Genomic DNA, 111,426 nt, shown 5'->3' with positions numbered 1-111,426 from the left:
ACGGAAGCGTCCTTCTTCACCTCGGTTAGCGCCTGGTTGATCATCTCGAGACACGTCATGACCTCGCTGACGTCCGAGAGGCGCGTGTGATGCAGGAGGTCCATCAGGCGGAACGTCATCACCGCGGGGCGGCCGAAGCTGATGCCGGGGCGGCCGAGCTCGAACAGCACGTTCACGGCCGGAAGCGCGCCGCGGATGTGCTCGAGCACGCCGGCCATGTCTTCCACGCTGCAGGCGACGAGGTGGGGGACTTGCGGCGGCGCGGCCGCCGGCGTCCGTGGCGCAAGGCCGAGCGCGGCGATCACCTCCTGCTCGATCCATTGCCGCACTGGTGCTGGCGCATTGCGGATCTGCTCGGCGCTCAAGGTTATTCCGGTCATGTGTGGTTCTCCTGCTCGGCTCAGTCTAGAAAGCACGGCGTGAGACGGTTTGATGCGGATCAAGCCTTGTGCTTTGACGCTCACGGCGTTCCCGGGCATGATCCGCGCGCTGCTTCGCACTGGAATTCTCTGGGGGATTGCTCCACATGCCGAGACTGCTTCTCGCTGCCGCCTTCGTCTTGTCTTTGGCCGGCGGATCGGCGCAGGCCGCCCGCTGCGGCGGCGACTTCAACGGCTTCATCGCCAGCATGGCGCAGGAGGCTCAAGCCGCCGGCGTCTCGGCGAGCGTGACCAATGCGGCGCTCGGCGGCGTTGCGCCCGACCCTGCGGTTCTCGCCTTCGACCGGCGCCAGCGCTACACCTTCAACAAGACCTTCGAGCAGTACGTCTCGACCCGGGTCGGCCCCGGCCGCGTCAATGGCGGGCGCGCGATGCTGCAGCGGCATGCCGCGCTGCTGTCGCGCATCGAGCAGAAGTTCGGCGTGCCCCGCTATATCCTGGTCGCGATCTGGGGGCTGGAGAGCGATTTCGGCAAGGGCGACACCGGCAAGCTGCCGGTGGTCCGCACGCTGGCGACGCTCGCGCATGATTGCCGCCGCACCGATCTGTTCCAGGGCGAGCTGCTCGCGGCGCTCAAGATCGTGCAGCGCGGCGACCTGCAGCTGCGCGACATGATCGGCGCCTATGCCGGCGAGATCGGCCAGACCCAGTTCCTGCCATCGTCCTACATCAAGTACGGCGTCGATTTCGACGGCGACGGCCATGTCGACCTCCGCCACAGCATCCCCGACGTGCTCGCCTCGACCGCGAACCTCTTGCACACGAGCGGCTTCAAGATGGGCCAGCCTTATGGCGAGGGAACGCCGAACTTCGAGGCGATGCGCGAGTGGAACAGGGCGGTGGTGTACCGCAAGACCATCGGCTATTTCGCCGATCGGCTGATGGGGCAGTGACCACATCATCGGTGTCATCACCCGCGAAGGCGGGTGATCCAGTATTCCAGAGACGGCGCGGCTAGAGCCGAGAAGCCACGGCGTACTGGATTCCCCGCCTTCGCGGGGAATGACAGCGGTGGGTGTGGACGCCGTTGCGCTCCTGGCTACTTTTCTATCCCCTTCGCCATCTTCTCCAGCCGCCGCTGCAGCGGCGCCCAATAGGTTCCCGGACGGAAGCGCTGCAGCAGGTCCATGAAGCGGGCGTCGTTGCCGATCAGGATGCGCGGCTCGTTGCGCTCGATGCCCCTGATGATGCGCAGTGCCGCGTCCTTCGGCGAGGTCTTCGCCGCGTTCTCGAACCGTTCGATCGATTGCGCGCGCCGGGCATTGTCGGTGACGCCGACGCCGGTGCGGGCGTTGCGCGCGATCGCGGTGGCGATGCCGCCGGGATGCACGACCGACAGCTTCACCGGGCTGCCCGCGACGCTGAGCTCGTGCCGGACGCTCTCCGAGAAGCCGCGCACCGCGAACTTCGCCGCGGCATAGGCCGATTGGCCCGGCGGGGCGATGATGCCGAAGATCGAGGAGAGGTTGACGATGTGGGCCTCGCTCATCGTCTTCAGGTGCGGCAGGAAGGCGCGTGTGCCGTGCACCACGCCCCAGAAATTGATGTCGAACAGCCAGTCCATCTGGGCCTGGTCGATCTCCTCGAATGTGCCCATCAGCGCAACGCCGGCATTGTTGACGACGATGCCGAGGGAAGGATGCGCGGCGATGGCCTCGCTCGCGAACTGCGCGATGTCGCCGGCCTCGCCGACGTCGACGCGGTGCAGGCTGACCTTGCGCGTTGTTCCGATCTCCGCCGCGAGCGCCTTCAATCCACCCTCGTCGCGATCGGCCAGTGCGAGGTCGCAGCCGCGTTGCGCGAGCTCGATCGCCAGCGCCCGGCCGATGCCGCTCGCGGCTCCCGTGATGGCGGCAGCGCCGCGAATCGTAGTCATGATGTTCCCCGTCAAGCCCCTGATGCGGGAACTATGCTTTACATTTTTTCAGAATGGAACCGAACCGTAGCCGGCCTCGGTTTTTAACATTCGTTATGGAGAGCATGCATTGGGAGCCGCCGATGGGACAAGCGACGCCATTACGCGCGACAGCGCTGATCGTTGAAGATGACGCCATGCAGCGGGAGATGCTTTGCGTCCTGCTGGAAGAGAGCGGCTACCAGGTCATCCAGTGCGAAAGCGCCGAGGCCGCCGAGCGCGTCCTCGACAAGAACGCCGGCGCGCTCTGTCTGATGCTGACCGACGTCCAGCTGGCCGGCCGCATGAACGGCGTCGAGCTCGCCCATCTCGCCAAGGACCGCAATCCGAAGCTCGACGTCGTCGTCACCTCGGGCCGGCCCTTGAAGCAGGCCCTGCCCGACGGCGCCAAGTTCTGGGCCAAGCCCTGGGCGCCGCTCGACGTGCTGCGCGAGGCCGAGATCGCTCAGCTCTCCTGACGCGCCCGCTTTCTCGCAGCGCGCTGCGGTGATAAGGTCGGCCCATGACCTGGTCCTTCCTGCTCACCTCGCTCATCGTCGTCGCTTCCCCCGGCACCGGCGTGCTCTACACGCTGGCTGCGGCGCTGACCCGCGGTTCGCGCGCCAGCGTGGCGGCCGCCTTCGGCTGCACGCTCGGCATCGTGCCGCACATGGCGGCGGCGATGCTCGGTCTTGCCGCCGTGCTCCACACCAGCGCGCTTGCCTTCGCCGCGCTGAAATGGTGCGGCGTCGCCTATCTGCTCTACATGTCCTGGCAGGCTCTGCGCGAGACCGGGGCGCTGGCGGTTGGGGGCGAGATCAGGGAAAGATCGAGCAGCCGCGTCATCGTCACCGGCTTCCTGATCAACATCCTCAACCCAAAACTGTCGATCTTCTTTCTCGCCTTCCTGCCGCAATTCATCGCGGCGGACGAGGCCCATGTGCTGGCGCGCATGCTGGAATTGAGCGGCGCCTTCATGGCGATGACGTTCGCGGTGTTCGTCCTCTACGGCTTCTGCGCCGCCGCGGTGCGCGAGCGCGTCATCTCCCGCCCGGCCGTCATCGCCTGGCTGCGCCGCTCCTTTGCCGCCGGCTTCGCCGCGCTCGGCGCCAAGCTGGCGTTGTCGGAAAGGTAGGTCTTCGTCACCTCTCGAAAGGTCTCGTCATGCCGGGGCTTGTCCCGGGCATCCACGCTCTTCGGACTGTGCGGCAAGGCGTGGATGGCCGGGACAAGCCCGGCCATGACGCTGTTAGAGCGGGTACACTTCGAACTCTCGCACAATAAAAAAGCGGGCCTTGCGCCCGCCACCTTCGATCGACCCGACGCCCGGGCGGAGCTCACTCCACCCGGGCAAAGAAACAGAAGCCTCGTTACTTCTTCTTCGCCTTCTTGGCCTTTTTCGCCTTCTTCTTCGCCGCCTTCTTCGCTTTCTTAGCCATAGTATCCTCTCAAGGGTTAATGGTGGAACGCGACACGAGGGTGCTCGGCGGAGGGCCAGCCTCGCAACATCCTCGACGACAAACTCAGCAGATTCGGAGCCGGCTGCCCCGCGTCGTCACATCCGTGTCATCCTGTTATCCACAGCTCAGATGCACTTTCGGGTGATTTTTGGCGCGAATCCGCTCCACGCGTCAGGCCATCGGGCGCGACAGCCTTAACGATCCGGCAATAGCCGCGTGCCGTTCATGAATCCAAAACCAAGGGCGCGTTTTCGCGAGCCGCAGTGAGACTCCATTAAGCGCAACCATCGCATTGTCTTCCGCAAGAAAACGGGGATGGGTCATGGACGGACGGCTGCCGGGATCGGGGGGCGGGACGCTGCGCGTGCTGTACGCGTCATGCTGAACGTACCGACATTGTGGACGGTCTTCGTCGTCAACTTCCTGGCGCTCGGCGTGATCTGGGCCTACGTGACGCGTTCCTATCCGAATTTCGCGGCTGCGCGGTTCTGGATGGCATCGGCCTTCGTCGGTGCCGCCGGCGCGATGACGGCCTTGATCCGTCTGTTCGTCGCCTCTCCCCTGCCGCTGCTGCTCGGCGCCGGCGGTGTCATCGCTGCGAGCTGCCTTGCCGCCATGGGAATTCAGCGCTTCTACGACCGGCCGGTCTCGTGGCGCCTGATGACCGCGACGGGGTGCTTGAGCCTTGTCGGCGTCGTGCTCTTCATGGTCGGATTCGAGCACATGCAGCTGCGCATGCTCAGCTACACGTTCGGTCAGGCCCTGCCGCTGATGCTGGCGCTGCGTCTGTTGTTGTCGCGGGAAGGCCGCGTCAGTCCGGGCGCCAAGCTGTCCGGCATCGTCATCCTCAGCATCATCGCGATCCTGCTCGTGCGCACCGTGGGCAATCTGCTCGGCTACGATCTCTCGGCGCGCGCCGGCGGCCAGGCCCATGCGATCATGGTGCTCGGGCTGCTGTTCCTGTCGATGACGCTCAATTTCGGTTTCCTGCTGATGGCGATGGACCGGTTGCGGGGCGAGGTTGCCGACCTCGCGTTGCTCGACGATCTCACCGGCGTTGCCAACCGGCGGCATCTCTTGCAGCGCCTGACCGAGGAATGCGCCCGTTCGGGGCGCAGCGGTGAGCCGTTCTCGCTGCTGCTGATCGACCTCGACGGCTTCAAGACCATCAACGACACCCATGGCCATGCCGCCGGCGACGCCTGCCTCAAGCACTTCACCCTGATGGCGCAGACGCGCCTGCGGCCCGGCGACATGCTCGCCCGCACCGGTGGCGACGAGTTCTGCATCGTGCTGCCGTCCTCGTCGCTGCGCGAGGCTGCCGCGATCGCCCGCCGAGTGCTTGAGGTCTGCCGGCAGGATGCCGTCAGCTGCAGCGGCCGCGACATTCCGATCGCGATCTCGATCGGGGTTGCGGAGTGGGATCGCGGCATCGGGGAATTCCCGGACCGCCTGATGGCCAATGCCGACCATGCCCTCTATGCCGCCAAGAAGAACGGCAAGAACGATTTTGCGGTCTATGACCCCACTCCGCCGTTATCGCCCGAGTCTGTCGGAACGGTGAGGACATTCGCGTAAAGCCTGTTAGGCTTGGGTCGCATTGGACCCCGCATGATGATATTTCGCCTGCTCGCGGCCACGTTGGCCGCTCTCCTTCCGATCGTCCCCGCAGCGGCCACGGATGCCGAGCTCGCCAAGCTCGCGCGCGCCTCCGGCACGCCCGACATCCCCGGCTTGAAGATCGTCTGGCTGGCGCCGTGGGGCGAGCTCGCTAGCGCAAGACCCTGGCGCAACATCATCGTGCACCAGACCGAGGGACCTGCGGGCTCTGCCCGCGGCGGCGCGCAGGCCCAGGCGAAGAACCCGACGCGGCGCGGCGTCACGGTCTGGGTCGAGACCGACGGCACGGTCTATTGGGCGGTCGCCGAGAACCTCGTGCCGACCCACGGCGACGGCGCCAACCGCAACGACAACAAGTACATCGACAACCGTCCGACCTACCGCCAGGTGGTGCGCGACAATTCGATCGGCGTCGAGTTCGCCGGCAATTATCCCGACGTGACGGCGGGGCCGACCGAGGCACAGGTCGCGGCGTGGAAGATCCTCGTGAAAGTGCTGCGCGCGCGCTACGACATCCCGCTCGAGCGGGTCTACGCGCACAACTGGATCGACTACAAGGACGCCCGCTATTGCGAAGGCTGCACGCTCGCGACGATGGCAAGGCAATGGGGGGAGTAGGCGGTGTGCCCACACGCACCGCTATCGGGCGCAGTTCGCATCACACCAACAAAAAAGCCGGCGTTGCCGCCGGCTTTTCGTCTCTTTCGATCCGCCAATCTCTGGCGCTGAGCCGCCGCGCTTAATGCGCGGCTTCCAGCGCGGCCTGTTCGGCCTTTGCGATCGTGCCCTTGACCGCGGACTGCACCTTCTCGAAGGCGCGGACCTCGATCTGGCGGACGCGCTCGCGCGACACGCCGAACTCGGCAGCAAGGTCTTCCAGCGTCATCGGCTCATCGGCGAGGCGGCGGGCCTCGAAGATGCGGCGTTCGCGCGGGTTGAGCACGCCCATGGCGCCGTTCAGCGCGTCACGGCGGTGATCATACTCCTCGTGCTCCGCCATCATGGCTTCCTGGTTGGGCGTGTTGTCGACCAGCCAGTCCTGCCATTCGCCGGCTTCGCCATCGTCGCGGATCGGTGCGTTGAGTGACGCATCGCCGCCGAGGCGGCGGTTCATGTCGATCACGTCCTGATCGGTGACGCCGAGGCGCTTGGCGATCAACTTGACTTGGTCGGGGCGGAGATCGCCTTCGTCCAGCGCGTTGATCTTGCTCTTCGCCTTGCGCAGGTTGAAGAACAGCTTCTTCTGGTTCGCGGTGGTGCCCATCTTCACGAGCGACCACGAACGGAGGATGTACTCTTGAATCGACGCCTTGATCCACCACATGGCGTAGGTGGCGAGACGGAACCCCTTCTCGGGTTCGAATCGCTTCACCGCCTGCATCAGGCCGACATTGCCTTCCGAGACGACCTCGGAGATCGGCAGGCCGTAGCCGCGATAGCCCATGGCGATCTTGGCCACGAGGCGGAGATGGCTGGTGACGAGTTGGTGTGCCGCGTCGCGATCGTCATGCTCACGCCAACGCTTGGCGAGCATGTACTCCTCCTGCGGTTCCAGCATCGGGAATTTGCGGATCTCGGCGAGGTAGCGAGAAAGGCCGGATTCTCCATTGAGGACCGGCAAAGCAGCGGTACGGGCCATAGTGCGCCCTCCAAAAGGTTCAGGCCCCCGATAGCGGCGGGCCAGGCAGACGACCGCTGTGTTAAAGCCGGCCGTAGCTGCGATGTTCCGCGTTGGTCATTTCAACGCAGACGCAATATACCCCATCGGGGGTCAAAAAGGGAAGGATTGCTGACGTCACGTCCCCGTGTGGCAGCTATAACTTTTTGTAATGTAAAGGCTTTCTGAAGCGGGGCGTCATAGCGCCGCCTTGAGCGCACGTTCCAGGAGAAGCAAATCCTCCGGCAAAGGCGCCTCCCAGTGCAGTAATTCTCCCGTCCTCGGGTGCTCCAATACCAGCAGGTAAGCATGTAAGGCCTGCCGCCCCAGCGCCGCCAAAGCTGCCTGCGACTCGGGGCCGAGCTGGTTGGCCTTGGTCTTGAAATGCGGGCCATAGACGGCATCGCCCATCAGCGGGTGGCCGATATGGGCGAGATGGACGCGGATCTGATGGGTGCGGCCGGTCTCGAGCTCGCAGGCGAGCAGGGCGGCGACGCCCTTGCCGTCGCGTCCATGAAAGCTCTCCAGGATTTCCCAATGCGTCACCGCCTCGCGGCCACCCTGGCGCACGGCCATCTTCTCGCGTGCATGCGGATGCCGGTCGATCGGCGCATCGACGGTGCCGCGGTGCCGGTTCGGCACGCCCCAGGCGAATGCCATGTAGCCGCGCCGCATCGCGCCGGTGCGGCCGTGATCGGCGAATTGCGCCGTCAATGAAGCGTGGGCGAGATCGTTCTTGGCAACCACCATCAGCCCCGTCGTGTCCTTGTCGAGCCGGTGCACGATCCCGGGCCGGCGCACGCCGCCGATGCCGGAGAGCGAGGCGCCGCAATGGGCGATCAGCGCGTTCACCAAGGTGCCGGTCTCGTGGCCGGCCGCGGGGTGCACGACGAGGCCCTTGGGCTTGTTGAGGACGACGATGTCGTCGTCCTCGAACACGATATCGAGGGCGATGTCCTCCCCCTTGGGCTCGGCGGGCGCCGCTTCCGGCACGTCGATTATGATCGTATCGCCGGATGCGACGTGATAAGCGGGGTCGCGGACCGCGGAGGCCTTCAGGTGCACTGCGCCCGCCAGGATCAGGGCTTTCAGCCTCGATCGCGACAGCTCCGGCAGGCGCGCCGCCAGCACGCGGTCGAGCCGGGCCGAGCCCTCGGAGCCTTCGACCACAACCTCCAACCTTTGCGCTGACCCAGGGCTTTCCATGACGACGTCTGATACCGCTGTTCCCGAACCGACCCCCGAGCAGGCCGCGCTGTTCGCGCGGGTGCGGCGGATGATGCTGATCGCGGGGTTGACCACGGCGCTGGCGTTCTGCGCCGTGCTGATCGCGGTGGGCTACCGCCTTTTCAAGTCTGAGGGAAGGGCGGTCGAAGCGGCAAGCGATGTCACTGCCACCCTGCCCAAGGGCGCCAGAATCGTCTCGACCGGGGTCGCCGGCGACCGCCTCGTAGTGACGCTGGATCTCGGCGGAATCATCGAGATCCGCACCTTCGATGCCCATACCCTGAAGTCGGCCGGACGGCTGAAATTCGCCAATGAGCCGTAAAACGCCCCTCGGGGTCCTTGCGGCGGACAAATTTCGAGGCTATTGGCTAGCCCTCACGCTCCCTTCGTCTAGCGGTTAGGACGCGGCCCTCTCAAGGCTGAAACAGGGGTTCGATTCCCCTAGGGAGCGCCAGCTGATCCTAAGCCATTGAAAACCTGCACACTCTAGGCGACCATGTCAGCCTGGAGAGACCGCCCTGTTGCACTTTGCCTCACAAGGTGGTCCGCAAATGGTGCTCGCGGTCGTGACATGGCAATCCTGATCCCGAGTCTCGGCTTCGCGCGCTTCGACAGCCGTGGTGAGCTACGACTGGCGGAACGATTGAAGGACTTCCTCGAGGAGAACGCCGTCGTTTGGCACAACCTGCCTGTCGGGCCTCGCAACCGGCATCCGGACTTCATCATCATTCATCCCGCGAACGGCCTGCTCGTGCTCGAGGTGAAGGACTGGCGCCTGGAGACGATCGTGTCGGCCGACAAGACGAAGGTCGAGCTGCTGACAAGTCGTGGTGTGGTGCGGGAAAGCAATCCGCTGGAGCAGGCTCGCAAATATACATTCGAGGTCGTGCGCACGCTTGAGCGCGACGGGCAATTGTTGTTTCCGCCGGGACATCGCCTCGCGGGCCGGTCCATCGTTCCGTTCGGCTTCGGGTCCGTGTTCACTAACATCACCCGCAAGCAGTTCGATCAGACCGATCTCAAGGAGGTGTTCTCCGGGCATCTCTGCCTGTTCAAGGACGAGATGACCGAGGGCGCGGACCCCGAGGAATTCCGATCGAGATTGTGGCGCATGGTTCATCCGTGTCTCGAAGAGCCGCTGTCCATGCCGCAATTCGACCGCCTGCGCGCGCTGCTGTTTCCGGAGGTTCGGATACGACAGATTGCCCTGCCTTTGGACGATGCGCCTCGCGCCGATTCTTCGGATCGGACGCTCGCGGTCATGGACCTTCATCAGGAGCAGTTCGCGCGCAGCCTGGGCGAGGGGCATCGCATCATTCGCGGCGTCGCCGGATCGGGCAAGACCCTGATCCTCGCTTTTCGCGCCGAGTATCTGGCACGTGCGGCGGCAAAGCCGGTGCTGATCCTGTGTTACGCCAACGGCATCGCCGGCCGGCTTGAAGATGCCATGCAGAGCAGGGGCGTCGAGGACCGCGTTCAGGTTCTCACCTTCCACTCGTGGTGCTACCGGATGCTGCGGACGTACGGGATTACCGCCCCATCCGAGCGAGACTATCCGGACTACGCGGAGCGCCTGGCTGCGAGCGTTTCAGAGGTCGTGAAGGCGGTCGATCACGGCCATATCCCGGCGGAGCAGTACGACGCGGTCCTGATCGACGAGGCGCACGACTTCGAACCGCAATGGCTCGCGCTTGCGGCCAAGATGGTGAACCCGCGCACCAAGGCGCTGATGGTCGTCTACGACGATATCCAGGCTATCTATAAGGGGCGTGAACGGCCGGTCTGGAGCCAGCTCGGCATTGAAGCAAAGGGCAGAACGACCGTACTGAAGGTGAACTATCGCAACACCGCCCAAATCGTTGCCTTCGCGAGACGCTTCGCCGCAGACGTCATCGGCGCTCCCGGCATCACGGCCGACGACGAGCACGCCATCCTGCTGCCCGAAGATGCGGGTCGGCAGGGACTGGAGCCGGATGTGCGGCGGTGCGTGAGCATCGAGGCGGAAGCTCACTGCGTTGCCGAGTGGTTTCTCGACCGTAAGAAAGCCGGCTACAAGTGGTCGCAGATGGCGTGTCTCTACCCGGAGCACTGGATCGGCGGACGGGTTGCGCAGATTCTCGCCGGGCATGGTGCGCCGATCGACATCGCCAAGGACAATCGCAACCGGGTTTCGGTCAAGCGGGTTGCCGTGCGATTCCTGAGCATGCACAGCGCGAAAGGGCTGGAGTTTCCCTGCGTCGCCATCGCCGGCTTGGGCCTGCTCGGCCGCCACGGCGAGACCGTCGAGGAATGTGTCCGGCTGACCTATGTCGGGGTGACCCGGGCAACTCACGAGGCGCTCCTGACGTATTCGAGCGAGTCGGCATTGGTGCAGCGCTTGATCGCGTAGCCCGACGCCGCGCAGGCGCTCTTTCACGCGGTAGTGCAGTCGATCGAGCGGAGGATCGCCCGCTGCACGTCCGCATTCGAAAGAAACACATCGTGGTAGGTTGCGCGTCGCAGCGTCATCGATGATGACGTGATCGAGTGAACGGGCCTTGCATCCATTCCGGCGCAACTTGCATTCACTCCGGCGCAAAATGAGCCGCATCGCGTCGTCGCTTCTGCGCCGCGCGATAGTTGCACCACGAGCGCATGACTCGGGCTCCCACTCAACCCTATTCGGGGGGATCGCGAGAGGAGCCGTGGCCATACGTTTTGGCGGTAACTTCAGTGATGCGCCGAAACGCTTCTGACGGTCTCGGTGAGCATGTCACCCGATGAGGAATGGCTGACGTCACCCAGGCTGATGATGCCGACCATCCGCTTGCTCTTGTTGATCACCGGCAGCCTGCGGACCTGCAGCTTCTCCATATGATGCATCGCCTTGGCGAGGTCATCGTCCTCGCGGCAGCAATGGATGCCCTCGGTCATCACGTCACGTGCCGTCGCGCGGCCGGCATCGAAGCTGTGGCTCGCGAGTCCTTTGCAGACGATGTCGCGGTCGGTCACCATTCCGACCAGCTTGTCATCCTCGCCAATCGGAATGCAGCCGATGTCATGTGCCCGCATCAGTTTGGCAATCTCGGTGATTGGGGTGTCGGGGCTAACCCAGTCGACACCCTTGTGCATCACGTCTTTGACTTTCATGGCGAGCCTCCGTTCGTGGGTTTCAAGTGCGTTGATGCAATGCAGCGGCACCCCCATCTTCCGAACTCCGACCAGACAAAGCGCAGACACTTTCGCCGCCACCCTGCGGAACGGTATGACGGCGAACTTGCGGCTAGAGTTCCCGGCTAGGGCCGCAAGGACAATGGGCGGTGCACAGGTCCTCAGTCATGCGCGCTGAAGCGGCCGTGCGGTGCGTTGGCCGTCAAGCGCGCAAACTGCGCGTGACCCATGTGAAGCAGCGTCTCATGATCGCCGGCTTCCATATAGATGTCCGGCTGTGCCTCGAGGCTGTCGTCGACGATGATATCCAATCCGTAGCATTTGCCGACGGCAGGAACTGCACCGTGTGCACAGTCGCTGAACAGCCGATTGATCTCGGTTTCATTGGCCATGTGGACATTGTCGCCGAGGCTTGTCCTCAGGTCGGACAGGCGGAGGTGATGCGATGCGGGCAAGACGGCCAGCATGTATCCGCCGTCGCGCCGCAACACGATGCCCTTGGCGAGGCGATCGCCGGAGATATGGCATGCCTGCGCCGTTCGGGCGGACGTCATGCTGAGTTCGTGCGGGATCACCTCGTACTGGATGTTCTCAGCGGCGAGGTATTTCTGGAGGGTGGGAGCAATGGCCATGGCATCACCTCCGATGCGGAATGGAAACCATCCACCGTGAGGCGATCCTGCAGACTCTCGCCATTCGATGGGCGGCTGCCTGACTAGCTACCCAACATAGGTCTTCCATCCGCAAGCTGCAATGCAATTCCCCTCGGAGCCGCAACGGGTGTGGGCAGGAGCAGGCTTTTCGTGTGGCTCCGCGCTCTCCTACGCCGTCGTGCCGTCGATCGAGCGGCGGATCACCCGCTGCACTTCCGTATTCGACAGGAACAAATCGTGGTTGATGATGCCCCAGCCTTCCTGGGAGGCATCGACCACGCGCACACCGAGCGCTGCGATGGCGGCCTTCTCGGCCGCGCCGACGCGGGTCATGCCGCCGGCGAGCTGCCCCGACAGCGCCAGTGCACGATCGTTGGTCGAGGCGATCACCGTGATCTTGCCGGCGAGAGGGCCGATGCGCTGGATCGCCGACGAGAACACGTCCATGTCGATGTCGGGCGCGGCAAACACCACCGCGCCAATCTTGCTCGTCACCGTGTCGCCGTATCTCCCATGGAGCTGGCGCAGGCTTTCGAGGGTCAGCATGGTTCCCATGCTGTGGGCGACGATGTGCACGCGCCCCGCCCCCGGCGCCGACACCAGCGCAGAGAGCACGCGCTCGAAATTGTCGCGCGACCACATCGCGCTGTCGCGGTCATAGGCGTAGTCGAACAGTCCTGCCTTGGAAGGCCAGGAGAACGCCATGGTCCGGCCGCGGAACTTGATCCCATCGGAAAGGTGGGCTGCATCCAGCACCGCCGTCTCGAATGTCTGCTTGAAACCGTGCACATAGATCAGCACGTCCCCGCCGCCGGCCTGCGCAGCGAGATCGCCGGCGTCGGCCGGGACCGGCTCGATCCGGTCGAGACGCCAGTTCTCGAGTCCGACCGAGGCGAGGGAAAGCCGGCTCTCGTCCGGCGCCGTCAGCTTCGCCCGCGCGACCGTCATGCTCGTCGCACGCTCCGGCCCGAACCAGGGTTTTGCGCGGCCGCCGTTCACGGGCTTGCGTGTGGTGACGACAAGCAACGTCGGATCGACGGAGAGCGAGGAGGCGTCGAAGCGCGCGCCGGTCGCACCGAGGCCAGCGCATCCGCCAAGCGCCAGCGCGCTACCCGTCGACAGGAGACCGCCGATGAGAGCGCGGCGCGACATGGAATGATTTGTTTGGAGAAGACGTCGACCTATCACTGGGAACCCATGGGAACTTTGCCCCCGACAGCCCGCCCCATCTGCTCTCTGAATGACAATGGGGGCGAGATCGCGGCGGAGCCGCCTCGCGCATGTCGTGGCCTTCAAGTGAATGGCGGGTCAGTCGACGATCTCGATTGCCTGAATCTCGCACCAATCGCGCAATGCCCGCTCCCTCGCCTTGTTGCGGTAGTCATGCCAAGCATCGATCGCTCCCCGTCGGGAGAGCAGGCCCTTGAACTTCTGATAGGCGCCGCGTTTGCTGAAAATATAGCGAACGTCGTCCAGATCGTTCGGCAGGAACTCGCGGACGAAGGCAATCACGAGAGGCTTGCCGAGGTCGAGGTCTCGTGAGTTCGGGATCTGCAAGTATTTGGTCTCGTCCTCGATATCGTCAGGCAGTTCGTCGTCCTCGAGCTCCTGGAGGTCGTCCTGATCGAACTGGTAGTAGATCTTTCCTGTCTGCCTGCAGACGAAGGTGCGGCACTCCACAATGCCGCTGATGTCGGCGAACTCAAAGCCTGGAGGATGTCTCCGAATTTCACGCGCATTGGACACCTTGCCAATGGACCGACGCCGCAATGTCTGCAATCGGCCCGAACAGTATAAGCGGATCGTCCTTCGAGGCAATGAACCCTCGCCGTGTCCAGAAGGCAACTGCCCCGGCGTCGACGGCAGAACACACCGATCCGCTGTCAACCCCTCCTGCCGAAGTATCCCACTTTACCGAGATTCTCCCAGCAAGGACCTGCCTCCAAGCAAGCATGCCGCATCGGCGTCCGTGGCGGTGGCCGTTCTCCCCAGAATCTGCACTATGCGCCCCGCGCCTCCGAAGCTGCTGCCGGGCCTTTGGAGGCTCGGGCAATTTTGTTTTTCGGAGTGACGAGATGAGCGGTTTGGTGATCTCTGGCGGCCGGGTGGTGGATCCCGCGAGCGGGATGGACGCCGTTGGGGATGTGGCGGTGGTGGACGGCAGGGTCGCCGCCGTCGGCACGGGCCTCGGCAGCGCCGAACGGGTGATCGACGCAACTGGGCTCGTGGTGGCGCCGGGCTTCATCGATCTGCACGCCCATGGCCAGTCGATCCCGGCTGACCGCATGCAGGCGTTCGACGGCGTCACGACCACCCTCGATCTCGAGGCCGGCGTGCTGCCGGTCGGGTCCTGGTATGAGCGCCAGGCGCGAAAGGGCCGCGTGCTGAATTATGGCGCGGCCACCAACTGGGCCTTTGCCCGCATCGGCGCGATGACGGGCTCCAACGCGGAGAGCTCGCTGGAAGCATTCGGCAACGCCATGCGCGACCGTCGCTGGATGGACAACGTCGCAACCGATGCGGAGGTGTCGGGCATTCTCGAGCGTCTGGCCCGCGGCCTCAACGAGGGCGGTATCGGCATCGGCATCCTCAACGCCTATGCGCCCGGCGCCGGCGTGCAGGAGCTGACCGCAGTGTGCCAGCTGGCCGCGAAGCAGGACGTCCCCACCTTCACCCATGTCGCCTTCATGTCGCGCATCGATCCCGAGAGCGCAGTGGAAGCCTATATCCGCCTGATCGGCTATGCCGGCGCCACCGGCGCGCACATGCACATCTGCCATTTCAACTCGTCGAGCAAGACCGACGTCGAGCGTTGCCGCGTGCTGATCGAGAAGGCGCAAGGACAGGGCCTGCCGATCACGGTCGAGGCTTATCCTTACGGCACCGGCTCGACCGTGCTGGCCGCGGCCTTCTTCAGTGATCCCCAGTTCGTCGAGCGCAACGGCACCGGTTACGATTCCGTGCAGCGCGTCACCGACGGCTACCGCTTCCACGACCGCGAGGAGCTCTTGAAGGCGCAGGCCGAGGAGCCGTCCTCGCTGGTGCTCTGGCACATTCTCGACACCGAGAACAATGCGCACCACCGCGACCTGCTCGATATGTCGGTGCTGTATCCCGGCGGCGCGATCGCCTCCGACGCGATGCCGTGGACGCTGTCGGACGGCTCAACCTACACCGGTGATGCCTGGCCGCTGCCGGATGATGCGACCTCGCATCCGCGCTCGGCCGGCTGCTTCACGAAGTTCATCCGTGAATGGGTGCGCGAGCGCAAAGCCGTGTCGTTGCTGGAAGGCGTGCGCAAATGCGCGCTGATCCCGGCGGAAATCCTCTCGCAGAGCACGCCGGCGATGCGGAGCAAGGGCCGGCTCGCGAAGGACGCGGATGCCGACATCGTCGTGTTCGACTACGAGAAGCTCTCGGACCGTGCGACCTTCACCGCGATGAACCGGCCCTCTGAGGGCGTCCGGCATCTGGTCGTCAGCGGCCAGGTGCTGATCAGCGACGGCATGCTCGATGTGACCGCGCGGCCGGGCAGGCCCGTGCGCCGCCCAATCGTCGAGGGCTGATCCATGGCGGTCCCCATTCTCCTGGTGACGGGCTTCTTGGGGGCCGGCAAGACCACGGTCGTCAACCATCTGCTGGCGCATGCGGAGGGGCGGCGGATCGCTGCCGTCGTCAACGATTTCGGCGCCATCAACATCGATGCGGAGCTGATCGCGGGCGCGAGCGACGGCGTGGTCAGCCTTGCCAATGGCTGCATCTGCTGCTCGCTCGAGGGCGATCTGCTCCGCACGCTTTCGACGCTGCTGCGGCGTGATCCCAAGCCCGATTGTATCGTCATCGAGACCAGCGGCGTCGCCGATCCCGCTGACATCGTGCGCAATCTGATGGACCCGGTGATCCTGCGCGAGGCACAGCTGGAGACGGTGCTTTGCGTGTTGGACGCAGGGACACCGCTCGCTGCCCTCGACGAGGCGTTGCAGCGGTCGCAGCTGCGCGTCGCCGATATCGTGGCATTGAGCAAGCTCGATCTGGTGGGCGCGGGCGCAGGGGCGCGGATGCGTGAAGCCATCCGCGCCCAGCGCGTGCCCGCGGTGGTGGTCGATGCACACCACGGCGAGATTCCGCCTGCGCTGCTGTTTCCCGCCGGCGCCGACCGCGCTCCGGCGTCGCGCGAGGTGGGACCGAAACGGCCGGCGGAGGAGCGCTTCGAGGCACTGAGCTGGACCTCGGATAAGCCGGTCTCGTTGCCGCGCCTGCAGCAGGCCATCAGCCGCCTTGCACCGAAGCTGGCGCGCGCCAAGGGCCTGTTCGAGACGCTCGAGCAGCCCGGCCGCACGATGGTGTTTCAGTTCGCCGCCGGCCGCGCGACCCTGGCGCCTGGCGATGCGCCGACACCGGGCGCGGCGCGGACGCGCATCGTCTTCATTGCCGAGCTTGGCATGCTCTCGAAGGCGGAGCTCGATGAAGTCATGGAGGCGTGCGTTGCCGCCGGCTGAGGTGAGGGGGTAGGGTCAACCGCTTCCGCCATTAGCCACCACCTCTCCTCTTGCCGAGTCGATCCGAGGCCGAACTATGCCGCCAAATATGCCACTCGCCCCCGCTGATGCCGCCTCGCGCCGCGCTGCCAAGCCGGCCATCGTCTATCCGGCCGGGACGATGCCCGGGCCGGACATGGCCGCGCTCGAAATAGTCCGCCGTGCTGCGGTCAAGACGCACGAGCTTATCGTGCCCCCACGCGATGCCCGTGCCTTTCGCGTGGCGCGCGGCCAGTTCTTCCGCATCGTCAGCATCGAAGGCCCGCAGGTCGGCGACCTCAATCTCTGGAACGCGGACGATCTCTCCGAGCGCTTCTTCAGCGGCAAGACGCGGGCGCTCCATGGTACGCATGTCGGCATCGGTGACCGGCTCTGGAGCAATATGCCCTATCTTCGGCCGATGGCGACCATCAGCCACGATACGCTCGGCTGGTACGGCTTCGACGCGGACGGTGCCGGCATTCACGATGTGATCGGCACGCGCTGCGATCCCTACACAAATCTCCTGCTGAACGGCACGGCTTACGATTTTTGCTGCCACTCCAACCTGTCCCGCGCCCTCGCCATCGAATTGAAGGCGGATCCGGCCGCAGTGGAGCATCATGTCCACGACGTGCTCAACGTCTTCATGTGCACCGGCTTCACTGGGGATACGCACCAATATTTCATGAAGGCAAGTCCGGTCCGCCCCGGCGACTTCATCGAGCTCTTCGCGGAGATCGACCTGCTCGGCGCGCTGTCGGCCTGTCCGGGTGGAGACTGCAGCGCAACCCATTCCAGCGATGCCGCGGCATGCCATCCGCTCAAGATCGAAATCTTCGAGCCGGATCGAACGGCCCTGAAAGGCTGGACCTGGCCTACCCCGAGCGCGTATCACCGTCACCACGGTGCGCATGCGGGACGCTGAATCTCAGTCTTCGACCGGCAATCCGTCGCCGTGCACCTCACGCGAACTGCGCGATGCCGTGACCGACGGACCAGTTCTCCTTGGGCGCGTCGAGCACGTTGACGAACACGTCCTCGGGCCTGATCCCCGGGTTCTCGCCGAGCAGGTCGGCGATCCGGCGATACAGCGCTTTCTTCTCCTCGGCCGTGCGCGAGGCGAACACGGTGATCTGGATCAGCAGGGCGTCTTCGCTGCGCTCGACGCCGTAGGCATTGCCGCAGCGGAAGTTGGCCGGCTCATGCTCGGTGATGGCCATGAACGCATCGCCTTCGGGCACGTTCAGGGCCTCGCGCATCGCGCGGTAAAGTCCGTCCAGAATCGCCTGCCGGTAGCTTTGCGGCTTACCGGCGCGCATCGAAATGTGGAGGAGAGGCATCACGCGGCCCTTTGCATGCGGCTCCGGCCGACACGGCGATGTGAACGCCGCCGGCTCGGCCAATTGAGAAAAACGGACTACCAATCTCGATCGGTTTTTGACACGATGTCGAGAAAGCATATTCTTGACGGCATGTCAAATACTTTGTGGAGCCAAGCTTGAGACCGCGCGAGTTCGATCATGACGAGGTTCTGCGCATCGCGTTCGACCAGTTCTGGCGCAAGGGCGTGCGCGGCACCTCGCTGTCCGACATTGCGCGCGATGCGGCGGTCCAGCGCGGGAGTCTCTACAATGCCTTCGGCAGCAAGGAGGCGCTATTCCTGCAGGCCTATGAACGCTACGCGGGGGATTATCTCGCCAAGCTGCAAAAGGCGCTCGGGGCAGGTTCCTTGCGCAAGCGCCTCACCGCCTTCTTCGATCTGACCATCACCAATTTCCGCTCGGGCACGCCGCCGCGCGGCTGTCCGACGACGCGCGGGCTGATGGAGCTCGGCGGCGCCGAAGGCGAGGGGCTCGACGACAACGCGCGCCAGGCTTTTGCGAACCTGATCTCGCGCATCACCGCACTGCTTCAGGACACGTTGGCCGCTGGCGCGGCACGGGGCGAGTTCGACGGCAATCCCGCGGCTGCGGCGCTGCAGATCGTCACCGTGACGCGCGGCCTCGCCGTGCTCGAGCGTGCCTTCGGGGACGAGCCCCAATTGCGCAAGATCGCCGCGCACACGATCGATCTTGTGCTCGGCAGGAATGGCGGATAGGTGTCAGCACAGCGCGAGCGCGTTGACCGCGCGTGTCGCAGCATCCTCCTTGCCGGAGCCAACGAGCTGGCCAACGGTGGATTCGAGCTCGCCCGGCTGCTTGCGGCGCGCGACCGCCAGCAGTCGCATCAATTCCGCCTCGTCCTTGGAAAGCCGCCTGCAGGACGGCGGCATGAAGCACAGCTCGCAGGGCCGCTCCCTGCGCAGGATCCTGACGAGCGCGGCCGCGCGCGCGACCAGCAGCGGGCTGTCGGCAATGCCGGGCGCTTCCTCGGCAAAGCGATAGGCCGCTTCCCAGCAATCCGATGCGCCGGTCGCATAGGCCGCTCCGATGAAGCGGAGCAGCGCCAGCGCGAGGCGGGAAAAATCATCATAGCTGTCGATGTCCGGCCGGGTCGCAAGCGCGGCCTGGAGCGGACAGAGCAGCGGCTCACCAGCGTCCGACGTCGGCGCAGAATCGCAACTGGCCCGCATCGTGAACGATCTCGTCAATGCAATGTCGCGCTGCCCACGAACCAGCTCTTCATCGCCAACATCCCGTCATGCTCGACAGGCTGCACGTGCCGGTCGGGCAGGACGAGGCCGGCCATGCGGAAGATCGTCGCAAGCCCCAGGACCGGCGCGAGCGCCCAATCGGCGCCGATCGGCGGCAACCAACGCTCGAACTGCTCGCGCGCGACATCGACGCGGTCCTGCTGGGCCGCGGCAATCGCGCGCAAGATTCCGCGCTCGCTGTCGGACATGCGCGGACAGGTGGGGCAGTGCACTTCGATCGCGGTATGCGCGGTGCAGGCAAAGATCTCGATGATGGAATCCAGCGACAGCACGGCATCGCCGACACGAAAATGATCGTACACCTGCTGGATATCGGCCGCCGTCGGGACGGCGCTTCCGCTACGCGCCTTCGCCCGAAATCCCCAGATGAAGAGACGCTCCGCTGCGCTCAGCGCAGGAAGGTCGACGGGCCTGGTGTATGTCGATCGATGCATTGTGCTTCTGGCCTCCGGCTGCGCTCACGCCAGCGCTGGCGCGGATGATCTGCGCCGATCGTTCTGCCAGAGAGCTCTCCAAGTCAACGCGCGGAGAGGCGATGTCGAGGTGTTCTAGATTGGAAGAATTCGTATCTCGGGTGACGTCGGTCTCGCTTGTCTCGTGGCCATACGAGCGTGCCGGTAACGTCCCCGCAAAATTTCGGAGTGTCGGGAACCCGAATGCTTAAAGCTTTGCTAAGAGAAGCGGGATAATCTGGCATATCAGCCCTTCCAATTCCTGTGAGCACCGATGATTTTCTCCCGCATCAGTTTCAAGCTGGTCCTGATTGTCGGCATCAGCCTCCTCGGCATGATCGCGTTGGCGCCGGTCGCCCTCTCGACCCTGCGCACGCAGATGGTCGCCGACCGTCAGGCCAAGACGCAGCAGATGGTCGATGTTGGCTACGGCATCCTGGCGCACTACCAGAAGCTCGAGAGCGAAGGAAAGCTCTCGCGCGAGCAGGCGCAGGCCGGCGCGATGGCCGAGATCAAGAGTCTGCGCTACGACAAGGTCGAGTATTTCTGGATCAACGACATGACCCCCAAGATGGTCATGCATCCGATCAGGGCCGAGCTTGACGGCAAGGATCTCTCCGGGATGAAGGATCCCGCCGGCAATGCGCTGTTCATGGGCTTCGTTGACGTCGTCAACAAGCAGGGTGCGGGCTTCTACGGCTACCTCTGGCCGAAGCCCGGCTTCGACCAGCCGGTCGGGAAAATCTCCTATGTGAAGGGCTTTGCGCCCTGGGGCTGGATCATCGGCACCGGCATCTATCTGGACGATGTCGATGCCGCCTTCCGCCAGAACGCGATGACCTTCGCCTATATTTGTCTCGCTGTGCTGGTCGTGGTGCTCGGCGCCTCCTTCCTGATCGGCCGCAGCGTCACCCGGCCGCTGGCCCGGATCACCGCGCTGACCGAGCGCCTTGCCGCCGGCGACAGCGCCTTCGACGTGCCCTACACCGACCGCCGCGACGAGGTCGGCGGCCTCGCCAAGGCGCTCGCCGTGTTCAAGGACAATGCATCGGCGGTGAGCCGGATGCATGCCGAGCAGCAGGAGCTGAAGCAGAAGGCCGACGAGGAGAAGCGCAAGACCATGACCGATCTCGCCGGCAAGTTCGAGGCGAGCGTCCAGGCCGTCGTTCGCGACGTTTTCGACGAGGCCCGCGCGATGCAGCAGGCGGCGCAGGGCATGTCGGAAACCGCGAACAAGGCGAGCGACCGTGCGAGCTTCGTCGCCACCGCGTGTCAACAGGCCTCGAGCAACGTGCAGACGGTGGCCTCCGCCGCCAGTGAATTATCGGCCTCGATCGCCGAGATCAGTCAGCGCGTGGCACAGGCCGCGACGGTCGCCGATAAGGCCGCCGCCGACGGCCAGCGCACCAACGACACCGTGCAGGGCCTTGCCGCCGCCGCGCACAAGATCGGCGAGGTCATCGACCTCATCAACCAGATCGCCTCGCAGACCAATCTGCTCGCGCTCAACGCCACCATCGAGGCGGCGCGCGCGGGCGAGGCCGGCAAAGGCTTTGCGGTGGTCGCGAGCGAAGTGAAGTCGCTGGCGAGTCAGACCGCGAAGGCGACCGACGAGATCGGCGCGCAGATCACCGCGATCCAGGCCGAGACCAATCAGGTCGTCGGCAACATCGAGAGCATCCGCGCCACCATCATGGAGGTCAACGAGATCTCCTCGTCGATCGCCGCCGCGGTCGAGGAGCAGGGCGCCGCGACGAAGGCGATCGCGCACAGCGTGCAGGAGGCGGCCTCCGGCACCGACCAGGTCTCGCACAACATCTCCGGCGTCACCGACGCGACGGCCGAGACCGGACAGGCCGCCGGCCTCGTACTGCAATCGAGCGGCCGGCTGACGCACAAGCTGCAATCGCTGCAGGACGAGGTCAGCGCCTTCGTTGCGGGCGTGCGGGCGGCTTAGTATAACGGGAGGATGGGCCAAAGCTCCGATCGACGCGCGCGCATCCTCCTGATCAATCCGAACAGCAATGAGGCGACCACCACGATGATGGTGGCGATCGCAAGGTCCGCTGCCGCCGATGGTTTCGACATCGTTGGCGCCACGGCAACGCGTGCGCCCACGATGATCGTCTCGGCGGACGCGCTGGAGGTGGCTGCGCTGGAGGTCGAGGAGATCGCGCGTCTCCGTGGCGGCGAGTGCGACGGCGTCATCGTGTCGGCATTCGGTGATCCCGGTCTCGCCGGGATCAAGGCGGCGATGAAGCTGCCCGCCGTCGGCATCGGCGAATCCGCGATGCTGGAAGCCGCCGGGAACGGTCGCCGGTTCGGCGTGGCGACCACGACGCCGTTGCTGAAAGCGAAGATCGATGCATTGCCTGATACGCTGGGTTTGCGCGCGAGCTACACCGGCACGCGCTTCGCCGATGGTGATCCGCAACAGCTGATGCGCGATCAAGCGCAGCTGCGCGCAGCGCTCGCCGGCGCGGTTGAGGCCTGCATTGTGCGAGACAGAGCGGAAGCGGTCATCATCGGCGGCGGGCCGCTGGGTGAAGCGGCGCGCGAGCTTCAGCCGATGTTCGCGGCGCCAATCATCGCCCCGATCCCATCTGCCGTGCGACGGATCATTCGTCTCGTCGCGGCGTAACCTCCGGTTTTTCCGCGCCGCGGCATCGGCCGTGCTGCGGGAAACTGTTTTCCTTGACATCAACTCTGCGGTGCTCGACGTGTAACGAGGTCGAGCGATGCTGCCTTGCGTCCCTCGCGAAAGGAAAAGCAACACGGGAAGGACGTCATGAACACGGGCCTCGACGAGAATGACTACCTCGCCACCTTGCGCGGCCTGTGGGACAAAGCCTGGCCGACCGGCCTGCCGCGCTCGCCGAACTATCTGCACGGCGAAGTTCCTCTGACGGAATATCTGCGCACCTGGGCGAAGCGGAGTCCGGAGCGGCCCGCGGTGATCTTCTACGGGCATGTGACCACCTATGCCGATCTCGATCAGAAGAGCGATCGCTTTGCGGCGCTGTTGCAGGCAAAGGGCGTGCGCAAGGGCGATCGCGTCGCCGTCTTCCTGCCGAACTGCCCGCAATTCCACGTCGTGTTCTTCGGTATCCTGAAGCTCGGCGCGATCCACGTCCCCATCAGCCCGCTGTCGCGCGCGTTCGAATTGTCCTACCAGCTCAACGACACCGAGGCCGAGGTGATCGTCGCGCTCGACCAGCTCATTCCTATCGTTGATCAGGTCCGCTGCGAGATGCGCCTGCGCGAGATCATCGTCACCAGCTTCGCCGATGTCGTGCCGGCGGCGCCTGCGTTTCCCGCGCCGGACTCGATCCGCACGCCGCGCGTTGCGGTCTCCGGCGCAACTGATCTCCTGCCGGCGCTCGCGGCACTGCCCGCACCGACCCCGCTGCCGCCGCCTCACCTCGATGATGTCGCTGCGCTCAATTACACCGGCGGCACCACCGGCATGCCCAAGGGTTGCGTCCATACCCATCGCGATATGGTCTACACGGCCGCTGCCAATTACGGCATCTCGTTTCCCTCGGATGAGAGCAGCGTGTTCCTGTCGTTCTTTCCGGAGTTCTGGATTGCGGGCGAGAATTCCGGTCTGATCTTCCCGCTGTTCTCGGGCGGCACGCTGGTTCTGCTCGCGCGCTGGGACACTGTCGGCGCGATGGCGGCGATCGACAAGTACAAGGTCACGATGACGGCGATGCCGGTCGACAGCGCGGTCGAGATGATGGACCATCCGCGCTGGAGCGAGTTCGACCTGTCGTCGCTGCAACAGGTGCGCGTGGTCTCCTTCGTCAAGAAGCTCAACGCCGGCTATCGCAGGCGCTGGAAGGACCTCACCGGCACGATCCTGATGGAGGCGGCCTGGGGCATGACCGAGACCCACACCTCCAATACTTTCACCGCTGGCTTTCAGGACGGGGATTTCGACCTCAACAGCCAGCCGATCTTCGTCGGCCTGCCGGTCCCCGGCGCCGAGTTCAAGATCACCGATTTCGAGACCGGTGCGCTGCTGCCGCTGGGAGCCGAAGGCGAGATCCGCGTGCGTACGCCGTCGCTGCTCAAGAGCTACTGGAACAAGCCCGAGGCGACGGCGGAATCGCTCGTCGACGGCTGGTTGCGCACCGGCGATATCGGCACCATCGACAAGGACGGCTTTCTGCACTTCCTCGGCCGGCGCAAGGAGATGCTGAAGGTCAAGGGCATGAGCGTGTTTCCGCCGGAGATCGAGGCGTTGCTGGGGCAGCATCCGAAGGTGCTGGGCTCGGGCGTGGTCGGCCGTGATGATCCGGACAAGGGCCAGGTGCCGGTTGCTTACATCCAGCTCAAGCCGGAAGCGATCGGTACGGTCTCAGAACAGGAACTGCGCGCCTGGTGCGCCGAGCGCATGGCCGTCTACAAGGTTCCGGAAGTCCGCATTATCGATGCGCTGCCATTGACGGCAACGGGCAAGGTCAGGAAGCAGGACCTCATTCCAAATCCTCCTGCCGTCCAGTGAGAGAGACGATGTCGTTCAAGAAGCTCCTGATCGCCAATCGCGGCGAGATCGCCATCCGCATCGCACGGGCGGCGGCCGATGCCGGCATTGCGACGGTCGCGATCCATCCCGCCGACGATGCGCTGTCGCTGCACGGGCGCGTTGCGGACGAGGCGATCGAGATCCCTGGCCGCGGCGCACGGGCCTATCTCGACATCGAGGCCGTGGTGATGGCGGCCAAGAGCGCAGCTTGCGATGCCGTGCATCCCGGCTACGGCTTCCTCAGCGAGAACGCGGCATTCGCGAAAGCCTGCGCCGACGCCGGAATCACCTTCGTCGGGCCGAAACCGGCTGCGCTCGAGCTGTTCGGCGACAAGGTTGCGGCACGTCAGCTGGCCAAACGCTGCGGCGTGCCGATCATTGCCGGCACCAGCGGGCCGTCGAGTCTCGAGGAGATCACGGCATTCTTCACCTCGCTCGGCAGCAATGCTGCGATCGTGATCAAGGCGATGGCGGGCGGTGGCGGCCGCGGCATGCGCGTGGTGGAGAACGCGTCCGACCTTTCGGAGGCCTATGCGCGCTGCCAGTCCGAGGCCAAGGCGGCGTTCGGCTTCGAGGGCGTCTATGCCGAACGGCTGATCCGGCAGGCGCGCCACATCGAGGTCCAGATCATCGGCGACCGCCATGGCGCGATCACCCATCTCTGGGAACGCGAATGCACCATCCAGCGCCGGCACCAGAAGCTGATCGAGGTGGCGCCGAGCCCGTCATTGAGCGATGCCCTGCGCGGCCGCATCATCGAGGCGGCAAAGCAGCTGGCGGGCGCCGCGTCTTACGACAATCTCGGCACGTTCGAGTTTCTGGTCGACGGAACCGCCGAGGACAGCTTCGCCTTCATCGAGGCCAACCCGCGTCTCCAGGTCGAACACACCGTGACCGAAGAGGTGCTCGGCGTCGATCTCGTCCGCGCCCAGCTCGCGGTCGCCGCAGGCAGCACATTGAGCTCGCTCGGTCTTGCGCAGGCATCGATCCCGAAGCCGCGCGGCCATGCCATGCAGCTGCGCGTCAACATGGAGACGCTGGACGTGTCAGGCGCCACGCATCCGACCGGCGGCGTGCTCGCCGTGTTCGAGCCGCCGTCGGGGCCCGGTGTTCGCGTCGACAGCTTTGGCTATGCCGGCTACAAGACCAGCGCGGCCTTCGATTCGCTGCTTGCCAAGGTGATCGTGCACACGCCGAGCGAGGCCTGGCATGACGTCGTCGCGAAAGCCTCGCGTGCGCTACGCGAGTTCCGGATCGATGGCGTCGTCACCAACATCGCGTTTCTTCAGGCGGTGCTCGCACATCCCGGTTTCAGGACCAACCGTATCGCGACTGATTTCATCGACCGCAACATTGTCAGGCTCGTGGAAGCATCGGATGGTGCCGCCAAGCCGCTTTACTTCGCCGCGGCCGAGCGCGGCGCCGGTCACAGCGCGGAGGTGCATGTCGCGCCAGCCGTACCCGAAGGCACGGTGATGGTCGCGGCGCCCTTGCAGGGAACCATCGTCACCATCCAGGTGAAGGAAGGCGAGATCGTCCGCCCCGGCCAGCAACTCGCCGTGATCGAGTCCATGAAGATGGAGCACCTCGTCATGGCCGAGCAGGGCGGGCGGGTGACAAAACTCGTCGCAGGTGACGGCGTCACGCTGCTGCATGGCGAGCCGATCCTCTATCTCGAGCCGCTCGACGTCGCCGCCGACAGCACGACGGCGGAAGCCGACATCGATCTCGACCATATCCGTCCCGATCTTGCCGAGCTGATCGCCCGCCAGGCCAACACGCTCGACGAGAACCGCCCCGCTGCGGTCGAGCGCCGCCGCAACACCAACCAGCGCACCGCGCGCGAGAACGTCGCCCAGCTCGTCGACGACGGCTCGTTCATGGAGTACGGCAGCCTTGCGATCGCGGCGCAGCGCCGCCGGCGCAAGCTCGACGATCTCATCAAGAACACGCCGGCGGACGGCCTCGTCATGGGCGTCGCCACGGTCAATGCCGAGAAGTTCGGGCCCGGAGGCGCGCGCTGCATCGTCGTCGCCTATGACTACACCGTGCTCGCGGGCACGCAGGGCCACATGAACCACAAGAAGATCGACCGCATGCTGACGCTGGCGGAAGACTGGCGCGTGCCGCTGGTGTTCTATGCCGAAGGCGGCGGCGGCCGGCCCGGCGACACCGACCGGCTCGGCATGACCGGCCTCGACGGGCCGTCCTTCGTGCAGTTCGCGCGGCTCTCGGGCCTCGTGCCTGTCGTCGGCGTTGTTTCCGGCTATTGCTTCGCCGGCAACGCCGCGATGCTCGGTTGCTGCGATGTCATCATCGCCACCAAGAACGCTTCGATCGGCATGGGCGGTCCTGCCATGATCGAGGGCGGCGGCCTCGGCGTCTATCATCCGGCTGAGGTCGGCCCTGTATCATTCCAGTCGCCGAACGGCGTCATCGACATCCTGGTCGAGGACGAGGAGGAAGCGACCCGCGTCGCGCAAAAATATCTGTCCTATTTCCAGGGTGCGGTGGCGGATTGGGAGGCTGCTGACCAGCGCCTGCTCCGCCGCGCCATCCCCGAGAACCGCCTGCGCGTCTATGACATCCGCAGCGTGATCGACCTCGTCGCCGACAAGGATTCCGTGCTGGAGCTGCGCCGCGACTACGGCGTCGGCATGATCACCGCGCTGATCCGAATCGAAGGCAAGCCGTTCGGCCTGATTGCCAACAATCCGCGCCATCTCGGCGGCGCAATCGATGCCGATGCCGGCGACAAGGCTGCGCGTTTCCTCCAGCTCTGCGACGCCTTCGATCTGCCTGTTGTCTCGCTGTGCGACACGCCCGGCTTCATGGTCGGCCCCGAGGCGGAAAAGACCGCGATCGTGCGCCACGTCTCACGCATGTTCGTGACTGGCGCCAGCCTCACCGTGCCGCTGTTCGGCATCGTGCTGCGCAAGGGCTATGGTCTCGGCGCACAATCGATGATCGGCGGCGGCTTCCACGCCTCGTTCTTCACCGCGGCCTGGCCGACCGGAGAGTTCGGCGGCATGGGCCTGGAGGGCTACGTCCGCCTCGGCTTCCGCAAGGAGATGGAGGCGATCGCCGATCCCGAGGAGCGCGAGACCTATTACCGCAACAAGGTCGCCGAGCTCTATGCCAACGGCAAGGCGGTCTCGATCGCCTCCGTGTTCGAGATCGACAACGTCATCGACCCGGCCGAGACGCGGCGCTGGATCATGGCCGGTCTGCGCACGGTGCCGAAGCCCGAGCCGAGGACGGCGAAGAAGCGGCCGTGCATCGACACGTGGTGAGGGCGGTGCAGCAATAGCTGCTTTCCCGGTTCCCGATTGACATCCCCGCCTTTGCTGCCAGACTTTGCACAATAATACAGGGTGGAGACGTCCGCGATGGCCAGCCTCTCGGCCTCGAACCATGTCGCCCGTGTCTTGTCCGTCGCCAATCATGTGGCCGACGTCGATGCCTCCTCGCGGATTGCGAGTTCCTGGCGGCGCTGCCTCGTCAACCACAAGCTCGATCCCGCCCGCCAGGGCCCACCGCAGACGCTCACCGAAGCCGAGATCCGCCATGTCGCCGAGCCGATGGAGGAGACGATCCGGCTCGTCACGCCCGAGCTCGACGATCTCGCCCGTGTGCTGCACGACGCCGGCTACTGCGTCAATCTCGCCGATGTCAACGCGACCATGCTGTTCAGCCGTCTGCCGGGCGAAGCCGATGCAAGGATGTTTCTGGATTGGAAGATCTACACCGGCTCGAACTTCGCCGAGGCTTGCGAGGGCACCAATGGGCTCGGCACCGCGCTGGCCGAGCAGAAGCCGATCCTGGTGCATCGCGACGAGCATTTTCGGGCGCAATGGCACATGTTCTCCTGCGCGGTGGCGCCGCTGTTCGATCCGGTCGGCCGGCTCGCCGGTGCCGTCAACATCACCTCCTGCCGTGAGGATCTGGAGCGCGCCGCGCATCAGCTTGCACTTGCGGTGACGATGGAGGCGACGCGGCGGATGGAGGGTGCGATCTTCCGCGGGCATTTCCGCAATGCCTGGATCGCCACCGTGCCCGGTGACGGCGGCAGCGGCCTCGTCGCCTATGATGACGACCGCCGCATCGTCGGCGCCTGCCGCTCGGCGCGTGCGCTGCTCGGCCTCACCGACGGCATGATCGCCTCCGGCATCGACCTGTCGCGCTACCTCAAGTTCGACCATCACGCTGCGCGTGGCAGCGGCGAGATCGTCGAGCTGCGCCATGGCGACGGCCGTCCGTTGGGGCAGGGGCATGTTGCTCCGCCCCTGCGTGCGAGATCGCATGCGCCGCGCCGCGATGCGCAAGTCGATCGCTTTGATGCGTTGCACCGGCTCGCCGGCCGCGACCCCGGCCTGATCCGAAGCGTCAAACGGCTGCGGAGCATCGGCGACCACAATCTGCCGGTGCTGCTGCATGGCGAGACCGGCGTCGGCAAGGACGTGTTCGCGCGGGCTATTCACGGTGCGAGCAACCGCGCGCGCAACAATTATGTCGCGCTCAATTGCGCGGCGATGCCGGAAAGCCTGATCGACGCCGAGCTGTTCGGCTACGAGGCGGGCGCCTTCACCGGCGCGCGGCGCGAGGGTTCGAAGGGCCTGATCGTGCAGGCCGACGGCGGTACGCTGTTCCTCGACGAGATCGGCGACATGCCGATCGGCTTGCAGACGCGCCTGTTGCGCGTTCTGGAAAACCGCGAGGTCTGGCCGCTCGGCGCGCTCAAGCCCGTCACCGTCGATATTCGCCTGATCAGCGCCACGCATCGCGATCTCGGCCGCATGGCGGAAGCGGGGGCCTTCCGCGCCGACCTCTATTTTCGCCTGCGCGGCATCGAAGTGCGCCTGCCCGCCTTGCGCGAGCGCGCCGACCGCGACGACATCATCCGCCAGATCGCGCGCGAGGAGGCGCCGAGCTGCCGGCTCTCGGAGGAGGCATGGTCGCAGCTCGCGGCCTACCCGTTTCCCGGCAACATGCGCCAGCTCCGCCACGTGCTGCGGCTCGCCGGCTGCACGGCGGAAGATGGCGTCATCACCGATGCCGATCTCGATCTGCCGCCGTTTGGCGGACGGACGGAACCTGATCTCGAAGCAGCCGAGCGTGCGACGATTGTCGCGGCGCTACGTAAGCATGATGGCCGCGTGACGGAAGCCGCGCGCGCACTGAAGCTCAGCCGCGCGACGCTGTATCGCAAGATCAAGCAGTTGAAGATCGAGACGGCGCAGTAGCTCTTTCTTCCCCTCTCCCCTTGTGGGAGAGGGTGGCTCGCCGCGCCGCGGCGAGACGGGTGAGGGGTCTCTCTCCGCGTATGACTCTGGTGAGTTTGCAGAGAGATACCCCTCATCCGGCGCTTCGCGCCACCTTCTCCCACAAGGGGAGAAGGAAGAAAGCGAGCACTCGTCCTACGAAAAATCCGTCCAGCTCAGATGCCGTGCGTCGAGATCGCCGATCGTCACGTTCTCGCGGAGTTCTCGTGGCGTGTGGAAATTGCTGCGCAAGTACACCAGCGGCGTGACGGCAGCGGAATGCGAGGCGCTGCGGACCTCGCCGACGAAGATCGAATGCGTCGTTGTCTCGAACTCCTGCGCCAGCACGCAGTCGAACGCGGCCACCGCGTCCGCCAGCACCGGTGCGCCGGTCACGCCACGCGTCCATTGCCCGAAGGCGAAGCGATCGTCGCCGTCGACGCCCTTCTGGCCGCTGAAGGTGAGGGCGAGCAGCGCGTGATCCTCATGCAAGAAGTTGATGGCGAAAGCACCTTCCTCCCGGATGCGGGCATGGGCGCTGGCGTTGCGGTTGACGCAGACGATCAGCGAGGGCGGCTTGTCCGACAACGAGCAGGCCGAGGTCACCGTCAGCCCCGTGCGCCTGCCGTGCTCGGCGCCCACCGTGACCAGCGCTACCGCACCGGCACATTGGCGCATCGCCTGCTTGAAGTCCTTCGCGTCCACCGTCACGCGGAAATCTCCCAGAATAGAAGCGGGTGCGGCACGATCGCGCCGCACCCGGCGCCAAGAGTCTAGCATGATCTCTTCGGAAAACCGCTATGCACTTTTCCGGATCATGCTTGCGTCAAGCCGCCTTCTTCGCGGAGCCGAGATGCCCAAGGCGGGGCATCACCTCGTTCTTCAGCAGCGAGAGCGAGTGGTGCCAGGCCTCGGCCTTGTGCTTGTAGTCGAAGCCGAACACGAGCAGCACGCCGAAGCCGCCGACCTCGTCGTAGATCTTCTCGATCTTCTCGGCGACCGTCGCGGGCGAGCCGACGATCCAGTTCCGCTTGGCGCAATATTCGACCGTGACGTCGCTGTCTGGCACATCGGGCGCGTGCTTCAGATAATCCTTGAAGCCGAAATGCCCGAGCAACGGCAGGAAGTACTCGCTCATCATCCGGCCCATCATGTCGCCGGTCGAGAGCTTCCAGGCCTCTTCGTCGGTGTCGGCGACGAATACCTCGCGCACCAGGCGCCAGTCCTGGCGGTTCGGCTTGCGGCCGGTCTTGGCGGCCCCGATCTCGACCGAGTCCCAATGGCTCGAGACATAGGCCGGGTTGAGGTTGAGGCTCATCGGGATGAAGCCGCGCTCGCCGGCGAGCTTGAGCGTGTCCGAGTTCTTGGACAGACCGGCAACGCCGATCGGCGGATGCGGCGCCTGCAGCGGCTTGATATGGGGCTTGAGGAAGTCGAACATCGTGTCTGGCTTGGTCACCGTCCAGTACTTCCCCTTGTGGGTGAAGGGCGCCGGCTCGGTCCACAGCTTCAGGATGATCTCCAGCGCCTCGCGCGTCATGTCGCGGTTCTGCCCGCTCATGCCGTCGACGTTGAACATCGCCCAGTCGCTCGGCAGCCCGCTCGCCGCCACGCCGAAATTGAGCCGGCCTTCGGAGAGATGGTCGAGCATGGCGACGCGGTTGGCGAGCTCGGCCGGGTGATGATAGGGCAGCAGGAAGCCGCCCGGCCCGATGCGCAGGCGCTTGGTCTGCATCAAGGCCTGCGCGATCAGGAGGTCCGGCGTGGGATTGGGTTCCCAGGGCGCGGTGTGGTGCTCGCCGACCCAGGCCTCCTGATAGCCGAGCTCGTCGAGCCAGCGCATGACCTGCAGGTCCCAGTCGTTGCCTTCCTTGAGGCCGCACTCCGGCGGATGCGAAGGCATCGTGAAATAGCCGATCTCCATGGGTTTCCTCATCTGATGTTGACGCGTCTTGTCGCGCGTTGACGGAGTTGAGTGATGAACCTTGTCGAGTGATGAACCTTGAGCAAGCGGTGTGCCAGCGCGGCGGAGCCTCAAAATGAAGAGAAAGGGCTGGTTTGCCCGCGCAATAGCCGATATCTCGACGGGAGCCTGCTGGACATCGTCTCATGTGTCGCGAGACGGCGTCTTGGCCATGAGACGAGGACGAGACCTGACATGACCGAACCCGCCTATGTCGCGGTGGATTGGGGCACCAGCAGCTTCCGGCTCTGGCTGGTCGATCGCGCCGGTCAGGTGCTGGCCGAGCGCCGCAGCGGTGAGGGCATGCTGGCGGCGGCTAGGACCGGTTTTCCCGCCGTGCTGCAAGCGCATCTGGCCGTAGTCGAAGCGCCCGCGCATCTGCCGGTTCTGGTCTGCGGCATGGCCGGTGCCAAGACCGGCTGGGTCGAGGCCGGCTACGTCGACACGCCGGCAAAGCTCTCAGCCGTCCTGAAACAGGCCGTGCGCGTGCCGGGCGAGGCGCGCGACATTCGCATCCTGCCGGGCATCGCCCAGCGCGATGCCAAGGCACCGGACGTCATGCGCGGCGAGGAGACGCAATTGCTCGGCGCGCTCGGCCTCGATGCCGCGGCCGAGGCGCTGGTCTGCATGCCCGGCACGCATTCGAAATGGGTGCGGGTGAAAGACGGCACGGTCGAGCGCTTCTCCACCTTCATGACCGGCGAGCTTTTCAGCGCCGTCTCGCGCGAGACGATCCTGTCGCTCGCGGTCGCCGGCGCTGATGACGCCGAAGATTTCGCGAGCTTCAAGGCAGCCGTAAAGGCCGCATTCGATGCTCCGGCCTTCGCCGCCAACCTGCTGTTCACTGCACGGTCGCGACAGCTCTTGTTCGGCGGCACGCCGGCAGCGGCACGTGAGACGCTGTCGGGCACGTTGATCGGTGTGGAGCTCGCGGCAGGGCTCTCCGGCACCGTGCCGCAAGCGGGCGTCCAGCTGATTGCCGCGGGGCGGCTTGCGGTGCTGTATCGGCTGGCATTCGAGGCGCTCTCGGTAACAGCAAATCCGGTCGATGCGGATGAAGCCGTCCGCCGCGGCCTTTCGATGGCGGCAGCCGCGATCTGGACGAAGTAGAAGGACTGCGAGAGATGAGCGTTCCCTTTCCGCCGATGCAGCGGCCGCTGGTCGCGATCCTGCGCGGCATCAAGCCTGAGGAGACCGAAGCGATCGTCGGCGTCTTGGTCGAGGCCGGCATGACCGCGATCGAGATCCCCCTGAATTCACCCGATCCGTTCCGCTCGATCGCGCTTGCCGTGAAGCTCGCGCCATCAGGCGTGTTGATCGGCGCCGGCACGGTGCTGACGACGGCAGATGTCGATCGTCTCAACGATGTCGGCGGCAGGCTGATGGTCTCGCCCAATGTCGACACCGAAGTGCTGGCGCGCGCGCACCAGCATCGCATGGTGACCATGCCCGGCGTGTTCTCGCCGACCGAGGCGCTGCTGGCGGCGCGCGCGGGCGCGTCGAGCCTGAAATTCTTTCCGGCGAGCGTGCTCGGCGCTGCCGGCATCGCCGCGATCCGTGCCGTGCTGCCGGCAGGCGTGATGATCGCCGCCGTCGGCGGCGTCTCCGACCAGAATTTTGTTGAGTACATCAAGGGCGGGGTGACCGCCTTCGGGCTCGGCTCCAGCCTCTACAAGCCAGGCATGACGGCAACAGATGTCGCAGCCCGCGCAGAGGTGACAATTGCCGCTTACGATCGGGCAATTGAGAAAGATTGAGCCGACAATAAACTAGCCGTAATCCTGACTTGGTCTATTCTGCCATATGGTGGCGCGATGCCGACATGCGCGCATCGTGTTATGCGACTGGCTGAATCAGGAGACCGACATGGCGATCAACAACGTGGCCGATCTGTTCGTGGCAACGCTCGAACAGGCCGGGGTCAAGCGCATCTACGGCATCGTCGGCGACAGCCTGAACGCGCTCACCGAGGCGCTGCGCCGCCGCGGCACGATCGAATGGATTCATGTCCGGCACGAGGAGGTCGCGGCCTTCGCGGCGGCCGGCGAAGCCGAGATGACCGGGAGCCTCGCGGTCTGCGCGGGCTCCTGCGGCCCCGGCAATCTGCATCTGATCAACGGCCTGTTCGACGCGCATCGCAGCCGCGTTCCCGTGCTGGCGATCGCGGCGCAGATCCCGACCGCCGAGATCGGCGGGGGCTATTTCCAGGAGACGCATCCGCAAAACCTGTTCCGCGAATGCAGCCATTATTGCGAGCTGGTGTCGGACCCGAGCCAGCTGCCTTTCGTGCTGGAGAATGCAATTCGCGCGGCGGTCGGCTTGCGCGGCGTTGCCGTCGTCGCGATGCCCGGCGATGTCGCGTTCCGGAGTCCTCCGAAGCGCGCGCTGTCGACGACGCGTGGCCTTGCACTGGCTCCGCCGAAGGTCGTGCCGCAAGCGGATGAGCTGCAGGCGCTCGCGGATCTCCTCAACGGCGCCGAGCGCATCACGCTGTTCTGCGGCCGCGGCTGCGCCGGCGCGCATGCGCCTTTGATGCAACTCGCTGAAGCGCTGAAGAGCCCGATCGTGCACGCGCTCGGCGGCAAGGAGCATGTCGAATACGACAACCCCTATGACGTCGGCATGACCGGCTTCATCGGCTTCTCCTCGGGCTACGCCGCGATGCACGCCTGCGATGCGCTGGTGATGCTCGGCACCGACTTCCCCTACAAGCAGTTCTTCCCTGATGATGCGAAGGTCGCGCAGATCGATATCCGCCCGGAGAATCTGGGGCGGCGCTGCAGGATCGATCTCGGCCTCGTCGGCGACGTCAAGCTCACCATCGAGGCGCTGCTGCCGCTGCTCACGGCCAAGACGCAGCGCAAGCATCTCGACGACGCCGTCGCGCACTACAAGAGAGCCCGCGAGGGCCTCGATTCGCTCGCCAGGGGCACGCCCGGAGCCAAGCCGATCCATCCGCAATATCTCGCCAAGGTCATCAGCGACCATGCCTCCGATGATGCCGTCTTCACCGCCGATGTCGGCACCCCGACGGTGTGGGCGGCGCGCTATCTCGACATGAACGGCCGCCGCCGGCTGATCGGCTCCTTCGTGCACGGCTCGATGGCCAATGCCATGCCGCAGGCGATCGGGGCGCAGGCTGCGCAGCCCGGGCGCCAGGTCATCTCGCTCTCCGGCGACGGCGGCTTCACCATGCTGATGGGCGACCTGATCACGCTGACGCAGGAGAAGCTGCCGGTGAAGGTGGTCGTCTTCAACAACGGCGTGCTCGGCTTCGTCGCGCTGGAGATGAAGGCGGCGGGCTTCGTCGACACAAATGTCGACCTGGAGAACCCGGATTTCGCCGCGATGGCGCGCGCGATGGGCATCTTTGCCAAGCGCGTCGAGGATCCCGGCGAGCTTCCGGGCGCGATGAAAGAGATGCTGGCGCACAATGGGCCGGCGCTGCTCGACGTCGTCACCGCCAAGCAGGAGCTGTCGATGCCGCCGACCATCACGGCCGAGCAAATCAAGGGCTTCAGCCTCTGGGTTCTCCGCGCGGTGATGAACGGCCGCGGCGACGAGGTGCTGGACCTCGCGAAGACGAATCTCTTGCCGCGGTGATATCAGCCGGCGCGGTGGTTCACCTCTCCCCGCCGGGGAGAGGTGAAAGTCTGCCAGTGCAGCACGACGCCGATCAGCAGCGCCGGCAGAAAGCCGAGCGCGATCAGGAAATGCGGCAGCTGCTTCGGCGAGATTAAGGCGATCGCGGTATCGGAGATCAGCCACAGCGCTGCGAACATCACCGCAAAATCCGTTCGCGGGCACCGCAGGTAATAGAACACGGCGGTGATGACGATGGCCGGGCCGATCGCGATGCCGATCATGATCGCGGTCAGCTCCTTCGGCGTCAGCGTGTCGAGCACCATCGATGCCAGCAGCCAGAGTGCGGCGAACATGGCAACGATGTCGAGCGGATGCCGCAATCCAATTCCTCTGGCGAAAGGCGCGCTATCGTTGGGGCCGGAGCTGCGGCCGTCAAGTCAAAATGGGCTTATTCCTCGTCACTTCCAGGCGTCGGGCGCAGCATGAAGTGACCGAAAGCGGTGGCGATCGGCCTCGTCGCATCGTCCTGCCAGGCCCGCGCCTCGAAGGCGACGATACGTCGGCCCTGCTTCACGATCGAGACGTCGGCAAACGTGTCGAGCGCGCGTCCGGAGCGCAAGTAGTTGACGGTGAGGCCGATCGGCTTGGGCGGTGCGCTAGCGCCGAGCTCCCGCGCCACGCCGATGATGGCGGTGGTCTCGAGGAAGGCGCCCGTCATGCCGCCATGGATCGCCGGCAGGATCGGATTGCCGATGATCTGCGGCGAGAACGGCATCGTCAGCGTGCCGTCATCGTTGACGCGGATGCCGAGCGCGCGCGCGAACGGGCTGCGCGCAAAGGGCCCGTCCGGATCCTCCGGCGCCTCCAGCGTCGGGATGCTGCGCGCATCCATCCGGCGGTCGGCGAGCATGTTGGTGCGGTTGGCGCCGATCATGAAGCAGGCGGTCGCGGTCGCGACCGGATCGTCCTCGGACTCCTGATAGGCGGTGGAGCGCACGAAGGCGATCGAGCGCGTGGTGCGGTAGCAGACCGAATGCGCTTTGATGTCGAGGCCGGGCGTTGCCGGCTTCTGGTAGTCGATGCGCAGATCCAGGGTCGCGATCGCGCGGGTGCCGTCGAGCGCAAGTTGCACCGCCATGCCGCAGCTCTCGTCCAGCATCGCGGTGACGACGCCGCCATGCAGCACGCCGGTCGCGGTGTCGCCGACGAAGACCGGTCGATAGGGCAGGCTGGACCAAGCCTCGCCAGGTGCGAACCGGTCGAGCTGGAGCCCGCTGATATGGCCGTAATCGGAGCGGCGGCCCTTGATGGCCTCGGCGAGTTCCTCGAAGGCAAGCGTGGTCGGCGTGGTGCTCATGGGGACCTTCTAGACCAGTGTCGGGCCTCGCGCAAAATCCCGAATGAGCCCCGCATGGGACGGTTTGGTCTCGACAGGGCGCGCCGAAGCGTCGATGGTGGGCGCTTCGTTCGTCGATGAACTGCAAGGAGCGCCCATGGCCGACCCCGAAACGCCCTCGACCGCCCAGGCGCCCGTCACCATTTCCACCTCCAGCGCCGAGCGGGCGCCGATCATCTATTTCGACGGCGCATCCTGCTTCGGTCACCACAACGGCGCGATCCAGATCGAGCTTGCCGCAAACCTGTTGATGCCGGTCGGCGCCGCCGTCAGGGTCGACGTGGTCCAGACCGCGCATCTGCGTTGCAGTGTCGCCGCAGCACTGGCACTGCGCGAAGCCCTCGAAAAGGCGCTCGCGATGTATCAGCAGGGTCAGAAGCAGCCGGTGGCGGAGGAGATACCGGCGGTCAAGAACTGAGGCTGTTGCGATCGCGTATCGATGCGATCGCACACTTGCTAAAGCGAGATCCATGCCACGGGCTCGCTGCAACCTCTCCCGCTTGCGGGAGAGGTCGCGCCGAAGGCGCGGGTGAGGGCTTTCTCCTCTAGGGGATTGTCCCATCGCGGAAACACCCTCTCCCCAGCCCTCTGCCGCAAGCGGGAGAGAGTGCACCTCCGCTGTAGCGACCGAACTGATCTCATCACGCTCTAATTTAGTTCACATGCACCTTAGGCTTGCTGCCGCCGTTCCACTTGCCGTCAAGCGCGCGCTCGATCTGGGCGGCGAGCTGCAGCAGGAGGCCGTCATTGGCCTGCTTGGCGATCGCCTGGATGCCGAGCGGCAGGCCGTGGTCTTGCGCCGCCATCGGCATCGAAATCGCCGGCATGCCGCAGAGATTGGCGAGCGGCGTGAAGGCGAAGAAGCGCCACAGATTGTCGAACCAGTCGCGCACATCAAGGTTGTCGGAGATGGTGAGATATTCCCTGGTGCCGACCTTCGGCGTCGGCAGCGCCGTGATCGGCGTCAGGATCACGTCCCATTGCTCGAAGAAGCTGCCGAAGCCGCGCGAGGTCGTGTTGAACACGGCCTGCATCTTCGCCCGCTCGGCAAAGCTGGTGTGGCGCCCGGCTTCCCAGATCCGGATGTTCATCGGCTCGATCAGATCCTCCGGCGGCTTTTCCAGTCCGCGCGCAGCGAGCATGTTGGAGATCACCACCGCGAAGTTCGAGATGTAGCAGGTGGTCTGCGCCTCGAAGGCGGCCGGGAGGTCGATCTCCGGCAGCGCATAGTCGACGTGATGGCCGAGGCCTTCGAGGAAGCGTCCGGCCTTCTCCAGCTCGGCAGCGAGCTCGGGCGCCGCAGTGTAATTGCCCCATGTGTGCGACAGCGCGATGCGAAGCTTGCCGGGATCGCGCTTGATCATCTCGCAATAAGGCTGCGCCGTGGTCCAGAACGGCATGAACTCGCCGGGCGCAGGCCCGCGCGCATGATCGACGAAGGCGGCAGTGTCGCGCACCGAGCGCGACTGGCAGCCCTGGATCGAGACGAGGCCGGTCAGGTCCGACATGTGCGGCGCGAGCGAGAACACGCCGCGCGAGACCTTCAGGCCGATATTGCCGTTGACGCCGGCGGGAATGCGGATCGAGCCGCCGCCGTCGGTCGCATGCGCGATCGGCACCACGCCCGCGGCCACCATCGCCGCGCTGCCTGCCGATGAGCCGCAGGTGGTGTAGTCCGTATTCCAGGGATTGCGCGTGACGTAGACGGCAGGATTGTCGGCCGACGAGCACACGCCGAATTCTGGCGTCGTGGTGCGACCGATCAGGTTGAGCCCCGCCTGACGGAATTTGCCGGTGAGGAACGTATCGGCGCTCGCGCGATTGCCGCGCATCAGCAGCGATCCCATCTCCTGCAGCCGGCCCTTCATGGTCGGTCCGAGGTCCTTCATCAGGAAGGGCAGGCCGGCGAACGGACCTGCGAGATTGGCGCCGTCCTTGGCGGGATCGGCGATCACGTCCTCGAACAGCTCGACCACGCCGGACAGCGCTGGATTGACCTTGGCAACGCCCGCGGCGGCCTGGCGCGCCAGCTCCTTCGCCGTCAGCTCGCCCTTGCGAACGCGCCCCGCCAGCGCGACGCCGTCGTGCTGTGTCCATTCATTCCAGCTCATCGGCAAAGTCATGAAGTCAAATCCCCTTAAGGTCGCGGCGTCACCTTTTTCGCAACGGCCCGCGTGAATCAACCGAGGCGCCACGAGGGGCAGGGTTGCGCCCGGCGGAGAGGTCGGGCTGCCGGCTATCAATCCGACAGTCGTGCGATCGCTGCAACCGGGCCGCCGCCGGCCGGCCCCTGATGCTCGGCGCCGCCGGACACGTAGACCGCGCCGGTGCCGGCAAGGCCCGCGATCAGGCCGCCGACCGCTGCGCGGGCGTGGCGTGTCGAGCTGATGTCGGTGTCTTCAAGCATGGTGTGGCGGAAGCCGCGCACGGTGCCGTCCGGCGAGGCCTCCGCCTTGGCGAAGATGTTGACGAGCGTGCGGCCCGCGGTGGTTTGCGGCGCAGTGCCAAGCCCGACGCTGTTCAACGCCGATACCACCGCCGCGGCGTCGATGGCATCCTCCATCACGGCATGGCCGATCTCGAACTCACTCGCTGAAGATGCCGAGTTGCCGAGCACGATGACGACGTTATGCATCAGCTCGATCCCCGACGAGGTCGAGGCCACCTTGGAGAACAGATCATAGCGCCGCAGCACGTCCTCGTCGCCGACGTCGGAACTGATCTCGCCGAGCGCGACCGCAACGCCCAGCGCGGACGCACCGCGCGAATAGGCCATCGAGCTGTAAGCGCTTGTCGTTGCCGTTGTGGTGCCGCGGGCGTTTGCCGCCGCAACGCGCTCGCTGGTCAGCAGCGGGCACTTGATCTGCACGAAATGAACGTCCGCGGGATCGTTGATGCCGGCATCGGCCATGGCGGCTCGCACGGCCTTCGCTGTCTCGGCGATCTGCGCGGCGCGGCCGAGCTCCTCGGGCAAGAAGTCCCGCGTGTGCGCCATGCCGATGCTGAGGCGCTTGCCGTAGAGGCGTGCCGGCCGCTCGGCCTCGCTGCGCGCGAACACCGTGATGTGCGGGCTCAGCACGCCCTCGGTGCCGCCGGACATCACGAAGGCGATACGCTGCTCGACTGCCTCCGCCGACAGGCCAAGCTTGGGTGCCAGCGCCGTACATAGCGCGGCCACCGCGTATTCCCGGGTAAAATCGTTGACGCCGCCATTGCCCTCGGTCTTGCCGAGAACGGCGAGGATCGAGGTGGGATCGATCGCGCCTGAGCCGATCAAGTCCATCAGGCCGGAGACGTCGCCGGGTCCTGCGGTGGCGATCCTGAAGACGCCGACCGATGTGGTACGCATGATTGGTCCTCGTGCGGAGTGTTCGTTGGCCCGGCGGGAGCAAGCAGGCGCGGAACGCGGGGCCGATGTCAAGTCGCCGCGCCCCCACGAATGTGGCGAGATCGCATCGGTCGGGCAAAAAATCCTCTGTCGACGGTTGCGCACCGCACCTTGATGAATCAACCTTGGTTGGTCCATAAGCGGCGTCCCGCGGCCGGTGGTTCGCCCCTGCGCCCGCGTGCTTGGATTAGAGGGAATCTCGCGTGGCAAACATCAACCAGAAAATTGCGCAGGAGCTTGGGGTTCGCGCCGAGCAGGTCGAGGCGGCGGTGACGCTGCTCGACGGCGGCGCCACGGTTCCCTTCATCGCCCGCTACCGCAAGGAAGCGACCGGTGCGCTCGACGACGCGCAATTGCGCACTCTGGAGGAGCGCCTGGTTTACCTGCGCGAGCTCGAGGATCGCCGCAAGGCCATTCTCGAATCGGTCCGCGAGCAGGGCAAGCTCGATGCGGCCCTCGAGGCCTCGATCATGGCCGCTGACAGCAAGGCTCGCCTCGAGGACATCTATCTGCCGTTCAAGCCGAAGCGCCGCACCAAGGCGGAGATAGCCAAGGAAGCCGGCCTCGAGCCGCTCGCCAACCAGCTTATGGCTGAGCCCGGCAATGATCCGAAGGTCGTGGCGGAAGGCTTCATCAACGCCGAGAAGGGCGTCGCTGACGCCGCTGCCGCGCTCGACGGCGCTCGCGCCATCCTGGTCGAGCGCTTCGACGAGGATGCCGATCTGATCGGCGCCTTGCGCGAGGAGATGTGGACCAATGCGCGCATGGCCTCCAAGGTGCGCGACGGCAAGAAGACCGAGGGCGAAAAATTCGCCGACTATTTCGATTTCTCCGAGCCGCTGACAAAACTGCCCTCGCACCGCATCCTCGCGATGTTCCGCGGCGAGAAAGAAGAAATTCTCGACCTGCAAATTCAGCCCGAGGCCGAGGCGCCGCCGCCGGGCGTGCCGAGCGCCTATGAATTGAAGATCATGAAGCGGTTCGGCATTGCCGATCTCAAGCGTCCCGGCGACCGCTGGCTGATCGATACCGTGCGCTGGGCCTGGCGCACCAAGATCCAGGTGCATCTCAATATCGATCTGCGCATGCGGCTGTGGAATTCGGCCGAGACCGAGGCCGTGCGCGTGTTCGCCTCGAACCTGCGTGACCTCCTGCTGGCCGCGCCCGCCGGCACCCGCGTCACCATGGGGCTCGATCCCGGCTACCGCACCGGCGTGAAGGTCGCCGTCGTCGATGCCACCGGCAAGGTGGTCGACACCACCGCGATCTATCCGCACGAGCCGCAGCGGCAATGGAACGAGTCGCTGGCGACGCTCGGCCGGCTCGCAATCAAGCACCGCGTCGAGCTGATCGCGATCGGCAACGGCACCGCCTCGCGCGAGACCGACAAGCTCGCCACCGAGCTGGTCAAGGGTCTGCCTGAGCTGAAGATGAACAAGATCGTGGTGTCGGAAGCCGGCGCGTCCGTCTATTCAGCCTCGGCCTTCGCCTCGGAGGAGCTGCCCGGCCTCGATGTCACCCTGCGCGGCGCGGTGTCGATCGCGCGGCGCCTGCAGGATCCGCTCGCCGAGCTCGTCAAGATCGAGCCGAAGGCGATCGGCGTCGGCCAGTATCAACACGACCTCGGCCAGGCCAAGCTCGCCAAATCGCTCGACGCCGTGGTGGAGGATTGCGTGAACGCGGTCGGCGTCGACGTCAACACCGCCTCCGCGCCGCTGCTGGCGCGCGTGTCGGGTGTCGGCTCCGGCCTCGCCCAGAGCATCGTGGCGCATCGCGACGCCAATGGTCCGTTCAAGTCGCGCAAGGCGCTCAAGGACGTGCCGCGGCTCGGGCCGAAGGCGTTCGAGCAGTGCGCGGGCTTCTTGCGCATCCTCGGCGGCGAGGATCCGCTCGATGCCTCCGGCGTGCATCCGGAGGCCTATCCCGTGGTGCGCCGGATTCTCGAGGCGACCAGGAGCGACATCAAGGCGCTGATCGGCAACAGCGACGTCGTGCGCACGCTGAAGCCGAAGGATTTCGTCGACGAGACCTTCGGTCTGCCGACGATCACCGACATCCTGCGCGAATTGGAAAAGCCCGGCCGCGACCCGCGCCCTGCGTTCAAGGCGGCGGTGTTCAAGGAAGGCGTCGAGGAGATCAAGGATCTCAAGAAGGGCATGATCCTCGAGGGCACCGTGACAAACGTCGCCGCCTTCGGCGCCTTCGTCGACATCGGCGTGCACCAGGATGGCCTCGTGCACATCTCGGCGATGTCGAAGACCTACATCAAGGACCCGCGCGAGGTGGTGAAGCCCGGCGACATCGTCAAGGTGAAGGTGCTGGACTTCGAGGTCGCCCGCAAGCGCATCTCGCTGACGCTGCGCCTCGACGACGAGGTCGGGCCTAAGAAGGACGCCCCCGGCATGCAGCGCGACAACAATCAGCGCAACGCAAGCCGCATGACGTCGTCTGCGCCGCGCAAGCAGGAATCTTCGGGCGGCGGCGCGCTCGCCGAAGCGCTGCGCCGCGCGGCGGAGAAGAACAACGGCAAGCGGGTGTAGCGGCTGAGCGGCGCCGTTAGGGCTGTCAAAGCTCGATCACGCCGCGGCGCGCCGCATGCGCCACCGCATCGGTGCGGCCGGTGGCGTCGAGCTTGTCGAGCAACGAGCCGACATGGAATTTCACGGTGTGCACGGAGATGCCGAGCTGCCGCGCGATCATCTTGTTGGACGCGCCCTCGGCCATCAGCGCGAGCACGTCCAGCTCGCGCTGCGTCAGCGCGATGTCCGCAGGCATGATGCGCGTATCGCGGGCGACGATCGTTGCGGCGGCCTGCTCGCCGGGCGCGGCAAGGCGAAGCCCGGCGACATTGCCGAGCAGGGCCGCCAGGCGATCGGCGAGGGCGGCATCGTCGATCTCCAGCGATAGTACGATCTCGGCCGTCTTGTCCTCGCTCACGCCTCCGGCCTTTCCCCGACCGTGACCTTGAAGCTGACCGGCTCGCCGCCACGGTGCACGGCGACGTCCACCACCGCGCCGACGCTCGCAGGTCCCAGTGTCCGCGACAGCGCGCGCACGCCCGACAGCTTCTGGCCGTCGACTGCAACGATCACGTCGCCCTGGCGAATGCCGGCCGCGGCCGAAGGCCCAGCCTTGTCGACATTCATGACCATGGCGCCGATGCCGTCGTCGAGCTGCACCGGCTGCAGCCCGAGGCCGAGATAGCCACGCGCGATGCGGCCGCGCGCCTCGAGCTGGGGCGCGACACGCTCGATCGTCGCGGTCGGGATCACCAGCACGCGCCGCGGCCCGAGCACGGCCATGCCGAAGGCTTCGCCCGATGCATCGAGCGCGAGCCCGCCCTGCTGGCTGCCGCGTAGGCGGACGTCGAGCTCGATCCGCGCATCGATGTCGCCGCCGCGCAAGGAACGCCAGCTCTTTCCGGACGCCGACACCATCCCGAGCGCCGCGCTTGGTGTCTCCCGGTTGGTCGCGACCACGACCGACAATGCGCCCAGCGGCGGGACGGTTGCCGCGAGCTTGACCGGCGCGACCGCGGCCTCAGTGCGCAGCAGCGCGATGTCGGTGGTGTGGTCGCGGCCGGCGATCGTGGCAGCGACCCGACGACCGTCGGCGAGGCCGATCTCGACCCCGCCCTCGTCGGCGAGGGCCTCATCGGCGGTGATGATCAGGCCGCTCCTCCAGACGAAGCCGGTCGCGCGAGAGCGATGCGAATGCACGGAGACGACGGACGGCGCGGTGCGCGCCACAATGTCCGCGAGCGCGGAGGACAGTGAGGACAGGGGACTAAGATCAGTCATGGCGGGCTCCCGTAAGTTGTCCTCAATCTGGGATGCCGCGGGCGATTGCGAAACTGGCCGGGTGGCCAGGACCAGGACGGCCTCCGCAAGACCGCGACCGACGAACATGTGATTGGGAGCGCCTCACGGGAACGTGTAGCAATCCCAAAATTGGGCCATTTGGCCTCGAGGATTTCCAGCGAGCCCGACCGATGACCATCGACTTGACCCGCCGCACCCTGCTGCAGCTCGCCGGCGCCACCTCGCTCGCCATGGCCGCCGCAGCCGCGGCCCGTGCCGAGGGCACAGCGCAGGGCGGCGGCCCCACCTTTGCCAGCCGTACGCCGATGCGGGTCGGCATGGTGACGCTGCGGGTGAAGAGCCTCGACAAAGTCGCAGATTATTACCGCGATGTGATCGGGCTCACCGTGATGGAGCGCTCGGCGGCCACAGCCAAGCTCGGCACATCAGGCCTCACGCTGCTGGTGCTGGAGGCCCGTCCCGAAGCCGCGATTGAATCGCGCAGCGCCGCAGGCCTCTACCACACCGCCTTCCTGATGCCGACCCGCAAGGATCTGGCGCGCTGGCTGGTTCATGCCGCCTCGCACCGCGTGCCGTTGTCGGGCTTTGCCGATCATCTCGTCTCCGAATCCGTCTATCTCGACGACCCCGAAGGCAACGGCATCGAGGTCTATGCCGACCGCGACCCCTCGCAATGGCAATGGAGCGAGGGTAGCGTGAAGATGGCGACCGACGAGCTCAACATTCCCGACCTGTTGTCGCTCACCAATACGCGCGTTCCCGATTATGCCAAGGCGCCGGACGGAATGCGCATCGGCCACATGCATCTGCGCGTCGGCGATCTCGCCCAGGCCGAGAGCTTCTATCACGGCACGGTCGGCCTCGACCCGACTCGTCGCCGCAGCGGCGCCGCGTTCCTGGCGTCGGGCCGCTATCACCATCACCTCGGCATGAATGTCTGGCAGAGCCAGGGCGCCGGCCAGCGCGACGAGTCCACGACCGGTCTTGCCTGGTTCTCGCTGGTGATGGCGAAGCCGGAGCTGCTCGCCGCGCAGGAAGAACGGCTGCGCAAAGGCGGTGTGAAGGTCACGGCGCTTGCGGATGGGGTGGAGGCGATCGATCCCTGGGGCACGCGGGTGCGTCTGCTCAGGGTTTGATCGCCGGCGCCGGCATTGGTAATAGCCGTCAGCCGCAAACCAATCGACCGGGATCCGCGCCGCATGTCCGAATTCCACGGTGTCTTTCCGTATCTCGTCTCGCCCATCGATGCCGACGGCACGGTGCGAACCAACGTGCTGGCAAAACTCTGCGACGACCTGATCGGCGCCGGCGTGCACGGGCTGACGCCGTTGGGCTCGACCGGCGAATTCGCTTACCTAAACGCCGCGCAACGTACGGCGGTCGTGCAGACCACGATTGAGGCCGCGCAGGGGCGCGTGCCTGTTATCGCCGGCGTCGCCTCGACCGCAACGGCGGATGCGGTGGCGCAGGCGAAAGCCTGCCAGAAGTGTGGGGCCGACGGCATCCTTGCGATTTTGGAGGCGTATTTCCCCCTGGCCGATGCGCAGGTCGAATCCTATTTCCGCGCCATTGCCGATGCCGTCGACATTCCCGTCGTCATCTACACCAATCCGCAATTCCAGCGCTCCGATCTCACGCTCGACGTCATCGCGCGCCTCGCCGAGCATCCGCGCATCGGCTACATCAAGGATGCCTCGACCAACACCGGTCGGCTGCTCTCGATCATGAACCGCTGCGGGGACTCCTTGCGCGTGTTCTCCGCCTCCGCCCACATTCCGGCGGCGGTGATGCTGATCGGCGGCCGCGGCTGGATGGCGGGACCTGCCTGCATCATCCCGCGCCAGAGCGTGATGCTCTACGATCTATGCACGGCCGGCCGCTGGGACGAGGCCATGGCGCTGCAGCGGCGGCTGTGGCGGATCAACGAAGCCTTCGCCCGTTTCAATCTCGCGGCGTGCATCAAGGCCGGCCTTGCGATCCAGGGCTATGACGTCGGCGGCCCCGTCCCGCCGCAGGCGCCACTGACGGCGGATGCGCGCAAAATCGTGGAAACGGCGCTGCGCGAGCTGGAATAGCTCGCCACGCGGCAATATGCCCCGGCATCCGTGCCGGGCGCAAAATGGTCCATACCTGACCGAGAAACTTCCGCGCGTTTGCGACGTTGCTGCGTAAGCGAGATCCTGCCACTTCATGCATGTGCATCTCACAGCCCGCATTCAGCACAAGACACGGTGATCACCCAATGAATCGTCGCTATGCGATTGCCGCGGCAGCCTTCGCCGCCCTGCTGGTCGCGGTCACGGCCGCGAAGATCCTGCATGTCCCCGTCTCGTATGTCCCATGGGCCGCGCCCTCCGCACGTGCCGTCGAGCAGCGCGGGCCGCTGTGGGACGGCGAGAAGGCGACCATCGACATCTTCGAGCGCGTATCGCCGTCGGTCGTTCAGGTTGCGGCCAAGTCGGCGGCAAGTCCCCTCATGGGCGAGGAGAGCCAGGCCGGCGGCGGTGCTTCCGGCACGGGATTTGTCTGGGACCGCGACGGCCACCTGGTGACGAACAATCATGTCGTCGCCAATGGCGGCGAGATCGCCGTGCGCTTTGCCTCGGGTGAGGTGGCCCAGGTCGACCTGGTCGGTACGGCGCCCAATTACGATCTCGCGGTGTTGCGCATCCGCAGCGTGCGCCAGCTTCCAGCTCCGATTGCGCTGGGCAGTTCGAATGACCTGAAAGTCGGACAATCCGCTTTCGCGATCGGCAATCCCTTCGGGCTGGATCAGTCGATGACTTCCGGGATCATCAGCGCGCTCAAGCGCCGGCTCCCGACCCATGGCGGCCGGGAGATCGCGAACGTCATCCAGACCGATGCCGCGATCAATCCCGGCAATTCGGGCGGGCCGCTATTGGATTCCGCCGGCCGGCTGATCGGCGTCACGACTGCGATCATCTCGCCCTCCGGATCGAACGCCGGCATCGGCTTCGCGGTGCCGGTCGATGTCGTGAGCCGGATCGTGCCCGAGCTGATCCGCAACGGCCGGGTGCCGACGCCGGGCATCGGCATCGTGGCCGCCGGCGAGGATGTTTCGACCCGGCTTGCTGTCGAAGGGGTGATCGTGGTGCGGACGGCCCCCGGCAGTCCTGCCGAGCGGGCGGGGATTCGCGGCGTCAACTTTTCCACGGGAGCGGTCGGAGACATCATCACCGCGGTGGAAGGCAAGCCGGTGCGGCGCCTTGCCGACCTGACCGATGCGCTCGAGCAGGCCGGGGCCGGAAAGACCGTTCGGCTCACGGTCAAGCGCGGCTCGGACACCCGTGATGTGAATGTGAGCATTGTCGATATCGACAGGTCCTAGCCGCCCAATCCGCGCCTGCAAGGGGCCCTGACGCGCATTGCCGATGCGCCGGGGCTCGGTTGTCTGGCGCGCAAAATCGGTTAAAACCGCCGCCGTCGTTTTTCCCGATCTCGAGGATACAGCGGAATGAACATTCTTCCCGGCAATTTGCGTTTCGGAGCGGGGCAGCCCGTCAAGCGTTTGGAAGACCAGAGGCTGCTCACCGGGAAGGGACAGTTCATCGACGACAAGCCGGAGGACGGCGCGCTGTGGTTGCACGTGCTGCGCTCGCCGCACGCCCACGCCAAGATCGTCTCGATCGACACCAGCGCCGCGGCTTCGATGCCGGGCGTTGCCGCGATCTACACCGGTGCGGACCTCGTCAAGGACGACATCGGCACCATCCCGACGCTGAACATCTTCAAGCGGCCGGACGGCAAGCCGATGACCGTGCCGCCGCGCCGGCTGCTCGCCCACGAGGTCGTCCGCTACGCCGGCGAGGCCGTGGCCGCGGTGGTGGCGTCATCGCGCGTGGAGGCGCAGAGCGCGGCCGAGGCGATCGCGGTCGAATACGATGTGCAGCCCGCGGTGGTCGATCCCGTCGAGGCGGTGAAATCAGGTGCGCCCGTGGTGTGGCCGGAGGCGCCCGACAACATCGTCGGCGCCATGAGCTACGGCGATGCCGCCAAGGTCGACGAGGCCTTTGCCCAGGCGGCGCACACCGTCGAGCTCGATATCGTCAGCCAGCGTCTCGTTCCGTCCGCGATGGAGCCGCGCTCGACCATTGCCGAGATCGACAAGAAGTCCGGCCGTCTCCTGCTGCACGTGCAGTCGCAGACGCCGGCCTCGACCCGCGACGTGCTGGCGGAAGCCGTGCTGAAGCGTCCCAAGGACAGTGTCCGCGTGCTGGTCGGCGACATCGGCGGCGGCTTCGGCCAGAAGACCAATCTCTATCCCGAGGACGGCATCGTCGCCTATGCCGCGACCAAGCTGAACAAGAAGATCCGCTGGCGCGGCGACCGCACCGACGAGTTCGTCGGCGGTACCCACGGCCGTGATCTCACGTCCACGGCGTCCTTCGCGCTGGATGACAAGGGCAAGGTGCTGGCCTATCGCGTCAAGTCGATCGGCTGCACCGGGGCCTATTCCTCGGGCGCGGCCAACATCATCCCGCTGGTGCTCGGGCCGTTCGTACAGACCGGTGTCTACCACCTGCCGCTGGTGCACTTCGAGGTGCAGTCGGTGATGACCCACACCGCGCCGGTCGGGGCCTATCGTGGCGCCGGCCGCCCTGAGGCGGTGTTCATCGTCGAGCGCCTGTTCGACGCCGCTGCGCGAAAAATCGGCATGGATCCGCGCGCGATCCGCAAGGCCAACTACATCAAGCCGGCGCAGCTGCCCTACACCAATGCGGCCGGCCAGGTCTACGATTCCGGCGCCTTCGCGCACATGCTCGACCGCGCCGTGAAGCTCGCTGACTGGGACGGCTTTGCCGCGCGCAAGAAGGCCGCGAAGAAGAAGGGCCTGCTCTACGGCCGCGGACTCACCTCCTACATCGAGTGGACCGGCGGCCGCGCCCACGCCGAGAAGGTCACGCTGCAAGCGACCTCGCAAGGCCGCGTTGTGCTGCATTCCGGCACCATGGCGATGGGGCAGGGGCTGCAGACCACCTACACCCAGATGATCTCCGACACGCTCGGCATTGCCATGGACAAGATCGACGTGGTGCAGGGCGACACCGATCTTGCCATGGGCTTCGGCAGCGTCGGCTCGCGGTCGCTGTTCGTCGGCGGCACCGCGGTTGCGGTCTCCTCGAATGACTTGATCCAGAAGGCGCGCGAGAAGGCCGCGAACGTGCTGGAGACTTCGGTCGAGGATATCGAATATCAGGGCGGCATGCTCACCGTGGTCGGCACCGACCGCCGCATCAGCCTGTTCGATCTCGCCGAGAAGGAGAGCGGCGCCAGGCTCAGCGTCGATTCCGAAGGCGAGGTCGACGGTCCCAGCTGGCCGAACGGCACGCATATTTGCGAGGTCGAGATCGACCCCGAGACCGGCGTCTCCAAGGTCGTGCGCTACACCACGGTCGACGACGTCGGCGTCGCCGTGAACCCGATGCTGGTCACCGGCCAGATCCATGGCGGCGTCGCGCAAGGCATCGGCCAGGCGCTGTATGAAGGCGTGTCGTATGATGCCGACGGCCAGCTGCTGACCGCGAGCTACCAGGATTACTGCATCCCGCGCGCCGATGACGTGCCGCCGATCGTGGTGACGCTGGATGATTCCGCGCCCTGCCGCACCAATCCGCTCGGCGCCAAGGGCTGCGGCGAATCCGGCGCCATCGGCGGCCCGCCCTGCGTCACCAACGGCGTGATGGACGCGCTCGCCGAGCTCGGCATCACCCAGCTGAACACGCCCCTGACGCCGCAGAAGATCTGGCAGGCGATCCGGGACGCGAAGGCGGCGGGGTAAGTGCGCTAGCTGTTGCGCAGGCTATTGCACCAAACTCAGCTCGTCGTCCCGGGGCGCGCAAAGCGCGAGCCCGGGACCCATAACCACAGGGAGTGGTTGTCGCGCGAAGCTGGCAACTCCGAGTCCCCGTAACCACCTCGGCCTGTGGTTATGGGTCCCCGCCTCCGCGGGGACGACACTGAGGATGTGGCGCCGGTTCGCCCTAAATCCCCAGCATCATCTTCGCGATAATATCCCGCTGGATTTCCGAGGTGCCGCCAAAGATGGTGTAGGCGCGGCCGTTGAGATATTCCGGCATCACCGTCAGCATCTCCTCAGGCGTCGCCGGCTCGTGGTTGAGCTTGTAGAGCGGGCGCATCGGCTCGACGGCGAGGGCGTCATGGCCGATCACGTCGGCCCCTAACCGCGTCACGGCCTGGCGGATCTCGCTGTTGCGCAGCTTCAGGATCGACGACACCGCGCCGGGATTCTGGCCGGTCTGGAGTGCCGAGAGCACGCGCAGCTCCGTCATCTCGAGCGCGTCGATGTCGACCTCGACCTCGGCAATCCGCGTCGCGATGTCGGGGCTGTCGATGGCGCGGCCCGTGAGGTCGGACTCGGCAAGATCGGCAACCGCCTTCAATCCTTCGCGCAGCTTGGCCGAGGCGATGCCCGCGCCGCGCTCGAACTCGAGCAGATATTTGCCGTAGGTCCAGCCCTTGCCTTCCTCGCCGACGCGGTTGGCGACGGGCACGCGGACGTCGTCGAAGAACACCTGGTTGACCTCGTGGTCGCCGCCGATGGTGAGGATGGGACGGATGGTGATGCCCGGCGTCTTCATGTCGATCAGGATGAAGCTGATGCCGTCCTGCTGCCGCGGCCCATCGCTGGTGCGCACCAGCGCGAACATGCGGTTGGCGTGATGGGCGTGCGTGGTCCAGATCTTGGTGCCGTTGATGATGTAGTCGTCGCCGTCGCGCACCGCGCGCGTCTTGAGGGACGACAGATCTGAGCCGGAGCCCGGCTCGGAATAGCCCTGGCACCAATAATCCTCGCCGGAGAGAATCCGCGGCAGGTAGAAATTCTTCTGCTCGGGGCTGCCGAAGCCGATGATGACGGGCCCGACCATCTTCACGCCCATCACGTTGACGTTGGGCACGCCGGCGCGGGCGCATTCAGTCTCGAAGATCCAGCGCTGCGCCGGCGTCCAGTCGGGGCCGCCATATTCGACCGGCCAGCCCGGCGCGCCCCAGCCTTGGGCGTGCAGCGCGCGCTGCCAGGCCATGCCGATGTCGGGATCGGAGAACACCGATGGCGTCAGCGCGGTCGCGCGCTTCATTTCCTCGGTGAGATTCTTGGCGATGAAGCCGCGCACCTCGCTCTGGAAGGCGCGCTCCTCGGCATTGAACGACAGGTCCATGATGCGCTCCTTGTTAAGCAGAGATGGCCCTGCGGCTCAGCTCGGCGTGGCGGGCATAGTGATGCGCGCTGCCGCCGAACAGCGTGTCGAACGCGACGAGGCGCTTGAAATAGGCGCCGACCTCAAGCTCCTCGGTGACGCCCATGCCGCCATGGAGCTGGATCGACTGCTCGCCGACGAAGCGCGCGCATTTGCCGATCTTCGCCTTCGCGCCCGAGGCTGCCCGGGCACGCTCGATCGGCGCGCTATCGGCCTTCAACGCCGCGCGCAGCGCCATCGAGCGGGCCTCGTCCACCTGCATCGCCATGTCGGCGAGGCGGTGGCGGATCACCTGGTTGGCGGAGAGCGGCCGGCCGAATTGTTTTCGGATCTTGGTGTAGTCGAGCGTGGTGTCGAGCAGCGTCTGCATGATGCCGACAGCTTCCGCACCGAGCGCGGCCATGGCGCGATCAATCGCCCATTCGATCGCGGGCACGGCGTCGCTGCCGTCGCCGAGCAGGGCGTCTTCCGGCAGATGCGCGTCGAACAGCTCGATGTTGCAGGCGCGTCCGCCGCCGAGACGGGGATAATCACTGATGACGAGGCTTGACGTCGTCGCCTGCACGAGGAACAGGCCGATCCGGCCCGAGGGGCCTCGATGATCGTGGATATGGGCGGAGACGATGATCTCGTCGGCGGCATGTCCGTCGAGCACGGCGATCTTGCTGCCGGAAAGGCGCCAGCCTTGTCCGGTCTTGTTGGCGCTGGTCGTGACCTTGGCAAGATCGAACCGGGCGGCGCGCTCCGAATGCGCCAGCGCAAGCTTCAGTGATCCGTCCGCCACCTTGGGCAGGCTCGCCTGCTTCTGCTCGCTGGTGCCGCATCTGGCGATCAGCGCGGCCCCGAGCACGACGGTTGCGACATAAGGCTCAGAAACCAGGCCCCGGCCGAAGGCCTCCATCAAGATGCCGATATCGACCGCGCCGCCGCCGAGCCCGCCGAACTCTTCCGGAAGCGGCAGCGCCAGCCAGCCAAGCTCGGCGAACTGCTTCCAAACGGCCGGGCTGAAGCCGAGCGGATCATTCGCGATTCTGCGGCGGTGGTCGGCATCGTAGCTTTCGGCCACGAATCGTTCCGCGCTCTCGCGCAGCAACTTTTGCTCGTCACTGAGATTGAGATCCATCGCGTCTACTCCGCGGCGGCCGGCGGCTTGCGTACGGAGGGATGCAGGCCGGATGGATCGACGATCATGCCGAACTCCTGGAGATTGTGCGCGTGGCAGAGCTGATGCAGCGCGAAGGCCTGGTCGATCGCGGCCGGCTGGCCCATGACGTCGACCGAGCGGTTGACCGCCTCCTTGGTCAGCTTCAGCGCGAAGGACGGTTTTGTCGCGATCCTTCGCGCCAGCTCCAGCACGCGCGACGACAGCTCGGCGCGCGGCACGATTTGGTTGACCATGCCGAGCTGGTGCGCCTCCTGCGCGCTCCAGCTGTCGGCGGTGAACAGGAACTCCTTGGCCTTGCGTGGCCCCAGCTCCCAGGGATGCACGAACCATTCGACGCCGCACACGCCCATGGTGACGACGGGATCGCAGAACTGCGCATCGTCGCTGGCGACGATGAGATCGCAGGCCCAGGCCAGCATCAAGCCGCCGGCGATGCACTTGCCATGCACCTCGGCAATGGTGGGCTTTGCCAGATTGCGCCAGCGCCGGGTGATCTGGAGATAAATCTCCTGCTCGCGGGCGAACCGGCCATGGGCGTTCGGCTCGGCGAAACCGCCCCAATTTCCAATCGGCGGGAAATCGACCCCTGCGGTATTCTTGTCTCCGGGGCGCAGGTCGTGGCCGGAGGAGAAGTGCGGGCCGTTCCCGGCGAGAATGATCACCTTGACCGCATCGTCCTGCACCGCCGCGTCGAAGGCGGCGTTGAGGTCGTAGGTCATTTGCAGGTTCTGCGCGTTGCGCGCCTCGGGCCGGTTCATCACGACACGGACGATCGCCGGCTCAGGCCGTTCCACGAGGATGGTCTCGAACGAGGACATCGCGTTCCCCCTGGTGTGTCCGCTCTTGTTTTGCCGGAGTTGACTATGTCGGCCGGTGCGAGGCAAGAGGCTTGCGTCAGCCTGCTGCTTTTCTCAGGCGCGCAATCTGATAGTTTGCGCCGGATTCCACCGGGAGAAATTTAATGCGCAAGATCCTGACCGTGCTGGCCGCCCTGGCCTCGCTGAGCCTGACCAATTGCGGCTACAACGCGATCCAGAGCGAGGACGAGCAGATCAAGGGCAATTGGTCCGAGGTCGTGAACCAGTATCAGCGCCGCGCCGATCTCGTGCCCAATCTCGTCAACTCGGTGAAGGGCTTTGCCCAGCAGGAGAAGGACGTGCTGCTCGGCGTCACCAATGCACGCGCCAAGGTCGGCAGCATTCAGGCGACGCCGGAGGTGCTGAACGATCCCGCCGCGTTCCAGAAATTCCAGGCCGCGCAGAGCGAGCTCTCCAGCGCGCTGTCGCGCCTCCTGGTCGTCACCGAGAACTATCCGCAGCTGAAGTCCGATGCCCTGTTCAAGGACCTGATGTCGCAGCTCGAGGGCACCGAGAACCGCATCACGGTGGCGCGCAACCGCTACATCAAGGCGGTGCAGGATTATAACGTCACCGTCCGCTCGTTCCCGACCAATCTCACCGCGATGGCGTTCGGCTACAAGGAGAAGCCGAACTTCTCTGTCGAGAACGAGAAGGCGATCTCTACCGCGCCGAAGGTGGACTTTAACGCGGCGCCGGCGCCGTCGAAGTAAGCGCGTCGTTTCGAATGCGCGCCCCACACTCCGCTGTCATTCCCCGCGAAGGCGGGGAATCCAGTACGCCGCAGCCTCTCCGCATCCCACGGGCGTCTCTGGAATACTGGATCGCCCGGTCAAGCCGGGCGATGACAGCGAGGATTTGGTGGGCGCATCGAGCGATCGCCTCTTTTGTGTTCGCCATCGCCCTCCTCCTCACCTTTGCCTTCCCCTCCCATGCCGACGTCGCCGTCCCCCAGCTCACCGGCCGTGTCGTCGATCAGACCGGCACGCTCTCCAGCAGCGACATCGCCACGCTCACGCAAAAGCTGCGCGACTTCGAAAACCGCAAGGGCAGCCAGATCGCTGTCCTGATCGTCGCGACCACGCAGCCGGAGACGATCGAGCAATTCTCGATTCGCGTCGCGGAGGCCTGGAAGATCGGTCGCAAGAAGGTCGACGACGGCGCGATTCTCGTCGTCGCCAAGAACGACCGGCATTTGCGCATCGAGGTCGGCTACGGTCTCGAAGGCGTGCTCACCGACGTCACCTCTCGGCGCATCATCGACGAGGCGATCACCCCCAAGTTCAGGAGTGGCGATTTCGCCGCGGGCATCAGCGCAGGCGTGGACCGCATGTTGCGGGTGATCGACGGCGAGCCGCTGCCGTCACCCTCGCGCAGCGTCAACTTCGCCCACAATAGTCTGGATGATCTGGCGCCGGTGTTTGCGGTGGCGCTGTTTGCCTCGATCGGCGTCGGCGGGTTCTTCCGCGCCATCCTGGGGCGGCTGCTCGGATCATTGGTGACCGGGGGCATCATCGCAGCGGTAACCTGGCTCATTCTCGGCTCCGCGGCGCTCGCGGCGGCTGTCGGCATCCTCGGCTTCATCGTCGGATTCATCGCCGATCTGTTTTCGGCGATCACGCCGGGCACGGGCCGCTCGCGCGGCGGCTCGTGGTCGAGCGGCTCCTCCGGCGGATGGAGTAGCGGATCGTCGAGTAGCGGCGGCTTCAGCGGCGGCGGCGGCAGTTTTGGCGGCGGCGGCGCCTCGGGGAGCTGGTAGCGATCATGAGCATCAAGCGCATTGCCCGACATCTCGTGCAGCATCACTGGCGGGCGAAGCAGATCTTTCCGCAAGCGGTGCTCGACCGCATCGAGCAGGCGATCAAGCGCGGCGAAGCCACCCATTCCGGCCAGGTCCGCTTCGTCGTCGAAGGGGCGCTCGACGGCGGCCCGCTGTTCCGCAACCAGCCGGCCCGCGAGCGCGCGCTCGACGTGTTCTCGCATCTGCGTGTCTGGGACACCGCCCACAATAATGGCGTTCTGATCTATCTCCTGCTCGCGGACCGCGACGTCGAGATCATCGCCGATCGCGGTATCGACGCGAAGGTCGGCGCGGAGGGTTGGGAGATGATCTGCCGCGCGATGGAGGCCGAGTTCAGATCGGGCCGGTTCGAACGCGGCGTGATCAGTGGCATCGAGGCCGTCTCGCGCGAAATGGCAAAGCATTTTCCGAAGCAGGGGCCGCATGCGAACGAGCTGCCGGACGCTCCGGTACTGATGTGACGGATAGTGATTTGATCGGAGCGCGCGCGGCGCGCTCCGTCATTGCGAGGAGCCCTTGCGACGAAGCAATCCAGACTGCCTCCGCGGAGCTGCGCTCGCAATGACGCCATGGGGGCCATTCCGCCCCCGTTCATCTTCCCCCGATTACGAACTGTTTCACGCCCGCCACACCGGTTCCACTTTCCCGGCCCAATTCGGCCCCGGATGAATTCCTAAAATTTCGGTAAGCGGGTCCCGAGGTAAGGATTTCGCAAGCAATGAAAGTTACCAAAAGGTCAACCGAGACTGGAGTATTTGAGCCGTGAGCGAACCAATGCCCGAGCAGGCTGCCCAGGATTCCGCTGCCGTCGACGCGGCAGCGCCGCAGGCCATCGAGGCTGCCGCGGGTATCGAGGCCCCCTCGATCGCCCCCGACCACGAAGCGCCGCCCAAGCCCGATCCGGTCAAGGCGGACGCCCCGAAGATTGAGCCGCCGCGGATCGAAGTGCCGAAGTTTGAGGCCAAGACTGACGCCAAGACTGACGCCAAAGCTGAGGCCAAGCCTGAGCCGAAGCACGGCAAGCTCATCGTCATGCCGCCCGCCGACCGCGCCTGGGAGCGCGAGGAGTTCGCCCCGCATGGGAAGGCGGACGAGCCGCGCGAGTCCGGCAGCAAGCGCCGGCTGTCGGCGATGGCCGCGGTGGTGGCGATTGCCGCCAGCGTCGGCGCGATCAGCGGCGCGCTTGCGACCGCCGGCATGATGCGTTTCGCCGCACCCGCCCCGGCTCCGGTCCAGGTCGCCGATACCAGCGCGCTGGATGCGTCCGTGGCGCGGATCGACGCCGACCTCGTCGCCCTGAAGGCCAATGTCGAGCAGAGCTCGAAGACCGGCCTCACCCAGTTCAACCGGGCCAACGACCGCCTGGACAAGCTCGAAAAGGCGCAGGCCGAGCCGCTGGCCAGGATCGCAAAGCTGTCCGAGGCGGTCGACAAGCTCCGCGCGACGCCGCCCGCCGCGCCTGCGCAGGCCGCTGCAGCGGTGCCCAAGGAGACCACCGGCTCGATCGCGCCGACGCAGGTCGCGACCGCGGCGGCCGCACCGGTCCCGGCGCCCGCAGCTCCCAAGACCGAAGTTGGGCGTCTGCCGACGATCGAAGGCTGGCGGCTGCGCAGCGCCGGCAATGGCGGCGCGCTGATCGAGGGCCGCGACGGCCTCTACGAGGTCTATCCCGGCGACCCCATCCCCGGCGTCGGCCGTGTCGATGCGATCCGCCGCCAGGATGGCCGCTGGGTGGTCGTCACCTCGAGGGGGCTGATCACCGGACGCTGAGCGTCCGATATCCGACTTTCGAAGAGGCGCTTCACTGCGATGTGAGGCGCCTTTTTGCTTGAATAGGTGTCCCTGCGCGGTGTTACCTCAGGCATGGGCCGCGCCTTGCGAATTCTCGTTGCTGCCGCCGCATTGCTGGGCGGTGTGGTTTCGCTGTTCGCAGCGGAGAATGCCGCGCTGACGCGCGGCACCGCGATTACCGATCCCGATCTCCTGCGCAAGCTCGACCAGAACAACACGCTGACGATCTCGCGTCTTTTGTCGCCGGAGCGGAATTCGGACGTCCCGCTCACGACCGAGCCGATGTTCGCCTCGCTGCCGCAGCTGAAAGACATTCTGCCCGCGATCGATGCGGAATTCGACCGCTATATCGCATGGTTCAGGGCGACCTATCCGGGCGAGACCATCGGCGTCGGCGAGGGCTTCGACGTACAATTGTTCGATCGGGCCAATCTGAAATCGCGCGAGGCGCGCTTCGTGCTGGCCGGCATCGTCAATCGCATGGATCGTGCCTATGTCTCGGAAGAGTCCTGTGGCGAGATCCGGCTGATCTATCGTCTGGCGCGCTTCGACAGCGGGCCGGATGGCGGCAAGACCGCAACGCGCCTGCCGATGACATTCAACCTCGTGATGAAGGCGCGCGATGGGCGCCAGACGGATGCGAACGGCAAGCCGATCAGCTGCGCCGAGATCGCGCGGCGCTGGCTCGACAATGGCGACTGGCAGGGCTTGATCGGCGGTCGCGCTCCGCCTGACGACGCCATGCTCGACAGCATCGAGACCAACATCCAGGTCTCGGTCGCGCCGAAATCGGCGCTGCACGATTTCCGCTCCGACTATCTTCTCAAGGTGTTCAAGTACAATGCCGCCACCAGGACATTCGTGGAATCGACGCTGGAGAACCAGATCGACCGCGATCGCATTCTTGCTGACGATGCGCTGCGGCGCGACTTCAAGGCCTGGCTGCTCGCGCCCGAGAACTTGCGTGAATTCGATCGCGGCACGGTGTTGATCCCCGAGAAATTCCTGGCCAGGGCCGCAATTGTGCCGACCCCCGCCGGCCTCGACGCCTCGGCGTTGCAGCCGGAGTTCGGCATGATGCAGGGGGAGGGCAAAGGCGATCCCGTCTTCACCGACAATGACGTGGTCGGCGCGCTGAAGCGGGCGGCGGCACGCGGCCTCGACATGCAGAACGTCCGTTCGGTCGCAGGCTTCCAGCGCCGTCTCAACGACGTCACCTGCACCGGCTGTCACCAGACCCGTGGCATCGGCGGCTTCCATTTCCCGGGCGTCGATTGGCTTGCGGACAGACCGTCGAATGCCGCCATCGTGGCGGCCTCGCCGCACTTCTTCGGCGACCAGCTCCGCCGCCGCGACATCCTGACCGCGTTCGCGGCCGGAAAGATCCCTGATTTCTCACGCGGATTTGCCAGTCGGCCGCAGACCCGCGGCAGTCGCGAGCTCGCCGGCAGCGAATATCAGGACGGCTGGGGCGCGCATTGTTCCCTGCAAGATCCGGGATCGGGAACGCCGGACAGGAGTTTTACGTCATGGAGCTGTGCTAGCGGTCTGACCTGCCAGGCCGCCGCGGCCTCGCGCCGCATCGGCATGTGCTTCATCAAGACGCGTTAGCGCGTGATCCAGGAAAAGTGTGGAGCAATTGTCCGAAGGATCACGCGCAAGATAAAGTCTCAAGCGATTTGGATGACCCATGACGGATACCGGCAACGCCAACAAGGCGCGCAATCGCGAGATCGCGCGGAACGAGGAAGTCAAGCAGGTCACCGGCAGCGCCCGCGTCAGCATCTGGGCCGTTGCGGTGGCCGTCATCGTCGGCGGCATTCTGTTCACGCTCGGCTGGCCGTCGTTGAGGTGAGCTTGCTTACCTCTCCCCGCTTGCGGGGAGAGGTCGAATTCGATCGCAGATCGAATTCGGGTGAGGGGGTACAGGTCTCACGATAATCTCAGGTGTGGAGAGAAGCCCCTCACCCAACCCTCTCCCCGTAAGAACGGGGAGAGGGAGAAGAGAGAGTCCTCACGTCGCGTAGTTCGTCATCCGTTTTCCCGGCAGCAGCTCGTAGGCCGGCTTCCAGCCCGGCAGCGCGGCCATGCGGCCGAGCCAGGCATGGATGGCGGGATGGCTCGATGCGAAATCGAAGCCATGCTCGTCGCTGGGATAATGCAGATAGGCCATCATCGAGATGTCGGCGACCGTCGGCCTTGCGCCGATCGCGAAATCATTGTGTTGGAGATGGCCGTCGAGGATACCGAGAAAGTCTTCGAGCCGCCGGCGAAAATGCTTCAGCACCTGCGCATCGTTCTTCTCGGTGAAGGCGCGCATGAAGCGGTAGGTCGCCATGTAGCCGGTGAGCTTGTGGTTGTCCCAGAACAGCCAGCGCAGCAGCTCGAACTTCTCGTCCTCTGTCTCGGCGCCGAAGCGGCCGTATTGTTCGGCCAGTTTCAGCAGCAGCGGCGCTGTCTGCGTCATCTTCACGCCGTCGATCTCGAGCACGGGAATCTCGCCCATCTCGTTGACGGCCTTGCGCCACTCCGCCGTGCGCGTGACGCCGCCGGCAAAATCGGTCCAGACCGGCTCAAACGTCTCGCCGCAGAGCGTCAGCATCAGCGCCAGCTTGTAGCTGTTGCCGGATTCGGGGAAGTAGTGCAGGCGGTAGCTGGGCATGGGACCTCGCGGCACGGTGTGTTGCCGATTGTTATAGCGAGATAGTCCGGCATCGTCATTGCGAGCGCAGCGAAGCAATCCAGAATCTTTCCGCGGAGACAGTCTGGATTGCTTCGTCGCAAGGGCTCCTCGCAATGACGGTGTTCGGAGCAACCGACTCGGCCTTACCCCACCGCTCCCGACCCCCGCAGCGCCTTGATCGCCGCCTCGTCAAATCCCGCCCCGCGCAAAATCTCGTCACTGTGCTCGCCGACGGCTGGCGGCTTGCGCGGCTGCACCTTCTTGGCGCCGTCGATCCAGATCGGGCTGTTGATGGTCAGCATGGTGTCGTTCTCGAACGGCACCAGCACCTCGTTGTCGAGCATCTGCTTGTCGTTGGGGATGTCGTCCAGGATGGCGACGACGCCGAACACGAGGCCGTTACCGTCGAGGATTCTCCGCCATTCGGCGAGATCCCTGGTGGCGAAGGTCTCGTCCAAAATCCTGATCAGCTCGACCGAGCGGGCGTGACGGTCGGCCTTGGTGACGAAGCGGGGGTCGTTGATCAGATCCTCACGGCCCAGGCATTTGGCCAGCGTCGGAAACTGCTTCTCCTCATTCAGCAGCGACAGGATCAGCCAGCGGCCGTCCTTGCACTGGTAATGATTGGCCACCGCGTTAAGCGCGCGCTCGCGCGGGCGCCGCTCGCCGAACTTGGCGCCGCAGAGCTTGGCCTGCGCCAGCACGCTCGCGGCCCACACCCCGTTCGCCATCAGGTTGGAAGCGACGTGCGAGCCCTTGCCGGTCTTCTCGCGCTGATACAGTGCAGTGACGATCGCGCCGTAGAACGCCATGGCGCAGGGATGGTCGCCCATGCCCGCGACCGAGCGCGCCGGCGTGGTGTCGGTGTCGGCGCGGACGAGATCCATCAGGCCGGACCGCGCCCAATAGGCGTTGCTGTCGAAGCCGGGCTTGTTGGCTTCCTCGCCCTTCTCGCCATAGCCGGTGAAGGAGGCGTAGATCAGCCGGTCGTTGAGATGGGCGAGATGATCATAGGTGATGCCGAGCTTGGCGCGCACCGGCGGCGGCATGTTGGTGATGAAGACGTCGGCCTCCGCCACGAGCTTGTAGAGCACGGCTTGCGCCTCCGGCTTCGACAAGTCGAGCGCGATGCTCTTCTTGTTGCGCGCCTCCAGCAGCCAGGCGAAATTGTGCTCGCCTGAGGGATAGCCCGGCAGGTTCGGCAGGTTGCGATAGGGGTCGCCAGTGCCGGGCGGCTCGATCTTGATAACGTCTGCGCCGAAATCCGACAGCACGGTCGCGGCCGCGGGCGCTGCGATGAAGCTCGCGCAGTCCAGAACCTTCAGGCCTGCAAAAATGCCCTTCTCCATCGCGGCGTCGCTCCCTCGCTTCAATCGTTTCCCGCGCGCTGGAATTGGCGCGGGCGCGTGATGAGAGCATTAGACCGATGTTTTGCCGGGATGCAACGGCGCGTGGCGCAGGGCCTCACTCCTCCCCCGCAAGCAATGCGGCATTGCCGCCGGCCGCAGCCGTGTTGATCGTCACCGTCTGCTCGGTGGCAAAGCGCGCGAGGTAATGCGGGCCGCCGGCCTTGGGGCCGGTTCCGGACAGGCCGCTGCCGCCGAACGGCTGCACGCCGACCACGGCGCCGATCATGTTGCGGTTCACGTAGATGTTGCCGACCTGGACGCGGTCGACGATGGCCTCGATGGTGTCGTCGATGCGCGAATGGATGCCGAGGGTGAGCCCGTAGCCGGTGCGCGCGATGGATTCCAGCACACGCGCCAGGTTCTCGGCGCGATAGCGTACGACATGCAGGATCGGGCCGAACACCTCCTCGGTGAGCTGACCGGCCTCCTTGAGCTCGAAGATATGCGGCGCGACGAAGCAGCCATCCGGCGCGGCGCCCGCAAAATGCAGTCGCGCCTCGCGCTTCATCCGCGCGATATGCGCATCGAGGCGTTGCTTGGCCTCGTCGTCGATCACTGGACCGACATGGGTCGCCACGTCCACGGGATCTCCAATCCTGAGTTCGCGCGCGGCGCCCGCGATCATCTCGATCATGCGGTCGGCGACATCCTCCTGCGCGAACAGGAGCCGCAAGGCCGAGCAGCGCTGGCCTGCGGAGCGGAACGCAGAGGTCACGACGTCGTCGGCGACCTGCTCGGGCAGTGCGGTCGCATCCGCGATCATGGCATTGATGCCGCCGGTCTCCGCGATCAGCGGCACGATCGGCCCGTCCTTGGCCGCCAGCGTCCGGTTGATCTGGCGCGCGACGTCGGTCGAGCCGGTGAAGACTACTCCGGCGACATCAGGATGCGCGGTGAGGACGCCGCCGATGCGGCCGTCGCCGGTGACGAGATGCAGCGCGCTTCTGGGGATGCCGGCCTCGTGCAGCAGGGCTACGGCCTCGCGCGCGATGCGCGGCGTCTGCTCGGCGGGTTTCGCCACCACGCTATTGCCGGCCATCAACGCCGCGGTCACCTGGCCAAGGAAGATTGCGAGCGGAAAATTCCACGGCGAGATCGCGACGAACACGCCGCGGCCGCGCAGGCTAAGCACATTGCTCTCGCCGGTCGGGCCGGGCATGGCGGCATCGTTTCCGAACAGCTTGCGGCCCTGCGCGGCATAGTAGCGGCAGAAGTCGGCGGCTTCGCGCAGCTCGGACAGAGCGTCGTCGAGCGTCTTGCCGCCCTCGGCTTGCAGCAGCGCGATGAAACGGGCGCCGCGGGTTTCCAGAAGATGCGCGGCCTGCTCCAGCGCCGCCGCGCGCGTGCCTGCAGGCGTCCGGCTCCAGCTGCCAAAGCCGGCGCGCGCAGCCGTCACCGCCGCGTTGGCCTGATCCGGTGTTGCGTCAGCGACAGGCTTAAGCTCGGCCGCCGCGGCCTTCACGTCCGTCAGGAGCCCGTCGAGTGCGGCACGCTCACCGAATTCGACGCCGCGCGAATTGCGCCGATCCGGCGCGAACAGATCTGCCGGCAACGGAATCTTGGCATGAGGTGCCTGTTGCGCCCGGCCGATGGCATCCGCCGGGCGCTGCAGCAGCGCCGAAACCGGCACGCGATAATCGGCCGCCTGCGCCACGAACGAGGAATTGGCGCCGTTCTCCAGAAGCCGCCGCACCAGATAAGCGAGCAGGTCGCGATGGCTGCCGACCGGCGCGTAGGTGCGGTAGGCGATGTCAGGATGATCCTTTGCGAGTTGCTCGTAGAGCGCTTCGCCCATGCCATGCAGGCGCTGGAACTCGAAGCCGCCGCCATCTGCTGCGAGCTCCAGCACGGTCGCGACCGTCAGCGCGTTGTGGGTGGCGAATTGCGGGAAGATGCGCGGCCGCAAGGCGAGAAGCTTCGTCGCGCAGGCGACGAAGTTCAGATCGGTCATCGCCTTGCGCGTGAACACGGGATAGCCGTCGAGCCCGCGCTCCTGCGCGCGCTTGATCTCGGTGTCCCAATAGGCGCCCTTGACGAGGCGCACCATCAGCTTGCGGTCATGCGCGCGGGCGAGTTCATCGACATAATCGATCACCGCGCTGGCACGCTTCTGATAGGCCTGGATCGCAAGACCAAATCCGTCCCAGCCCTGGAGCGAGGGATCGGCGAGCGTCGCCGCGATCACGTCGAGCGACAGCTCCAGCCGGTCGGCTTCCTCGGCATCGACGGTGAAGTTGAGGTCATGCGTCTTGGCGCGCTGCGCAAGGTCCAGCAATAGCGGCACCAGCTCGGCCATCACGCGGCCGCGGCTGATCGCCTCGAAGCGCGGATGCAGGGCCGAGAGCTTGACCGAGATGCCGGGCCGGTCGGGCAGGGGATGGTTGCCCGAAGCCATGCCGATCGTGTCAATCGCGCTGGCATAGGCGTCGAAATAGCGCTTGGCATCGGCGGCCGTGCGCGCGCCTTCGCCGAGCATGTCGAAGGAATAGCGCGGCTTCTGGCCCGAGCGCGGCCGAGCCCGCTCCAGCGCCTGCTCGATGGTCTCCCCTAACACGAAATGATTGCCCATCAACCGCATCGCCTGGCGCGTCGCGGTGCGCACCGCCGGTGCGCCGAGCCGCTTCACCAGCCGGCCGATAGTGCCGTCGGGCGTCTCGCCCGGCTGGATCACCCGCGCCGACAGGCCGAGCGCCCAGGCCGAGGCGTTGACCAGGAACGCGGTGGACTTGGTCTCGTGATGGATGAAATCGCCCTCGCCGAGCTTGTCCTCGATGAACTGGTCGGCCGTGCGCGCATCGGGCACGCGCAGCAGCGCTTCCGCCAGCACCATCAGCGCCAGCCCCTCCTTGGTCGAGAGCGCGAACTCCCGCAGCATGTCCTCGACCCCGCCGAGCCGGTCGTCGCGCTTGCGGATCGCCTCGATCAGCCGCGTCGCGATGCGGTCGATCCGGGCCTCCCGTGCCGGCATGAGATGCGAGGCCGGCAGAACCTTTGCGGCGATCTCGGAATCATCGGGGGCGTAAGGCGCGGAGAAGGGGGGCGGGATGTTCGGCATGGCGTGTCCTGTGGCTGAAATCAGGATAAGGCCCGCGTGACCGTAGTTCGATAGACAATTTAGCTAGTTTGCCTTAGAAAATGAAGAGGATTAGCCATGTGGCCGGATAAGATATGGAACTCGATCGAACAGACCGGAAAATCCTCTCGATCCTGCAGGAGGATGGGCGCATCGCCAATGTCGAGCTCGCCGAGCGCATCGGGCTGTCGCCGACCTCGATCGGCGAGCGGTTGAAGCGCCTGCAGCGCGAGGGCTTTGTCGAAGGCTATGGCGCGCGGCTCAACCCGCACCGGCTCGGCCTTGGGCTCCTGGTGTTCGTCGAGGTGCTGCTCGACAAGACCACGCCCGACAATTTCGAGCGGTTCGCCCGAGCCGTGAGGCTCGCCCCTGAAGTGCTGGAGTGTCACATGGTTGCCGGCGGCTTCGACTATCTTGTGAAGGCGCGGCTTGCAGACATGACCGCCTATCGACGCTTTCTCGGCGAGACCCTGCTGTCGATGCCGGGCGTGCGCGAGACGCGAACTTATGCGGTGATGGAGGAGATCAAGCGCGACGCACCGCTGCCGGTGGGTTAGCGAAGTGCAGTCGCGATTGTCATTGCTGTGGTTCGATGAGCGGTCTTCGCAAGGAAAAAATAGCTATCCTTGTGCAATCGCAACGCCTGTCGTCGAATGCACCGGCCGTCTTCTTAAATTTTTCTTGGCCCGCTCCCGGACAAATCCGGGAGGCAGCAAAGGCTGGCGCGGGCTTATACTTTGAGGTTTTCCGCGGAGGTCTTGCCCCGGTTTGCGATCTCTTCGTATTCCACCGTCTGTCCCTCGTTGAGGGTCGACAGACCGGCCTTCTGCACTGCCGAGATATGCACGAACACATCCTTGCCACCCGACGCAGGCTGGATGAATCCATAACCCTTCGTCGGGTTGAACCACTTGACCGTACCTTTAGCCATCACGACTTCTCCGCGGGTCTTCCTCCGAGATCTCGAACCGCCAGTCCCCGCCAACCGGCCGGTTCGGTCCTAACAGGATACGCGGAATGTGGCAGGCTTGGTAGCTCAAACCACATCGCCATTTCGCCGAATTCCGCTCAACTTCGCGGCGTTTTTGCCGGTTTTGCCCGTTTCGCGGTCAAATGGCAGGGGCGCGTGATGCCATCCGTCAGTAGGTCGCGGTCAGATAATCGACGATCTTGCCGACGTCGGCATCGTCGATCGGTGCGCCATAGACCTTGATCATCTTGGTCACCTCGGCCTGCCAGAACGCCCTCTTGTCCTTCATCGGCGGCTGCGTGGCGACGTAGTCGGACGAATGGCAGGCGCTGCAATTGCCCTGCACGACCTCGAGATTGGGACCGGGCTTGAAGGCGGCGACTTCGTCGGGGGTCTTGTAATTGACGGGCGCTGCAAGTGACGAGCCCATCAATGCGGCGACGGCGAGCGTGATGGCGAGGAGAACGATGCGCTGCATGATCAGTCTCCTTCAGGCCACGCTGACGCGAACGGTTTCGACGACGTTGCGCAAGTAACCCGCCGGGTTCCAGCGCGGCATGTCCGGCTGGGTCTCGCCGCCATTGCCGGTGGCGCGGACCTTGAGCTCGTGGCTGCCGGCCGCGAGCTTCACCGGCAGCTTCCATTCGCGGAAGGCGTACCTGCCGAGGTCCTTGCCGAGCTTGGCGCCGACCCAGGTCTTGCCGCCGTCGGTGGAGACCTCGACCTGCTTGATGCCCTTGCCGCCATCGAACGCGATGCCGCGCAGGGTCACGGCTCCCGCCTTCAGCTTGGCGCCATCGGGGACGCTGGTGATGAAGGAGCGGATGGTGAAGCGGTTGATCGGGATCGTCGCCTTTGGCGCGGTGCCCGGCTCGACCGCATTGTTCGGCGTGTCGGGGATGCGGTAGGCCGACTTCATCCAGAAGCCGTCATAAACGTCGTCGATGACGGTGATCTCGTTGAGGTGCTTGACCCAGTAGGTGCCGAAATAGCCGGGCACGATCAGGCGCAGCGGAAAGCCGTTGAGGAACGGCAGGTCCTCGCCGTTCATGCCATAGGCCAGCATCACCTCGCCGTCGGTGGCGTGATCGATGTCGAGTGCCTTGATGAAATCCGGCGTCTTGTCGTTGACCGGTCCATCCATGCCGTTGAAGGTGACCTGCCTGGCGCCGCTGTGCACGCCGGCCATCTCCAGCACGTTCTTCAGCGGCACGCCGCGCCAGCGCGCGCAACCCATCGCGCCGTTGGCGAGCTGACCGCCGGCGACGCGCGGCTCGAAGAAGCCGCGGCTGTTGCCGGAGCACTGGTTGACGGCGACGATCTCCGTCGCCTTCATCTTGCGGATGTCCTTCAGCGACAATTTCAGCGGCTTGTCGACCTTGCCCTTGACCTCCAGCGTGAACTTGTCGGGGTTGAGATCGTAGGGCAGGTCGGAGAGGTGGTAGCGCACGAAGAACGCGTTGTTCGACGTGATCGGGCCGTCGTTGAACACCGCAAACGGGGTCTCGAGCTGCGGCGGCCGGCTGGTCAGGCCGATCATCGGCCGCTTCTGCGGATATTTCACCAGCGGCCGTTCGCCATTGGCGAAGGGCAGGGTCACCGTGTCGAGGGCCAGCGCCTTGGTGGAATTCAGTGTGGCCGCCATGGCGGCAAGGCCTGCTCCCTTGAGCAGGTCGCGTCGATCGAACATTCTTTCTCCTCCCGGAGCTTCTCGTTGGATCGGCGGTCATCAGCACGATCCTGCGCTCATCTGTCGCAACCATTTGCGTGAAGTCAATTCGCGCTTTCGCAGCAAGCCCATGCCGCTGCGTTGCAGCAGGCCGGTGTTGTGCTCGTAACGAGATTGACGAGCAGTAGGCCGCGACGACGGTGCGCTCCCTCGCCCCGTTCTTACGGGGAGAGGTAAAGAATCACGCCGCCACGCGCTTGCTGCGATCGACCAGCGCCGCCAGCTCCCTCGCATTCGCCACCACGCGCACTGCGAGCGGCTGGTCGCGGCCGCGGATGGCGACCTCCTGCTGCGGCAGGGCGTCCTCGGCAATATCAGCGGTACGGCGGACTTCGTCCGAGACGATCGCCTCGCAGGCCAGCGTCTTGGTCATGTCCTGCAGGCGGGCGGCGACGTTGACGGCATCGCCGAGCGCGGTGAAGACGATGTGATCGCGATAGCCGATGTCGCCGATGATGACCTCGCCGCCGTGGATGCCGATGCCGAAGCGGATTGGCTGCCGCAGATCGTGGCTCAGGAGATCGTTGAGCTCGTCGATATGCGCAGCGATTCCCGCGGCTGCCTTCATCGCCTGCCGGCAGGCGGTTTGCGGGTCGGCCGCGAGTCCGAACAGCGCCAGCATGCCGTCGCCGACGAACTGGTTCGGCTGGCCGCCGTTCTCGATTACCGCTTGCGACACCGCGCCGAGGAAGCGGTTGACGATGAAGACCGTGTCGAACGGCAGGCGCTTCTCGGCCAGCTGCGTCGAGCCGCGCATGTCCACGAACAGGCTGACGAGATAGCGCTCCTGGCCGATACTGGCCGATGTCGAGACTCCGTCCGTTGCATGCGTGTGAGCTGCGAAGAGCTGGAAGAACGAGAGATCGGAGGTCGGACGCAGCTGACAGGCCAATCTGATCGAGGGATCGGCGGTGCCGACGCGGGTGAGAACGAAAGCCTCGCGCTGCGATGGAGTGGGCAGGGCATCATGATCGCCGATGATGCGGATGCGGCAGGTCGAGCAGCGGGCGCGGCCGCCGCAGACGCTGGCGTGCGGCACGTTGTGGCGCAGGCTCGCCTCCAGCACGGACAGGCCCTTGGGGACCCGCACCGTCTTGCCGTTGCCGTAGGACAGCGCGATCATGCCGCCGCGCCGTTCGCGCAAAGCGCGCACGCCGCGCGCCGCCAGCACCAGTCCCAACAGACCGAAATAGCCCATGGTGAGACCGCCCGCGATGCGCTCGAGCGTGTTGCCTTCCGCAACCGTGCCGACCTTGCTGCGGGTGAGATGCTGCTTACGCCATTCGCCGTCGTCACTGTCGGCGGCGACGCTGCGGCCGCCCTGGTAGATGCCGAGCAGCGATAGCGTCGGGATCAGCACGGCGGCCGCGAGCAGATAGGGCGCCGCGCGTGTGAAGAACGGCTTCAGCCGAAGCCAGAAATAGACGCCGATGCAGCCGTGCACCCAGGCGATGAGAAGCAGGATCGTCATCTGCCAGAGCAGGCCCGGCGCCGCGACGAAGAACAAATAGAGCTCCTGCGGATACAGCTTCTCGTGTCCGTACAGCGTCTGCGCGAGCCGCACGCCGATGACATGGCCCATGACGAGGACGGGGATGCTCAAGCCGAGCACGAGCTGGAGCGGCTCGATCGTTCGCCAGCGGAACTGGCGGCGCTGATACAGCGCGTAGACGCCGAGGCCCATATGGGTGAGGGCGGCCGTGTAGAACACGATCGCGACCGGGAGGAACTGCCAGAACAGCGTGTGGTAGTAGACCCCGGTCTCCATGGCATCGACCGAGATGTTGCCGAGCGCGTGGTTGAGGAAATGACTGACTACAAAGGCGAACAGGATGATGCCGCAAACGAGTCGCACCTGCCGCACCCCGGCGGCGCGGACGACGGACATTTGTGTGGGAGCGGTGGCCATGATTCGGTTGTGTCAGGTCATGGAGGAGACCAGCCAGCGTAACCTTTAATTCCCGATATGGACAGCCAGCAGGATCACAGGGACGACAGCCCCCACATTGACTCCCCCTTCCAAGTCGGGGAAAAGCGCCGCCGTGACGATCGCTCCCGACATCTCTGCTAAGCCTGACGGCGCCGAACGCCGTCTGATCCTCATGGCCGCAGCGATCATCGCCGCGATGACGCTGCTCCGCATCGTCTATGCCTCGGCCATCGAGCTGCGCACCGATGAAGCCTATTACTGGACCTGGTCGAAGGAGGCTGCGCTCAGCTTCCTCGATCATCCGCCCGGCATCGCCTGGCTGATCCGCTTCGGAACCGCGATCTTCGGCGACACCAATCTCGGCGTCCGCTTCGGCGGCATCGTCGCGATGCTGGTGACGCAGCTATTGCTCGCCGACATCGTCCGCCGCCTCACCCATGATGCGCGCGCGATCGTGTTCGCGGTGCTGATGCCGGAGGCCGCGCTTTATTACGGCCTGTTGATGGCCAAGGTTGCGCCCGATGTCGCGATGATCCCGTTCGCGGTCGCGATGATGTGGTCGCTGGTGCGGCTGGCGCAATGCGGCGACGGCCGCTGGTGGCTGGCGGCCGGCCTGTTCGCGGGCCTCGCGATGCTGTCGAAATTCACCGTGGTCATGTTCGCGCCGGCGGTCGCCGCCTTTCTGCTGGTGCCGGATTGGCGCTGGCGCTGGCTGCGCAGTCCTTACCCGTATCTCGCCGTGCTGGTCGCGCTAGTGGTGTTCTCGCCGGTGCTGATCTGGAACGCACAGCACGACTGGGCCTCGTTCCGTTTCCAGGGCGTGCGCGCCACCGCCAATTACGGCGTCTCGCTGCGTACGATCGGCGATTACATCGGCCTGCAATTCGGCCTGGTCGGCTTCGTCTTGCTGCCGGTGGTGCTAACGGGCCTGGTGCTGACGGCGTGGCGCGGCTATCGCACGCGCGAGCCAGTCGCGATCCTTTTGTCGACGGCGGTGCTGGTGCCGTTCGCCTATTTCTTCTTCAAGTCGCTGACGCTGCGCGTCGGCGACACCTGGCCGATGTTCATGTGGCCAGCCGGTTTTGCCGCCACCGCGGCCAACCTCGTCACGATGAGGAAAGAGGGATGGTCCGCCAGGATGCTGGACTCCTCGCTGTTCTGGGCCAGGACAGCGATCGTCTTAGGCATTCCCTTCGTCATCATCGTGTTCCTCTACTACGTTGCCGCGCCCTGGAATCTGCTCGGCAAGATCGACCCGATCGGCGCCGAGGCCGGCTACGAGCAGGTCGCCGCGCAGGCCCAAGCCGCCCTCGATGCAACAGGCGCGACCTGGATCGCAACCACGGACTACCGCACCTACGCCATGATGCGCTGGCTGTTCCGGGGCCGCGTGCCCGTGATTGAGATCAACGAGCGCGGCCGCTTCCAGGACTTCCGCGATCCCGGCATGGACAGGATCAAGGGCCATGCCGGCATCTATGTCGGGCGCGAGCCGGACAACCGCGCATCGCTGTGGGAGCACATTCCGGCGCAGCGCGAGCAACTCGCCACGGTCGAACGCCGCTGGCGCGGCGTCGTCGCGGACACCTATGTGATCGAAAAGCTCACCGGCTGGACCCCGCAGCTCTCGCCGCCAAAGGACTCGCCGCTGTTCCAGTGGAAGGTGCTGGCGGACGCCGGCGGGCGCTCGCGTTCTCTCTCCAAGCCTCTCCAGGAGCCTGGAGCGGGAGGGTAAGCGCGAGACTACTGCACGAGGTCGGCGACGGTGGTTGCGGCCTTGAGGCCGGTGCCGGTGAGAACGGCGACCGTTGTTTCGTTCGCATTGATGGCGCCGGTTGCGGCGAGCTTGTCGAGCGCCGCAGCCGCGCTGGCGCTGGTCGGCTCGGCAAACAGGCCCTGGCGCGCGAGGCGGCGCAGGGCGGCGACGATCTCGTCCTCGGTGAGCGCGATGGTGGCGCCGCCGCTCTCGCGCAGGGCGGCGATGATCTCACGCAGGCGGAGGGGAGTCTTGATCGCGGTGCCCTCGGCAACGGTCTTGCTCACCCCGCGCGCGACGGGCGTATCGACACCGGCCTTGAAGCTTGCATCGATCGGCGAGCAATTGAGCGGCTGCGCCGCGAACAGGCGCGGCAGCTTCGAGATCTGCCCGGCCTTCATCAGCTCGCGGAAGCCGAAGGCGCAACCCAGCAGACTGCTGCCGGCGCCGACGGGAACGATGATGTTGTCGGGCGCGCGGAATCCCAGATCTTCCCAGATCTCGTAGGCCAGCGACTTGGTGCCTTCGAGGAAGAACGGCTGCCAATTGTGGCTGGCGTAGAAGGTCTGGCTCGACTGCCGGATGGCCTCGGCCTCGGATTCCTCGCGCGGGCCCTCCACGAGCTGCACGGTCGCGCCGTAGGCGCGCACCTGCGCGATCTTGGCCGGCGACGTCGAGGCCGGCGCCAGAATCTTGACGCGCATGCCGCCGGCCGCACCCAGCCCCGCCATGGATGAGCCGCCGTTGCCGGAGGAATCCTCCAGAATGGCGTCGACACCGATCTGTCGCAGGAACGACAGCATCACCGCCGAACCGCGGTCCTTGAAGCTGCCAGTGGGGTTGAACCATTCGAGCTTGAACAGCGGGCGCAGCGCGCCCCAGTCCTGCTGGACCAGCGGCGTGCAGCCCTCGCCGAGCGTGATCGGGTTCTCGATCTCGACCGGCAGCGCCGCCCGGTAGCGCCACAGCGAGCGCGTCCGGCCATCGATGTCCTCGCGTGAGATGCCCGCCCCCGGCGTCACCAGCAGCGGCGTGCGCTCGTCCGAGCACCAGCGCGGCTGGTCCATGGGATAGAGCTTTCCGTTGCGGGGATCGATGTAGCTGGCGGCAGGCATAGCAGTCTCCAAGGCAGGGCAGCGCGGTGCGCCGAACTTGAAGCCCACCGCACGAAACGAAGCAACACCTTGAAAACACGAAAAATGGAACTATTTCAATTCCTTAAACTGGCCTCGCAGGCCGAGCGGCAAGCGCGATGGGCGCGCTGGCATCGGATGCGACGGCCTGACGGCCCTCTCGATGACGGGAATTTGGCCCCGAACGGCCCCTGCGCCCTGCCACGATTAACTTGTCTGTCGTCGCCGGCCGCTACAATATGTTGGATTGAGCTTGCGCCGCCGGTTCGGCGTCGCAAGTGAGCCAGGCCCGTCCGAGCGGCGGGCCGTTGGCTTTTTGGGAGCCTGGACATGAGCCGTGCCAACCGTACCGACCACATCCGCCTGACCTCCCATCCGGAGCCGGGCCGGAAGGCCGCCTTTCCCATCCATTGGGGCGCCGCTGATGCGCGCGCGCGCGGGCCGATCATCGGTACGGTGTCGCGCGCCGGGGATCGCAACGTGATCGGCAGCCATGGCGGGTCCTACGCGATGTACCGCGCGCTCGCGGTCTCCGCCGGGGCGCTGGACCCGATCAGGCGTCCTGACCTCACCAATACCTTTCCGGCCGCCACCATCGGTCCGTTCGAGCAATGGACCGATCCCACAAAAATCGTCGCGCTCGATCCCTGGGGGCATCTGGTCGCCGAGAATTTTCGCCAGGAGATCGCCGAGGGCGCGGACATCCGCCCGAGCATCGCGGTGACGCGGGCGCGGCTCGACCTGCCGGAGATTCGCGATGCGCTCGCCGCAAAGCGGCTGCGCGCCGATGGCGAGGTCGTGCACGCCAGTGGCAGCGTATCGGTGGTGAAGATCGCGATCGATCCGGTGTGGTACCTGCCGGGCCTTGCGGCGCGCTTCGGCACCGGCGAGACCGAGCTGCGGCGCACGCTGTTCGAGCAGACCGCCGGCATGTTCCCGGAGCTGGTGACGCGCCCGGACATGAAGGTGTTCCTGCCGCCGATCGGCGGTACCACGGTCTACCTGTTCGGCGACGTGACAAAACTGCCAGACCATCGCACCAGGATCACCTGCCGCGTGCATGACGAGTGCAACGGCTCCGACGTGTTCGGCTCCGACATCTGCACCTGCCGGCCCTATCTGATCCACGGCATCGAGGAATCCGCGCGTGGCGCACAGGAGGGCGGGCTCGGGCTCGTCGTCTACAACCGCAAAGAAGGCCGCGCGCTCGGCGAGGTCACCAAATTCCTGGTCTACAATGCGCGCAAGCGGCAGGAGGACGGCGATGCGGCCGCCGCTTATTTCGAGCGCACCGAGTGCGTGGCTGGCGTCCAGGACGCGCGCTTCCAGCAATTGATGCCGGATACGATCCACTGGCTCGGCCTCAAGCGCATTGACCGCTTCCTGTCGATGAGCGACATGAAATACGACGCGTTGATCTCGCAAGGCATCGACATCGTCGAGCGTGTGCCGATCCCGCTGGAGCTGATTCCCGCCGACGCCCATGTCGAGATCGCCGCCAAGAAGGCCGCGGGCTACTACTCGACCGACATCGCACCGGAAAAGGACGTGAACGGCGTGGTCGGGCGTTCGCTGGAAAAATACTGATCGCGATGGCGGACGCTTTGGAATCGCAGGCACGCGCGCTGCTCACCGCAAAGGCGGTGCGCGCGCGCGCCGGGCAGATGCTCGAGCTCGGCCTTGCCGGCGGGCTCACCCATTTCACGGTCGATCTCGACCGCATCGATGGCGTTGCCGATGCCGTGCTCGCGGTGACCCGTAAAGCCTATCCGACGCTTGACATTCCCTTCCATGCGCGCTGGCGGCACTTCGTGCTCGGCGGCGTCGACCGCTGGGCCCGGCTTGCCGATGCTGCGTCCTGGCCGGATCGCGCGGCGCAAGCGCGCGCCGAGTTCGACCTCGCCATCGTCAGCGTGCTGCTCGATGCCGGCGCCGGCGCAGCTTGGCGCTATCGCGACAGCGTGACGGGAGCAGACGTAGAGCGATCGGAAGGGCTCGCGATCGCGAGCCTCGACATGTTCGCGAGCGGGCTGTTTTCGCGCGATGCGCGTGCGCCGTTCAGGGCCGATGCGGAGGTGCTTGAAAGACTGCCTCTTGGCTCACTCACCTCCGCCTTTCAGGTGACCGAGGCCAATCCGCTGCTCGGCCTGGAGGGACGCACCGACCTGCTGCGGCGTCTGGGCAGGGAGGTCTCGGAGCGTGCGGACGTGTTCGGCTTGCACGATACGCCGCGGCCGGGCGGGCTGTTCGATCATATCGCAGCGCATGCGATCGGCGGCGCCGTCGCTGCGCCCGCGATCCTGTCCGCGGTGCTGAACCGGCTCGGGCCGATCTGGCCGTCGCGACTTGAGCTTGCGGGCGTGCCGCTCGGCGATTGCTGGCGACATCCGGCGATCAAGGCGGACGACGGCACGGCAGGCCTCGTGCCGCTGCACAAGCTGTCGCAATGGCTGAGCTATTCGCTGATCGAGCCGCTGCAGCGCGCCGGCTTTGAGGTGACCGACATCGATGGCCTGACCGGGCTCGCCGAATACCGCAACGGCGGTCTGTTCGTCGATCATGACGTGCTGCGCCTGCGCGAGGCTGCTGATGCCGCGCGTGCGCATGAAGTGGATTCGCTGCTCGTCGTGGAGTGGCGCGCGCTGACAATTGCATTGCTCGACAGGTTGGCGGAGCGCATTCGCGCCAAGCTCGGCCGCACCCCTCGGACCTTGCCGCTTGCGAGCATCCTCGAAGGCGGCACGTGGGCGGCGGGCCGCGCCATCGCATTTGCACGCCGTCCCGATGGATCGCCGCCGCTCAAGGTGATCAGCGACGGCACGGTGTTTTAAACCCTCTCCCCTTGCGGGAGAGGGTGGCTTCGCGAAGCGAAGCCGGGTGAGGGGTTGTCGCCGCGGGCACATCTCTCAGTTGGAGTTCGCGGAGAGATACCCCTCATCCGGCGCTTCGCGCCACCTTCTCCCACAAGGGGAGAAGGGAAAAGCAAGAGCATCTCATCATGGAAGGCGTCACGATCGTCGATCATCCGCTGGTGCAGCACAAGCTGACGCTGGTGCGGGACAAGTCCATCTCGACCAAGTCGTTCCGCGAGCTGATCAAGGAGATCGGCATGCTGCTGTGCTACGAGGTGACGCGCGACCTGCCGCTCACCGACACCGTGATCGAGACGCCGCTGGCGACGATGCACTCGGCCAAGATCGCCGGCAAGAAGCTGGTATTCGTGCCGATGCTGCGCGCAGGCACCACCTTCGTCGACGGCATGATGGATCTGGTGCCGACCGCGCGCGTCGCCCATATCGGGCTCTACCGCGAGCCGCACAGCTTTGCCGCGGTGGAGTATTTCTTCAAATCGCCGTCTGACCTCAGCGAGCGCCTCGCCATCGTGGTGACGCCGGTGGTCGCCACCGCCAACACCGCCGTCGCCGCCATCGACCGGCTGAAGGAGCGCGGCGCCAGGGACATCCGCCTCGCCTGCCTGATCGCCGCCCCGGAGGGGCTCGAACGGCTGCGCGGATTGCATCCGGACGTGCCGATCTGGACGGCCGCCGTGGATGAAGGGCTCGACGACAACGGGTTCATCCTGCCTGGCCTCGGCGATGCCGGCGACCGCGCCTACGGAACGCGGTAAGTGCTGGGCGCGTTTTAGGAACAGCTTCCACCGCGCGAGGTTCTCCTGCACCAACAGGGAGAGCACGATGACCTATCAGAATGATGACCCCAGGACTGACCGTGCGCGCCGCAACAGCCCGGTGGGCTGGGCGGTCGGCGCGATCTTCGTGATCGCCGTGGTCGCGGCCGTCTTCTTCTACAATGGTCGCGAGTTCGGTCCCCAGACCACGACCTCGAATCCGAACACGGCGCCGAACGTCACCACCGGATCGAATCCACCTGCTGCGCCGGCGAAGTGATGCGCTAGGAGCGGGCCGTCACACCTTCCCGCTGCCGCAAATGCCCTTCAGTGCCTGCCACTCCTTGTCGGTCAGCAGCGGCGGGCCGCTGGCGGGCCGGTCCTCCTTCGTCATGCGCGCGAGGCGGTCCTCGGTCAGCGGATGGCTGGCGAGGATATTCGTCAGGCCGGAGCCGCCCTCTTTGCCGGTGATGCGGAACATCAGCTGGGCCGCGGGCTTCGGCGACCGGCCGAGCGCATGCATGATCTCGATCGCGAAAGTGTCGGCGCCGGTCTCGGCTTCGCGCGAATAGGACGCTTCGACCAGGCTGCGCGAGGCGAAGATCACGGCCGAGGAGCCGGTGATGTCGCCGAACAAGAGGCCGATCAGGAACGAGGTGCCGCCATTGTAGATCAGGCCGCGCATGTTGTCGTAATGTTTGAGATGGCCGAGCTCGTGGGCGAGGATGCCGGCGAGCTCGTCGGGACTTTCGGCCTTGTCGAGCAGGCCCTTCAGCACGAACACCTTGCCGCCGGGCAGCGCGAAGGCATTCGGTATCGAGCTCGGCAGCACGCCGGCCGTCATTGAGTCGTCGAGGCCGGCCGCATCGCGCAGGCGGTTGACGAGTTTCGTGAACGCGGCCTTGCCCGCGGGGTCTTCGCACACGCCGCGGCCGAAGATGGTTTTCATCTGCACTTCGGCGGCATCGCCGATGCGCCGTTCCACGGGCTTCGGCACCAGCGGCGCGAGCCGGTCGGCGGCGAGCGGCACGCCGAACAGGACGACGCAGACGATGGAGACGGCGGCGGCAACCGACCAGCTCACGATTTTCGCGACGCCGCTGCGCGTCGTCCGATGCTCGTCGAGCCGCGTGCAGCGGGCCGCCACCTCCGCGGCAAGCGCGGCATCGCGGATCTCCAGCCGCGCCAGAGGCGGTGCGGACGTCGCAGCCAGGCGCAGGATTCCGGGCGGACTGTCGGCACGGCGAATGTCGGCATAGGGCCAATGAAGGAGCGTTCCGCCCTCTTCGTGGATCTCGAGCGCATCGCCGAGGATCAGCGTCACCTGCCGCCTGCGGCTGGACACGCCGTCGAAGAAGATTGTCGGCTTGCCGGACTGCACAGGGGTATCGGCGAACACATCACTCAAGGCTCAAAATCCTGCAACATCCAGTCCATCGGCAAAGCCTTCGCCGAGCGCGCCGGCAAGCTGACCGCTGCCGCGCACGTCCGCCGCGGCCCAGATGTTGTGCACCTCGACGGTCTCCAGCACCTTGGCCCAAAGATCGCGTTGAAGATAGACCCGCATGACGATGTTGATGGCAAGAGCGAGCGCGAAATAGCCGATCACCATCATCGCCACCATCGGGATGCTCTTCGTCGCATTGTCGCCGGCGAAGATCTCCTCGGCGGAAACGCCTGTGAGCGAGACGACCAGGAAGGCGCTGCCGCCCATATAGGCTGCGAACGCGACCGTGAGCAGCATCCACCAGCCGATCACTTTCCAGTACAGGCCGTAGAAGGCATCATGAGGCAATTCCGAGGACAGGCTGACGCCACCGATCCGGATGCCATCGAGCCACCAGCGCCATTCGCGCGCCTTGAACTCGGCATAGAAGAATGGTGCGAGCGGGAAGATGATCAGCGCGATCGGGCTGAGCAGCCAGAGCCACCAGCCGCGCTTGAAGAAGGTCCAGCCGTCGGCGTCGAAATCGCCGCGGAGATCGCCGTAATGGGTGTGCCGCATCTTGTAGCGTTCGAGCGCCGCCGCGCGCCAGGGCAGCGCGAGACCGAGCGTCAGGAGCACCAGCAAGCCCCATAGCATGGCGCGAAACGCGTAAGCCCAGCCGGAGCCGTCCATCCAGAAGCGGACGCCGCGCCAGACCGTGCGGGTCAGGCGGTAGCGCCGCGCGCGAAAAATCGCGAACTGGCCGAAGGCGTAGAAGGCGATGAATAGCGGCGTCGAGGCAAAGGCCTGCCAGCGCTCGAACTCGATGCCAATGAGAAAATAGGCGAGATAGATCGGCACCAGGATCGCGAGCGCGAACAGGAAGCCGACCAGGAGCTCCTTGGCCCGTCCGGTGTATTCGGCCGCATCGCCATCGATCGCGGTGTGCGTCCACAGATGACGGCGGATGTCGGTGACGAGCCAAAACCGGTAGAAGCCGAAGGTCACGAGCTCGAGCATGGCACCCTTGGTGACCATTTTGCGGAACTCGGAGCGGCTGCCGGAGAAATCGACCCGCGTCGCCGGCAGCGGCGGGGGCAAGGGTTCGGACCCGATCGGGGTCCATTGCATGTCGTTCACGGCGGCAACCTCGGGATGCGGATCTGTTCCGGCCAAACTATAGATCAGAGGTTAGTCGATCCCCAAGATGAGCGGGTTCGATTTAGCTCGATTCCAGCGGGTTTCTCGCACGATTCTCTGTCGTTCGGCGTGCGGGAGGTCACGTTCTCGTGGCGCCGTGACGATCGTGCAACGCGCTCGTGAAGGCTGGATGAGGCAAAACTCTCCCTTGCCCCGGCGCAGACAACCGGCTGTAATTGCAAATCAAATACCGCAGCGCAGAATTCAACGACGCGCGGTTCATATTCAGGGAGAACGGTCATGCATGGGACCATCGAAAGCGCGGCCAAGCTCGACGCCTTGCGCGAGCGCGCGATGTCGCTGCCGCTGGAGCAGTTCGATCCCGGCGACCCCGAATTGTTCAGGACCGATACGTTCTGGCCCTATTTCGATCGGCTGCGCCGCGAGGATCCCGTGCATTACTGCAAGGACTCGATGTTCGGGCCGTACTGGTCGGTGACGCGCTACAACGACATCATGGAGATCGAGACCAACCATGCGGTGTTCTCCTCGGCCTCCGCGCTCGGCGGCATCACCATCCGCGACATCGATCCGGATCTACGCCGTGAGAGCTTCATTTCGATGGACCCGCCGCGCCATGCCGCCCAGCGCAAGACGGTGGCGCCGATGTTCACGCCGACGCATCTGGACAATCTCGCCATCAACATCCGCAAGCGCTCGGCCGAGTGCCTGGACAACCTTCCCCGCGGCGAGGTGTTCGACTGGGTCGACCGCGTGTCGATCGAGCTCACCACGCAGATGCTTGCGGTGCTGTTCGATTTCCCCTGGGAGGATCGCCGCAAGCTGACGCGCTGGTCCGACGTCGCCACCACGATTCCCGGGCCTGACGGCCTGGTCGCGACCGAGGACGAGCGGCAGGCCGAGCTGACGGAATGTGCGGCCTATTTCTCGAGGCTGTGGAAGCAGCGCATCGAACAGCCGCCGATGAGCGACCTATTGTCGATGATGGCGCATGGCACTGCTACGCGCGACATGGATGCGAAGAACTTCCTCGGCAATCTCATCCTCCTGATCGTCGGCGGCAACGACACCACGCGCAACACCATGTCGGGCTCGCTTCTCGCGCTGAGCCAGCATCCGGAGCAATATCGCAAGCTGCGCGAGAACCCTGACCTGCTCGACAGTTTCGTGCCGGAGGTGATCCGCTGGCAGACGCCGCTCGCGCATATGCGCCGCACGGCGCTGTCCGATTTCGAGTTCCGCGGCAAGCAGATCAAGAAGGGTGACAAGGTCGTGATGTGGTACGTCTCGGGCAACCGCGACGAGGACGTGATCGACAGGCCCTACGAGTTCATCATCGACCGCGCCCGCCCGCGTACGCACCTGTCCTTCGGCTTCGGCATCCATCGCTGCGTCGGCCTGCGGCTCGCCGAGCTCCAGCTCAAGATTATTTGGGAGGAAATTCTCAAGCGGTTCGACCATATTGATGTGGTCGGCGAACCCACTCGGGTCTATTCGAGTTTTGTAAAGGGTATCGAAACGCTGCCGGTGAAGATTGCTGCGTGAGTCGAACGCAACGGAGCCACGATCATGAACATCCAAGCGCCGGTTAAAGTGGACAAGGCCGAACGCATGCGGAAGGCGCGCGAGGAGGCCTATGCGACGCCGTTGTCGCAATTCCACCCCGGCGCGCCCCGGCTGTTCCAGGACGACACGCTGTGGCCCTGGTTCGAGCGGCTGCGTAAGGAAGAGCCGGTGCATTACTGCACCAATGCGCCGATCGAGCCGTATTGGTCGGTGGTGAAGTACAACGACATCATGCATGTCGACACCAATCACGGCATCTTCTCCTCGGATTCCAAGCTCGGCGGCATCTCGATCCGCGACGTGCCGGAAGGCTACGACTATCCGAGCTTCATCGCGATGGACCAGCCCCGGCATTCGGCGCAGCGCAAGACGGTGTCGCCGATGTTCACGCCGACACACCTGGACGAGCTGGCAAAGCTGATCCGCCAGCGCTCGCAGACCGTGCTGGACAATCTGCCGCGCAACGAGACGTTCAACTTCGTCGAGCGCGTCTCCATCGAGCTGACCACGCAGATGCTGGCGACCCTGTTCGACTTCCCCTGGGAGGAGCGGCGCAAGTTGACGCGCTGGTCCGACGTTTCCACCGCGCTGCCCAAGAGCGGCATCGTCGCCAGCGCCGAAGAGCGCCGCCGCGAGATGGACGAGTGCTACGCCTACATGTCCAAGCTCTGGAACGAGCGTGTCAACTCCGCGCCGCGCAACGACCTGTTGTCGCTGATGGCCCACAACGAGGCCACGCGCCACATGGACCCCGACAACCTCATGGGCAACATCATCCTGCTCATCGTCGGCGGCAACGACACCACGCGCAACACCATGACCGGCTCGGTGCTGGCGCTGAACGAGAACCCGGAGCAATACGACAAGCTGCGCGCCAATCCGGAGCTGATCGACTCCATGGTGCCGGAGGTGATCCGCTGGCAGACGCCGCTGGCGCATATGCGTCGCACCGCATTGCAGGACACCGAGATCGGCGGCAAGCACATCAGGAAGGGCGACCGGGTCGTGATGTGGTACGTCTCCGGCAATCGCGACGAGGAGATGTTCGACAAGCCGGACGAGTTCATCATCGACCGCCCGCGCCCGCGCACGCATCTCTCCTTCGGCTTCGGCATCCACCGCTGCGTCGGCATGCGGCTCGCCGAGCTGCAGCTCAAGATCGTCTGGGAGGAGATGCTGAAGCGCTTCGACCGCATCGAGGTGGTCGGCGAGCCCAAGCGGATCTATTCGAGCTTCATCAAGGGATATGAGACGCTGCCGGTGCGGATTCCGGGCTGAGCTCTCTCCTACCGTCATTGCGAGGAGCGAAGCGACGAAGCAATCCAGACTGTCACCGCGGAGGGATTTCTGGATTGCTTCGCTGCGCTCGCAATGACGGGGTCCTGGACACACCTGCTCGTCACGCCCGCACCGGCAGGCACGGCACTCCCAGCTATAAAATTCCGGCATGACAGCTCGCGCCAGATGCGAAGGCACGACCGCGCGCGGCTGTTCTACGACACGCCATCTAACTCAACCTGATGTCCCACACGCCGTCCTTGCGGCAGGCGGCGACCTCCTCGCGCAGCAGCGCGGTGATGGCGAGCGAGGCCGTCGAGGCCGGGCGGTCGATTGGAGAGGCAAAGATGAGCTCGCGCGTCATCGGCTTGGATACGGGGGCGGTTTCCAGCCGCCCGTCCGCGACCTCGCCGTGGACCGAGGACGGCGGCAGCAGCGCGAAGCCGAGGCCCTCCTCGACCAGGCTCGTCAGCACGCGAAACGAATCCGCCTCCAGTTGGACGTCGAGCTTGATCTTGCGCTGGGCCGCGGCGTGCTCGATCAGCGCGCGGAGGCCGTGGGAATGAGAGGGCAGCACCAGGCGTTGCCGCAGCAGCCAGCCGATGTCGACGCTCTTCTTGCGCGCCAAGCCGCAGCCGCGCGGACCTACCGCGACGATGTTGTCGCGCCCCAGGCTCTGCACGTTGAGATGCAGGTCGGCCGAGCGGCCGTAGAGGATGGCGAGATCCATCTCGCCGCGATGCAGCCATTCGACCAGATGCCCGCTGTAGCTCTCGACGATGCGCAGCGAGATGCCGGGAAATTTTTCGACACAGCGCCGTGCAAAGCGCGCCGACAGCACGCAACTCACGGTCGGAACCAGGCCGAGCACGACCTGGCCGGACGGCGGCCCCTTGGCCGACTGGATGTCGTCGCGGATCTGGTCGATCTGCCGCACGATGCCGGAGGTGCGTGCGAGCAGCAGGCGGCCGGCCTCGGTCAGCACCATGCCGCGGCCGTTGCGCGTGAAGAGTTCGGTGCGCAGCTCGTGTTCCAGGAGCTTGATCTGCCTGGAGAGCGCCGGCTGCGCCACGCGCAACGTGTCGGAGGCCTTGGACAGGCTGCCGAGCTCCGCCACGCAACTGAAGGTCCTGAGCTGCCGGAAATCCATGCTTGCCAATCCTGGAAGGCTACTCCATACGCTATAACAAATGAGCATAGGGGGCGGGCATTGTTTTCACAACGCCCGTGGGTTGGCCGGCGTTATCTTAACTGCCGCTGAGAATTGGAAACGCCATGAGTCAAGAACACCACGCCGAAGATTACGCCGACATCCGCGAGGCCATAGCCAAGCTCTGCGCCCAGTTCCCCGGCGAATATTGGCGCAAGCTCGACCGCGAGATGGCCTACCCCAAGGCGTTCGTCGATGCGCTGACCGAGGCCGGCTATCTCTCGGTGCTGATTCCCGAGGAATACGGCGGCGCGGGCCTGAAGCTGTCGGCGGCCGCCGCGATCCTGGAAGAGATCCAGCGCGCCGGCTGCAACGGCGGCGGCTGCCACGCCCAGATGTACACGATGGGCACGGTGCTCAGGCACGGCAATGCCGAGCAGAAGGCAAAATACCTGCCGAAAATCGCGAGCGGCGAGTTGCGCCTGCAGGCGTTCGGCGTCACCGAGCCGACCAGCGGCACCGACACCTCCTCGCTGAAGACGTTCGCGCGCAAGGACGGCAACGACGGCTACATCATCAACGGCCAGAAGATCTGGACCAGCCGCGCCGAGCATTCCGATCTGATGGTGCTGCTGGCGCGCACCACCCCGAAGGACCAGGTCAAGAAGCGCACCGACGGCCTGTCGGTGTTCATCGTCGACATGCGCGAGGCCAAGAACAACGGCCTCGAGATCCGCCCGATCCGCACCATGATGAACCACGCCACCACCGAAGTGTTCTTCACCGACATGAGGGTGCCGGCGGAGAACCTGATCGGCGAGGAAGGCAAGGGCTTTCGCTACATCCTCTCCGGCATGAATGCCGAGCGCATCCTGATCGCGGCCGAATGCGTCGGCGACGCAAAGTGGTTCATCGCGAAGGCGACGAACTACGCCAAGGAGCGCGCCGTGTTCGGCCGGCCGATCGGCCAGAATCAAGGCATCCAGTTTCCGATCGCCAAGGCCTACGCCTCGATGCGCGCGGCCGAACTGATGGTGAAGGAAGCCACGCGCAAATACGAGGCCGGGCTCGATTGCGGCGCGGAGGCCAACATGGCCAAGATGCTGGCGGCGGATGCGTCCTGGGAAGCGGCGAATGCCTGCATCCAGACCCATGGCGGGTTCGGCTTTGCCGAGGAATACGACGTCGAGCGCAAGTTCCGCGAGACGCGGCTCTACCAGGTGGCGCCGATCTCGACCAACCTCGTGCTGTCCTTCGTCGCCGAGCACGTGCTCGGCATGCCGCGCTCGTACTGAGGTTGCGGCCATGGGAGCATTGGACGGGATCAGGGTGATTGCGGTCGAGCAGGCGGTGGCGGCGCCGTTCTGCTCCTCGCGCCTGGCGGATGCCGGCGCGGAGGTGATCAAGATCGAGCGGCCCGAGGGCGATTTCGCCCGCGGCTATGACGCGGCGGCCAAGGGCCAGAGCAGCTATTTCGTCTGGCTCAATCGCGGCAAGCAATCGGCGGTGGTCGATCTCACCACGAAGGAAGGCCGCGCCGAGCTGGAGAAGCTGATCGCGAGTGCCGACGTGCTGATCCAGAACCTGAAACCCGGCTCGATGGACAAGCTCGGCTTCTCGCGCGAGCGGCTCTTGAAGGACTATCCCAAGCTGATCTCGTGCACCATCACCGGCTATGGTGACGAAGGTCCCTACGCCCACCGCAAGGCCTATGATCTCCTGATCCAGGCCGAGAGCGGGCTCGCCTCGATCACCGGCAATCCGGATGGCGCCTCGCGCGTCGGCATGTCGATCGTGGATGTTGCGACCGGCGCCACCGCGCATGCCGCGATCCTGGAGGCGCTGATCGCGCGCGGGCGGACCGGCAAGGGCGCCGACATCCGCATCTCCATGTTCGACGTGATGGCGGACTGGTGCACCGTGCCGCTGCTCAATGCCGAAGCCGGCAATCCGCCCAAGCGCATGGGGCTGCGGCATCCGTCGATCGCGCCCTATGGCGTGTTCACCTCCAAGGATGGCAAGGACATCCTGATCTCGATCCAGAGCGAACGCGAGTGGAAGACGCTGTGCGCGAAGGTGCTGGATCAGCCGGACCTGCCGGCCGATCCCCGCGTCGCCAACATGGTCGAGCGCGTGCGCAACCGCGACTTCACCGACACGACGGTGGCCGACATCTTCGGCAAGATGACGCGCGACGAGCTGTTGAAGCGTCTCTCGGACGCCGACATCGCATTCGCCGAGGTCAACACCATGGCCGACCTCGCCAACCATCCGCATCTGCGGCGGATCGAGGTCGACACGCCGAACGGCCGCGTCAGCTATCCCGCGCCGGCGCCGATCATCGTCGGCGAGACGCGCAGCTACGGCGCCGTGCCCGCGATCGGCGAGCGTCCCCAGTCCAAATAAAGAGAGCGAGGCGTCATGACCGAGAAGCTCGACATCGATCATCTCAGGCAGTGGATCGGCCGCAGCCAGGAGGCCACCGACATCGTCACCGCGCAGCTTGTGAAGGGCCTGCGCGCGACATTGTTCCAGGAGGTCGGCGAGCCCAAGACGGGCGATGCTGCGCCGTTCACGGTGCATTGGTGCCTGGCGCAGCCGGTGTTCCCGATGTCGATGCTCGGGCCCGACGGCCACCCGACCCGCGGCGGCTTCCTGCCGCCGGTGCCGCTGCCGCGCCGGATGTGGGCCGGCGGCGAGATCGAGTTCTTGCAGCCCTTGCGCGTCGGCGATGAATCGACGCGGACTTCGCGCATTGCCGACGTGCAGGTGAAATCAGGATCGACCGGCACGCTGTGCTTCGTCTCGGTCGAGCATAGCATCTCCTCGCCGAGGGGCACGGCGATCCGCGAGCGGCAGGACATCGTCTATCGCGAGATGACCGGCGGCGCGCCGGCTGGCGGCAAGGCGTCGCCTCCGCCGCCGCAGGCGCAGCATCGCGAAACGCATGTGTCCGATCCCGTGCTGCTGTTCCGCTACTCCGCGCTGACCTTCAACGGCCACCGCATCCATTACGACCGCGACTACGTCACTGAGGTCGAGGGCTATCCGGGCCTGATCTTCCACGGCCCGCTGCAGGCGGCGCTGATCGTCGAGATGGCGGCCAAGCTTCGCGGCGGCAAGGCGCCGAAGAAGTTTTCGTATCGCGGCGTGCAGCCGCTATTCGAAGGCACGGAGTTCTCGGTCAACGCCAACGAGACTGAGGCGGGCATGGAGCTGTGGACCGCGAACGCGGAGGGGCAGCCGACGATGAAGGGATCGGCGGTGTGGTGATAGTCTCTCCTCGTCATTGCGAGGAGCGAAGGGACGAAGTAATCCAGACTGGCTCTGCGGAGAGATTCTGGATTGCTTCGCTTCGCTCGCAATGACGGGTGGGGCTGCTACGTTCAATCAATAAACGCAGGGACGGAACCAATGGCCAGGAACGGCAAGACCGGCAGCAAGCCCGTCACCGTGAAGCAGGCGACGCTCGATCTCTTGCGCGCCTTCGGCATCGACAGGGTGTTCGGCAATCCTGGTTCGACCGAGCTGCCGTTCCTCAGCGACTGGCCCGACGATATCGACTACGTGCTGGCGCTGCAGGAGGCTTCCGTCGTCGGCATGGCTGATGGTTATGCGCAGGCGACGCGCAATGCCGGCTTCGTCAACCTGCATTCGGCGGCCGGCGTCGGCAACGCGCTCGGCAACATCTACACCGCGCATCGCAACCAGACCCCGCTAGTGATCACCGCAGGCCAACAGTCGCGCTCGATCCTGCCCTTGCAGGCGTTTCTCTATGCCGAGCGCGCCTCCGAGTTTCCGCGACCTTATGTGAAATACAGCGTCGAGCCGGCAAGGCCGGAGGACGTGCCCGCCGCGATCGCGCGGGCCTATTACACCGCGATGCAGCCGCCGTGCGGGCCGACCTTCGTGTCGATCCCGATCGACGACTGGGCCCATGCCTGCGCGCCGGTCGAGGCGCGCAGGGTCAGCCGCGAGATCGGCCCTGAGCTGGAGCCGATGAAGGCGCTGATTGCGGCGCTCGCCTCAAGCAAACACCCCGCGCTCGTCGTCGGCCCGGGCGTCGATCGCGCCGGCGCGGTGGATCTGATGGTGCGCGTTGCCGAGAAGAGCAAGGCGAGCGTCTGGGTTAGCCCGTTCTCGGCACGCTGCTCGTTCCCCGAGAGGCATCCGCAATTCGCAGGCTTTCTGCACGCCTCGCCGGCGCAGTTGTCCGATGCGCTGCGCGAGCACGATGTCGTCGTCGTCATCGGCGCGCCGGTGTTCACCTTCCATGTCGAGGGCCATGCCGCGATCTTCGACCGCGGCGCGACCATCTTCCAGATCACGGATGACGCGGATGCCGCCGCAGTGACGCCATCGGGCACCAGCATCATCGCGACGATGAAGCCAGCGCTCGGCCTGCTGCTCGACCTGCTGCCGGAGAGCAAGCGCGCGGCGCCAAAAGGCCGCACACTGCCGCCGGCGCCGCAGCCCGCCGATCCGCTGCCGGTCGAATTCCTGCTGCATTCGCTGTCGCAGGCAATGCCGGATGATGCATCACTTGTCGAGGAAGTGCCCTCGCACCGGCCGGCGATGCAAAAATTCCTGCCGATGCGCGGCCAGGACAGTTTCTACACCATGTCGAGCGGCGGCCTCGGCTATTCTCTGCCCGCCGCCGTCGGTATGGCGCTCGGCAAGCCGAAGCAGCGCACGGTGTGCCTGATCGGCGACGGCTCGGCGATGTATTCGATCCAGGCGCTCTGGACCGCCGTGCAGCGCAAGCTGCCGCTCACCGTCGTGGTCATCAACAATTCCGGCTACGGCGCGATGCGCTCGTTCAGCCAGGTCATGCAGGTGCGCAACGTGCCGGGGCTGGAGCTGCCGGGGATCGATTTCGTCCGGCTTGCCGAGGGCATGGGCTGTCATGCGGTGCGGGTGACGAAGGCCGCGGAGCTGGGCGAAGCGCTGAAGCGCGGCATGGCGTATGCGGGCACGAGCCTCGTTGAGGTCGTCGTGGATTCCGCAGTGCCTGTGCTGTACGGGCAGAAGCATTGACCGTGTCGTAGCCCGGATGGAGCGCAGCGTCATCCGGGAATCCTGCCACAGGCGAGTCGGCCCTGGATTGCGCTGCGCTCCATCCAGGCTACGACATCACGACGCCAAAAAACCTCCGTCGGCCGCGAGCACATGCCCGACGACATACGACGACGCATCCGACGACAGCCACACCACGGCCTCGGCGACCTCCTCCGGGCTGCCCATCCGCCGCAGCGGCAGGCCTGCGCTGACCGTCGCCACATCGCCGACGCCGGCGCGCAGCATCATGTCTGTGACGACGCGGCCGGGCGCGATCGCATTGATGCGAATGCCGCGCGGCGCGTTCTCCATCGCCGCCGAGCGCGTCAGCGAGATCGCGGCGGCCTTTGAGGCCGAGTAGAGCGAAAGGCCTGGATTGGGATTGCGCACCCCGCTGACGGAGGTGTTGACGACGATGCTGCCGCGCCCCTGCGCCAGCATCGCCGGCAATTGATGGCGCAGGCAGAGGAACAGCGCGCGGACATTGGTGTCGAACACGCTGTCGTAGATCTCCGTGCCCTGCTCCTCCAGGGGCGCGCGGCGCTCCTGGAAGCCGGCATTGTTGAAGGCAACGTCGAGCCGGCCGCAGCGCCCGACGGCTGTGCCGACGAGGCGCGCGACCTCGTCCTCCTTCGTGATGTCGGTCTGAAGCGCGATCGCCTCCGTGCCGAGCTCGCGGCACGCGGCGGCGGTGGCCTCGATCTCGGCCTCGCGCCGGCCGGCGACGACGATCGCTTCCGTCCCTTCGGCCGCCATCCTCAGCGCCGTCGCACGCCCGATGCCGCTGCCGCCGCCCGTGACCAGGCAGACCTTGCCGCTCATCCGCTGACCGGTCGGCAAGGCTTCGCTCATGGTCTACTCCAAACACTTGCGCGCGCCGTTGCGCCCATATAGTTGTATGATACAACTATATGGGTCGAGTCAAGCCATGGCCGAGCTTTCGCTGATCGACGACATCCGCGCCGCCTCGCGCCTGATGGTGCGCGAGCTCGGTTTCATGGACGCCACGGTGGCGGCCTCGGGCTATCCCCCCTCGGCGGTCCACACCATCCTGGAGATCGGTATCCGCGGCCCCATGACGTCGGGCGAGCTCGGCGATTTCCTGCGGCTGGAGAAATCCAGCGTCAGCCGTCTGGTGCGCAAGCTGATCGATTGCGGCGAGCTCAAGGAGACGCCGGACGAGGTTGATGCGCGCAGCAAGCTGCTGTCGCTGACGGCGAAGGGCCGGCGCACGCTGGAGGCCCTCCATGCGTTCGGCCGGCAGCAGGTCCGCGGCGCGCTGGCGGCGCTGACGCCGGCCGAGCAGCGCACGGTGTGCGAGGGCATGATGCTCTATGCGCAGGCGCTGCGCGCGAGCCGGGTGGGGGAGACGGTGGCGGTGGTGTGATGCGCGAGGTTGCTGAAGCTGCTTCTACACGCTCGGTGTCATTGCCCGCGAAGGCGGGCGATCCAGTACTCCGAGACGGTTGTGGTTGAGCCGACAGGCCGCGGCGTACTGGATGCCCCGCCTTCGCGGGGCATGACAGCGTCAATTGCGGCGACTCACTTCCCGAACTCCTCCCGCATCTTCGCCTGGATCTTGGCCATGCCGCCGATCCAGCGGTCGTAATTCTCGGTCTTCTTGCGCATGTAGCCGAGCACTTGCGGGTGCGGCAGGATCAGGAACGTCTCCTGCTCGAGGCCGGCGAGAACGTCTTTCGCCACTTGCTCGGGCGTCAGGTCGCCGTCGCCGGATTGCGGGCCCTTGGGAATCGAGCGCAGCATGTTGGTGTCGACACCCTGCGGACACAGGATCGAGACCTTGATGTTGTGGGCCTTGTGCGAGATCGCGAGATTCTCGGCAAAACCGACCGCCGCGTGCTTCGTCGTCGAATAGGCCGGGCTGCCGACCTGCGACAGCAGGCCTGCGGCCGAGATGGTGTTGAGGAAATAGCCGCCGCCGCGCGCCTTCATGCGGGGGACGAGATGCCGCGCCGCATAGACATGCGCCATGACGTGGATCGCCCAGCTGCGTTGCCACGGCTCGTCGGAAGCGCCGCCGGCATTCTCCGACATCGGGTCGAAGCCGCCGCCGATGCCGGCGTTGGAACAGAACAGCGCGATCGGGCCGAACTGCCGCTCGGTCTCCTCGATGACGTGGACGATGTCCTTTTCCTGCGCGACGTCGCATTTGAACGCGGCGCCATCGACCATGGCCGCGACCGCTCGCGCATTGGCCGCGTCCATGTCCGCCACCACGACCTTGGCCGCACCCGCATTGTGAAAGGCCTCGCACAGCGCCTTGCCGATGCCGTTTGCGCCGCCCGTGACGACCACGACCTTGCCGGTCACCTGCATGCGACGTCTCCTCTCGTCTTATACCGCTTCGCGGAAACTTCTCAGCTCAACACGAGGTCGAGCACCGCGGTATAATGACATGCCGCGCCGGCCAAGACAAAGCCGTGCCAGATCGCATTCTGAAAGCGCAGCCGCCGCCAGGCGTGGAAGATCACGCCGAAGCTGTAGAGCAGGCCGCCGGCAAGAATGAAGCCCAGCACCAGCGTGGGCAACGCCCTGACCACGGCATCGTAGAGCATCATGCCGCTCCAGCCCATCGCGAGATAGATGCCGACCGAGACGCGGTCGAACCGGCCGGGATAGAGCAGCTTCAGCACGATGCCGAGGATTGCGACGCACCAGACGCCGGCCAGCAGCACCAACGCGAACACGCTGTCCTTCAGCTCCAGGATGAACGGCGTGTAGGTCGCGGCGATCAAGAGATAGATCGCGCAATGGTCGAAGCGGCGCAGCAGCCATTTGGCCGGCGAGACCGGCCAGAGATTATAGGTCGCCGACAGCACCAGCATCGAGAGCAGGCCGGCGACATAGACGGAGACGCCGACGATGTCGGTGGCGTCGGCATAGACCGCCGTCAGCACCACCAGCACCGTCGCGGCAATGATGCCCGCGAGCACGCCGATCCCGTGGACGATGCCGTCGGCGATCAGCTCGGCGCGATCGTAGTCCCAGCCGATCGCGTCGGCTGCGGCGTGGACGGAAGAGGATGCAAGCTGCTTCAACTGGAAGACGGTCATGGCAATCCGCAAAGGCTCGAGGCAATGCCCTCTAGATGGGTGTTTCAGGACCGGCGGTCGTTCAAACGGCTGATTTGCCGAGAAAGGCGGTGGAAGTATGAAAGCTTGAATTTCTTCAGGCAATTGCCACTTTTGTGACTAATCCGTTTTGCGTATCCCTCGCCCGAGATCCCCTCACGTTCATATGGCATTCAGTTTCCAGGATATGGTCGAGGAGGCGCGGCTGTCGGCGCGGGCGCTGATCGATTATGGCGAGCACTTCTTCAACCCGACGGTGCGGCTTGGTGTCACCGGTCTGTCGCGCGCCGGTAAGACCGTATTCATCACCGCGCTGATCCATGGACTGACGCGTGGCGGCAGGTTTCCGGTGTTCGAGGCCTACGCCTCGGGCCGGATCGCGCGGGCGCACCTGGCGCCGCAGCCGGACGATGCCGTGCCGCGCTTTGCCTATGAGAACCATCTGCGCGCGCTGATCGAGGAACGGCGCTGGCCGAGCTCGACCGTGGATATCAGCGAGCTCAGGCTCGTGATCGACTACCAGCGCCCGAACGGCGCCGACCGCACGCTGACGCTCGACATCGTCGACTATCCCGGCGAATGGCTGCTGGACCTGCCGCTGCTGCACAAGAGCTACGAGCAATGGTCGGCGGAGAGCCTGGCGCTGTCGCGCGAGGCGCCGCGCGCGCATCTCGCAGCCGAGTGGCACAGTCATCTCGCAACGCTCAAGCCCGAAGCGCGCGAGGACGAGCAGGCGACGCTGACGGCTGCAAAGCTCTTCACCGATTATTTGCGCGCCTGCCGCGACGAGCGGTTTGCGATGAGCCTGTTGCCGCCCGGTCGCTTCCTGATGCCCGGCAATCTCTCCGATACGCCGGCGCTGACCTTTGCGCCGCTGGACGTGCCTGCTGGCGGGCAGGCGGGCGAGGGATCGCTGTGGGCGATGATGGTGCGGCGCTTCGAAGCCTACAAGGACGTCGTGGTGCGGCCGTTCTTCCGCGACCATTTCGCGCGGCTCGACCGTCAGATCGTGCTGGCCGATGCGCTCGCCGCGTTCAACTCCGGCCCCGAGGCGCTGCACGATCTCGAAGCCGCGCTCGCCGGCATTCTCGACTGCTTCAACACCGGCCGCAGCACGATCCTCTCCAGCCTGTTCCGGCCGCGCATCGACCGCATCCTGTTCGCCGCGACCAAGGCGGATCATCTGCATCATTCCAGCCACGACCGGCTCGAGGCGGTGCTGCGCCGCGCCGTCTCGCGCGCGGTCGCGCGCGCGGAAAACACCGGCGCGGCGATCGACGTCGTCGCGCTCGCCGCCGTGCGCGCCACGCGCGAAGCGCAGGTGGCGCATGGCCGTGACAAGCTGCCGTCGATCCTGGGAACACCCGCCGCAGGCGAAAGCGCCGGCGGCGAGTTCTTCGACGGCAACACCGAGGTTGCGACCTTTCCGGGCGATCTTCCGCTCGATCCCGAGCCGCTGTTCAATGGGACGGATGCGTTCCGCGGGCTCGCGTCGGAGGCGGCCGGGAACAGCGATTTCCGCTTCCTGCGCTTCCGCCCGCCGAAGCTCGAACGCGAGGGTGCCGACGAGCCGACGCTGCCACACATCCGCCTCGACCGTGCCTTGCAGTTCCTGATCGGAGACAAGCTGTCATGACCGAGCGATCCAAGCCACGGCGGCCGGCGACGTTCCGGCTCGATGATCCCGGCGTCGTCGTCGCCGGGGCCGACGAGACCGGCCGTCTCGGTCGCGCCACCATCCAGATCACGCCGGAGCCCGACCCGGCGATGCTGCCGGTGCCGGTGCACGCCGCAGTCCCGGCGCGGCGCGGCTTTCCCTGGGGCACGCTGTTCTGGTCGGGGCTCGCCGGATTGACGCTGCTCGGTACCGGGCTCGGCGTGGTGCATCTGGTCGAGGATCTGTTCGCGCGCAGCCAGACGCTCGGCTTCGTTGGACTTGCCTTCGCCGCCGTCACCGCGCTGGCGCTTGCGGTGGTGATCGGGCGCGAGGCGTTCGGTCTCGCGCGTCTTGCGACCATCGAGAAGCTGCACCAGCGCGCAGCTTCCGTGCTGGCCAGCGACGATCGCAAGGAGAGCCGGGTCATCGTCCAGGACCTGCTCAAGATCGCGCACCAGAACCCGCAGCTGGCGCGCGCCCGCGCGACGCTGGAGAGCCATGCCGGCGAGATCATCGACGGCGCCGACATGATCCGCCTCGCCGAGCGCGAGCTGATGTCGCCGCTGGACGCCGAGGCGCGGCGGCTGGTGTCGTCAGCGGCGCAAAAGGTCTCGATCGTGACGGCGGTGAGCCCGCGCGCCGCCATCGACGTGCTGTTCGTGTTCGTGGCGGCGCTGCGCCTGATCCGCCAGCTCGCTTATCTCTATGGCGGCCGCCCAGGCGCGCTCGGCATGATCCGCCTGCTTCGCCACGTCATCGCCCATCTCGCCATCACCGGCGGCATGGCCGCGAGCGACAGCCTGGTGCAGCAGATGCTCGGCCACGGCATCGCGGCGAAGCTGTCGCAGCGCCTGGGTGAAGGCGTGCTGAACGGGCTGCTGACCGCGCGACTGGGATTGGCCGCGATCGATGTGACGCGGCCGCTGCCGTTCGCGGCCCTGCCGCCGCCGAAGCTGTCGGATCTGGCGACGGATCTGCTGCGGAAGAAGGACGCCGACGAGTAGATCGCCCCCTTGGACCGCCTCACTCCTTCAGATTATTCGCCCGCTTCACCCAAGCGCGCACGTCCTTGAGGACGGCGGGAAGCACGGTCTTGACCTCCGCCACGGTCATGCCCGCCTTGATGCGGGGATCGTACAGCAGGTTGAGGATGTACTGGTCGTAGACGTCGAAATAGCCCATCGAGACGTTGTCGTTGAACATGGTCCAGGGCACGCTCGTGGTGTCGTTGATCGGCCCGAGCGATTGCAGCAGCTCCTCATAGGCGCAATCGAGGAAGGTGAAATCGCCGTTGTCGACGGTGAGGATGACGTCGGAATGCTCGATCTCGAAATTGTCGTTCTTACGGAAGCCGGACAGGCATTGCGGATCGAGCGAGGAGCGGATCTCGCGCGCCTTCTCGGCGCCGTAGAAGCTCGAGATGGTGCGGAAGAGATCGCGGTCGCGCACCAGCTTCACGCGCACATTCGCCGCTTCGTTGGTGTCGATCATGGCGATGTCGAGATGCTGCACGCGCTTGCCGATGTCGGCCACGACCTTGGCGAGCTGCGTCTTGCGATCCTCGCGGTCGCTCTCGGCGTAGACGCGTACCGGCCCGTCGAACTTGCGGATGCGGTCGACGCGGCCGGCAAGATGGTATTCGGCGCCGAATGCCGTCTTCAGGAAGCCTTCAATGATCTCGCCGTCGGTGAAGCTCTTCTTCTCGGCGCGCTGGCGCGAGGACACCGCGGGCAGCTCGGCGGCGGCAGCCATGGGTGCGATGTCAGGCGCGCAGGCGAGCGTCGCGAGGGCCAGCAGGGCGAAGCGAAAGCCGGGCGAGGGCGGGACGAATGCGCTCATCGTGCTGTGACGCTGCCGCATTCGCCCCGCGTGCACAAGAGCGCAAATTCACGCGCCGCGCGGGTTCCTGGTCAGTTGTTCAGCACCACCACCGGGGTGCCGATCGAGACGCGGCTATAGAGGTCGGTGACGTCGTCGTTGGTCATGCGGAAGCAGCCCGAGGAGACGGCCTGACCGATCGTCTCCGGCTCGTTGGAGCCGTGGATGCGGTACAGCGTCGAGCCCAGATACATGGCGCGGGCGCCGAGCGGGTTGTCGATGCCGCCCTTCATGTGGCGCGGCAGGTCCGGCCGGCGCGCCAGCATCTGCGAGGGCGGCGTCCAGTCCGGCCATTCCCTCTTGGCGGTGATCCTGTGCACCCCGGCCCAGCGGAAGCCGTCGCGGCCGACGCCGATGCCGTAGCGCAGCGCCTGCCCGTTCCCGAGCACCAAATAGAGCCGCCGCTCGGCGGTGTTCACCACGACGGTGCCCGGGGCGTAGCTGCCGTTATACATGACGGTGGTGCGGGGGATCGGGCTCGCGCCGCCGCGGCCGATATAGCTGGTGGAACTGGTGCCCGTGAAGTCTATCATCCCCGTCGCGGACGCGTCGGCTGCGCCAGCCAGCAGCAGCGCCATTGCGGCCATCGGTGCGGCAAAAAACCGGATCATCATCTCCCCCAGAAAAAAATCGATTCAACCGGACCCAGAGGCCATATTTGCGCGCGTTTCGCAAGCCACGGGCCCGTGAGGGTCGCATCGTTAACGACTGGCGTTACCAAATCGCAACTGCGCCAATTTGCTGGAAAACGTTAGCCAAATCCGTGCGTCGTCACGCGGGGCAGGGCCGCAATGCCCGCTATTGCTTTGACGCGCCGCGCGAACAATGATTGACCGAACGGATCACTGGCAGGTTGCGGGAGCAGACAGAATGAACGGTGCGGAAAGCCTGGTGCGGACGATGGTCAAGGGCGGGGTGGACGTCTGCTTCACCAACCCCGGCACCTCCGAGATGCATTTCGTCGCGGCGCTCGACCGTGTCCCCGGCATGCGATGCGTGCTCGGCCTGTTCGAAGGCGTGGTGACGGGCGCGGCCGACGGCTATTTCCGCATGAAGGGCACGCCGGCCTCGACCCTGCTGCATCTCGGCCCCGGCCTCGCCAACGGCCTTGCCAATCTGCACAATGCCAAGAAGGCCAATTCCGGCATCGTCAACATCGTCGGCCAGCACGCCGTCTACCACATCGGCTACAATGCCCCGCTGACCTCCGACATCGAGGGCCTGGCCCGGCCGATGTCGTCCTGGGTCCGCACCTCGCCGGATGCCAAATCGGTCGCCGCGGACGGCGCCGCCGCCATTGCCGCCGCGAAAAGTGCGCCGCCGCAGATCGCGACCCTGATCCTGCCCGCCGACACCGCCTGGAACGAGGCCGACGGAATCGCCGAGGTTCCGGCCGAGCAGCAGCGCGCCAGCTATTCGCCGCAGGCGGTCGAGCAGGCCGCAAAGATCCTGCATGGCGACGGCGAAGGCACGCTGCTCCTGATGACCGGCAGCGCGCTGAGCGCGCAGGGTCTGGCGCTGGCCGAGCGCATCGCCGGCAAGACCGGCTGCACCGTGATGGGCCCGACCTTCCGTCCGAAGATGGCGCGCGGCCGTGGCCGTTTCTCGATCGACCGCATCCACTACGTCATCGATCAAGCCCTGCCGATGCTGGCGAAATTCCGTCACATCGTGCTGGTCGAGTCCGACGACCCCGTGGCGTTCTTCGCCTATCCGAACAAGCCGAGCATGCTCAAGCCGCAGGGCTGCGAGGTGCATCGCATGACCTCCTGGGGCGAGAATTCGGTCGCCGCGCTCGAGGCGCTCGCCGGCGCCGTGAAAGCCAGCGCCAGGGACGTCAAGCCGCAGGCGCTGGCTGAGCTGGTCAAGCCGACCGGCGCGCTCACCTTCGCCTCGATCGCGCAGGCCATTGCCTGTGCGATCCCCGAGAACGCGATCATGGTCGACGAATCCCTCACCACCGGCCGCGGCTTCTTCCCGCCGACGGCGGCGGCCGCCCCGCACGACTGGCTGCAGAACATGGGCGGCTCGATCGGCTTCTCGACGCCGCTGTCGATCGGTGCCGCGATCGCCTGCCCGGACCGCAAGGTGATCACCATGGTCGGCGACGGCAGCGCGATGTACACGATCCAGTCGCTGTGGACGCAGGCACGCGAGAACCTCGACATCGTCACCATCGTGTTCGCCAACCGCATCTACCAGATCCTGCGCGGCGAGTTCGACAATGTCGGCGCCGGCGAGCCCGGCCAGCGCGCCAATGACATGCTCCGCCTCGACCGCCCGACCCTGGACTTCGTGGCGCTGGCCAAGGGCATGGGCGTTCCCGGCCGCGCCGTCACCAACGCCGACGAGTTCAACAAGGCGCTGGCAGAGGCCGTCGCCGAGCCCGGCCCGCGCCTGATCGAAGTTCAGATGTAGACCGGACCGATTGCGCCGCGAATTCCGGTCTCATGTAGCCCGGATGGAGCGTAGCGTAATCCGGGGCTGGTGTGTTTTGCGAGAGTCCCGGATTGCGCTACGCTTCATCCGGGCTACCAACTTGGCGCGCACGTGATGGGCCCGGAGGCACGATGCAGACCGAGCTGAATAAGGTGATCGCGGCTGTCAGGGACTTCTACGCCCACGAGGGCTTCCTGTTCGAGAAGGACGTCGGCGAGCGGGCGGTCACGCACCGTTTCGCCGTGCATCTGGAGAAGCAGTTTTCGGGCTGGTCGGTCGACTGCAATTACGACCGGCTCGGCGAGCGCACGCTGCATCTGCCGCACGGCACCATCATCTCGACCGACGACCATCTCGGCAAGTCGATCTACCCCGATGTCGTCGTGCATCAGCGCGAGATCCCGAACAATCTGCTCGCCGTGGAGATCCGCAAGGCGAGCAACCACACGCCGCTCGATCACGACCAGCACAAGCTGCGGGCGCTGACCGACGTCCATGTCTGGTTTCCCTATTGGATCGGCCTGCTCCTGGTGCTGGACAGGCAACATGTGACGATGTCGGAGGTCTATGTCAGCGGTGCCGTCGACGAGCCGCTGTCACGCTGGTTCGCCTCGCGACTGGAGGAGACCGGCCGCGCAGCTCGCGCATAGCCGAGCGCGCCATTGCGCACCTGCGCACGCTGCGAGGTCGTGAAGGCAGACCATGCCGGGAGTGTGACCCCCACCACAGTTCCGGCGTGCGATCGGGCCTATCGTGGGCGGACTTGCACGCGTCGATGCCGTAGGCCTACGCTGGCTCATTCGGATCAGGCATTTTGGAGGTTCTGATGCAGAAATCATATTTGCTGGCTGCGACGGCAGCGCTGATGCTCATGATGCAATCGCCGCTCGCGCTGGCGCAGGGCGCGCCGGCCGCGGGCGGAACCGCTGCGCCTGCCGCGACAAGCACTGCGCCGGCTGCGACGACCACAGCGCCAAGCGCGACCACCGACACGTCCAGCCAGCCCACTGACGGCAAGAAGAGCGCGTCGAAGAAGCCGGCGAAGAAGAAGATGACCCGCCAGCAGGAGATCGATCATTCGGTCGACACCGGCACCGTGCCGGCGCGCTATCGCAGCTCGGTGCCCAAGCGGTACCACCAATACATTCCGTTCGCTAAGCAGTAACGGATCGCACGCTATCGCCTATGACTTGTGGCGCGGCCGGCGCGCACGCCTCGTCCTTCGAGACGGCGCTTACGCGCCTCCTCGCAGGATGAGGCTCTGCGGCACCAGCGCTCGTTGAAGCTGCTGCCGCGCACTCCGACCTCATCCTGAGGAGCCCGCCAAAGCGGGCGTCTCGAAGGATGGCCGCAAGGGAAGAGCTCCCATGTGCGAGGCCCTGCCACATCGCCGGTGGCGGTCTGCGCGAGCGGTGCTAGAGTAGGCCGAAGCCCGGGGGGAATGATGAGCGATGAGGTGAAGGATGCCGGCCTTGTGGCCATGATCAGCAGCATCCTGGGAGGCAACAAGCGCGCAGACCCTGTTGCACTGCCTCCGCTCGCCGAGGTCCCGCCGATCGTGCCGGCGGATCCCGTGGAGCCGGCCGCGACGTCCAGGTCCGAGTCCAAGTCCGAGTCCGGATCCGATGCGGCCGAAGCCGAGAGCGCGCCCGATGCCGCAGCGGCGGCCGCCGAGCCGGCCGAGCCGCCCGCGCAAATCGCAACCACGCGGGACGGCAAGCGGCTGCTGCCGGCGGAGGCGATCGCCGATCTCGTGCTCGGCGAGCTGCGCAAGCTGGACAACTTCCCGAGTTCCGGCGTCTCGGTCACGGTCTACGGTTACCGGCACTGGAACGCGATGCTCACTTTCGCGCCGTTCTCCACCAGTTTCCAGAACGCAACCCGGTTCCGCCAGGCCGTGCCGGACCTCGTCTTCAAGCTCCGCCGTTTCGTCGAACTTGAGATATAATCTCGGTCGTCGCCGCCATGGCGTCGCAAGCGAAACAGTTCGACAGGATCTTCAATTGAGCGTCGCCTTCACCAAGGAAGAGAGCGCCGAAACCGCGTCCGAGACGCTGTTGCCGGACCGCCCGATCTCGCCGCATCCGAACCTCGTGACGGAAGCAGGCTTCAACGCATTGCAGGCGCAGCTCGCCGAAGCGCGGGCGGCCTATGAAGCTGCGCAAGCCATCGAGGACGTCAACGAGAAGCGACGGCAGTCCGCCGTGCCCCTGCGCGATCTCCGCTATCTCACGGAACGCTTGCGTACGGCGCAGGTGATGCCCGATCCTGTCGCGACCGAAATCGTTGCGTTCGGCAGCACCGTGAGCTTCAGCCGCGCTGACGGCCGCGTCCAGACCTACCGCATCGTCGGCGAGGACGAAGCCGATCCCAAGGCCGGCTCGATCTCGTTCGTCGCGCCCGTCGCGAGGTCGCTGATGGGCAAGGTGGTCGGCGACGTCGTCGGTTCAGGTGCGCAGGAGATCGAGATCCTGTCGATTGCGTAGGGGTGCGCAAGCCGAGGTGAGTTGCGTGGCAAAGAGCGCCATCGACAGCAGCAACCCCATTCGCCTAAAGCAGATCCGGAACAGCGCGAGGCCGTCGTCTCCGCCAAACGAAGTTGATGATTGGATGAGACGGTTCTTGTCTGGAGCCTTGCCGTTCTATGCGCTGGCGGGCCTCGCCATGTGCATGTACCTCGTTCTCTACAGGACGAGCCTGTTCGACCTGAACGCCATCGTCCATGGCGCGGCCGGGTCGGCATGGTTTCCAGTCTTCATGTTCGCCTGCGTGCTGGTGGAAGCGGTCTTCCCGTATTTCGGCTATTTTCCCGGCACCGCCCTCATCCTGATGTCCGTGGCGCTCAGTCCGAAGGCCGTGGACGGCTCCGTCTTCCTCGCGGCGTGGCTCGCCATCATCCTGGGCGCCGTTCTCAGCTATGGACAAGCGCGTTTCTTCAGGCCGTTTCTGCAGCGGGTGGCCTCGAAGGCGGCCTTGCGCCGATGCGAGTCCCTGTTCGACGCCTATGGCCGCTATGCGCGCATTGCCTTGTTCGTTCATCCCAACGCCTGTTCGATGTATTTCACGGCGCTCGGACTGCTCGGCCGCAGCCTGACGCGCGAGCTCGCTTATCTCTGCGTGGGTGCCGCGGCCGCAGTGGGCATTCTGTTCGTCATCGTATCCCGGCTGGTGTCGTCCATCGGCCCCACCGACGATGGCGAATTGCAGGTGCTGCTGGCAGCTGCGCTGGTCGCCATGGGGACACTGATCGGTCTCTACACGGCCTGGCGGCCACAGCGCGCGACGTGAAACGCCGCTCTCCGCCGTCATTGCGAGGAGCCCGTGACAAAATTGCGAAGCAATTTTGCACTGGTGCGACGAAGCAATCCAGAGTCTTTCCGCGGAGAGATTCTGGATTGCTTCGTGGAGCCTGTCATCGGGCCGCGCTTCGCGCGGACCCGTTGGCTCGCAATGACGAGGATACATCGAACGTCACACCTCCGGCAGCTCGACGCCCGTCAGCTCACTCAGTTTGCCGATGAGCCGGTCCTGAAACCTCGGATCGGTCGCCTCACGGGCCGGCTCTTGCTGCTCGAGATGATGCCAATAGCGGCCGCTCACGAGGGCCGCAGGATCCTCGCTGACTGCCAGCCAGGTCTGGGTCCGTTGCCCGGTGTCGATATCGACAGGGGCGCCCGCGCCTCCCATCTTCGTGCGCACCCAACCGGGATCGACGGCGTTGCAGAGGACGTTGGGCCACCGCCGCGCCAGCGCGTAGGCGAGCGCGACGACGTGCAGCTTGCTCTCGGCATAGGCCGTGGCGGCGTTCCAGGCCCGCTTGGTCCAACCGAGGTCGTCGAGCGAGCCCTCTCCGCCGCGGTGCAATCCGCTGCTGAGATAAATCAATCGAGCGGGCCGCGCGATCAGAGCCGTCAGCATGAACGGCGCAAGCGTGTTGATGGCCAGCGTCTCGGCATGGCCTTCCGGCGTCGCGCCGCGGCTCGGCCGCGTGTAGACGCCGGCATTGTGAATGACCGCATCCATGCGCCCGATCGCGTTGACCTGGTCGGCGATGCTCCGCGTCTCCGCCGCGCTCCTGAGATCGCCGATCACCAATCCCTTCGCACGCGAAGTGAGGCCGCCGAGAGCCGCGGCACGATCGGCTGAACGCGCGTGCAGCACCACGCGGTGCCCCTGATCGAGCAGCGATTGGGCCGCCGCCCGGCCGAGGCCATCGGTGCTGCCGGTGATGAATATGGTCGCCATGGGGCTCTCCTAGGTGTTTCGGGACGCAATCTACGGCGCTCGCGGCACGTGGGTCCCGCGATCCCCCTGGCGCCAGCACCAGGCGGACCCGAGGTAAATCGGCCTCCAGCGGCATTGTGTGAAACTTGCCGCTTCGGTCGATCACGAGGACGAATTGACGCGTAGTCGATCGAAAATCAACTCACGGTATGTCTGGTCGGAAGCACCTGATGGTGAAATAATTCCCGGCGCTTGCTTGATTAAATTTTGACGTCGGCCGCGAACCGGCTGCCGACACGGATTTTCATCATGGCCGCGCTTCCTCAGGGCGTTGTGGCGGAATTGCAGCAGGAGAACGCGCGGCTCCTGGCCGAGTTGCGCGCCGCACAAGATCGCGAGACCGCCACCGCGGACATTCTCAAGATCATTGCCAGCTCGCCATCGGAGGTGAAGCCGGTATTCGATGCAATCGCGAGGCGCGCAAATGCCTTGCTCGGCGGCTTTTCGACGACCGTATTCCGCTTCATCGACGGCCATGCCCACTTGGCGGCGTTCACGCCGACGAATTCTGCCGCCGATGAAGCTTTGAAGAAGATGTTTCCGCGTCCGATCACCGATTTCGAGAGTTTTGCGAGGACACAGGCGGGCAAGGTGGTGCCGACCCCCGATACGGAAGCATTGACGAACGAGATCAAATTCATCGCGCGCGCCCGCGGCTTTCGCAGCATGTTGTTCGTTCCGCTCGCGACTGGCCGCGTGGTGATCGGCATGATCAGCGTCACGCGGGCAGAGCCGGGGGCCTTCGCTCCGCATCACGTGCAGCTTCTGCAGACCTTCGCCGACCAGGCCGTCATCGCCATAGAGAACGTGCGGCTGTTCGACGAGGTGCAGGCGCGTACCGACGACTTGCGGGAATCGCTGCAGCAGCAGACCGCGACCGCCGATGTGTTGAAAGTCATCAGTCGCTCCGCGTTCGATTTGCAAACGGTTCTCGACACGCTGACGGAATCGGCGGCGTCGCTGTGTGGGGCCGACATGGCGGCAATCCTCCGGCAGGACGCCGATGGCTCCTTCTATCACGCAACTCGGTACAATTTCTCGCCGGAGTGGGCCAAGGTCTCGGCGGGCGTTCGGCTCAATGCTGGACGCGGTAGCCTCGTTGGGCGCGTCCTGCTGTGCGGCAAGGCTGTTCAGATTCCGGATGTCCTGGTCGATCCCGACTATGCCTATCCCGAGCAACAGAGGGCCGGCGGTTACCGCACCCTTCTGGGCGTACCCCTGCTGCGGTCCGGAGAAGTGATCGGCGTGCTATTCCTGGGCCGCAAGACCGCGAACTCGTTCACGGAAAAGCAGATCGACCTGGTCTCCACTTTCGCTGATCAGGCCGTGATCGCGATTGAGAATGTGCGGCTGTTCGATGAGGTCCAGGCGAAGACGCGCGATCTCGCCGAATCGCTCCAGCAGCAAACTGCGACCGCCGACGTGCTGAAGGTGATCAGCCGCTCGACCTTCGACCTGCAAACCGTGCTCGACACGCTGGTCGATTCGGCGGCACGGCTGTGCGAGGCGGAGATGGCCTTCATCATGCGCCGCGAGGGCGATGAATATCAGGCCGGAGCAGCGGTCGGGTTTTCCGAGGACTACATTGCCTTTCTGCGGGCTCATCCGATCGCTCCCGGCCGGGGCACGGTCACGGGTCGAGCCGTCCTCGAACGCCGTCCGGTGCAAATCCTCGACGTCGCTGCCGATCCCGAATACGGCCTGGAGGCGTCGATCACGATCGCTGGTCAGCGCACGGCGCTCGGTGTTCCCCTTCTGCGCGAAAATGAGCCGATCGGCGCGATCGTGGTCGCCCGCAAGCGCGTGCAGCCCTTCACCGAAAAGCAGATCGAACTCGTCGCCACCTTTGCCGACCAGGCCGTGATCGCCATCGGCAATGTGCGTCTGTTCGAGCAATTGAATGAATCGCTGGCGCGGCAGACGGCAACGTCGGAGGTGCTGGAGATCATAAGCGCTTCATCGGGCGCGCTCGCTCCGGTCTTCCACAAGATGCTGGAGAATGCGACGCGAATTTGCGGCGCCGGCTTTGGCACCATGAATCTGTACGAGGAGGGCGGCTTTCGCACGGTCGCATTGCACAACGCGCCGCAAGCTTATGTCGATACGCGGCTCTACCAGAACATTCGCCCACATCCCGCGAGCGGGCTCGGCACCGTCGAGAAGAGTCATCAGACCGTTCATATCGACGACATCAGGACCCAGCCGCCCTATATCGAAGGCAACCCCAATGTTCGCGCGCTCGCTGACCTTGCCGGCGCAAGGACCCTCGTCATCGTTCCCATGCTCAAGGAAGATGAGCTGATTGGCACGATCACGATCTTCCGCCAGGAAGTGAAACCCTTCACAGACAAGCAGATCGAGCTCGTGTCCAACTTCGCACACCAGGGCGTGATCGCGATCGAGAATGCACGCCTGCTGAATGAACTGCGCGAGCGCACCATGGAATTGTCGCAATCGCTCGAGGAATTGCGAAATACGCAGGATCGGCTGGTCCAGACCGAGAAGCTTGCCTCGCTCGGGCAACTCACCGCCGGCATTGCGCACGAGATCAAGAACCCGCTCAATTTCGTCAACAATTTTGCTGCGCTGTCCTCCGAACTGACCGACGAGCTCGGCGACGCGCTGCGCTCAGCTGGCCTCGGCGAGGTGGAAAGGCAGGACATCGACGCGCTGATCCACATGCTACAAGGTAACCTGGAAAAGATCGTGCAGCACGGAACGCGCGCCGATTCCATTGTCAAGAATATGCTTCTGCACTCCCGCGAGGGGTCCGGCGAACGCCGCGCGGCGGAGATCAACGCCATCCTCGAAGAAAGTCTCAACCTGGCCTATCACGGAGCCCGCGCTGAAAGAGCCGGCTTCAATATCACGCTTGAAAGAAAACTCGATCCGTCTGCGGGAGCCCTCGAGCTGTATCCGCAGGAAATCACGCGGGTGTTCCTCAATCTGGTTTCAAACGGTTTCTACGCGGCCAGCAAACAAAAGGAGGTCGTCGGTGACGGCTTCGAGCCAAGGCTGCGTGCGACGACCACAGACCTCGGCGGCGCCGTCGAAATTCGCATTCGCGACAATGGCACCGGCATCCCGGCCGACGTCAGAGAGAAGATATTCAATCCATTCTTCACGACCAAGCCGGCCGGCGAAGGAACTGGCCTTGGGCTTTCGATCTGCCACGACATCATCGTGAAGCAGCACGGCGGCAGCATCGAGGTCGATACCGAGCCGGGCGAATATACCGAGTTCATTATTACGCTGCCGCGTACGCGGGCGGCACCATTGTAGAGCGGAGGCAGAAATTGAGCGTCTATATCATGGTGGTCGACGACGAGCCCGATGTCGAGGCGCTGTTCCGCCAGCAGTTTCGGCGCGATCTGCGCGCCGGTCGTTTTCTGATGGAGTTTGTATCCTCGGCGCCCCTGGCATTGCAGCGCGCGGCCGAGATTGCGGATGCCACCCTGATTCTGATCCTGTCCGACATCAACATGCCCGGAATGAGCGGACTGGAGATGCTGCCTATCGTGCGCTCGGCCCGCCCCGATGTACCGGTTATCATGATCACGGCCTACGGTGATGCCGAGACCAAGCGCAAGGCGCTGGAGAAGGGCGCCGCCGACCTGTTGACCAAGCCAATCGACTTCGCCGCGCTGCGCCAGGAGATCGATGCGAGGCTTGAGCAGGCCGCATGATTGCAACCGTTGCCGGTGGCAAACCAGAGCGGCTCGCAAAGTGAAGCTGTTGCAGACGCCGCCCCAATTGAGAGCATGCATCCACCGTCAATCTTCGTCAGAAAATCGGAGATTCGAAATGAAGACGCTCCTGGTCCCGCTTCAGAATATTCCGATGATGACAGCTACGCTCGCTGTGGCCGTAGGCCTAGCGCGTCGCACCGGCGCCTATATCGAAGGTTTTCCACTCCGGTTCGGCATCCCTCAATATGCGGCCGCCGAATTGGCCACCGGCATTCTCCTGGACACGTATCAAGTGAAGAGCGAAGCCGAACTGAACGACATGCGCAACGTTTTCGAAGCATTCATGCTGAAGCATGATGTTCCCCGCGCCACCGCAGGGTCGAACCCGCCTTGCTTCGGCTGGCTGGAGACCGCGCCTGAGGGCGAAGACTTTGTCGGAAGTTATGGGCGCGCTTTCGATCTGATCGTGATGGCGCGGTCTGACATTGATGCGGTGGGCCCTCACCGCCGCGCGATTGAGTCCGCGCTGTTTGAGAGCGGCAGGCCCGTTCTACTGGCGCCGTCGAATGCACCAAGAAGCGTCGCAACGAACATTATGATCCACTGGAACGGGAGTACCGAGCAAGCTCGGGCAAACGCATTTGCCATGCCGTTGCTTCGTCTGGCCGAAAGGGTATCGATCCTAACCGTTGTCGGCGGCCAAGCGGTGCCAGGACCGTCTGCCGGTCAGATCGCTCGGCAACTCCAATACAATGGCATTGCGGCCAGCTTGATCAGCGTTGAGCTGGACGGGCGCGAAACTGGTGAGGCGGTCCTCGATGCCGCCAGGGCACACGGTTGCGATCTATTGATCAAAGGAGCCTTCACCCGCACGCGGCTACGGCAGATGATATTCGGTGGAGCGACCAGCTATATCATGGAGCACGCGGATATCTCTGTCCTTATGGCTCACTAGCGCGCAAAAGGCCTGGTTCTATCGCCATTGGTGAGGCAAAAATCCATTGCTTTACAGAGCGACCGGCGCATGGCTTTGGCTATCAACATTCGGTCCGACCATTCCTCCGCAGAGCGCATCGAAGCCTTGTGGGATGAAGTTGCCGCGTTTGAGAGCCAGCCTTCGATGAGGGGGCTCGGTTATCGGCCGCATTTCACATTCGCCATTTATGATGCGCCCGAGATTACCGCGAAGACCGCGTGGGAGACCATGCTCCGCGCAGTTGGAGGCGAAGGGCCATTGCAGGTCGCGTTCAGGCGAATTTGTTGGTTCGCAGGTCCGCCGCTCGTGCTCTGGGCGGAGCCGGAGTTCGATGAAACGCTCGTCCGGTGGCACGCTTCCATCAGCGCTGCAATCGATCCAGCCTTGTGTCGGCTGCATTATCGGCCGGAAAACTGGCGACCTCATTGCACGCTCGGCACACAAATCGCCGACGCAAAGCGCGATGACGCGATCGCTTTCGCGCAGTCATTCAGCGGCAGCATCAGCGTGCTGTTCGACGTCGTGGATTGCGTTTCTTTTCCGCCAGTGCGCGTGGTTGCGGAGCAGAGATTGCCGGTTCGGGCTCCATGAAGTGGTGATCATTCGTCGAGCCCGCAGATCATTTGTAATCGATCCGGATCGAGCCGACCTTCTCATCGTGCCGGATGAAGCCTCCCTCGACCCCTGGCATCATCGCAATTTCGACGACGTTGCTCCCGCGCCAGCTGGGTAGTATCTCCGCGTGACCGGCGAAGCCGAGGAATGCGTGGTTGCGATCAGGTGAAAAGGTCCGGTCCATCGGTGCGATGCTCGCATATGTGGAATCCGGAACCGTTGCGTTGCATTCCTGCCTGAAGATGAACACGGCCTTGGTGCCGTCGGGCGACCGCGTCGAGCTCAGGACCACGTTGCGGCAGCTGGCAAATCCTTCGAGTGCGAACCAGATGAGACCAACCATGGCCGCGATTCCGATGCCGGCCACAGCAAGCACCGCGATCGCGATTCGTATCCAGAGTTTCGAAGGAGGGCGAGGGAGCGTCATCCAGCTCATCCCTGAATCTCTAAGCCGGCGATGCCGTGCGGGCCCTCAGGCGCAGCATGCTCATTAAGCGTGCGCCCCTCCCGATGATGCCATCATGCCCCTGTTTTGCCCGACGGAGCAAGGAAAATTCGGAAAAGTCGTAACCCTTTGATCCGACTGAGGTCGGCTACTGTGCATGGGGTTGTTTTCGAATTTTTGACAGAGCGGAAGCAAGACCCCCGGTCCGTCTACGCTCTTTGAGCTACGCCGGACACGCTTCGCTACCATTGGGGGTGGCTGCGCCACGCGAAGCCTCTTGGCGAAGCGTGGTGGGCGCACAAGGGATCGAACCTTGGACCTCTCCCGTGTGAAGGGAACGCTCTCCCGCTGAGCTATGCGCCCGGGACCATCATGCAGGCGGCCGCAACCTTGGGCCGGCCGGCACATCGGAGCCCGCGATTTAGAAGTGCCGGCCCAAGGTGTCAAGTTTTCAAGCCGTCGCCGGGGCGGAAAACCTTGGTCAGGTCGCGCCTTCCGCAGGGGAAGCCGGATTTTTGGCCGGTTACGCGCCCTGCTGGCGGGCGCGGGAGGCGTGGGCCTGGAGCGCGCGGATGCGCTCGGCCAGCGTTCCACCGCCTTCGGGCAGGCGGGGCGCTGGAGCGCCGCCCGTCGCGGCGTCGTTGGCCGGGCGCGGCGCCGGCTTCGGCGGCTGGCCGGCCTCGGCCGCGAGCAGCGCCTCGATCGGCGAGTTCGGGCCTTCGAGCTGCATCGCGAGTTTTGCCACCTCGGCCGCGATGTCGTTGATGCGCTCGCGCAGAAGCGCGTTCTCCATGCGCTCGGTCGCCCAGGAACTCTCGGCCTGCTGCTGGATCGCGTTGATGTCGCGCTGGAGTTTCGCGCGTTCGTCGCGTGCGCTGCGCAGCTGCTCCTCCAGCGCGGCCTTTTCCGCGCGCAGCTGCTCCATCGCAGCCGACGACTTGCCGCCGCTGAGGCCCGCGATCTCGACGCGCAGCTCCTTGATGGTGCGCTCGTTGGCCTCGTTGGCCTGGCGCAGCTGGTTGTTCTCGTAGTCGCGCTCGGCGAGCAGCTTGCCCTGCGTGGCAAGGCGTCCTTCGAGATCGGCGACGCGGCTCGACAGCATCTCGGCCTCCTTGACCTGCACGATGAGCTGGCGGTCGAGCTCGGTGACGCGCTGGCTCAGATTCTCGACGCGGCCGCGCGCCTCGCCGAGCTCGCGCGAGGCGGTCTCGGATTCGGTGCGCTCCTGTGCGAGGCGCGCTTGCGTCGCGGCAAATTCCTTCTCGGCATCGCCGACCCGGTGCTTCAATTCCTCGATCTGCGCGCGCACTGCGACCAGCTCGACCTGGCGGCTCTCCGCCATCATCGAGCGGTCGGACAGTTCGGAGTTGATCTTGGCGAGCTCGGCCTGCTTGTCCGTCAACGCGATCTCGGCTTCGCGCAAGGACGCCGTCTTGGCGGCGAATTCCTCCTCGGTGGCGCGAAGCTGCTCCTTCACCGCCTTCTCGCGCGCCTCCAGCGCGAAGATGGTGGCGTTCTTCTCGCCGAGCTCGATCTTCATGCGGTTGATGGCGTCGCTCTTCTTGCCGAGCTCGGCGAGCTGGCTCGTGGTCTTGTTCTTGAGCTGCTCGACGCTCATCTCGAGCCGCCGCGCGGACATGGCGAATTCGGCCCGGAGCTGGTCCTTGTCGGCCTGGATCTCGGCCATCGAGAGCGGGGTGGCGGCCTCGAGCCGGCGCGTGGTCAGGCGCACCGCGCGGTTATGCACCAGCGGCACGATCGCAAGCCCGCACAGCATCGAGAGCAGGAAACCGATCGCCAGGTACATGATCGGTTCGACCATGGGCCAGAACTCCCAAGCTTAAGGAAAAATTCACCAACGACAATGCCATGGCGGGCCGGCAGAAAGCCAGCCCCGCTCTGTCGTTAACCTTGATCGGTGGGCAGTGGGGAGGACGTGGGCCTAGAACGGGTTCCAGGTCGCCCGCGGGGTGTATTTGAGATAGCCGATATTGGCGCCGAGGCGCAGGCCGAGCCCGGAGCGGATCGGCACCAGCACGATGTTGTTGGAGGTCAGCGCCGTCATGCCGAAGCCGCCGATGATGTACGCCGAGCCGTCGATGCCGGCGAAGCGCTGGTAGATCGCGTTGGTGGCCGGCAGGTTGTAGACCAGCGTCATGGTGCGGGCGCCGTCGCCGCCCCAGTCGAAGCCGAGCGAGGGGCCCTGCCAATAGACGCGCAAGTCGCCGGCGTTCTTGGTGTAGAGCGTGCCCTCGCCGTAGCGCAGGCCGGCGACGAAGGCGCCGGAGCCTTCCTCACCCAGGATGTAGCCGTTCGGCAGGCCCCATTGGCTGACCGCCTTCTCGATGATCGAGGCGAGCCCGCGCGAGACGTTGCCGAAGAAGCGATGGCCGGCGGTGACGAGCTCGTCCGGCCCATAGGTATTGGGCGTCGGGGTCCGCTGCGGCGGCGGCAGGTCAGGCGGCGGCGCCTGCTGGGCGGAGGCCGGCACGATCCAGCCGATCATCGCGGCAAGCGCGAGCGCAGCAAGGCGTGATGCGAAAGTCATAAAAGAACCCCTGGTACCGAATCCGGTCGCTTCCTTAACCTCACGCCAACAGGCATGGCCCTAGGTTGCGCCGGATGTCCCCTCGACTCGGATGTTATCCGCAGCAACTATGACGGCACAACGGCAGGAAGATAGCCCTTTGCGCCCCGGAATTGCCTTGATCGCCCGCCGCCTCTGCCTGCTGGCGGGCATTTGGATCCTCGGTGCCGGCGGACCGACAGGGGCCGCCACCACCGAGCGGATCGTCGTCAACCGCTTCAGCGGCGTCGCCATCGAGGGCTTCGACCCCGTCGCTTATTTCGTCGCCGGCGCGGCCGTGCAGGGGACGGCGGAGTTCGAGGCGAACCTCTGGGGGGCCGTCTGGCGCTTCCGGAACGAGGGCAACCGCGCCTCTTTCCAGGCCCATCCCGAAATCTACGGACCGCAATTCGGCGGCTACGATCCGGTCGATATCGCCCGCGGCGTCACCGTCCCCGCCAATCCGCATTTCTTCGCGATCGTGGCGCAGCGGCTCTATTTGTTCAGCCGGGGAGACAATCGCGACGCCTTCGTCGCCGATCCCGAGCGCTTCCTCTATGAGGTGGGCAAGCGCTGGCCGGCCCTGCAGGAGAAGCTCGGGCAGTAACGAGCCCTGGTCAGTCGCAGCCTACCGCCTGCGGGTCGCCCCACGCGATGAATTCCGGGATGATGAAGCCGGTATCGCGGCGCTGGCCAAATCGGAGCTCGCCGCCCTTGCCGTCGGTCACCTTGCCGCCGGCCGCGGTCACGACCGCGCAGCCGGCCCCGACGTCCCATTCCGAGGTCGGGCCGAAACGGGGATAGATGTCGGCGCCGCCTTCCGCGATGCGGCCGAATTTCACGGCCGAGCCGCACGTCATCCTGACGGCATTGGGCCTGTCGGCGATGAACGCCTCGCTTCTGGCATCGCCGTGCGAACGGCTCACTGCGGCGATCCAAGGCTCCCCGCGCGCCGGCAGCTTGCGGGTGCGGATCGGCTCGGCGGCGGCAATCGTCGCGCCGTTGAATCTCACGCGCTCGGCGCCGCGGCCGACGATGCCGCGCCAGAGCAGGCCGAGTGCGGGTGCGGAGACGATGCCGAGCAGCGGCACGCCATCCGTCACCAAGGCGAGGTTGACGGTGAACTCGTCGCGGCCGGCGACGAACTCCTTGGTCCCGTCGAGCGGATCGATCAGGAAGAAGCTGCCCTGGAACGGCGGGGAGGCGAGCTGGGTCCGCTCCTCCGACAGCGTCGGAACGTCGCCCGCGAGCTGCGCGAGTCCGTCCGCGATGATGCGGTCGGCGGCAAGGTCGGCCTCGGTCACCGGCGAGCCATCCTGCTTGCCGTCGATCCGCATGGCCGCGCGGTTGACGGCGAGGATCGCCTCGCCCGCCTTCACCACCAGCGCAGTCAGCGGCTCCATCAGGCCGGCAGCGGCCGCTCCGTCAATGATCCGTTTCACCTGCATGCCTCATCTGTCGGCAATATCGTTCCTCGTCCACTGATTCGCCCCGATCGATTCGCCTGGGCTTATGGCCGCCTCGAACCGATCGCAAGCTAGCTGCCGCGGGGTTGCGAATGTTAGAACCCGCAGCATCCGTCAAGCATGCGTGATTCGCGGCGTCCAGCGCCGTGCAATTCCAGGAACCCTCCAGGACCCCATTATATGTCTGACGCTTCGTCGCCCGCGACCACTGCCGCTCCCGATATGCTCGAACTCGCCGCGCTGCTGTGCTCGCGGGTCTGCCACGATCTCATCAGCCCCGTCGGCGCCATCGTCAACGGGCTCGAAGTGCTCGACGACGATCCCAAGCCCGAGGACCGCGAGTTCGCGCTCGACCTGATTCGCAAAAGCGCCAAGACGGCCTCCGCCCGGCTGCAGTTCTGCCGCCTTGCCTTCGGCGCGGCCGGCTCCTCCGGCGCGCAGATCGATCTCGGCGATGCCCACACCATGGCGAAGGGCCATATCGAGGACGGCAAGTGCTCGATCACCTGGAATCTGCCGCGGCTGCTGCTGCCGAAGAACCGCGTCAAGCTGCTGCTCAACATGCTGGTCGTCGCCCAGCACACGATCCCGCGCGGCGGCATGCTGACTGTCGATCCGGTCGGCGAGGGCGAGGTGATGAGCTTTCGCATCACCGCGACCGGACACAATGCACGCCTGCCGCAGAACATCTCCGAGCTCCTGAGCGGCGAGCGCGGGCCGGCTGCCGATGCGCATGCGATCCAGCCTTATTATACGCGGCTGCTCGCGCAGGCCTGCGGGCTCACCGTGACGCTCAAGCCGGAAGGCGAAGCCATCATCGTTACCGCTTCGTAAACGCGAAGCCTCGCTCGCGACGCGTTAATGCAATCTTTACGAGGCGCTTCGGCTTGTCCGGAGCGCCTTATCTCTTTGTTGGTGCCGTTCTTTTGCACATACTCAACCAATATTAAACGCTTTGCGGTGAAGCTGGCCCCATTCCGAAATGGCGCATCACGCCTCGTGCGCGCCCTTCCTGTATGAAGGCCTGTTTTCATGGATGATCTGTTGCGGGAGTTTCTGACGGAGACCAGCGAGAGCCTGGACACCGTGGACAATCAGCTGGTGAAGTTCGAGCAGGAGCCGAACAACGCCAAGATCCTGGATAACATCTTCCGCCTGGTCCACACCATCAAGGGCACCTGCGGCTTCCTCGGCCTGCCGCGGCTGGAAGCGCTGGCGCATGCCGGCGAGACCCTGATGGGCAAATTCCGTGACGGCATGCCTGTGACTGCCGAGGCGGTGACGGTGATCCTGTCCTCGATCGACCGCATCAAGGAGATTTTGGCTGGCTTGGAGGCGACCGAGGCCGAGCCGGAAGGCAACGACCGCGATCTCATCGACAAGCTGGAAGCAATGGTCGAGCAGGGCATGGCCGCCATGTCAGGCTCGGCGCAGCCGATGCCGACTGCCGGCACTGCTGCTCCCGTTGCCGATGCGCCGCCGTTGGTGCCGGAAGCGCCCGCCGCTCCAGCCGCCCCCGCCAAGGAGATGACCATGGGCACGCTGGTCGATCAGACCCTGGAGCGTCCGCTGCGTCCGGGCGAGGTCTCGCTCGACGAGCTCGAGCGTGCCTTCCGCGAGACCGCGATCGAAGCGCCGGTGCCCGTTGCTCAGGCTGGGGCAAAGGCCGAGCCCGCGGCTGAAGCCCCCGTGGCGAAGGAAGCCGCAAAGCCCAAGGAAAAGGCCGCGCCGAAGAAGTCGATGGCCGACGAGATGGCGGGCGAGGGCGACCGCATCGCCAACCAGTCGATCCGCGTCAACGTGGATACGCTGGAGCACCTGATGACCATGGTCTCCGAGCTGGTCC

The 111,426-nt window shown here is 65.5% G+C and carries 102 protein-coding genes and 2 tRNA genes (1 of these 104 only partly in view); 60 read left to right on the top strand and 44 right to left on the bottom strand.

Going from position 1 to position 111,426, the window contains the following annotated elements; genetic code table 11:
- A protein-coding gene (locus I6F12_RS32410; RefSeq protein ID WP_109145267.1) for a hypothetical protein crosses the window boundary here: on the bottom strand, positions 1-380 show its 5' portion. It extends 127 nt beyond the left edge of the window; 380 of the gene's 507 nt are visible here — the first part of the coding sequence; it begins with the start codon at positions 378-380; its stop codon lies off the left edge, out of view.
- A 146-nt stretch (positions 381-526) separates the two neighbouring features.
- Between I6F12_RS32410 and I6F12_RS32405 the strand changes: the two genes are divergently transcribed.
- The gene (locus I6F12_RS32405; protein WP_036009593.1) at positions 527-1,333 is read left to right on the top strand and encodes a lytic murein transglycosylase; all 807 of its coding nucleotides are present in this window, start codon (positions 527-529) and stop codon (positions 1,331-1,333) included.
- Between the two features lie 146 nt (positions 1,334-1,479).
- On the opposite strand, the gene I6F12_RS32400 is transcribed toward I6F12_RS32405, so the two are convergent.
- The gene (locus tag I6F12_RS32400) at positions 1,480-2,316 is read right to left on the bottom strand and encodes an SDR family NAD(P)-dependent oxidoreductase (protein ID WP_225114061.1); all 837 of its coding nucleotides are present in this window, start codon (positions 2,314-2,316) and stop codon (positions 1,480-1,482) included.
- Positions 2,317-2,438: 122 nt separating this feature from the next.
- On the opposite strand from I6F12_RS32400, the gene I6F12_RS32395 reads away from it, so the two are divergent.
- The 4 genes from I6F12_RS32395 (at position 2,439) to I6F12_RS32380 (ending at position 6,032) form a co-directional block, all read left to right on the top strand.
- A complete protein-coding gene (locus tag I6F12_RS32395; RefSeq protein ID WP_225158082.1) occupies positions 2,439-2,813 on the top strand; it encodes a response regulator in 375 nt (124 codons plus the stop codon).
- A gap of 44 nt (positions 2,814-2,857) precedes the next feature.
- On the top strand, positions 2,858-3,469 hold the full coding sequence (locus tag I6F12_RS32390) for a LysE family translocator (RefSeq protein ID WP_225158081.1): 612 nt from the start codon (positions 2,858-2,860) through the stop codon (positions 3,467-3,469).
- A gap of 703 nt (positions 3,470-4,172) precedes the next feature.
- Positions 4,173-5,372, top strand: coding sequence for a GGDEF domain-containing protein (locus I6F12_RS32385; protein ID WP_225158080.1), 1,200 nt, complete (start codon positions 4,173-4,175; stop codon positions 5,370-5,372).
- Between the two features lie 33 nt (positions 5,373-5,405).
- Positions 5,406-6,032: an N-acetylmuramoyl-L-alanine amidase gene (locus tag I6F12_RS32380; protein WP_225158079.1), complete on the top strand. Its 627-nt coding sequence runs from the start codon at positions 5,406-5,408 to the stop codon at positions 6,030-6,032.
- 121 nt (positions 6,033-6,153) lie between these two features.
- On the opposite strand, the gene rpoH is transcribed toward I6F12_RS32380, so the two are convergent.
- A complete protein-coding gene (gene rpoH, locus I6F12_RS32375; RefSeq protein WP_036009602.1) occupies positions 6,154-7,053 on the bottom strand; it encodes an RNA polymerase sigma factor RpoH in 900 nt (299 codons plus the stop codon).
- A 216-nt stretch (positions 7,054-7,269) separates the two neighbouring features.
- Positions 7,270-8,277 carry an RluA family pseudouridine synthase gene (locus tag I6F12_RS32370; protein ID WP_036009604.1) on the bottom strand — a complete coding sequence of 336 codons (1,008 nt, stop codon included), beginning with the start codon at positions 8,275-8,277 and terminating at the stop codon, positions 7,270-7,272.
- Between I6F12_RS32370 and I6F12_RS32365 the strand changes: the two genes are divergently transcribed.
- The 3 genes from I6F12_RS32365 to I6F12_RS32355 all read left to right on the top strand — a co-directional run bounded on the left by I6F12_RS32365 (position 8,276) and on the right by I6F12_RS32355 (position 10,687).
- A complete protein-coding gene (locus tag I6F12_RS32365; protein ID WP_036009606.1) occupies positions 8,276-8,620 on the top strand; it encodes a hypothetical protein in 345 nt (114 codons plus the stop codon). The genes I6F12_RS32370 and I6F12_RS32365 overlap by 2 nt on opposite strands.
- Positions 8,621-8,677: 57 nt before the next feature.
- Positions 8,678-8,752 (top strand) — tRNA-Glu (locus tag I6F12_RS32360).
- Between the two features lie 117 nt (positions 8,753-8,869).
- A complete protein-coding gene (locus I6F12_RS32355) occupies positions 8,870-10,687 on the top strand; it encodes an NERD domain-containing protein/DEAD/DEAH box helicase (RefSeq protein WP_225158078.1) in 1,818 nt (605 codons plus the stop codon).
- Between the two features lie 320 nt (positions 10,688-11,007).
- Here the strand turns inward: I6F12_RS32355 and I6F12_RS32350 are convergent, their stop codons facing one another.
- The 4 genes from I6F12_RS32350 to I6F12_RS32335 all read right to left on the bottom strand — a co-directional run bounded on the left by I6F12_RS32350 (position 11,008) and on the right by I6F12_RS32335 (position 13,988).
- Complete coding sequence (locus I6F12_RS32350; RefSeq protein ID WP_036009620.1) at positions 11,008-11,427, bottom strand: CBS domain-containing protein; 420 nt, start codon at positions 11,425-11,427, stop codon at positions 11,008-11,010.
- Positions 11,428-11,609: 182 nt separating this feature from the next.
- Complete coding sequence (locus tag I6F12_RS32345; RefSeq protein ID WP_036009608.1) at positions 11,610-12,080, bottom strand: YbaK/EbsC family protein; 471 nt, start codon at positions 12,078-12,080, stop codon at positions 11,610-11,612.
- Positions 12,081-12,269: 189 nt separating this feature from the next.
- A complete protein-coding gene (locus I6F12_RS32340; RefSeq protein ID WP_225151811.1) occupies positions 12,270-13,253 on the bottom strand; it encodes an alpha/beta fold hydrolase in 984 nt (327 codons plus the stop codon).
- Between the two features lie 156 nt (positions 13,254-13,409).
- Positions 13,410-13,988, bottom strand: a complete 579-nt coding sequence (locus tag I6F12_RS32335) for a hypothetical protein (RefSeq protein ID WP_225158077.1) — start codon at positions 13,986-13,988, stop codon at positions 13,410-13,412.
- Between the two features lie 188 nt (positions 13,989-14,176).
- On the opposite strand from I6F12_RS32335, the gene I6F12_RS32330 reads away from it, so the two are divergent.
- The 3 genes from I6F12_RS32330 to I6F12_RS32320 all read left to right on the top strand — a co-directional run bounded on the left by I6F12_RS32330 (position 14,177) and on the right by I6F12_RS32320 (position 17,546).
- Entirely contained in the window at positions 14,177-15,667 is a 1,491-nt protein-coding gene (locus tag I6F12_RS32330; RefSeq protein ID WP_225158076.1) for an amidohydrolase family protein, read from the top strand.
- 3 nt (positions 15,668-15,670) lie between these two features.
- On the top strand, positions 15,671-16,600 hold the full coding sequence (locus I6F12_RS32325; protein WP_225158075.1) for a GTP-binding protein: 930 nt from the start codon (positions 15,671-15,673) through the stop codon (positions 16,598-16,600).
- Positions 16,601-16,676: 76 nt separating this feature from the next.
- Positions 16,677-17,546, top strand: a complete 870-nt coding sequence (locus I6F12_RS32320) for a DUF1989 domain-containing protein (RefSeq protein ID WP_225158074.1) — start codon at positions 16,677-16,679, stop codon at positions 17,544-17,546.
- Between the two features lie 37 nt (positions 17,547-17,583).
- Here I6F12_RS32320 and I6F12_RS32315 read toward each other — a convergent pair whose 3' ends face one another.
- Positions 17,584-17,961 (bottom strand): tautomerase family protein, encoded by a 378-nt coding sequence (locus I6F12_RS32315; RefSeq protein ID WP_225158118.1) that lies wholly within the window; start codon positions 17,959-17,961, stop codon positions 17,584-17,586.
- Between the two features lie 158 nt (positions 17,962-18,119).
- Here I6F12_RS32315 and I6F12_RS32310 point away from each other — a divergent pair, with 158 nt between their 5' ends.
- Entirely contained in the window at positions 18,120-18,719 is a 600-nt protein-coding gene (locus I6F12_RS32310; RefSeq protein ID WP_036009632.1) for a TetR/AcrR family transcriptional regulator, read from the top strand.
- A gap of 3 nt (positions 18,720-18,722) precedes the next feature.
- Here I6F12_RS32310 and I6F12_RS32305 read toward each other — a convergent pair whose 3' ends face one another.
- Both I6F12_RS32305 and I6F12_RS32300 read right to left on the bottom strand, forming a co-directional pair.
- A complete protein-coding gene (locus I6F12_RS32305; RefSeq protein WP_225158073.1) occupies positions 18,723-19,193 on the bottom strand; it encodes a hypothetical protein in 471 nt (156 codons plus the stop codon).
- Between the two features lie 14 nt (positions 19,194-19,207).
- Positions 19,208-19,708, bottom strand: coding sequence for a hypothetical protein (locus I6F12_RS32300; protein ID WP_036009636.1), 501 nt, complete (start codon positions 19,706-19,708; stop codon positions 19,208-19,210).
- Between the two features lie 292 nt (positions 19,709-20,000).
- Between I6F12_RS32300 and I6F12_RS32295 the strand changes: the two genes are divergently transcribed.
- From I6F12_RS32295 to I6F12_RS32275, 5 genes are all read left to right on the top strand, one after another.
- Complete coding sequence (locus tag I6F12_RS32295; protein ID WP_225158072.1) at positions 20,001-21,683, top strand: cache domain-containing protein; 1,683 nt, start codon at positions 20,001-20,003, stop codon at positions 21,681-21,683.
- Positions 21,684-21,695: 12 nt separating this feature from the next.
- On the top strand, positions 21,696-22,367 hold the full coding sequence (locus tag I6F12_RS32290; RefSeq protein WP_109145252.1) for an aspartate/glutamate racemase family protein: 672 nt from the start codon (positions 21,696-21,698) through the stop codon (positions 22,365-22,367).
- A gap of 147 nt (positions 22,368-22,514) precedes the next feature.
- Complete coding sequence (locus I6F12_RS32285) at positions 22,515-24,236, top strand: AMP-binding protein (RefSeq protein WP_225158071.1); 1,722 nt, start codon at positions 22,515-22,517, stop codon at positions 24,234-24,236.
- An 8-nt stretch (positions 24,237-24,244) separates the two neighbouring features.
- Positions 24,245-27,550 (top strand): carboxyl transferase domain-containing protein, encoded by a 3,306-nt coding sequence (locus tag I6F12_RS32280; RefSeq protein ID WP_225158070.1) that lies wholly within the window; start codon positions 24,245-24,247, stop codon positions 27,548-27,550.
- 96 nt (positions 27,551-27,646) lie between these two features.
- The gene (locus I6F12_RS32275) at positions 27,647-29,500 is read left to right on the top strand and encodes a sigma-54-dependent Fis family transcriptional regulator (protein ID WP_225158069.1); all 1,854 of its coding nucleotides are present in this window, start codon (positions 27,647-27,649) and stop codon (positions 29,498-29,500) included.
- Between the two features lie 174 nt (positions 29,501-29,674).
- Here the strand turns inward: I6F12_RS32275 and I6F12_RS32270 are convergent, their stop codons facing one another.
- Positions 29,675-30,229 (bottom strand): flavin reductase family protein, encoded by a 555-nt coding sequence (locus I6F12_RS32270; RefSeq protein WP_036009648.1) that lies wholly within the window; start codon positions 30,227-30,229, stop codon positions 29,675-29,677.
- Between the two features lie 115 nt (positions 30,230-30,344).
- Entirely contained in the window at positions 30,345-31,442 is a 1,098-nt protein-coding gene (locus I6F12_RS32265) for an LLM class flavin-dependent oxidoreductase (protein WP_036009650.1), read from the bottom strand.
- 234 nt (positions 31,443-31,676) lie between these two features.
- Here I6F12_RS32265 and I6F12_RS32260 point away from each other — a divergent pair, with 234 nt between their 5' ends.
- The 3 genes from I6F12_RS32260 to poxB all read left to right on the top strand — a co-directional run bounded on the left by I6F12_RS32260 (position 31,677) and on the right by poxB (position 35,084).
- A complete protein-coding gene (locus I6F12_RS32260) occupies positions 31,677-32,591 on the top strand; it encodes a 2-dehydro-3-deoxygalactonokinase (protein WP_036009652.1) in 915 nt (304 codons plus the stop codon).
- 14 nt (positions 32,592-32,605) lie between these two features.
- Positions 32,606-33,238, top strand: a complete 633-nt coding sequence (locus I6F12_RS32255; RefSeq protein WP_225151795.1) for a 2-dehydro-3-deoxy-6-phosphogalactonate aldolase — start codon at positions 32,606-32,608, stop codon at positions 33,236-33,238.
- Between the two features lie 109 nt (positions 33,239-33,347).
- Positions 33,348-35,084, top strand: coding sequence for a ubiquinone-dependent pyruvate dehydrogenase (poxB, locus tag I6F12_RS32250; RefSeq protein ID WP_225158068.1), 1,737 nt, complete (start codon positions 33,348-33,350; stop codon positions 35,082-35,084).
- Between the two features lie 2 nt (positions 35,085-35,086).
- Here the strand turns inward: poxB and I6F12_RS32245 are convergent, their stop codons facing one another.
- On the bottom strand, positions 35,087-35,446 hold the full coding sequence (locus I6F12_RS32245) for a hypothetical protein (RefSeq protein WP_225158067.1): 360 nt from the start codon (positions 35,444-35,446) through the stop codon (positions 35,087-35,089).
- 68 nt (positions 35,447-35,514) lie between these two features.
- A complete protein-coding gene (locus I6F12_RS32240) occupies positions 35,515-36,423 on the bottom strand; it encodes a PaaI family thioesterase (RefSeq protein ID WP_225126717.1) in 909 nt (302 codons plus the stop codon).
- 136 nt (positions 36,424-36,559) lie between these two features.
- Here I6F12_RS32240 and I6F12_RS32235 point away from each other — a divergent pair, with 136 nt between their 5' ends.
- On the top strand, positions 36,560-36,880 hold the full coding sequence (locus tag I6F12_RS32235; RefSeq protein ID WP_225158066.1) for a hypothetical protein: 321 nt from the start codon (positions 36,560-36,562) through the stop codon (positions 36,878-36,880).
- A gap of 235 nt (positions 36,881-37,115) precedes the next feature.
- Here the strand turns inward: I6F12_RS32235 and I6F12_RS32230 are convergent, their stop codons facing one another.
- Both I6F12_RS32230 and I6F12_RS32225 read right to left on the bottom strand, forming a co-directional pair.
- On the bottom strand, positions 37,116-38,585 hold the full coding sequence (locus tag I6F12_RS32230; protein WP_225158065.1) for an amidase: 1,470 nt from the start codon (positions 38,583-38,585) through the stop codon (positions 37,116-37,118).
- A gap of 116 nt (positions 38,586-38,701) precedes the next feature.
- Positions 38,702-39,811, bottom strand: a complete 1,110-nt coding sequence (locus tag I6F12_RS32225) for a ring-opening amidohydrolase (protein WP_225158064.1) — start codon at positions 39,809-39,811, stop codon at positions 38,702-38,704.
- Positions 39,812-40,053: 242 nt separating this feature from the next.
- Between I6F12_RS32225 and I6F12_RS32220 the strand changes: the two genes are divergently transcribed.
- A complete protein-coding gene (locus I6F12_RS32220) occupies positions 40,054-42,390 on the top strand; it encodes a Tex family protein (protein ID WP_109145240.1) in 2,337 nt (778 codons plus the stop codon).
- A gap of 25 nt (positions 42,391-42,415) precedes the next feature.
- Here I6F12_RS32220 and I6F12_RS32215 read toward each other — a convergent pair whose 3' ends face one another.
- Complete coding sequence (locus I6F12_RS32215; protein ID WP_225158063.1) at positions 42,416-42,787, bottom strand: helix-turn-helix transcriptional regulator; 372 nt, start codon at positions 42,785-42,787, stop codon at positions 42,416-42,418.
- Complete coding sequence (locus I6F12_RS32210; protein ID WP_225158062.1) at positions 42,784-43,650, bottom strand: S1C family serine protease; 867 nt, start codon at positions 43,648-43,650, stop codon at positions 42,784-42,786. The genes I6F12_RS32215 and I6F12_RS32210 overlap by 4 nt, the downstream gene beginning before the upstream one ends.
- Positions 43,651-43,841: 191 nt before the next feature.
- On the opposite strand from I6F12_RS32210, the gene I6F12_RS32205 reads away from it, so the two are divergent.
- The 4 genes from I6F12_RS32205 to I6F12_RS32190 all read left to right on the top strand — a co-directional run bounded on the left by I6F12_RS32205 (position 43,842) and on the right by I6F12_RS32190 (position 49,471).
- The gene (locus I6F12_RS32205; protein WP_036009665.1) at positions 43,842-44,807 is read left to right on the top strand and encodes a VOC family protein; all 966 of its coding nucleotides are present in this window, start codon (positions 43,842-43,844) and stop codon (positions 44,805-44,807) included.
- A 63-nt stretch (positions 44,808-44,870) separates the two neighbouring features.
- On the top strand, positions 44,871-45,746 hold the full coding sequence (locus I6F12_RS32200; protein ID WP_225113904.1) for a dihydrodipicolinate synthase family protein: 876 nt from the start codon (positions 44,871-44,873) through the stop codon (positions 45,744-45,746).
- 167 nt (positions 45,747-45,913) lie between these two features.
- Positions 45,914-47,020, top strand: coding sequence for a trypsin-like peptidase domain-containing protein (locus tag I6F12_RS32195; protein ID WP_225158061.1), 1,107 nt, complete (start codon positions 45,914-45,916; stop codon positions 47,018-47,020).
- 126 nt (positions 47,021-47,146) lie between these two features.
- Positions 47,147-49,471, top strand: a complete 2,325-nt coding sequence (locus I6F12_RS32190) for a xanthine dehydrogenase family protein molybdopterin-binding subunit (protein WP_225158060.1) — start codon at positions 47,147-47,149, stop codon at positions 49,469-49,471.
- A 202-nt stretch (positions 49,472-49,673) separates the two neighbouring features.
- On the opposite strand, the gene I6F12_RS32185 is transcribed toward I6F12_RS32190, so the two are convergent.
- Genes I6F12_RS32185 through I6F12_RS32175 form a run of 3 tightly spaced genes read right to left on the bottom strand, consistent with a single transcriptional unit; the run spans position 49,674 to position 52,892 of the window.
- Positions 49,674-50,870 carry an acyl-CoA dehydrogenase family protein gene (locus I6F12_RS32185; RefSeq protein WP_225142135.1) on the bottom strand — a complete coding sequence of 399 codons (1,197 nt, stop codon included), beginning with the start codon at positions 50,868-50,870 and terminating at the stop codon, positions 49,674-49,676.
- A gap of 13 nt (positions 50,871-50,883) precedes the next feature.
- Positions 50,884-52,032: an acyl-CoA dehydrogenase gene (locus tag I6F12_RS32180; RefSeq protein ID WP_225158059.1), complete on the bottom strand. Its 1,149-nt coding sequence runs from the start codon at positions 52,030-52,032 to the stop codon at positions 50,884-50,886.
- A 5-nt stretch (positions 52,033-52,037) separates the two neighbouring features.
- Positions 52,038-52,892, bottom strand: coding sequence for an enoyl-CoA hydratase (locus I6F12_RS32175; RefSeq protein WP_036028670.1), 855 nt, complete (start codon positions 52,890-52,892; stop codon positions 52,038-52,040).
- Positions 52,893-53,035: 143 nt separating this feature from the next.
- On the opposite strand from I6F12_RS32175, the gene I6F12_RS32170 reads away from it, so the two are divergent.
- The 6 genes from I6F12_RS32170 (at position 53,036) to I6F12_RS32145 (ending at position 58,378) form a co-directional block, all read left to right on the top strand.
- On the top strand, positions 53,036-53,644 hold the full coding sequence (locus I6F12_RS32170; protein ID WP_036009681.1) for a LemA family protein: 609 nt from the start codon (positions 53,036-53,038) through the stop codon (positions 53,642-53,644).
- 131 nt (positions 53,645-53,775) lie between these two features.
- Entirely contained in the window at positions 53,776-54,690 is a 915-nt protein-coding gene (locus tag I6F12_RS32165) for a YgcG family protein (protein ID WP_036009682.1), read from the top strand.
- Positions 54,691-54,695: 5 nt separating this feature from the next.
- Positions 54,696-55,193: a TPM domain-containing protein gene (locus I6F12_RS32160; RefSeq protein ID WP_225158058.1), complete on the top strand. Its 498-nt coding sequence runs from the start codon at positions 54,696-54,698 to the stop codon at positions 55,191-55,193.
- A 313-nt stretch (positions 55,194-55,506) separates the two neighbouring features.
- A complete protein-coding gene (locus I6F12_RS32155; RefSeq protein WP_225158117.1) occupies positions 55,507-56,502 on the top strand; it encodes a hypothetical protein in 996 nt (331 codons plus the stop codon).
- Between the two features lie 93 nt (positions 56,503-56,595).
- Positions 56,596-58,134, top strand: a complete 1,539-nt coding sequence (locus I6F12_RS32150; protein ID WP_225158116.1) for a hypothetical protein — start codon at positions 56,596-56,598, stop codon at positions 58,132-58,134.
- A gap of 79 nt (positions 58,135-58,213) precedes the next feature.
- A complete protein-coding gene (locus I6F12_RS32145; RefSeq protein WP_225158057.1) occupies positions 58,214-58,378 on the top strand; it encodes a hypothetical protein in 165 nt (54 codons plus the stop codon).
- A 159-nt stretch (positions 58,379-58,537) separates the two neighbouring features.
- Here the strand turns inward: I6F12_RS32145 and I6F12_RS32140 are convergent, their stop codons facing one another.
- The 3 genes from I6F12_RS32140 to putA all read right to left on the bottom strand — a co-directional run bounded on the left by I6F12_RS32140 (position 58,538) and on the right by putA (position 63,670).
- Complete coding sequence (locus tag I6F12_RS32140; RefSeq protein ID WP_225158056.1) at positions 58,538-59,185, bottom strand: glutathione S-transferase family protein; 648 nt, start codon at positions 59,183-59,185, stop codon at positions 58,538-58,540.
- A 164-nt stretch (positions 59,186-59,349) separates the two neighbouring features.
- Positions 59,350-60,555 carry a CoA transferase gene (locus tag I6F12_RS32135; RefSeq protein WP_109145231.1) on the bottom strand — a complete coding sequence of 402 codons (1,206 nt, stop codon included), beginning with the start codon at positions 60,553-60,555 and terminating at the stop codon, positions 59,350-59,352.
- Between the two features lie 115 nt (positions 60,556-60,670).
- On the bottom strand, positions 60,671-63,670 hold the full coding sequence (putA, locus tag I6F12_RS32130) for a bifunctional proline dehydrogenase/L-glutamate gamma-semialdehyde dehydrogenase PutA (protein WP_225158055.1): 3,000 nt from the start codon (positions 63,668-63,670) through the stop codon (positions 60,671-60,673).
- Positions 63,671-63,783: 113 nt separating this feature from the next.
- Between putA and I6F12_RS32125 the strand changes: the two genes are divergently transcribed.
- Positions 63,784-64,245, top strand: coding sequence for an Lrp/AsnC ligand binding domain-containing protein (locus I6F12_RS32125; protein WP_036009699.1), 462 nt, complete (start codon positions 63,784-63,786; stop codon positions 64,243-64,245).
- Positions 64,246-64,418: 173 nt separating this feature from the next.
- Here I6F12_RS32125 and I6F12_RS32120 read toward each other — a convergent pair whose 3' ends face one another.
- The 4 genes from I6F12_RS32120 to I6F12_RS32105 form a co-directional block, all read right to left on the bottom strand.
- Complete coding sequence (locus tag I6F12_RS32120) at positions 64,419-64,619, bottom strand: cold-shock protein (RefSeq protein ID WP_008563500.1); 201 nt, start codon at positions 64,617-64,619, stop codon at positions 64,419-64,421.
- Positions 64,620-64,827: 208 nt separating this feature from the next.
- Complete coding sequence (locus I6F12_RS32115) at positions 64,828-65,136, bottom strand: cytochrome c (RefSeq protein ID WP_036009702.1); 309 nt, start codon at positions 65,134-65,136, stop codon at positions 64,828-64,830.
- A gap of 12 nt (positions 65,137-65,148) precedes the next feature.
- Complete coding sequence (locus tag I6F12_RS32110) at positions 65,149-66,348, bottom strand: molybdopterin-dependent oxidoreductase (RefSeq protein ID WP_225158054.1); 1,200 nt, start codon at positions 66,346-66,348, stop codon at positions 65,149-65,151.
- Between the two features lie 220 nt (positions 66,349-66,568).
- On the bottom strand, positions 66,569-68,296 hold the full coding sequence (locus I6F12_RS32105; protein WP_225158053.1) for an adenylate/guanylate cyclase domain-containing protein: 1,728 nt from the start codon (positions 68,294-68,296) through the stop codon (positions 66,569-66,571).
- 193 nt (positions 68,297-68,489) lie between these two features.
- Between I6F12_RS32105 and I6F12_RS32100 the strand changes: the two genes are divergently transcribed.
- Positions 68,490-70,052: a glycosyltransferase family 39 protein gene (locus I6F12_RS32100; RefSeq protein ID WP_225158115.1), complete on the top strand. Its 1,563-nt coding sequence runs from the start codon at positions 68,490-68,492 to the stop codon at positions 70,050-70,052.
- Positions 70,053-70,060: 8 nt separating this feature from the next.
- Here I6F12_RS32100 and I6F12_RS32095 read toward each other — a convergent pair whose 3' ends face one another.
- Positions 70,061-71,188: a threonine synthase gene (locus I6F12_RS32095; RefSeq protein WP_225158052.1), complete on the bottom strand. Its 1,128-nt coding sequence runs from the start codon at positions 71,186-71,188 to the stop codon at positions 70,061-70,063.
- A gap of 348 nt (positions 71,189-71,536) precedes the next feature.
- On the opposite strand from I6F12_RS32095, the gene I6F12_RS32090 reads away from it, so the two are divergent.
- The 4 genes from I6F12_RS32090 (at position 71,537) to I6F12_RS32075 (ending at position 75,114) form a co-directional block, all read left to right on the top strand.
- Positions 71,537-72,793, top strand: a complete 1,257-nt coding sequence (locus tag I6F12_RS32090) for a GTP cyclohydrolase II (protein ID WP_225158051.1) — start codon at positions 71,537-71,539, stop codon at positions 72,791-72,793.
- A 5-nt stretch (positions 72,794-72,798) separates the two neighbouring features.
- Positions 72,799-74,037 carry a URC4/urg3 family protein gene (locus I6F12_RS32085; RefSeq protein WP_225158050.1) on the top strand — a complete coding sequence of 413 codons (1,239 nt, stop codon included), beginning with the start codon at positions 72,799-72,801 and terminating at the stop codon, positions 74,035-74,037.
- A 167-nt stretch (positions 74,038-74,204) separates the two neighbouring features.
- Positions 74,205-74,834, top strand: coding sequence for a uracil phosphoribosyltransferase (gene upp / locus I6F12_RS32080; RefSeq protein WP_036009715.1), 630 nt, complete (start codon positions 74,205-74,207; stop codon positions 74,832-74,834).
- A 67-nt stretch (positions 74,835-74,901) separates the two neighbouring features.
- Positions 74,902-75,114 (top strand): hypothetical protein, encoded by a 213-nt coding sequence (locus I6F12_RS32075; RefSeq protein WP_036009716.1) that lies wholly within the window; start codon positions 74,902-74,904, stop codon positions 75,112-75,114.
- 18 nt (positions 75,115-75,132) lie between these two features.
- Here I6F12_RS32075 and I6F12_RS32070 read toward each other — a convergent pair whose 3' ends face one another.
- Positions 75,133-76,242 (bottom strand): M48 family metallopeptidase, encoded by a 1,110-nt coding sequence (locus I6F12_RS32070; RefSeq protein ID WP_225158049.1) that lies wholly within the window; start codon positions 76,240-76,242, stop codon positions 75,133-75,135.
- Between the two features lie 3 nt (positions 76,243-76,245).
- Positions 76,246-77,391 (bottom strand): DUF898 family protein, encoded by a 1,146-nt coding sequence (locus I6F12_RS32065; RefSeq protein ID WP_193374982.1) that lies wholly within the window; start codon positions 77,389-77,391, stop codon positions 76,246-76,248.
- 309 nt (positions 77,392-77,700) lie between these two features.
- On the opposite strand from I6F12_RS32065, the gene I6F12_RS32060 reads away from it, so the two are divergent.
- Positions 77,701-78,966: a cytochrome P450 gene (locus tag I6F12_RS32060; RefSeq protein ID WP_225158048.1), complete on the top strand. Its 1,266-nt coding sequence runs from the start codon at positions 77,701-77,703 to the stop codon at positions 78,964-78,966.
- Between the two features lie 24 nt (positions 78,967-78,990).
- Positions 78,991-80,265, top strand: coding sequence for a cytochrome P450 (locus I6F12_RS32055; RefSeq protein ID WP_225113918.1), 1,275 nt, complete (start codon positions 78,991-78,993; stop codon positions 80,263-80,265).
- 229 nt (positions 80,266-80,494) lie between these two features.
- Here I6F12_RS32055 and I6F12_RS32050 read toward each other — a convergent pair whose 3' ends face one another.
- Entirely contained in the window at positions 80,495-81,415 is a 921-nt protein-coding gene (locus tag I6F12_RS32050; RefSeq protein ID WP_036009724.1) for a LysR substrate-binding domain-containing protein, read from the bottom strand.
- Between the two features lie 125 nt (positions 81,416-81,540).
- On the opposite strand from I6F12_RS32050, the gene I6F12_RS32045 reads away from it, so the two are divergent.
- The 4 genes from I6F12_RS32045 to mdlC all read left to right on the top strand — a co-directional run bounded on the left by I6F12_RS32045 (position 81,541) and on the right by mdlC (position 86,452).
- Complete coding sequence (locus I6F12_RS32045; RefSeq protein WP_225158047.1) at positions 81,541-82,710, top strand: acyl-CoA dehydrogenase family protein; 1,170 nt, start codon at positions 81,541-81,543, stop codon at positions 82,708-82,710.
- 10 nt (positions 82,711-82,720) lie between these two features.
- Complete coding sequence (locus I6F12_RS32040) at positions 82,721-83,821, top strand: CaiB/BaiF CoA-transferase family protein (RefSeq protein WP_057027778.1); 1,101 nt, start codon at positions 82,721-82,723, stop codon at positions 83,819-83,821.
- A gap of 15 nt (positions 83,822-83,836) precedes the next feature.
- Positions 83,837-84,688 carry a MaoC family dehydratase N-terminal domain-containing protein gene (locus I6F12_RS32035; protein WP_225158046.1) on the top strand — a complete coding sequence of 284 codons (852 nt, stop codon included), beginning with the start codon at positions 83,837-83,839 and terminating at the stop codon, positions 84,686-84,688.
- A 141-nt stretch (positions 84,689-84,829) separates the two neighbouring features.
- On the top strand, positions 84,830-86,452 hold the full coding sequence (mdlC, locus tag I6F12_RS32030) for a benzoylformate decarboxylase (protein ID WP_225158045.1): 1,623 nt from the start codon (positions 84,830-84,832) through the stop codon (positions 86,450-86,452).
- A gap of 96 nt (positions 86,453-86,548) precedes the next feature.
- On the opposite strand, the gene I6F12_RS32025 is transcribed toward mdlC, so the two are convergent.
- Entirely contained in the window at positions 86,549-87,325 is a 777-nt protein-coding gene (locus I6F12_RS32025) for a glucose 1-dehydrogenase (RefSeq protein ID WP_225158044.1), read from the bottom strand.
- A gap of 76 nt (positions 87,326-87,401) precedes the next feature.
- Between I6F12_RS32025 and I6F12_RS32020 the strand changes: the two genes are divergently transcribed.
- Positions 87,402-87,860: a MarR family winged helix-turn-helix transcriptional regulator gene (locus I6F12_RS32020; protein ID WP_225126686.1), complete on the top strand. Its 459-nt coding sequence runs from the start codon at positions 87,402-87,404 to the stop codon at positions 87,858-87,860.
- 155 nt (positions 87,861-88,015) lie between these two features.
- Here I6F12_RS32020 and I6F12_RS32015 read toward each other — a convergent pair whose 3' ends face one another.
- A complete protein-coding gene (locus I6F12_RS32015) occupies positions 88,016-88,810 on the bottom strand; it encodes an SDR family oxidoreductase (protein ID WP_036036098.1) in 795 nt (264 codons plus the stop codon).
- 41 nt (positions 88,811-88,851) lie between these two features.
- On the bottom strand, positions 88,852-89,547 hold the full coding sequence (locus tag I6F12_RS32010; protein WP_225158043.1) for a hemolysin III family protein: 696 nt from the start codon (positions 89,545-89,547) through the stop codon (positions 88,852-88,854).
- 184 nt (positions 89,548-89,731) lie between these two features.
- Here I6F12_RS32010 and I6F12_RS32005 point away from each other — a divergent pair, with 184 nt between their 5' ends.
- Complete coding sequence (locus I6F12_RS32005) at positions 89,732-91,201, top strand: YcjX family protein (protein WP_225158042.1); 1,470 nt, start codon at positions 89,732-89,734, stop codon at positions 91,199-91,201.
- A complete protein-coding gene (locus I6F12_RS32000) occupies positions 91,198-92,226 on the top strand; it encodes a TIGR01620 family protein (protein WP_225158041.1) in 1,029 nt (342 codons plus the stop codon). Before I6F12_RS32005 ends, I6F12_RS32000 begins: the two co-directional genes overlap by 4 nt.
- A 19-nt stretch (positions 92,227-92,245) precedes the next feature.
- On the opposite strand, the gene I6F12_RS31995 is transcribed toward I6F12_RS32000, so the two are convergent.
- Positions 92,246-93,061 (bottom strand): DUF2927 domain-containing protein, encoded by an 816-nt coding sequence (locus I6F12_RS31995; RefSeq protein ID WP_225113924.1) that lies wholly within the window; start codon positions 93,059-93,061, stop codon positions 92,246-92,248.
- A 71-nt stretch (positions 93,062-93,132) separates the two neighbouring features.
- Positions 93,133-93,711, bottom strand: a complete 579-nt coding sequence (locus I6F12_RS31990; RefSeq protein ID WP_036009766.1) for a L,D-transpeptidase — start codon at positions 93,709-93,711, stop codon at positions 93,133-93,135.
- Between the two features lie 259 nt (positions 93,712-93,970).
- Between I6F12_RS31990 and I6F12_RS31985 the strand changes: the two genes are divergently transcribed.
- The 6 genes from I6F12_RS31985 (at position 93,971) to I6F12_RS31960 (ending at position 98,827) form a co-directional block, all read left to right on the top strand.
- Positions 93,971-95,518 (top strand): acetolactate synthase large subunit, encoded by a 1,548-nt coding sequence (locus tag I6F12_RS31985; RefSeq protein ID WP_036036084.1) that lies wholly within the window; start codon positions 93,971-93,973, stop codon positions 95,516-95,518.
- Between the two features lie 152 nt (positions 95,519-95,670).
- Positions 95,671-96,189, top strand: coding sequence for a hypothetical protein (locus I6F12_RS31980; protein WP_036009755.1), 519 nt, complete (start codon positions 95,671-95,673; stop codon positions 96,187-96,189).
- A gap of 176 nt (positions 96,190-96,365) precedes the next feature.
- Positions 96,366-96,704, top strand: a complete 339-nt coding sequence (locus I6F12_RS31975; protein ID WP_128266570.1) for a hypothetical protein — start codon at positions 96,366-96,368, stop codon at positions 96,702-96,704.
- 279 nt (positions 96,705-96,983) lie between these two features.
- Positions 96,984-97,487 (top strand): hypothetical protein, encoded by a 504-nt coding sequence (locus I6F12_RS31970; RefSeq protein ID WP_225158114.1) that lies wholly within the window; start codon positions 96,984-96,986, stop codon positions 97,485-97,487.
- A gap of 55 nt (positions 97,488-97,542) precedes the next feature.
- Positions 97,543-98,025, top strand: coding sequence for a transcription elongation factor GreA (gene greA, locus I6F12_RS31965; RefSeq protein ID WP_225158040.1), 483 nt, complete (start codon positions 97,543-97,545; stop codon positions 98,023-98,025).
- A gap of 124 nt (positions 98,026-98,149) precedes the next feature.
- Complete coding sequence (locus I6F12_RS31960) at positions 98,150-98,827, top strand: hypothetical protein (protein WP_225158039.1); 678 nt, start codon at positions 98,150-98,152, stop codon at positions 98,825-98,827.
- Between the two features lie 183 nt (positions 98,828-99,010).
- Here I6F12_RS31960 and I6F12_RS31955 read toward each other — a convergent pair whose 3' ends face one another.
- Positions 99,011-99,784 carry an SDR family NAD(P)-dependent oxidoreductase gene (locus I6F12_RS31955; RefSeq protein WP_225158038.1) on the bottom strand — a complete coding sequence of 258 codons (774 nt, stop codon included), beginning with the start codon at positions 99,782-99,784 and terminating at the stop codon, positions 99,011-99,013.
- 288 nt (positions 99,785-100,072) lie between these two features.
- Here I6F12_RS31955 and I6F12_RS31950 point away from each other — a divergent pair, with 288 nt between their 5' ends.
- From I6F12_RS31950 to I6F12_RS31935, 4 genes are all read left to right on the top strand, one after another.
- A complete protein-coding gene (locus I6F12_RS31950; RefSeq protein WP_225158037.1) occupies positions 100,073-103,105 on the top strand; it encodes a GAF domain-containing protein in 3,033 nt (1,010 codons plus the stop codon).
- 14 nt (positions 103,106-103,119) lie between these two features.
- Positions 103,120-103,509, top strand: coding sequence for a response regulator (locus tag I6F12_RS31945; protein WP_036009791.1), 390 nt, complete (start codon positions 103,120-103,122; stop codon positions 103,507-103,509).
- A gap of 118 nt (positions 103,510-103,627) precedes the next feature.
- Positions 103,628-104,467 (top strand): universal stress protein, encoded by an 840-nt coding sequence (locus tag I6F12_RS31940; RefSeq protein ID WP_225158036.1) that lies wholly within the window; start codon positions 103,628-103,630, stop codon positions 104,465-104,467.
- Between the two features lie 69 nt (positions 104,468-104,536).
- The gene (locus I6F12_RS31935; protein WP_225126678.1) at positions 104,537-105,079 is read left to right on the top strand and encodes a 2'-5' RNA ligase family protein; all 543 of its coding nucleotides are present in this window, start codon (positions 104,537-104,539) and stop codon (positions 105,077-105,079) included.
- 28 nt (positions 105,080-105,107) lie between these two features.
- On the opposite strand, the gene I6F12_RS31930 is transcribed toward I6F12_RS31935, so the two are convergent.
- The 4 genes from I6F12_RS31930 to I6F12_RS31915 all read right to left on the bottom strand — a co-directional run bounded on the left by I6F12_RS31930 (position 105,108) and on the right by I6F12_RS31915 (position 108,096).
- Positions 105,108-105,530 (bottom strand): hypothetical protein, encoded by a 423-nt coding sequence (locus I6F12_RS31930; protein WP_225158035.1) that lies wholly within the window; start codon positions 105,528-105,530, stop codon positions 105,108-105,110.
- 306 nt (positions 105,531-105,836) lie between these two features.
- A tRNA-Val gene (locus tag I6F12_RS31925) sits at positions 105,837-105,911 on the bottom strand.
- Between the two features lie 160 nt (positions 105,912-106,071).
- Positions 106,072-107,370, bottom strand: a complete 1,299-nt coding sequence (locus I6F12_RS31920; RefSeq protein WP_225134796.1) for a hypothetical protein — start codon at positions 107,368-107,370, stop codon at positions 106,072-106,074.
- Between the two features lie 120 nt (positions 107,371-107,490).
- Positions 107,491-108,096 carry a DUF1134 domain-containing protein gene (locus tag I6F12_RS31915; RefSeq protein ID WP_036009799.1) on the bottom strand — a complete coding sequence of 202 codons (606 nt, stop codon included), beginning with the start codon at positions 108,094-108,096 and terminating at the stop codon, positions 107,491-107,493.
- Positions 108,097-108,235: 139 nt separating this feature from the next.
- Between I6F12_RS31915 and I6F12_RS31910 the strand changes: the two genes are divergently transcribed.
- The gene (locus I6F12_RS31910) at positions 108,236-108,721 is read left to right on the top strand and encodes a YHS domain-containing (seleno)protein (RefSeq protein WP_225158034.1); all 486 of its coding nucleotides are present in this window, start codon (positions 108,236-108,238) and stop codon (positions 108,719-108,721) included.
- Positions 108,722-108,731: 10 nt separating this feature from the next.
- Here I6F12_RS31910 and I6F12_RS31905 read toward each other — a convergent pair whose 3' ends face one another.
- Positions 108,732-109,562 carry a 3'(2'),5'-bisphosphate nucleotidase CysQ gene (locus I6F12_RS31905; RefSeq protein WP_225134794.1) on the bottom strand — a complete coding sequence of 277 codons (831 nt, stop codon included), beginning with the start codon at positions 109,560-109,562 and terminating at the stop codon, positions 108,732-108,734.
- A gap of 198 nt (positions 109,563-109,760) precedes the next feature.
- Between I6F12_RS31905 and I6F12_RS31900 the strand changes: the two genes are divergently transcribed.
- Positions 109,761-110,414: a histidine phosphotransferase family protein gene (locus tag I6F12_RS31900; protein WP_036009803.1), complete on the top strand. Its 654-nt coding sequence runs from the start codon at positions 109,761-109,763 to the stop codon at positions 110,412-110,414.
- A 198-nt stretch (positions 110,415-110,612) separates the two neighbouring features.
- Positions 110,613-111,426: Hpt domain-containing protein (locus I6F12_RS31895; protein WP_225158033.1), on the top strand; the 814-nt coding region annotated here is incomplete at its 3' end.

Source organism: Bradyrhizobium sp. IC4059 (assembly GCF_020193615.1).
GTDB classification, from domain to species: domain Bacteria; phylum Pseudomonadota; class Alphaproteobacteria; order Rhizobiales; family Xanthobacteraceae; genus Bradyrhizobium; species Bradyrhizobium yuanmingense.
This window is presented reverse-complemented; position numbering and strand designations above follow the sequence as displayed.

Excerpts from the sequence above, each read along its gene's own strand:
- I6F12_RS32405 (WP_036009593.1), top strand. The coding sequence starts at position 527 with ATGCCGAGACTGCTTCTCGCTGCCGCCTTCGTCTTGTCTTTGGCCGGC.
- I6F12_RS32400 (WP_225114061.1), bottom strand. The coding sequence starts at position 2,316 with ATGACTACGATTCGCGGCGCTGCCGCCATCACGGGAGCCGCGAGCGGC.
- I6F12_RS32395 (WP_225158082.1), top strand. The coding sequence starts at position 2,439 with ATGGGACAAGCGACGCCATTACGCGCGACAGCGCTGATCGTTGAAGAT.
- I6F12_RS32390 (WP_225158081.1), top strand. The coding sequence starts at position 2,858 with ATGACCTGGTCCTTCCTGCTCACCTCGCTCATCGTCGTCGCTTCCCCC.
- I6F12_RS32385 (WP_225158080.1), top strand. The coding sequence starts at position 4,173 with ATGCTGAACGTACCGACATTGTGGACGGTCTTCGTCGTCAACTTCCTG.
- I6F12_RS32380 (WP_225158079.1), top strand. The coding sequence starts at position 5,406 with ATGATGATATTTCGCCTGCTCGCGGCCACGTTGGCCGCTCTCCTTCCG.
- rpoH (WP_036009602.1), bottom strand. The coding sequence starts at position 7,053 with ATGGCCCGTACCGCTGCTTTGCCGGTCCTCAATGGAGAATCCGGCCTT.
- I6F12_RS32365 (WP_036009606.1), top strand. The coding sequence starts at position 8,276 with ATGACGACGTCTGATACCGCTGTTCCCGAACCGACCCCCGAGCAGGCC.
- I6F12_RS32370 (WP_036009604.1), bottom strand. The coding sequence starts at position 8,277 with ATGGAAAGCCCTGGGTCAGCGCAAAGGTTGGAGGTTGTGGTCGAAGGC.
- I6F12_RS32355 (WP_225158078.1), top strand. The coding sequence starts at position 8,870 with ATGGCAATCCTGATCCCGAGTCTCGGCTTCGCGCGCTTCGACAGCCGT.
- I6F12_RS32350 (WP_036009620.1), bottom strand. The coding sequence starts at position 11,427 with ATGAAAGTCAAAGACGTGATGCACAAGGGTGTCGACTGGGTTAGCCCC.
- I6F12_RS32345 (WP_036009608.1), bottom strand. The coding sequence starts at position 12,080 with ATGGCCATTGCTCCCACCCTCCAGAAATACCTCGCCGCTGAGAACATC.
- I6F12_RS32340 (WP_225151811.1), bottom strand. The coding sequence starts at position 13,253 with ATGTCGCGCCGCGCTCTCATCGGCGGTCTCCTGTCGACGGGTAGCGCG.
- I6F12_RS32330 (WP_225158076.1), top strand. The coding sequence starts at position 14,177 with ATGAGCGGTTTGGTGATCTCTGGCGGCCGGGTGGTGGATCCCGCGAGC.
- I6F12_RS32325 (WP_225158075.1), top strand. The coding sequence starts at position 15,671 with ATGGCGGTCCCCATTCTCCTGGTGACGGGCTTCTTGGGGGCCGGCAAG.
- I6F12_RS32320 (WP_225158074.1), top strand. The coding sequence starts at position 16,677 with ATGCCGCCAAATATGCCACTCGCCCCCGCTGATGCCGCCTCGCGCCGC.
- I6F12_RS32315 (WP_225158118.1), bottom strand. The coding sequence starts at position 17,961 with ATGCCTCTCCTCCACATTTCGATGCGCGCCGGTAAGCCGCAAAGCTAC.
- I6F12_RS32305 (WP_225158073.1), bottom strand. The coding sequence starts at position 19,193 with ATGCGGGCCAGTTGCGATTCTGCGCCGACGTCGGACGCTGGTGAGCCG.
- I6F12_RS32300 (WP_036009636.1), bottom strand. The coding sequence starts at position 19,708 with ATGCATCGATCGACATACACCAGGCCCGTCGACCTTCCTGCGCTGAGC.
- I6F12_RS32295 (WP_225158072.1), top strand. The coding sequence starts at position 20,001 with ATGATTTTCTCCCGCATCAGTTTCAAGCTGGTCCTGATTGTCGGCATC.
- I6F12_RS32290 (WP_109145252.1), top strand. The coding sequence starts at position 21,696 with ATGGGCCAAAGCTCCGATCGACGCGCGCGCATCCTCCTGATCAATCCG.
- I6F12_RS32285 (WP_225158071.1), top strand. The coding sequence starts at position 22,515 with ATGAACACGGGCCTCGACGAGAATGACTACCTCGCCACCTTGCGCGGC.
- I6F12_RS32280 (WP_225158070.1), top strand. The coding sequence starts at position 24,245 with ATGTCGTTCAAGAAGCTCCTGATCGCCAATCGCGGCGAGATCGCCATC.
- I6F12_RS32275 (WP_225158069.1), top strand. The coding sequence starts at position 27,647 with ATGGCCAGCCTCTCGGCCTCGAACCATGTCGCCCGTGTCTTGTCCGTC.
- I6F12_RS32265 (WP_036009650.1), bottom strand. The coding sequence starts at position 31,442 with ATGGAGATCGGCTATTTCACGATGCCTTCGCATCCGCCGGAGTGCGGC.
- I6F12_RS32260 (WP_036009652.1), top strand. The coding sequence starts at position 31,677 with ATGACCGAACCCGCCTATGTCGCGGTGGATTGGGGCACCAGCAGCTTC.
- I6F12_RS32255 (WP_225151795.1), top strand. The coding sequence starts at position 32,606 with ATGAGCGTTCCCTTTCCGCCGATGCAGCGGCCGCTGGTCGCGATCCTG.
- poxB (WP_225158068.1), top strand. The coding sequence starts at position 33,348 with ATGGCGATCAACAACGTGGCCGATCTGTTCGTGGCAACGCTCGAACAG.
- I6F12_RS32240 (WP_225126717.1), bottom strand. The coding sequence starts at position 36,423 with ATGAGCACCACGCCGACCACGCTTGCCTTCGAGGAACTCGCCGAGGCC.
- I6F12_RS32235 (WP_225158066.1), top strand. The coding sequence starts at position 36,560 with ATGGCCGACCCCGAAACGCCCTCGACCGCCCAGGCGCCCGTCACCATT.
- I6F12_RS32230 (WP_225158065.1), bottom strand. The coding sequence starts at position 38,585 with ATGACTTTGCCGATGAGCTGGAATGAATGGACACAGCACGACGGCGTC.
- I6F12_RS32225 (WP_225158064.1), bottom strand. The coding sequence starts at position 39,811 with ATGCGTACCACATCGGTCGGCGTCTTCAGGATCGCCACCGCAGGACCC.
- I6F12_RS32210 (WP_225158062.1), bottom strand. The coding sequence starts at position 43,650 with ATGACTGATCTTAGTCCCCTGTCCTCACTGTCCTCCGCGCTCGCGGAC.
- I6F12_RS32205 (WP_036009665.1), top strand. The coding sequence starts at position 43,842 with ATGACCATCGACTTGACCCGCCGCACCCTGCTGCAGCTCGCCGGCGCC.
- I6F12_RS32200 (WP_225113904.1), top strand. The coding sequence starts at position 44,871 with ATGTCCGAATTCCACGGTGTCTTTCCGTATCTCGTCTCGCCCATCGAT.
- I6F12_RS32195 (WP_225158061.1), top strand. The coding sequence starts at position 45,914 with ATGAATCGTCGCTATGCGATTGCCGCGGCAGCCTTCGCCGCCCTGCTG.
- I6F12_RS32190 (WP_225158060.1), top strand. The coding sequence starts at position 47,147 with ATGAACATTCTTCCCGGCAATTTGCGTTTCGGAGCGGGGCAGCCCGTC.
- I6F12_RS32185 (WP_225142135.1), bottom strand. The coding sequence starts at position 50,870 with ATGGACCTGTCGTTCAATGCCGAGGAGCGCGCCTTCCAGAGCGAGGTG.
- I6F12_RS32180 (WP_225158059.1), bottom strand. The coding sequence starts at position 52,032 with ATGGATCTCAATCTCAGTGACGAGCAAAAGTTGCTGCGCGAGAGCGCG.
- I6F12_RS32175 (WP_036028670.1), bottom strand. The coding sequence starts at position 52,892 with ATGTCCTCGTTCGAGACCATCCTCGTGGAACGGCCTGAGCCGGCGATC.
- I6F12_RS32170 (WP_036009681.1), top strand. The coding sequence starts at position 53,036 with ATGCGCAAGATCCTGACCGTGCTGGCCGCCCTGGCCTCGCTGAGCCTG.
- I6F12_RS32165 (WP_036009682.1), top strand. The coding sequence starts at position 53,776 with ATGACAGCGAGGATTTGGTGGGCGCATCGAGCGATCGCCTCTTTTGTG.
- I6F12_RS32160 (WP_225158058.1), top strand. The coding sequence starts at position 54,696 with ATGAGCATCAAGCGCATTGCCCGACATCTCGTGCAGCATCACTGGCGG.
- I6F12_RS32155 (WP_225158117.1), top strand. The coding sequence starts at position 55,507 with ATGCCCGAGCAGGCTGCCCAGGATTCCGCTGCCGTCGACGCGGCAGCG.
- I6F12_RS32150 (WP_225158116.1), top strand. The coding sequence starts at position 56,596 with ATGGGCCGCGCCTTGCGAATTCTCGTTGCTGCCGCCGCATTGCTGGGC.
- I6F12_RS32145 (WP_225158057.1), top strand. The coding sequence starts at position 58,214 with ATGACGGATACCGGCAACGCCAACAAGGCGCGCAATCGCGAGATCGCG.
- I6F12_RS32140 (WP_225158056.1), bottom strand. The coding sequence starts at position 59,185 with ATGCCCAGCTACCGCCTGCACTACTTCCCCGAATCCGGCAACAGCTAC.
- I6F12_RS32135 (WP_109145231.1), bottom strand. The coding sequence starts at position 60,555 with ATGGAGAAGGGCATTTTTGCAGGCCTGAAGGTTCTGGACTGCGCGAGC.
- putA (WP_225158055.1), bottom strand. The coding sequence starts at position 63,670 with ATGCCGAACATCCCGCCCCCCTTCTCCGCGCCTTACGCCCCCGATGAT.
- I6F12_RS32125 (WP_036009699.1), top strand. The coding sequence starts at position 63,784 with ATGGAACTCGATCGAACAGACCGGAAAATCCTCTCGATCCTGCAGGAG.
- I6F12_RS32120 (WP_008563500.1), bottom strand. The coding sequence starts at position 64,619 with ATGGCTAAAGGTACGGTCAAGTGGTTCAACCCGACGAAGGGTTATGGA.
- I6F12_RS32115 (WP_036009702.1), bottom strand. The coding sequence starts at position 65,136 with ATGCAGCGCATCGTTCTCCTCGCCATCACGCTCGCCGTCGCCGCATTG.
- I6F12_RS32110 (WP_225158054.1), bottom strand. The coding sequence starts at position 66,348 with ATGTTCGATCGACGCGACCTGCTCAAGGGAGCAGGCCTTGCCGCCATG.
- I6F12_RS32105 (WP_225158053.1), bottom strand. The coding sequence starts at position 68,296 with ATGGCCACCGCTCCCACACAAATGTCCGTCGTCCGCGCCGCCGGGGTG.
- I6F12_RS32100 (WP_225158115.1), top strand. The coding sequence starts at position 68,490 with ATGGCCGCAGCGATCATCGCCGCGATGACGCTGCTCCGCATCGTCTAT.
- I6F12_RS32095 (WP_225158052.1), bottom strand. The coding sequence starts at position 71,188 with ATGCCTGCCGCCAGCTACATCGATCCCCGCAACGGAAAGCTCTATCCC.
- I6F12_RS32090 (WP_225158051.1), top strand. The coding sequence starts at position 71,537 with ATGAGCCGTGCCAACCGTACCGACCACATCCGCCTGACCTCCCATCCG.
- I6F12_RS32085 (WP_225158050.1), top strand. The coding sequence starts at position 72,799 with ATGGCGGACGCTTTGGAATCGCAGGCACGCGCGCTGCTCACCGCAAAG.
- upp (WP_036009715.1), top strand. The coding sequence starts at position 74,205 with ATGGAAGGCGTCACGATCGTCGATCATCCGCTGGTGCAGCACAAGCTG.
- I6F12_RS32075 (WP_036009716.1), top strand. The coding sequence starts at position 74,902 with ATGACCTATCAGAATGATGACCCCAGGACTGACCGTGCGCGCCGCAAC.
- I6F12_RS32065 (WP_193374982.1), bottom strand. The coding sequence starts at position 77,391 with ATGCAATGGACCCCGATCGGGTCCGAACCCTTGCCCCCGCCGCTGCCG.
- I6F12_RS32060 (WP_225158048.1), top strand. The coding sequence starts at position 77,701 with ATGCATGGGACCATCGAAAGCGCGGCCAAGCTCGACGCCTTGCGCGAG.
- I6F12_RS32055 (WP_225113918.1), top strand. The coding sequence starts at position 78,991 with ATGAACATCCAAGCGCCGGTTAAAGTGGACAAGGCCGAACGCATGCGG.
- I6F12_RS32050 (WP_036009724.1), bottom strand. The coding sequence starts at position 81,415 with ATGGATTTCCGGCAGCTCAGGACCTTCAGTTGCGTGGCGGAGCTCGGC.
- I6F12_RS32045 (WP_225158047.1), top strand. The coding sequence starts at position 81,541 with ATGAGTCAAGAACACCACGCCGAAGATTACGCCGACATCCGCGAGGCC.
- I6F12_RS32040 (WP_057027778.1), top strand. The coding sequence starts at position 82,721 with ATGGGAGCATTGGACGGGATCAGGGTGATTGCGGTCGAGCAGGCGGTG.
- I6F12_RS32035 (WP_225158046.1), top strand. The coding sequence starts at position 83,837 with ATGACCGAGAAGCTCGACATCGATCATCTCAGGCAGTGGATCGGCCGC.
- mdlC (WP_225158045.1), top strand. The coding sequence starts at position 84,830 with ATGGCCAGGAACGGCAAGACCGGCAGCAAGCCCGTCACCGTGAAGCAG.
- I6F12_RS32025 (WP_225158044.1), bottom strand. The coding sequence starts at position 87,325 with ATGAGCGAAGCCTTGCCGACCGGTCAGCGGATGAGCGGCAAGGTCTGC.
- I6F12_RS32020 (WP_225126686.1), top strand. The coding sequence starts at position 87,402 with ATGGCCGAGCTTTCGCTGATCGACGACATCCGCGCCGCCTCGCGCCTG.
- I6F12_RS32015 (WP_036036098.1), bottom strand. The coding sequence starts at position 88,810 with ATGCAGGTGACCGGCAAGGTCGTGGTCGTCACGGGCGGCGCAAACGGC.
- I6F12_RS32010 (WP_225158043.1), bottom strand. The coding sequence starts at position 89,547 with ATGACCGTCTTCCAGTTGAAGCAGCTTGCATCCTCTTCCGTCCACGCC.
- I6F12_RS32005 (WP_225158042.1), top strand. The coding sequence starts at position 89,732 with ATGGCATTCAGTTTCCAGGATATGGTCGAGGAGGCGCGGCTGTCGGCG.
- I6F12_RS32000 (WP_225158041.1), top strand. The coding sequence starts at position 91,198 with ATGACCGAGCGATCCAAGCCACGGCGGCCGGCGACGTTCCGGCTCGAT.
- I6F12_RS31995 (WP_225113924.1), bottom strand. The coding sequence starts at position 93,061 with ATGAGCGCATTCGTCCCGCCCTCGCCCGGCTTTCGCTTCGCCCTGCTG.
- I6F12_RS31990 (WP_036009766.1), bottom strand. The coding sequence starts at position 93,711 with ATGATCCGGTTTTTTGCCGCACCGATGGCCGCAATGGCGCTGCTGCTG.
- I6F12_RS31985 (WP_036036084.1), top strand. The coding sequence starts at position 93,971 with ATGAACGGTGCGGAAAGCCTGGTGCGGACGATGGTCAAGGGCGGGGTG.
- I6F12_RS31980 (WP_036009755.1), top strand. The coding sequence starts at position 95,671 with ATGCAGACCGAGCTGAATAAGGTGATCGCGGCTGTCAGGGACTTCTAC.
- I6F12_RS31975 (WP_128266570.1), top strand. The coding sequence starts at position 96,366 with ATGCAGAAATCATATTTGCTGGCTGCGACGGCAGCGCTGATGCTCATG.
- I6F12_RS31970 (WP_225158114.1), top strand. The coding sequence starts at position 96,984 with ATGAGCGATGAGGTGAAGGATGCCGGCCTTGTGGCCATGATCAGCAGC.
- I6F12_RS31960 (WP_225158039.1), top strand. The coding sequence starts at position 98,150 with ATGAGACGGTTCTTGTCTGGAGCCTTGCCGTTCTATGCGCTGGCGGGC.
- I6F12_RS31955 (WP_225158038.1), bottom strand. The coding sequence starts at position 99,784 with ATGGCGACCATATTCATCACCGGCAGCACCGATGGCCTCGGCCGGGCG.
- I6F12_RS31950 (WP_225158037.1), top strand. The coding sequence starts at position 100,073 with ATGGCCGCGCTTCCTCAGGGCGTTGTGGCGGAATTGCAGCAGGAGAAC.
- I6F12_RS31940 (WP_225158036.1), top strand. The coding sequence starts at position 103,628 with ATGAAGACGCTCCTGGTCCCGCTTCAGAATATTCCGATGATGACAGCT.
- I6F12_RS31935 (WP_225126678.1), top strand. The coding sequence starts at position 104,537 with ATGGCTTTGGCTATCAACATTCGGTCCGACCATTCCTCCGCAGAGCGC.
- I6F12_RS31930 (WP_225158035.1), bottom strand. The coding sequence starts at position 105,530 with ATGACGCTCCCTCGCCCTCCTTCGAAACTCTGGATACGAATCGCGATC.
- I6F12_RS31920 (WP_225134796.1), bottom strand. The coding sequence starts at position 107,370 with ATGGTCGAACCGATCATGTACCTGGCGATCGGTTTCCTGCTCTCGATG.
- I6F12_RS31915 (WP_036009799.1), bottom strand. The coding sequence starts at position 108,096 with ATGACTTTCGCATCACGCCTTGCTGCGCTCGCGCTTGCCGCGATGATC.
- I6F12_RS31905 (WP_225134794.1), bottom strand. The coding sequence starts at position 109,562 with ATGCAGGTGAAACGGATCATTGACGGAGCGGCCGCTGCCGGCCTGATG.
- I6F12_RS31900 (WP_036009803.1), top strand. The coding sequence starts at position 109,761 with ATGTCTGACGCTTCGTCGCCCGCGACCACTGCCGCTCCCGATATGCTC.